Source organism: Gillisella vitis, from assembly GCF_001541345.2.
GTDB lineage: Bacteria > Pseudomonadota > Alphaproteobacteria > Rhizobiales > Rhizobiaceae > Allorhizobium > Allorhizobium vitis.
Map to the genome: position 1 here is coordinate 57672 of NZ_LMVL02000008.1, position 112611 is coordinate 170282.

The 112611-nt window shown below is 58.1% G+C and carries 113 protein-coding genes and 1 pseudogene (2 of these 114 running past the window's edge); 36 read left to right on the forward strand and 78 right to left on the reverse strand.

Features of this window, described 5'->3' with window-relative positions; all coding sequences use genetic code 11:
- Positions 1–380 carry the end of a TonB-dependent hemoglobin/transferrin/lactoferrin family receptor gene (locus ASB66_RS22375; RefSeq protein WP_060719903.1) on the forward strand. 1807 nt of this gene lie to the left of the window's left edge, so only the last 380 of its 2187 coding nucleotides appear in the window; its start codon lies off the left edge, out of view; the stop codon is at positions 378–380.
- Between the two features lie 30 nt (positions 381–410).
- On the opposite strand, the gene ASB66_RS26340 is transcribed toward ASB66_RS22375, so the two are convergent.
- Complete coding sequence (locus tag ASB66_RS26340; RefSeq protein WP_081089181.1) at positions 411–1349, reverse strand: extensin-like domain-containing protein; 939 nt, start codon at positions 1347–1349, stop codon at positions 411–413.
- A 144-nt stretch (positions 1350–1493) separates the two neighbouring features.
- Positions 1494–2945 carry a protein adenylyltransferase SelO gene (locus ASB66_RS22390; RefSeq protein ID WP_060719900.1) on the reverse strand — a complete coding sequence of 484 codons (1452 nt, stop codon included), beginning with the start codon at positions 2943–2945 and terminating at the stop codon, positions 1494–1496.
- A 205-nt stretch (positions 2946–3150) separates the two neighbouring features.
- On the opposite strand from ASB66_RS22390, the gene ASB66_RS22395 reads away from it, so the two are divergent.
- Together ASB66_RS22395 and ASB66_RS22400 are read left to right on the forward strand one after the other, a co-directional pair.
- Complete coding sequence (locus ASB66_RS22395) at positions 3151–3723, forward strand: HupE/UreJ family protein (RefSeq protein ID WP_060719899.1); 573 nt, start codon at positions 3151–3153, stop codon at positions 3721–3723.
- A gap of 156 nt (positions 3724–3879) precedes the next feature.
- Positions 3880–4698 (forward strand): DUF2076 domain-containing protein, encoded by an 819-nt coding sequence (locus ASB66_RS22400; RefSeq protein ID WP_060719898.1) that lies wholly within the window; start codon positions 3880–3882, stop codon positions 4696–4698.
- Between the two features lie 678 nt (positions 4699–5376).
- Here the strand turns inward: ASB66_RS22400 and queF are convergent.
- The 11 genes from queF to ASB66_RS22455 form a co-directional block, all read right to left on the reverse strand.
- A complete protein-coding gene (queF, locus tag ASB66_RS22405; RefSeq protein ID WP_060719897.1) occupies positions 5377–5841 on the reverse strand; it encodes a preQ(1) synthase in 465 nt (154 codons plus the stop codon).
- Positions 5838–6752 carry a cation diffusion facilitator family transporter gene (locus ASB66_RS22410; RefSeq protein ID WP_114386935.1) on the reverse strand — a complete coding sequence of 305 codons (915 nt, stop codon included), beginning with the start codon at positions 6750–6752 and terminating at the stop codon, positions 5838–5840. The genes queF and ASB66_RS22410 overlap by 4 nt, the downstream gene beginning before the upstream one ends.
- Positions 6753–6961: 209 nt before the next feature.
- Positions 6962–7333: a hypothetical protein gene (locus ASB66_RS22415; RefSeq protein WP_060719895.1), complete on the reverse strand. Its 372-nt coding sequence runs from the start codon at positions 7331–7333 to the stop codon at positions 6962–6964.
- A 33-nt stretch (positions 7334–7366) separates the two neighbouring features.
- Positions 7367–7864, reverse strand: coding sequence for a GNAT family N-acetyltransferase (locus ASB66_RS22420; protein ID WP_060719894.1), 498 nt, complete (start codon positions 7862–7864; stop codon positions 7367–7369).
- Complete coding sequence (locus ASB66_RS22425) at positions 7861–10050, reverse strand: anthranilate synthase (protein WP_060719893.1); 2190 nt, start codon at positions 10048–10050, stop codon at positions 7861–7863. The genes ASB66_RS22420 and ASB66_RS22425 overlap by 4 nt, the downstream gene beginning before the upstream one ends.
- Before the next feature lie 302 nt (positions 10051–10352).
- Complete coding sequence (locus ASB66_RS22430; RefSeq protein ID WP_060719892.1) at positions 10353–10658, reverse strand: PAAR domain-containing protein; 306 nt, start codon at positions 10656–10658, stop codon at positions 10353–10355.
- Positions 10659–11026: 368 nt separating this feature from the next.
- Positions 11027–11728: a hypothetical protein gene (locus tag ASB66_RS22435; protein WP_060719891.1), complete on the reverse strand. Its 702-nt coding sequence runs from the start codon at positions 11726–11728 to the stop codon at positions 11027–11029.
- Positions 11721–12395, reverse strand: coding sequence for a hypothetical protein (locus ASB66_RS22440; RefSeq protein ID WP_060719890.1), 675 nt, complete (start codon positions 12393–12395; stop codon positions 11721–11723). The genes ASB66_RS22435 and ASB66_RS22440 overlap by 8 nt, the downstream gene beginning before the upstream one ends.
- Entirely contained in the window at positions 12395–14551 is a 2157-nt protein-coding gene (locus ASB66_RS22445) for a type VI secretion system Vgr family protein (protein WP_060719957.1), read from the reverse strand. Before ASB66_RS22445 ends, ASB66_RS22440 begins: the two co-directional genes overlap by 1 nt.
- A 205-nt stretch (positions 14552–14756) precedes the next feature.
- On the reverse strand, positions 14757–15185 hold the full coding sequence (locus ASB66_RS22450) for a YkgJ family cysteine cluster protein (RefSeq protein ID WP_234613960.1): 429 nt from the start codon (positions 15183–15185) through the stop codon (positions 14757–14759).
- 124 nt (positions 15186–15309) lie between these two features.
- Entirely contained in the window at positions 15310–16446 is a 1137-nt protein-coding gene (locus tag ASB66_RS22455) for a saccharopine dehydrogenase family protein (RefSeq protein ID WP_326492046.1), read from the reverse strand.
- Between the two features lie 106 nt (positions 16447–16552).
- Here ASB66_RS22455 and ASB66_RS22460 point away from each other — a divergent pair, with 106 nt between their 5' ends.
- The gene (locus ASB66_RS22460) at positions 16553–16984 is read left to right on the forward strand and encodes an Lrp/AsnC family transcriptional regulator (protein ID WP_060719887.1); all 432 of its coding nucleotides are present in this window, start codon (positions 16553–16555) and stop codon (positions 16982–16984) included.
- A gap of 16 nt (positions 16985–17000) precedes the next feature.
- Here the strand turns inward: ASB66_RS22460 and ASB66_RS22465 are convergent, their stop codons facing one another.
- From ASB66_RS22465 to ASB66_RS22490, 6 genes are all read right to left on the reverse strand, one after another.
- Positions 17001–17273: a Txe/YoeB family addiction module toxin gene (locus ASB66_RS22465; RefSeq protein ID WP_060719886.1), complete on the reverse strand. Its 273-nt coding sequence runs from the start codon at positions 17271–17273 to the stop codon at positions 17001–17003.
- A 3-nt stretch (positions 17274–17276) separates the two neighbouring features.
- Positions 17277–17549 (reverse strand): type II toxin-antitoxin system Phd/YefM family antitoxin, encoded by a 273-nt coding sequence (locus tag ASB66_RS22470; RefSeq protein WP_060719885.1) that lies wholly within the window; start codon positions 17547–17549, stop codon positions 17277–17279.
- A 142-nt stretch (positions 17550–17691) separates the two neighbouring features.
- A complete protein-coding gene (leuA, locus tag ASB66_RS22475; protein ID WP_060719884.1) occupies positions 17692–19398 on the reverse strand; it encodes a 2-isopropylmalate synthase in 1707 nt (568 codons plus the stop codon).
- Between the two features lie 347 nt (positions 19399–19745).
- Positions 19746–20930, reverse strand: a complete 1185-nt coding sequence (locus ASB66_RS22480; protein ID WP_114386954.1) for a benzoate/H(+) symporter BenE family transporter — start codon at positions 20928–20930, stop codon at positions 19746–19748.
- Positions 20931–21102: 172 nt separating this feature from the next.
- Complete coding sequence (locus tag ASB66_RS22485; RefSeq protein WP_060719882.1) at positions 21103–21684, reverse strand: ATP-dependent Clp protease proteolytic subunit; 582 nt, start codon at positions 21682–21684, stop codon at positions 21103–21105.
- Positions 21685–21915: 231 nt separating this feature from the next.
- The gene (locus ASB66_RS22490) at positions 21916–22824 is read right to left on the reverse strand and encodes a metallophosphoesterase family protein (protein WP_060719881.1); all 909 of its coding nucleotides are present in this window, start codon (positions 22822–22824) and stop codon (positions 21916–21918) included.
- A 144-nt stretch (positions 22825–22968) separates the two neighbouring features.
- Between ASB66_RS22490 and ASB66_RS22495 the strand changes: the two genes are divergently transcribed.
- On the forward strand, positions 22969–23367 hold the full coding sequence (locus ASB66_RS22495) for an NUDIX domain-containing protein (RefSeq protein WP_060719956.1): 399 nt from the start codon (positions 22969–22971) through the stop codon (positions 23365–23367).
- Here ASB66_RS22495 and ASB66_RS22500 read toward each other — a convergent pair.
- The gene (locus ASB66_RS22500) at positions 23349–24317 is read right to left on the reverse strand and encodes a glutathione S-transferase family protein (RefSeq protein WP_060719880.1); all 969 of its coding nucleotides are present in this window, start codon (positions 24315–24317) and stop codon (positions 23349–23351) included. The two genes, ASB66_RS22495 and ASB66_RS22500, sit on opposite strands and share 19 nt — an antisense overlap.
- Positions 24318–24674: 357 nt before the next feature.
- Between ASB66_RS22500 and ASB66_RS22505 the strand changes: the two genes are divergently transcribed.
- Positions 24675–25250: a GNAT family N-acetyltransferase gene (locus ASB66_RS22505; RefSeq protein WP_060719879.1), complete on the forward strand. Its 576-nt coding sequence runs from the start codon at positions 24675–24677 to the stop codon at positions 25248–25250.
- A gap of 116 nt (positions 25251–25366) precedes the next feature.
- Here ASB66_RS22505 and ASB66_RS22510 read toward each other — a convergent pair whose 3' ends face one another.
- From ASB66_RS22510 to ASB66_RS22540, 7 genes are read right to left on the reverse strand one after another with little or no spacing between them, the layout of a single operon-like run.
- A complete protein-coding gene (locus ASB66_RS22510) occupies positions 25367–26215 on the reverse strand; it encodes an MBL fold metallo-hydrolase (protein WP_060719878.1) in 849 nt (282 codons plus the stop codon).
- Positions 26216–26256: 41 nt separating this feature from the next.
- A complete protein-coding gene (locus ASB66_RS22515; RefSeq protein WP_060719877.1) occupies positions 26257–26682 on the reverse strand; it encodes a GNAT family N-acetyltransferase in 426 nt (141 codons plus the stop codon).
- Positions 26682–27215 carry an HXXEE domain-containing protein gene (locus ASB66_RS22520; protein ID WP_060719876.1) on the reverse strand — a complete coding sequence of 178 codons (534 nt, stop codon included), beginning with the start codon at positions 27213–27215 and terminating at the stop codon, positions 26682–26684. The genes ASB66_RS22515 and ASB66_RS22520 overlap by 1 nt, the downstream gene beginning before the upstream one ends.
- A complete protein-coding gene (locus tag ASB66_RS22525) occupies positions 27215–29284 on the reverse strand; it encodes a hypothetical protein (protein ID WP_060719875.1) in 2070 nt (689 codons plus the stop codon). Before ASB66_RS22525 ends, ASB66_RS22520 begins: the two co-directional genes overlap by 1 nt.
- Before the next feature lies 1 nt (position 29285).
- The gene (locus ASB66_RS22530) at positions 29286–32114 is read right to left on the reverse strand and encodes a DUF4159 domain-containing protein (RefSeq protein WP_114386937.1); all 2829 of its coding nucleotides are present in this window, start codon (positions 32112–32114) and stop codon (positions 29286–29288) included.
- Complete coding sequence (locus tag ASB66_RS22535) at positions 32114–33052, reverse strand: DUF58 domain-containing protein (RefSeq protein ID WP_060719873.1); 939 nt, start codon at positions 33050–33052, stop codon at positions 32114–32116. Before ASB66_RS22535 ends, ASB66_RS22530 begins: the two co-directional genes overlap by 1 nt.
- Positions 33053–33091: 39 nt before the next feature.
- Positions 33092–34120, reverse strand: coding sequence for an AAA family ATPase (locus tag ASB66_RS22540; RefSeq protein ID WP_060719872.1), 1029 nt, complete (start codon positions 34118–34120; stop codon positions 33092–33094).
- Positions 34121–34320: 200 nt separating this feature from the next.
- Here ASB66_RS22540 and ASB66_RS22545 point away from each other — a divergent pair, with 200 nt between their 5' ends.
- Genes ASB66_RS22545 through ASB66_RS22555 form a run of 3 tightly spaced genes read left to right on the forward strand, consistent with a single transcriptional unit; the run spans position 34321 to position 36856 of the window.
- Positions 34321–34944 (forward strand): DUF1285 domain-containing protein, encoded by a 624-nt coding sequence (locus ASB66_RS22545; protein ID WP_114386939.1) that lies wholly within the window; start codon positions 34321–34323, stop codon positions 34942–34944.
- On the forward strand, positions 34941–35597 hold the full coding sequence (locus tag ASB66_RS22550) for a CoA pyrophosphatase (RefSeq protein ID WP_114386941.1): 657 nt from the start codon (positions 34941–34943) through the stop codon (positions 35595–35597). The genes ASB66_RS22545 and ASB66_RS22550 overlap by 4 nt, the downstream gene beginning before the upstream one ends.
- Positions 35594–36856 (forward strand): CCA tRNA nucleotidyltransferase, encoded by a 1263-nt coding sequence (locus tag ASB66_RS22555; protein WP_114386943.1) that lies wholly within the window; start codon positions 35594–35596, stop codon positions 36854–36856. The genes ASB66_RS22550 and ASB66_RS22555 overlap by 4 nt, the downstream gene beginning before the upstream one ends.
- 75 nt (positions 36857–36931) lie before the next feature.
- Here the strand turns inward: ASB66_RS22555 and ASB66_RS22560 are convergent.
- The 3 genes and pseudogenes from ASB66_RS22560 to hemF all read right to left on the reverse strand — a co-directional run.
- A pseudogene (locus ASB66_RS22560) lies at positions 36932–37099 on the reverse strand (DUF1059 domain-containing protein); the annotation flags it as partial.
- Between the two features lie 207 nt (positions 37100–37306).
- Complete coding sequence (locus tag ASB66_RS22565) at positions 37307–37594, reverse strand: hypothetical protein (RefSeq protein WP_060719867.1); 288 nt, start codon at positions 37592–37594, stop codon at positions 37307–37309.
- A 196-nt stretch (positions 37595–37790) separates the two neighbouring features.
- Complete coding sequence (gene hemF, locus ASB66_RS22570; RefSeq protein ID WP_060719866.1) at positions 37791–38705, reverse strand: oxygen-dependent coproporphyrinogen oxidase; 915 nt, start codon at positions 38703–38705, stop codon at positions 37791–37793.
- 172 nt (positions 38706–38877) lie between these two features.
- On the opposite strand from hemF, the gene ASB66_RS22575 reads away from it, so the two are divergent.
- Positions 38878–39156 carry a hypothetical protein gene (locus tag ASB66_RS22575; RefSeq protein ID WP_060719865.1) on the forward strand — a complete coding sequence of 93 codons (279 nt, stop codon included), beginning with the start codon at positions 38878–38880 and terminating at the stop codon, positions 39154–39156.
- Positions 39157–39341: 185 nt separating this feature from the next.
- A complete protein-coding gene (locus ASB66_RS22580) occupies positions 39342–40301 on the forward strand; it encodes a flagellin N-terminal helical domain-containing protein (protein WP_060719864.1) in 960 nt (319 codons plus the stop codon).
- A 36-nt stretch (positions 40302–40337) separates the two neighbouring features.
- Here the strand turns inward: ASB66_RS22580 and ASB66_RS22585 are convergent, their stop codons facing one another.
- Both ASB66_RS22585 and ASB66_RS22590 read right to left on the reverse strand, forming a co-directional pair.
- Positions 40338–41744 carry a hypothetical protein gene (locus ASB66_RS22585; protein WP_060719863.1) on the reverse strand — a complete coding sequence of 469 codons (1407 nt, stop codon included), beginning with the start codon at positions 41742–41744 and terminating at the stop codon, positions 40338–40340.
- A 237-nt stretch (positions 41745–41981) separates the two neighbouring features.
- The gene (locus ASB66_RS22590) at positions 41982–42467 is read right to left on the reverse strand and encodes a tRNA (cytidine(34)-2'-O)-methyltransferase (protein ID WP_060719862.1); all 486 of its coding nucleotides are present in this window, start codon (positions 42465–42467) and stop codon (positions 41982–41984) included.
- 462 nt (positions 42468–42929) lie between these two features.
- Between ASB66_RS22590 and ASB66_RS22605 the strand changes: the two genes are divergently transcribed.
- On the forward strand, positions 42930–44789 hold the full coding sequence (locus tag ASB66_RS22605; RefSeq protein WP_060719859.1) for an ABC transporter ATP-binding protein: 1860 nt from the start codon (positions 42930–42932) through the stop codon (positions 44787–44789).
- A gap of 154 nt (positions 44790–44943) precedes the next feature.
- On the opposite strand, the gene ASB66_RS27055 is transcribed toward ASB66_RS22605, so the two are convergent.
- Complete coding sequence (locus tag ASB66_RS27055; RefSeq protein WP_060719858.1) at positions 44944–46641, reverse strand: methyl-accepting chemotaxis protein; 1698 nt, start codon at positions 46639–46641, stop codon at positions 44944–44946.
- 230 nt (positions 46642–46871) lie between these two features.
- Between ASB66_RS27055 and ASB66_RS22615 the strand changes: the two genes are divergently transcribed.
- A complete protein-coding gene (locus ASB66_RS22615) occupies positions 46872–48749 on the forward strand; it encodes an ABC transporter ATP-binding protein (protein ID WP_060719857.1) in 1878 nt (625 codons plus the stop codon).
- A gap of 423 nt (positions 48750–49172) precedes the next feature.
- Here ASB66_RS22615 and ASB66_RS22625 read toward each other — a convergent pair whose 3' ends face one another.
- Positions 49173–50114: an endonuclease/exonuclease/phosphatase family protein gene (locus tag ASB66_RS22625; RefSeq protein WP_060719855.1), complete on the reverse strand. Its 942-nt coding sequence runs from the start codon at positions 50112–50114 to the stop codon at positions 49173–49175.
- 292 nt (positions 50115–50406) lie between these two features.
- The gene (locus ASB66_RS26120) at positions 50407–50664 is read right to left on the reverse strand and encodes a hypothetical protein (protein ID WP_139191467.1); all 258 of its coding nucleotides are present in this window, start codon (positions 50662–50664) and stop codon (positions 50407–50409) included.
- Between the two features lie 150 nt (positions 50665–50814).
- Here ASB66_RS26120 and petA point away from each other — a divergent pair, with 150 nt between their 5' ends.
- The 5 genes from petA (at position 50815) to ASB66_RS22650 (ending at position 55253) form a co-directional block, all read left to right on the forward strand.
- Entirely contained in the window at positions 50815–51411 is a 597-nt protein-coding gene (petA, locus tag ASB66_RS22630; protein WP_060719955.1) for a ubiquinol-cytochrome c reductase iron-sulfur subunit, read from the forward strand.
- Positions 51412–51424: 13 nt separating this feature from the next.
- On the forward strand, positions 51425–52693 hold the full coding sequence (locus ASB66_RS22635) for a cytochrome b (protein WP_060719854.1): 1269 nt from the start codon (positions 51425–51427) through the stop codon (positions 52691–52693).
- A 25-nt stretch (positions 52694–52718) separates the two neighbouring features.
- Positions 52719–53573, forward strand: a complete 855-nt coding sequence (locus tag ASB66_RS22640; protein WP_060719853.1) for a cytochrome c1 — start codon at positions 52719–52721, stop codon at positions 53571–53573.
- A 200-nt stretch (positions 53574–53773) separates the two neighbouring features.
- The gene (locus ASB66_RS22645) at positions 53774–54316 is read left to right on the forward strand and encodes an adenine phosphoribosyltransferase (RefSeq protein WP_060719852.1); all 543 of its coding nucleotides are present in this window, start codon (positions 53774–53776) and stop codon (positions 54314–54316) included.
- 31 nt (positions 54317–54347) lie between these two features.
- Positions 54348–55253 (forward strand): HEPN domain-containing protein, encoded by a 906-nt coding sequence (locus ASB66_RS22650; protein WP_060719851.1) that lies wholly within the window; start codon positions 54348–54350, stop codon positions 55251–55253.
- Between the two features lie 24 nt (positions 55254–55277).
- Here the strand turns inward: ASB66_RS22650 and ASB66_RS22655 are convergent, their stop codons facing one another.
- The 7 genes from ASB66_RS22655 to ychF form a co-directional block, all read right to left on the reverse strand.
- Positions 55278–55889: a LysE family translocator gene (locus ASB66_RS22655; protein ID WP_060719850.1), complete on the reverse strand. Its 612-nt coding sequence runs from the start codon at positions 55887–55889 to the stop codon at positions 55278–55280.
- Between the two features lie 83 nt (positions 55890–55972).
- Positions 55973–56764 carry a helix-turn-helix transcriptional regulator gene (locus ASB66_RS22660; RefSeq protein WP_060719954.1) on the reverse strand — a complete coding sequence of 264 codons (792 nt, stop codon included), beginning with the start codon at positions 56762–56764 and terminating at the stop codon, positions 55973–55975.
- A gap of 14 nt (positions 56765–56778) precedes the next feature.
- Positions 56779–57258 (reverse strand): glutathione peroxidase, encoded by a 480-nt coding sequence (locus ASB66_RS22665; protein WP_060719849.1) that lies wholly within the window; start codon positions 57256–57258, stop codon positions 56779–56781.
- Positions 57245–57730 (reverse strand): MaoC family dehydratase, encoded by a 486-nt coding sequence (locus ASB66_RS22670; RefSeq protein ID WP_015916711.1) that lies wholly within the window; start codon positions 57728–57730, stop codon positions 57245–57247. Before ASB66_RS22670 ends, ASB66_RS22665 begins: the two co-directional genes overlap by 14 nt.
- Positions 57727–58197 carry a MaoC family dehydratase gene (locus ASB66_RS22675; protein ID WP_060719848.1) on the reverse strand — a complete coding sequence of 157 codons (471 nt, stop codon included), beginning with the start codon at positions 58195–58197 and terminating at the stop codon, positions 57727–57729. Before ASB66_RS22675 ends, ASB66_RS22670 begins: the two co-directional genes overlap by 4 nt.
- 48 nt (positions 58198–58245) lie before the next feature.
- Positions 58246–59742: a hypothetical protein gene (locus ASB66_RS22680; protein ID WP_060719847.1), complete on the reverse strand. Its 1497-nt coding sequence runs from the start codon at positions 59740–59742 to the stop codon at positions 58246–58248.
- Between the two features lie 155 nt (positions 59743–59897).
- Positions 59898–61001 carry a redox-regulated ATPase YchF gene (gene ychF / locus ASB66_RS22685; RefSeq protein WP_060719846.1) on the reverse strand — a complete coding sequence of 368 codons (1104 nt, stop codon included), beginning with the start codon at positions 60999–61001 and terminating at the stop codon, positions 59898–59900.
- Between the two features lie 154 nt (positions 61002–61155).
- Here ychF and clpS point away from each other — a divergent pair, with 154 nt between their 5' ends.
- Positions 61156–61467, forward strand: coding sequence for an ATP-dependent Clp protease adapter ClpS (clpS, locus tag ASB66_RS22690; protein ID WP_060719845.1), 312 nt, complete (start codon positions 61156–61158; stop codon positions 61465–61467).
- Positions 61468–61470: 3 nt separating this feature from the next.
- Here the strand turns inward: clpS and ASB66_RS22695 are convergent, their stop codons facing one another.
- From ASB66_RS22695 to ASB66_RS22720, 6 genes are all read right to left on the reverse strand, one after another.
- Positions 61471–61923, reverse strand: a complete 453-nt coding sequence (locus ASB66_RS22695; protein ID WP_060719844.1) for a GNAT family N-acetyltransferase — start codon at positions 61921–61923, stop codon at positions 61471–61473.
- A gap of 16 nt (positions 61924–61939) precedes the next feature.
- A complete protein-coding gene (locus ASB66_RS22700; RefSeq protein ID WP_060719843.1) occupies positions 61940–62503 on the reverse strand; it encodes a YcxB family protein in 564 nt (187 codons plus the stop codon).
- 3 nt (positions 62504–62506) lie between these two features.
- Positions 62507–63220: an aminoacyl-tRNA hydrolase gene (gene pth, locus ASB66_RS22705; protein WP_060719842.1), complete on the reverse strand. Its 714-nt coding sequence runs from the start codon at positions 63218–63220 to the stop codon at positions 62507–62509.
- 77 nt (positions 63221–63297) lie between these two features.
- Entirely contained in the window at positions 63298–64038 is a 741-nt protein-coding gene (locus ASB66_RS22710; RefSeq protein WP_060719841.1) for a substrate-binding periplasmic protein, read from the reverse strand.
- Positions 64039–64107: 69 nt separating this feature from the next.
- Complete coding sequence (locus ASB66_RS22715; protein ID WP_060719840.1) at positions 64108–66510, reverse strand: putative bifunctional diguanylate cyclase/phosphodiesterase; 2403 nt, start codon at positions 66508–66510, stop codon at positions 64108–64110.
- Positions 66511–66896: 386 nt separating this feature from the next.
- Entirely contained in the window at positions 66897–67499 is a 603-nt protein-coding gene (locus ASB66_RS22720) for a 50S ribosomal protein L25/general stress protein Ctc (RefSeq protein WP_060719839.1), read from the reverse strand.
- A 366-nt stretch (positions 67500–67865) separates the two neighbouring features.
- Here ASB66_RS22720 and ASB66_RS22725 point away from each other — a divergent pair, with 366 nt between their 5' ends.
- From ASB66_RS22725 to ASB66_RS22735, 3 genes are all read left to right on the forward strand, one after another.
- A complete protein-coding gene (locus ASB66_RS22725) occupies positions 67866–68822 on the forward strand; it encodes a helix-turn-helix domain-containing protein (protein ID WP_060719838.1) in 957 nt (318 codons plus the stop codon).
- A gap of 186 nt (positions 68823–69008) precedes the next feature.
- Positions 69009–70523 carry an aldehyde dehydrogenase gene (adh, locus tag ASB66_RS22730; protein ID WP_060719837.1) on the forward strand — a complete coding sequence of 505 codons (1515 nt, stop codon included), beginning with the start codon at positions 69009–69011 and terminating at the stop codon, positions 70521–70523.
- 496 nt (positions 70524–71019) lie between these two features.
- A complete protein-coding gene (locus ASB66_RS22735) occupies positions 71020–71385 on the forward strand; it encodes a DUF779 domain-containing protein (protein ID WP_114386955.1) in 366 nt (121 codons plus the stop codon).
- A gap of 29 nt (positions 71386–71414) precedes the next feature.
- On the opposite strand, the gene ASB66_RS22740 is transcribed toward ASB66_RS22735, so the two are convergent.
- The 3 genes from ASB66_RS22740 to ASB66_RS22750 all read right to left on the reverse strand — a co-directional run bounded on the left by ASB66_RS22740 (position 71415) and on the right by ASB66_RS22750 (position 74810).
- Positions 71415–72248: a hypothetical protein gene (locus tag ASB66_RS22740; RefSeq protein WP_147274070.1), complete on the reverse strand. Its 834-nt coding sequence runs from the start codon at positions 72246–72248 to the stop codon at positions 71415–71417.
- Positions 72249–72627: 379 nt separating this feature from the next.
- On the reverse strand, positions 72628–73560 hold the full coding sequence (locus ASB66_RS22745) for a ribose-phosphate pyrophosphokinase (RefSeq protein ID WP_015916696.1): 933 nt from the start codon (positions 73558–73560) through the stop codon (positions 72628–72630).
- A 278-nt stretch (positions 73561–73838) separates the two neighbouring features.
- On the reverse strand, positions 73839–74810 hold the full coding sequence (locus ASB66_RS22750) for an AraC family transcriptional regulator (RefSeq protein ID WP_234823946.1): 972 nt from the start codon (positions 74808–74810) through the stop codon (positions 73839–73841).
- Between ASB66_RS22750 and ASB66_RS22755 the strand changes: the two genes are divergently transcribed.
- Positions 74745–75623 carry an NADP-dependent oxidoreductase gene (locus ASB66_RS22755; protein ID WP_234823947.1) on the forward strand — a complete coding sequence of 293 codons (879 nt, stop codon included), beginning with the start codon at positions 74745–74747 and terminating at the stop codon, positions 75621–75623. The genes ASB66_RS22750 and ASB66_RS22755 overlap by 66 nt on opposite strands.
- 201 nt (positions 75624–75824) lie before the next feature.
- On the opposite strand, the gene ASB66_RS22760 is transcribed toward ASB66_RS22755, so the two are convergent.
- The 5 genes from ASB66_RS22760 to lgt form a co-directional block, all read right to left on the reverse strand.
- Positions 75825–76748: a hypothetical protein gene (locus tag ASB66_RS22760; RefSeq protein ID WP_114386945.1), complete on the reverse strand. Its 924-nt coding sequence runs from the start codon at positions 76746–76748 to the stop codon at positions 75825–75827.
- Positions 76749–76888: 140 nt separating this feature from the next.
- On the reverse strand, positions 76889–78043 hold the full coding sequence (locus tag ASB66_RS22765) for a M24 family metallopeptidase (RefSeq protein WP_060719831.1): 1155 nt from the start codon (positions 78041–78043) through the stop codon (positions 76889–76891).
- The gene (gene pgeF, locus ASB66_RS22770) at positions 78040–78870 is read right to left on the reverse strand and encodes a peptidoglycan editing factor PgeF (protein WP_060719830.1); all 831 of its coding nucleotides are present in this window, start codon (positions 78868–78870) and stop codon (positions 78040–78042) included. Before pgeF ends, ASB66_RS22765 begins: the two co-directional genes overlap by 4 nt.
- Positions 78871–79031: 161 nt before the next feature.
- A complete protein-coding gene (locus ASB66_RS22775) occupies positions 79032–80144 on the reverse strand; it encodes a class I SAM-dependent methyltransferase (protein WP_060719952.1) in 1113 nt (370 codons plus the stop codon).
- A gap of 17 nt (positions 80145–80161) precedes the next feature.
- Entirely contained in the window at positions 80162–81025 is an 864-nt protein-coding gene (gene lgt, locus ASB66_RS22780; protein WP_060719953.1) for a prolipoprotein diacylglyceryl transferase, read from the reverse strand.
- Between the two features lie 355 nt (positions 81026–81380).
- Here lgt and ASB66_RS22785 point away from each other — a divergent pair, with 355 nt between their 5' ends.
- From ASB66_RS22785 to ASB66_RS22800, 4 genes are all read left to right on the forward strand, one after another.
- Positions 81381–81662, forward strand: a complete 282-nt coding sequence (locus tag ASB66_RS22785; protein WP_081089178.1) for an accessory factor UbiK family protein — start codon at positions 81381–81383, stop codon at positions 81660–81662.
- A gap of 498 nt (positions 81663–82160) precedes the next feature.
- Positions 82161–82661: a type III secretion system chaperone family protein gene (locus ASB66_RS22790; protein WP_060719829.1), complete on the forward strand. Its 501-nt coding sequence runs from the start codon at positions 82161–82163 to the stop codon at positions 82659–82661.
- Positions 82662–82663: 2 nt separating this feature from the next.
- On the forward strand, positions 82664–83485 hold the full coding sequence (gene proC / locus ASB66_RS22795) for a pyrroline-5-carboxylate reductase (protein WP_060719828.1): 822 nt from the start codon (positions 82664–82666) through the stop codon (positions 83483–83485).
- On the forward strand, positions 83482–83841 hold the full coding sequence (locus ASB66_RS22800; RefSeq protein ID WP_060719827.1) for a tRNA-binding protein: 360 nt from the start codon (positions 83482–83484) through the stop codon (positions 83839–83841). The genes proC and ASB66_RS22800 overlap by 4 nt, the downstream gene beginning before the upstream one ends.
- 39 nt (positions 83842–83880) lie before the next feature.
- Here the strand turns inward: ASB66_RS22800 and ASB66_RS22805 are convergent, their stop codons facing one another.
- The 3 genes from ASB66_RS22805 to ASB66_RS22815 form a co-directional block, all read right to left on the reverse strand.
- Entirely contained in the window at positions 83881–85260 is a 1380-nt protein-coding gene (locus tag ASB66_RS22805) for a sensor histidine kinase (protein ID WP_114386947.1), read from the reverse strand.
- Positions 85261–85489: 229 nt separating this feature from the next.
- Positions 85490–86188, reverse strand: a complete 699-nt coding sequence (locus tag ASB66_RS22810) for a response regulator (protein ID WP_060719826.1) — start codon at positions 86186–86188, stop codon at positions 85490–85492.
- Positions 86189–86193: 5 nt separating this feature from the next.
- Complete coding sequence (locus ASB66_RS22815; protein ID WP_081089177.1) at positions 86194–86658, reverse strand: MarR family winged helix-turn-helix transcriptional regulator; 465 nt, start codon at positions 86656–86658, stop codon at positions 86194–86196.
- A gap of 373 nt (positions 86659–87031) precedes the next feature.
- Here ASB66_RS22815 and ASB66_RS22820 point away from each other — a divergent pair, with 373 nt between their 5' ends.
- Together ASB66_RS22820 and ASB66_RS22825 are read left to right on the forward strand one after the other, a co-directional pair.
- Positions 87032–87229: a hypothetical protein gene (locus ASB66_RS22820; RefSeq protein WP_060719824.1), complete on the forward strand. Its 198-nt coding sequence runs from the start codon at positions 87032–87034 to the stop codon at positions 87227–87229.
- Positions 87230–87376: 147 nt separating this feature from the next.
- Positions 87377–88024, forward strand: a complete 648-nt coding sequence (locus tag ASB66_RS22825) for an MBL fold metallo-hydrolase (protein ID WP_060719823.1) — start codon at positions 87377–87379, stop codon at positions 88022–88024.
- Positions 88025–88101: 77 nt separating this feature from the next.
- On the opposite strand, the gene ASB66_RS22830 is transcribed toward ASB66_RS22825, so the two are convergent.
- The 3 genes from ASB66_RS22830 to ASB66_RS26125 all read right to left on the reverse strand — a co-directional run bounded on the left by ASB66_RS22830 (position 88102) and on the right by ASB66_RS26125 (position 90091).
- Entirely contained in the window at positions 88102–88317 is a 216-nt protein-coding gene (locus ASB66_RS22830) for a cold-shock protein (RefSeq protein ID WP_015916682.1), read from the reverse strand.
- Positions 88318–88778: 461 nt separating this feature from the next.
- Positions 88779–89669: a DMT family transporter gene (locus ASB66_RS22835; RefSeq protein ID WP_060719822.1), complete on the reverse strand. Its 891-nt coding sequence runs from the start codon at positions 89667–89669 to the stop codon at positions 88779–88781.
- A 164-nt stretch (positions 89670–89833) separates the two neighbouring features.
- Positions 89834–90091, reverse strand: a complete 258-nt coding sequence (locus tag ASB66_RS26125; protein ID WP_147274071.1) for a hypothetical protein — start codon at positions 90089–90091, stop codon at positions 89834–89836.
- A gap of 482 nt (positions 90092–90573) precedes the next feature.
- Here ASB66_RS26125 and ASB66_RS22845 point away from each other — a divergent pair, with 482 nt between their 5' ends.
- The gene (locus tag ASB66_RS22845; protein ID WP_060719949.1) at positions 90574–91776 is read left to right on the forward strand and encodes a pyridoxal phosphate-dependent aminotransferase; all 1203 of its coding nucleotides are present in this window, start codon (positions 90574–90576) and stop codon (positions 91774–91776) included.
- An 89-nt stretch (positions 91777–91865) separates the two neighbouring features.
- Here the strand turns inward: ASB66_RS22845 and ASB66_RS22850 are convergent, their stop codons facing one another.
- Positions 91866–93092: an OpgC family protein gene (locus tag ASB66_RS22850; RefSeq protein WP_060719820.1), complete on the reverse strand. Its 1227-nt coding sequence runs from the start codon at positions 93090–93092 to the stop codon at positions 91866–91868.
- A gap of 171 nt (positions 93093–93263) precedes the next feature.
- Positions 93264–94421, reverse strand: coding sequence for a calcium:cation antiporter (locus ASB66_RS22855; protein ID WP_156545102.1), 1158 nt, complete (start codon positions 94419–94421; stop codon positions 93264–93266).
- Positions 94422–94791: 370 nt separating this feature from the next.
- Between ASB66_RS22855 and ASB66_RS22860 the strand changes: the two genes are divergently transcribed.
- Entirely contained in the window at positions 94792–95055 is a 264-nt protein-coding gene (locus ASB66_RS22860) for a DUF2188 domain-containing protein (protein WP_060719818.1), read from the forward strand.
- A 37-nt stretch (positions 95056–95092) separates the two neighbouring features.
- Here ASB66_RS22860 and ASB66_RS22865 read toward each other — a convergent pair whose 3' ends face one another.
- On the reverse strand, positions 95093–95995 hold the full coding sequence (locus ASB66_RS22865) for a LysR family transcriptional regulator (protein WP_060719817.1): 903 nt from the start codon (positions 95993–95995) through the stop codon (positions 95093–95095).
- 98 nt (positions 95996–96093) lie between these two features.
- On the opposite strand from ASB66_RS22865, the gene ASB66_RS22870 reads away from it, so the two are divergent.
- On the forward strand, positions 96094–97155 hold the full coding sequence (locus ASB66_RS22870) for an SDR family NAD(P)-dependent oxidoreductase (protein WP_114386956.1): 1062 nt from the start codon (positions 96094–96096) through the stop codon (positions 97153–97155).
- Positions 97156–97205: 50 nt separating this feature from the next.
- On the opposite strand, the gene ASB66_RS22875 is transcribed toward ASB66_RS22870, so the two are convergent.
- Both ASB66_RS22875 and ASB66_RS22880 read right to left on the reverse strand, forming a co-directional pair.
- On the reverse strand, positions 97206–98321 hold the full coding sequence (locus tag ASB66_RS22875) for an alkene reductase (RefSeq protein ID WP_060719816.1): 1116 nt from the start codon (positions 98319–98321) through the stop codon (positions 97206–97208).
- A 45-nt stretch (positions 98322–98366) separates the two neighbouring features.
- Positions 98367–98702 carry an ArsR/SmtB family transcription factor gene (locus tag ASB66_RS22880; protein WP_060719815.1) on the reverse strand — a complete coding sequence of 112 codons (336 nt, stop codon included), beginning with the start codon at positions 98700–98702 and terminating at the stop codon, positions 98367–98369.
- 9 nt (positions 98703–98711) lie between these two features.
- Here ASB66_RS22880 and ASB66_RS26585 point away from each other — a divergent pair, with 9 nt between their 5' ends.
- A complete protein-coding gene (locus ASB66_RS26585) occupies positions 98712–98933 on the forward strand; it encodes a hypothetical protein (protein WP_147274073.1) in 222 nt (73 codons plus the stop codon).
- 101 nt (positions 98934–99034) lie between these two features.
- Here ASB66_RS26585 and ASB66_RS22890 read toward each other — a convergent pair whose 3' ends face one another.
- The 3 genes from ASB66_RS22890 to trxB all read right to left on the reverse strand — a co-directional run bounded on the left by ASB66_RS22890 (position 99035) and on the right by trxB (position 101665).
- Positions 99035–99325, reverse strand: coding sequence for a hypothetical protein (locus ASB66_RS22890; protein WP_060719813.1), 291 nt, complete (start codon positions 99323–99325; stop codon positions 99035–99037).
- A 443-nt stretch (positions 99326–99768) separates the two neighbouring features.
- Complete coding sequence (locus ASB66_RS22895) at positions 99769–100665, reverse strand: LysR family transcriptional regulator VtlR (RefSeq protein ID WP_041698126.1); 897 nt, start codon at positions 100663–100665, stop codon at positions 99769–99771.
- A 25-nt stretch (positions 100666–100690) separates the two neighbouring features.
- Complete coding sequence (gene trxB, locus ASB66_RS22900; protein ID WP_060719812.1) at positions 100691–101665, reverse strand: thioredoxin-disulfide reductase; 975 nt, start codon at positions 101663–101665, stop codon at positions 100691–100693.
- A gap of 232 nt (positions 101666–101897) precedes the next feature.
- Here trxB and ASB66_RS22905 point away from each other — a divergent pair, with 232 nt between their 5' ends.
- On the forward strand, positions 101898–102365 hold the full coding sequence (locus ASB66_RS22905; RefSeq protein WP_060719811.1) for an Lrp/AsnC family transcriptional regulator: 468 nt from the start codon (positions 101898–101900) through the stop codon (positions 102363–102365).
- On the opposite strand, the gene ASB66_RS22910 is transcribed toward ASB66_RS22905, so the two are convergent.
- The 3 genes from ASB66_RS22910 to ASB66_RS26345 form a co-directional block, all read right to left on the reverse strand.
- A complete protein-coding gene (locus tag ASB66_RS22910) occupies positions 102337–103332 on the reverse strand; it encodes a WaaS/CpsH family glycosyltransferase (RefSeq protein ID WP_141748637.1) in 996 nt (331 codons plus the stop codon). The two genes, ASB66_RS22905 and ASB66_RS22910, sit on opposite strands and share 29 nt — an antisense overlap.
- Before the next feature lie 252 nt (positions 103333–103584).
- A complete protein-coding gene (locus ASB66_RS22915) occupies positions 103585–104199 on the reverse strand; it encodes a sulfotransferase family 2 domain-containing protein (RefSeq protein WP_060719809.1) in 615 nt (204 codons plus the stop codon).
- A 151-nt stretch (positions 104200–104350) separates the two neighbouring features.
- The gene (locus ASB66_RS26345) at positions 104351–104512 is read right to left on the reverse strand and encodes a hypothetical protein (protein WP_156545097.1); all 162 of its coding nucleotides are present in this window, start codon (positions 104510–104512) and stop codon (positions 104351–104353) included.
- A gap of 191 nt (positions 104513–104703) precedes the next feature.
- Between ASB66_RS26345 and ASB66_RS22920 the strand changes: the two genes are divergently transcribed.
- Positions 104704–105741 (forward strand): hypothetical protein, encoded by a 1038-nt coding sequence (locus tag ASB66_RS22920; RefSeq protein ID WP_147274074.1) that lies wholly within the window; start codon positions 104704–104706, stop codon positions 105739–105741.
- A gap of 130 nt (positions 105742–105871) precedes the next feature.
- Positions 105872–106624 (forward strand): hypothetical protein, encoded by a 753-nt coding sequence (locus tag ASB66_RS22925; RefSeq protein ID WP_060719807.1) that lies wholly within the window; start codon positions 105872–105874, stop codon positions 106622–106624.
- On the opposite strand, the gene ASB66_RS22930 is transcribed toward ASB66_RS22925, so the two are convergent.
- From ASB66_RS22930 to carB, 5 genes are all read right to left on the reverse strand, one after another.
- Positions 106578–107405, reverse strand: a complete 828-nt coding sequence (locus ASB66_RS22930; protein WP_060719806.1) for a glycosyltransferase family 25 protein — start codon at positions 107403–107405, stop codon at positions 106578–106580. The genes ASB66_RS22925 and ASB66_RS22930 overlap by 47 nt on opposite strands.
- Before the next feature lie 10 nt (positions 107406–107415).
- Complete coding sequence (locus tag ASB66_RS22935; protein WP_060719805.1) at positions 107416–108516, reverse strand: glycosyltransferase family 4 protein; 1101 nt, start codon at positions 108514–108516, stop codon at positions 107416–107418.
- A gap of 81 nt (positions 108517–108597) precedes the next feature.
- Positions 108598–109074 carry a transcription elongation factor GreA gene (gene greA / locus ASB66_RS22940; RefSeq protein WP_060719804.1) on the reverse strand — a complete coding sequence of 159 codons (477 nt, stop codon included), beginning with the start codon at positions 109072–109074 and terminating at the stop codon, positions 108598–108600.
- A 468-nt stretch (positions 109075–109542) separates the two neighbouring features.
- Complete coding sequence (locus ASB66_RS22945) at positions 109543–110787, reverse strand: DUF2235 domain-containing protein (RefSeq protein WP_060719803.1); 1245 nt, start codon at positions 110785–110787, stop codon at positions 109543–109545.
- Positions 110788–110895: 108 nt separating this feature from the next.
- Positions 110896–112611 carry the final stretch of a carbamoyl-phosphate synthase large subunit gene (carB, locus tag ASB66_RS22950; protein WP_060719947.1) on the reverse strand. Its footprint extends 1767 nt past the window's final position, so the window shows 1716 of its 3483 coding nt (coding positions 1768–3483); the start codon falls outside the window, past its right edge; it ends in the stop codon at positions 110896–110898.

Here is a 112611-nt window from a genome sequence, read left to right on the forward strand (position 1 = left end):
ACCTGCATGGCTCGATGTTCTATGCACGCGGCACGGATCTAGACACCGACGAATTGTTGAGCACGGTACCGCCGCTAAAAGCCATTGTCGGCGTCGGCTATGAACGGGAAACCTGGGGTACGGATGTGAGCCTCGTTGCTGCCGCTGCCGTCTCCGACAAATCCAGCGCCTCTACCAAGCCTGCGGGATACGGCGTCGTCAACCTGACGGGATGGTGGGAACCGGAACAGACCAAGGGCCTGCGCCTTCAGGCCGGTGTCTACAATCTGTTCGACAAGCAATATTACGACGCGCTTGAAGTGAAGGACGTCGCCAATGCCAATGCGCTCTATTCGGAGGCCGGGCGGTATTTCAAGATCGCCATTTCTCAGAAGTTCTGATGGTTGACCCCGGGATGTGGCTCAGGCCGGTCAATCCGGTTCTTGGCAGACCCTGAAATCGTTGCGGCGCTTGATGAGATCCAGATGCAAGTGGTCCTTGTGGGTCTCGTCGGCGCCGGGGGCGAGAACAGTGGTGAAGTAGAGGCAGGCCGAGGCATTGACCGTCCGCTGGAAGGCGCCGGGCAGGGTGGGCTCGCTGTCGGGTACGATCTTCATGGGAACGGCGCCCTTTTCGAATTCCAGTCCGGCGATGTCGATGGCATTGCCCTTGGCATGTTCAGACATTTTGCCGGTGCTCAGACTGTTGCGGTTTCGGCAGATATAGGTGGAAGCCTGGTCGACGCCCTTCAGCCTGCCCTTGTCGGGCAGGGCCTGTTCAGCAGCAGGCACGACCACGGTTTTCAGCCATTGTGACAGTTCCAAAGCCGCCGCACAGCGCAATGTCCCTTTTGGCTTCAGGCTGACGCCTGGCAGAATTTCCGTCACCTCCAGCGGCTTGTCGATGCCACAGCCATCGCCGTCATCGATCCGGGGCCGTTCGGTAAATTGCGCGCCTGCCGCTTTCAGGTCAGTGAGGCATTGATTATAGGCCTGCGGGTCCTCCGTCATGATTGGCGGCGGCGGAGGCGGAGCTGGAGCTGGTGTTGGGGCCGGTGCCGGCTCCGCCGATGGGGCTTGGGCAGGTGAGGCCGGGGTAGGGGCCGGGACAGGGGTTGGCGCGGCGGGCGATGGCGCCGGCACGGGAACGGTTTCCGGTGCCGGAACCGGGGCCGATGTATCGCCGGGCTTGCCGGCATCCTTTTTTGTGTCGGAGCCTTTAACGCCGGAGGACGTATCTGACGTGTCGGTTGCGGTTTTCGGTTTACTATCGGGGACGGGTCCCTGTTCGGGAAGGGCGTCTTTGGGAGGGAGAGACGCGCCGCTCAGGCATATCAGGCTTAAGGCCAGCAGCAGCGTTTTGCATTTCATTGAGCAGTCCCCCAAGGTTTGTCGCTGAAGGGAACGTTTGAGCCTGCAATTGGTTTCAGTGTCTTAAGCCCGATGCCGCATATGGTTGATTGCTACTGGACGATAGACTGCCTTGAATAGAGGTTTGGGTATAGCGGTGGAGTGTCACGTCCCGCAAAAGGTTCGCGCTACTCGCTCGTCCACTGTCGGCGGCACTCTGAGATCTGCGGTGGCTTCCGTCTCTTCAAATGGCCGTTCCAGTGCTTGCGTCAGCCGTTCAAAGAACGAATAATCGTCATAGACCGCAGCCGAGATCGCCTCTTCAATGCGGTGGTTGCGGGGAATGAGGGCAGGGTTGATGGTTTGCATTTCCGCTTCGATCATCTCTGCCGGGCGCTCCGATCCGAGCCTTGCGCGCCAGCGGATCAACCAGGCGATCAGCGCGTCGGTTTCCGGTATCAGATCCTGTGCTACGCCGCCCCTGGCAATCCTGCCAAGCTGGCGGAAGGTCAGGGTGAAATCCGCCTCATTTGTCTCCATCAAGCCAAGGAAATCGTTGATCAGCGCCAGATCGGCTTCATCAGTACCCGTCACGCCCAGCTTGGCGCGGAAAGCCGCGAGCCAATAGGTCTGAAAGACTTCTCCGAAGCGGGCCAGCGCCGCATTGGCGTCTTCCACGGCCTTATCCTCGCCGCCTTCAAACAGCGGCAGCAGGCATTCGGCCAGCCGCGCCATGTTCCATTGGCCAATGCCGGGCTGGTTGGCATAGGCATAGCGGCCGCGCTGGTCGATGGAGGAAAACACCTTTTTCGGATTATACTCATCCAGAAAAGCGCAGGGGCCGAAGTCGATGGTCTCGCCTGACACCGCAACATTGTCGGTATTCATCACCCCATGGATGAAGCCGATCGATAGCCAGCGGGCAATCAGTGCCGCCTGCCGGTCGGCAATGGCGTTCAGCAGCGCCAGATAGCGGTTGTCGGTGTCTTTGAGGATGGGATAATGCCGGTCGATGACGTGATCGGCCAATGCCTTCAGGCTGTTATTATCCTGGCGGGCAGCAAAGAACTGGAAGGTGCCGACGCGGATATGGCTGGCGGCAACCCGCGTCAACACAGCGCCGGGCAGCGCCACTTCGCGTCTGACCGGCTGGCCGGTCGCAACGGCGGCCAGCGCCCGTGTGGTGGGAAGGCCGAGCGCATGCATCGCTTCCGAGACGATATATTCGCGGATCACAGGGCCAAGCGCCGCTCGTCCGTCGCCATTGCGGGAAAAGGGTGTGGGGCCCGCGCCTTTCAGCTGGATATCGCGCCGCCGCCCATGACGATCCAGCACCTCGCCGAGCAGAATGGCGCGGCCATCGCCCAGTTGCGGCACGAAATTGCCGAATTGATGCCCGGCATAGGCCATGGCCAGCGGGCTAGCACCCTGAACGATACGGTTGCCGGAAAAGATCTCTGCTAGCGCAGCGTCATCCTTGCCCTGCATGTCTAGGCCCAGGTCCTGCGCAAGCGCATGGTTGAACCTGATCAGCTTCGGCTGCGCCACGGGTTGCGGCAGAACGGCGGCGTGAAACGGTTCCGGCAGACGGGCGTAGCTATTGTCAAAGGCAAACATCTGAGTTTCTCCGGGCAACGTTCATTCGTGTATATGTGGCGCAGCGGCATGGGAGTGCAAGGCAAGAGCTGTGACGAAGCCGCATCCCCGGCAAATTGCGCATGGACAATTGAAAATTGCTTACGTTACAGTCGTCGCTGACATAAAGAGGAAACCGGCGGGACCGAATCCCGGACGCCAGGTTGACCAAAAAGAGGGACTGTTGATGTTCAAACGTTTTTCATTCACCGCTGCCATTTTCGCCAGCGCCGCCGCACCGGCCTTCGCCCATCTGAACCCCGCCGAACACGGCTCGGTGCTTGCTGGGATTTCCCATCCCCTGACCGGACCTGACCATATCATGGCCATGGTCGCCGTCGGTCTCTGGGCGTCCCAGCAGGGCGGCAAGGCACTGTATGCTGTGCCCGCCGCTTTTGTCGGCACCATGGCGATTGGCTTTCTTTTGGCGCTGGCAGGCGTCCATCTTCCCTTCGTCGAGCCAGCCATTCTGGCCTCCGTCATGGGACTCGGTCTGCTGGTTGCAACTGCCGTGCGCATGCCTGCGGCTGGCGCATCCGCCGTCGTCGCTCTTTTCGCGCTGTTCCATGGCTATGCGCATGGCACCGAACTGGCTGGCGCCGGTGCGCTGGAATTCGGCCTCGGCTTCCTGATCGCCACCGCTGCGCTGCATGCGGTCGGTATTGGCCTTGGCGTCGGTCTCAACCGCTTCGGTCCGCGCGTCACCCGTCTGCTCGGTGTGGCCACGGCGCTTGGCGGCGCGGCCCTGATGCTCGGCTGATAGTCCAATCAAGGCAAGACCAGCAACGGTGGGAGAAATCCCGCCGTTTTTCGTCGTGGAACAGAACAGGTTACATATTTGTAATTCACAAGGGCTTGGAACAGCCATGATTGCCACCCTAGATCATGGTCAGTCATGTCATCGGAGATGAGATCCATGTCACCGGAAGAGCGCCAGTTACTGACCCAATTGTTTGACCGCGTGCGCCAGGCGTCTTCAACGCCGCGCGACCGCGAGGCGGAAAGCCTGATCGAAGGCGAATTGCGCAGCCAGCCCTATGCCACCTATTATCTGGCCCAGGCGGTGATTATTCAAGAAAAAGGCCTGGAGGCAGCGACCGCCAAGATCCGCGATCTCGAAGACCAGATCGCCCATTTGCAGGACGAACTGTCCCGTGGACCGGCCCAACCGCCCGCGCAGCAGCAAGGCGGTGGCTTCCTAGGCGGTATCAGCTCGATTTTTGGAGGCGGCAGCCAAGCGCCTGCTCCATCCCGTAATGCCGGGCCTTGGGGTGCCGCACCAGCGCAGAACCGCGGCTATGACGATTACAGCCGCAGCGCCCCGCCACAATCCGGCCCATGGGGCGCGCAAGCCCCAGCAGGTAGCCAATGGCAACAACCAGCCGCAGCACCAGCCGGCGGCGGCTTTCTGCGCGGCGCCCTGACCACGGCGGCAGGTGTTGCAGGTGGCGTGCTGGTGGCTGATGCGGTGCGCGATATCTTCACCACCCACGGCGGCGGCTTCGGCAATATGCTGGGCGCTGGGGGAATGGGCGGCGTGGCTCAAGCACCGGTCGAGGAAACCATCATCAACAACAATACCTACAACATCACCGAGAATGGCCGCGACGACACGCCCGCTCAAAGCGATGGCAGCGGCTTCCAGCAGGCCAGCCTCGACACTGACAATGACAGCTATGACAATAGCAGCTTCGACGACAGTGATTTCGGTGGCGATGACAGCATGAATGCGTGACCCAAGCGGTCATCAGGAGCCGCGCAAGGCAACGCGCGGCTTAAAAACAAACTGAACTGCACATTGGACCGAAAGGAACAATCGAGGTCAATTTTTTCCGATGAATGCTAACGCCCCAGTTGGTTCGAAGGTCCGAAAGTATCTATCCGTCGATGTTCCCTATCCGGATCGTGAGGCCGTGCCGTTAGGCTATAGTCGCTGCGGTAGGTTTTACCGAGATCCGAGACGATTTCAATTTCACACGACGCTGTGGTTGAACCCATGATTGAAACCCGGATGGTCGCGCCAGCCAACCACGTTCGGGGCATAGTATTCGCCGCCATCATGCGATGGATCGCCGTCCGATAATAGAGAGCGGACAATGTGAAATCGGCATTGTCAGGAACGACTGTCCCGCGCTCCAGATCAAATTCGATTTGGTGCTTGCCTAGACCATGGAGGAAGGCGACATATTGGCCCAAGGCCCAGTAACCATTGAGGTCATTATATCAGCTGGCGAAGGTTCGAAGAATGTCGTGGCCAATAGCCTTGAACTGCTTTCTCCTTGGCATATGCTGCTCACTCTGGCGTCAGATTCCACAAGGGATATCGGAAAAGATAACCGTAGACACGACGATAATTTTTTGGGCAAAGCACTATCTATTCGAGGTGGGAAGAGGTCAAATCTTCCCATCCCACTCACCCCCGCCCACGATAGGTCGGCACGCCTTGATCCGGCAACCAGACACCCGTCGGCGCTTCACCGGTCTGCCAGAACACATCAATGGGAATGCCGCCGCGTGGGTACCAATAGGCGCCGATCCTGAGCCATTTCGGGTCGAGCAGTTCCACCAACCGCTTGGCGATGTAGATCGAGCAATCCTCGTGGAAGGAGCCGTGGTTGCGGAACGAGGTCATGAACAGTTTCAGTGACTTGGATTCCACCAGGAAATCGCCCGGAATATAATCGATGACGATATGGGCGAAATCCGGCTGGCCGGTCATCGGGCAGAGCGAGGTGAATTCCGGCGCGGTGAAGCGTACGACATAATCGGTTCCGGCATTGGTATTGGGAACCCGTTCCAGCACCGCCGATTCAGGGCTGGTCGGCGCATCCACCTGGCGACCCAGTTGGGACAGGCCGGAAACATCGGTCTTGCTCATGCATGTTCTCCTTCAAATTTGACACGGACGCCATGGGCCTCTTCGCTTTCCGGCTCCACATGGATCGTCACCCGCGCGCCCGGCTGCACGGCTTGTACCGCCGCTTCCAGCCTGTCGCAAATCTCATGCGCCTCGCCCACCGGCATCACGGCTGGCACGACGAGGTCGAAGCCAACAAAGGTCGCGGCTCCAGCCCGGCGGGTGCGCAGATAATGCACTCCGAGCGAGCCACTGGCGTGATCGGCAATCGCCTTTTTGATGGCATCTTCTTCCGCTGGCTCGACCGCCTTGTCCATCAAGCCATCGACGGAGTGGCTGATCACTTTCCAGCCCTGATAGATGATGTTGCAGGCGACCAGAATAGCCAGCAGCGGATCGAGAATGGCATAACCGGTGATCACCACCAGAACAAGGCCGATCAGCACGCCCACCGATGTCACCACATCCGACATGATATGCTGGCCATCCGCCGTCAGGGCGGGGGAGCGGTTGGCCTTGCCGACCCGGATCAGGATTGTCGCCCAGACCGCATTGACGACACCGGCGGTAAAATTGATCGCCAGGCCAAGCGCCGGGGCATCCAGCATGGCTGGTGCTTCAAGGGCGGCCACCGCCTCCTTCATGATCAGCAGCGCGGCAATGACGATCAGCACGCCTTCGATAACAGCCGAGATATATTCGGCCTTGTGATGCCCATAGGGGTGGTCGTGGTCGGCAGGCTTCTGGGCATAGCCGATGACGAAATAGGCGATGAAAGCCGCCACCACATTGACGGTGGATTCCAACCCATCCGATAGCAACGCCACGGACCCCGTGACCCACCAGGCCAGGAGCTTCAGGCCCAGCACGCCGAAAGATAGCGGAATGCCCCAGAAGGCCAGACGCTTGACGATAGGATTATGCTCGGACATCACGCCCACTCCTGCATTTGCGAACCAGTTGCAAAATTCATGCCCTTAAGACGGCAAAACCGCCCAAGCCTGCAAAGGCTGGACGGTTTATGATGGGTCTCATATCCTTGATATCTGCTAATCTGTCAAACCCGAAGGATGGATAATCCAAAGCGGCGTTAATAAATAGTAGCAATCTCTAAATCAAATAGTCGCCTTAGGACCTGTCGTCAGGGTGCCAGACGGTTATGCCAGACCCCATTGACGACCGAGCCCCAGAGCGTCTCGTCATTACTCGACACGATCAGTTCTCCTTTGCCGAAACGAACGGCGACCGGGCAAAAAGCAGCGATTGCAATCGCCCGCTGCTGATCTGAGGTAATTTTCAGCCAAGATCGATTATTAACATGCAAGCGTCCTTGCCCGGCTTGGTCATAATCCACATCGGCGATGACGGACTGTGCCTTCCAGACGTCCAGGTAAAGCATTTCCCGTTTGCAGATCACGTCCGGCGACGCGCTATAGAGATCGTCGGCAGAGACCGGCAAAGTCATGCTCTGCAAATGAACTGCTGCAATAACAACCACCCAAGCCAGCTTCATAAGATCTCCAGATCTCGCGTTTGATAAAAAGCATCAGCCTCGCAAGATCGCCATATGGATGACATCGACAAATCGCCCATCAATCCGTACCGCATCGCGGGCAACACCTTCGCGGAGGAAGCCGACGCTTTCATAAAGGCGGATGGCGCGGTCGTTATCGGCGTGAGCATCGAGTTCCACCCGGTGCAGACCGATTTCCCATGATGCCGCAAGGGTGGTTTCAATCAGCCGTTTGCCGAGGCCAGCGCCCCTGTAGCCATCGATAATGCCCATGCCCAGCACGCCGCGATGGGCATGGATTTCTCGGTCGTGGCGACGAATGTCGCACCAGCCGACGACGCGCGCACCATCAAGTGCCACGAACTGCGGATTGTTGCCGTGCTTAAGGTCAGCCACGAAATCCCGCACACGCTCCAGTGGCGGCGCTTCCACCATGCTCAGATAGCGGCGCTCGCGCGCCACGGTGTCGAGAGCCTGATGAAAGCTCTCGACATTGCTCGCTTCTATTGGCTGAATGATTAGCGTACTCACGCCGCCTTCACCTTCGCCCGCTTGGCCAGCTTTTCCACCACATTCTCGATCATTCGCATCCCGGCATCGTTGCCGAGTGTCATGATCGATTCCGGGTGGAACTGCACGGCGGCAACCGGCTCCTTGGCGTGCTCGATACCCATGATCGTCCCATCCTCGCTTTCGGCGGTGATGATGAAATCCTTCGGCAGCATGGCCGGATCGGCATGGATTGAGTGGTAGCGCCCGACCGTGACTTCCTTGTTCAAGCCGGAAAACACGATGCCGGGTTCCAGCACGCGAATGCGCGACGGCTTGCCATGCATCGGCACATCCAGCTGCCGCAGCACGCCGCCATAGGCCTCCGTCAGCGCCTGGAGACCAAGGCACACGCCGAAGATCGGCAGATTGCGGTCACGCGCTTTCTTGATCGTCGCCGTGCAATCGAAATCCGATGGAGAACCCGGTCCAGGCGACAAAACGACGAGATCGGGGTTCAGGCGGTCAAACACCTCCTCCGGCACCGGGCTACGCACCGTGCTGACGGTGGCGCCGGTCTGGCGGAAATAATTGGCCAGCGTGTGGACGAATGAGTCCTCATGATCGACCAACAGGATTTTCACGCCATGGCCGACAGCCGCCACGCCGCGCTGGGCCTTGGCGTTATGGCCGGTCTTTGCGTCACGGATTGCAGCAATCATGGCCGATGCCTTCAATTCGGTTTCAGCTTCTTCTTCCTGCGGATCGCTGTCATTGAGCAGCGTCGCACCGGCCCGCACTTCGGCAATACCGTCCTTGATGCGCACTGTGCGCAGCGTCAGCCCGGTATTCATGTCGCCATTGAAGCCGACCATGCCGACCGCGCCGCCATACCAGGCGCGTGCGCTCTTCTCATGGGCTTCGACAAAACGCATCGCCCAGAGTTTTGGCGCGCCGGTAACAGTCACCGCCCAGGCATGGGAGAGGAAGCCATCGAAGGCATCCATATCGTCGCGCAACCGGCCCTCGATATGGTCCACCGTGTGGATCAGCCGGGAATACATTTCGATCTGGCGACGGCCAATCACCTTGACCGAACCCGGCTCGCAGACCCGGCTCTTGTCGTTGCGGTCGACATCCGAACACATGGTCAGTTCGGATTCGTCCTTTTTGGAATTCAACAGCTTGAGGATCTGCTCGCTATCGGCAATCGGATCGTCGCCGCGTTTGATCGTGCCAGAAATCGGGCAGGTCTCGATGCGCCGTCCGTTGACGCGCACGAACATTTCCGGCGAAGCGCCGACCAGATATTCCTGATTGCCGAGATTGATGAAGAAGGAATAGGGCGACGGGTTAATGTCCTTCAACCGCTTGGAAATATCCGAGGGCTTGCTGTCGCACCGTTCCATGAATTTCTGGCCGGGAACCACTTCGAACAGGTCGCCCTTGCGGAAGCTTTCCTTGGCCTTCACCACCAGTTCGGCAAATTCGCCGGGCCGGTGATCGCCGCGCGGCGGAATGGTATCGGTGTGACGGAAAGGCTCCGGCGCAATGGTCTCGGCCTTGCCCGCCGTGGTCATGCCATCCTTTTCGAAATCATAGCGGTCAATCCAGGCCTTGGCGGAATAGTGGTCAACCACCAGAATTTCATCGGGCAGGAACAGGACCATGTCGCGCTGATCGTCCGGCCGCTTCAGTTTCAGATCAATGGCATCAAACTGGAAGGCCAGATCATAGCCGAAAGCCCCGAACAGGCCGATGCTGCTATCGGCAGACGAATAGAACAGATCGGTAATGGCGCGCAGCACAGTAAATACCGTTGGTGCCTTGGAGCGCTCCTCCTCGGTAAACACCCGGTCGGGGGTCTTCACCGTCAGGTCCAGCCGCTCTGTGGTCAGCGTGCCCAGCACCAGTTCCGGCACGGTCTTCAGCTTTTCGGCGATCAGCGACAGCAGCACTTCGCCCCGGCCATTGTAAGCCTCGATCCATACGGCGCGGCCAAAGCTGGAAATGCCCAACGGCGGATCGACAATGGCCGTATCCCAGCGGGTATAGCGGCCCGGATATTCATAGTTGGAGGAAAACACCGCGCCGCGCCGCTCATCCAGCTTTTCGACATAGCTGGACACTGCATCGGCATAGGGTGTGGCACGACGCTGGCGCGTGACCGTAATCCCGCCCCGGGTTTGGTAGACATCGCTATTATCGTCGCGAATAATGGTTGCCATGGCGCTTCTTCCTCATCGTAAAGCCCGTCAGTGAGGGGCCATGAACACAAAAAAGCCGCCTCAGGAAATCCGGGCGGCTTTGGGTCAATCGTCTTTAGACATGACTGGTCAAGGCCGCGTTAGCGAACCCACCACCAAGCATTCATGGACAAAACGATCTTCATGGCGGAATTCATAACCCGGTCCGCCACGCCGCGCAAGAGTGATTTTCAGCCCCTCGATCATAGGGGATCACCGTGCAAATGCTCCGTGCGAAACCGTGTCTCCCAGCTTTGGTTGATCTCGTCCGCCAGCTTGGCAGCTCAAGCGCCATCATCCAAGAACACGTCGCCTGACCCTTCTGCAGCAGTCCCACCGCAATCAATCGCATCGCCAATTCGCCCGGCAGGCTGGCCATTGATGAAGACCGTCGGCGATCCTGCTGCCAAAGCCCGGCCATGGCTTGGTTCCGGGCAGGAGGAACAGGCATGCGCGCCATAGGCATCCCCAACCCGTACCGCGCCGCGACCGTTGATGAACACATTACCACTGGCCTCGATAGAGGGTGTCGGCGGGAAATGGCAGGCATGGCCGGAACCAATATCGCCGAGGCGTGTGATGGCGGGCATAATTTTGTCACTTTCCAGTTTATCAAGTTGAACTTACTCACGCACACGTCAGATATGGATTAACTATTAAGCATTTTTTATTTGGGGGTATCGAAATAATTCCTCATCTCTGCATTGTAGGTGGCAATACTAATGTTAGCTGCGCGATGAGCTCAATTCGTGAAAATTAAAATCGTGAGAATGATCGCAACCGTAATGACAAACAGTCCAAGATAGATTCTGCTGAGGGAACGCTTCCCCGTTGCACCATCGAATACATTGTAAAACGTAGCGAGTACGTCGAGAAATTCACTCAAGACGATATACGGAATTCGCATGCCATATTCGGTCAAACCTTTCATATTGGCCAATCCGTTCTACAACACAGATCAAAATGGATTGTGATTTTTGGCAAAATCGCGAATCGAGCCAGTATATTCGTCAAGCCTCTCCATAATGCCTTTGACGCTTTCACCGTTCTGGGAGACTGGTTTTTCCGGTGGCACCATGCGTATGCTTACGAACATGTTGAAATAGGCTGAATTCATCGGGTTATTGAGTTTGAGCTTGATCATAGCCGTTTCAGCCGCGCCTTTGGTCCTGAACTGGTAGGTTTTCCCGCTGTTATATGTTTCGCTCCAGTGGCCGTCACCGAAATAGACCTGCATGTCAATGATCTGGTCGAGCGGACCTCGGATGATTGAAATAATTTTGTTTGTCTTCATTACCTTGTTGACTGCACGCATCGCCGCACCTTGGTTCGGTTTCGTCTTGTCGGGTGCATATGTATTCATAGCACCCGGCACACCGTCACGGCTGGTCGATGGCAGGATTGTCAACTCTGAATGGCCGGCCTTGAACAGATCGAAATTGACTGTATTGAGTACAACGCCGTTGGTCTGCAGCACAACCTCTGAATTTGGTGCCACGATGCCTCGAAAACGCTGAGAAAAGCCTTGTTGATTGGAGTGCAGTACGGGCTGCGTCCGGCGCTGATTGGCAATGAACTCCTCAATCGGAGTCGGTCCGGCCGTCAGTACTTGGCCCCTATTGGCATAATATTGAGCCTCGCGTGCTTCTGCTTCACTCATTACGGTTGTTTCCATTGCTGGTTTGGTCACTAGGATCGCAATTTTGGTATCGCTCGCAAATGAACCGCGCTCTTAGTTTTAAAGCATTTTTAGCGGCGGGTAACGTTACGAGCGTAGCGTCATTGACGAAATAGAAGTTTGGGCGCAAATCCGTTGCTACACAGGTATTAGGCAAGCCGTAAAGGCAGGCTGCGGGCTTTGTCAGAGATGTTACATCAACTAAGGACTGTACAGTCTTGCCAATACAAGTTTGATCACCCTTACAACTATAATAGGCAATGTCGATCAACGGAAGAACGGCGTTGTCGTCCATCTTTGTTTTCGTATCACCATATTGCCTGAGATAGGCCGCAATAGCTTCCTTGCCTGTTTCCATATCGCCACGAGAAAGTCTCGCTTCAAGCAGCACATAGGATACGAGGTTGAGATCAAGCTCCTGGATAAACCTGTCAAACTCGGGCTTATGGAGTTTTGGGCAATTCGCTCTATCAAGATTGACGATGTATTTGTAGATTACGCCTGTTTCAAACAGCGGTTGCGGCGGATTCTTGAGAATTTCTGCACAATCTGCCGCCTTCGACACTGACGGCGTTCCACATCCAAAGGTAGCATAAAATATCAGGACCAGAGTACGAATCCTAGTCAATTTCATTACTCGTCCGATCATCAATTGATATCCACTCTGCCTGCCATGATTTCGATGGTTTTACCAACAATGCGGATGGTTCCATCATCCGAAAGTTCAATGTGAGACTCTCCGCAGGCGAGGATCAGCGTCTTGCCAGCATACACTTCCACATTCTCACCTCCGGCAAAGATCTTACTACCGTCGGCTTCCTCATGGGTTGTGCCATCAACCGAGATGGAGTAGTCGCCCTCCACGTCAATATGGGCATTTCGTCCTACCGTCACTCGCCAGTCAGTACCGGCGTTTAGGATCGAACTTCCCTGCACAAAGCTTACTGACGAAAACGGCTCGATACCACCAGCGACAGCCATTCCGGCAAGCTTGGTTGAGTTCAGCAGACTGACGAGATCAAATTCTCCCCAGGACGAGTCAGTTTTCATTGTCTTCGATATGAAATTGAGTCCAGCAGCTGGAGCCGTAACAGTACGGATGTCCATGAAGCCAACTTGCTCGATATTGAAGCCTCCCACCTGGGTTTCCTTGTTCTTATGAACAGTGGCGTTCTGATTCCCCTCAACAATTGTGTGATCGTTTGAGCCAACGATGAGGGCATTGTTGTCTTCCACTGCTGTGTACATATCCTTTTGAGCGTGCATGAAAATCTCTTCTCTGCCGGACTCGTCTTCGAATCTGAGTTCATTGAATCCTTTCCCCTTATGCGTCTTGGTCTTAAACGTGGACCTCGTCTTATTCGCCGGCAAATCATACGGCACTGGGTTGTTCGTATTCGGCACGACGCCCGTTACCAGCGGTCTGTCCGGGTCGCCGTCGATATAGGCGATCATGACTTCCATGCCGATGCGGGGGATGACCTGGGAGCCCCAGAGGCCGCCGGCCCAGCTTTGGGAGACGCGGATCCAGCAGGTGTCGGAGCCGTCTTTTTTGGCGCGTCTGTCCCAGGGGAACCAGGCTTTGATCCGGCCGTATTTGTCAGGATGAATTTCCTCCCCCGAGGGGCCTGCGACAATGGCCACCTGCGCGCCTTCGATGCGGGGGCGTTTGGTGGTGCGATGCGGGGTTAAGGGGATACGGGACGGTATGGCGTCGAATTCGTTGATATATTCCGGCTGATTTTCCGTGGTTTCATAGGAGCGATCCACCACCCAATGGGTGATCCGGGTAATCACATGCTCTTCGTATTTGTGTTCCGGGTGGGGTTCTTCATACGGGTTGAAGCGTCGTCCCGGTTCCAGCACACGCACGGTCGATTGGCCTTTGATCCGCTCGTGATCCGCCTGTGTCGCCTGAGCGCGCAATTTACCGACGCGCTCCATTTCGGTGTAATCTGCGGCGCGGGCGGGGTAGTTGTAAAGCTCGCGCTTGGCATTGCCCGATAACTCCACGAGAGAAGGGGTCTGCGAGCGTGGAATGAAGTTCGGCGTTTCAAAATTCCAGTCGGCATCGACGCGCTGGCCTGGGACATAACTGAAGCGCCTCATCCATTCGGTGATGTGGTTGCGGTCGGAAGAGCCTTGGGCGATCCGCACGGTGTCATCGCCTTCCGCGCTGGCCGATGCCTTTGACCAGGCAATCTGGTGGTCCGTTACTCTCAGGCGATGGATGCCCTTATCATGTTGAAACCAATAGAAGATTCCATCTTCTTCCAGGCGGCGAAGCAGGTAGTCGAGGTCACTTTCCTGCCATTGGACAGAATAGCCTTGCGCCGGGGGCTTGTTCTGTAGAAAGCCGATATCCGGCTGCGGCAGGCCATGTTCGGAAAACAGCGTTTCCAGCACCTGGATCGATGTCATATCCAGCCAGATCCGGCAATCGGAGCGGCGGGACAGCAGCCACATCTGCGGACGGATGGTGAGCGTGTAGGAGCGTAACCCGCGCGTGACCGGCGGGCCTTCCTCAAGATCGGTCACCAAGCCATTGAACGGGCGGCGTAGACCATCCTCGCCCAACTCGCCCTGGCGGATTTCCAGGGAAATGTCGACTAGCTTACCGATCAGCTCTTCCGGCTTGACCGCTTCACGCTTGGCGCGGACATGCAGAGTGATTTCGAACAGACGATTGACGCCCTCATCCACCTTCATCCGCTCCGGCAGCAATTGATCCTCACCCAGCGGAGAGGAGACCTTTAAAACGCGGCTGGCCTGAATGAAATCGGCAGTCAATATGTCGTCGAACATCGTAAGGCCCCCGGGATTGCGTCTTAAAATATCAAATGCAATATCGATGGCCCGCCCGAACTGTTTCAAACACGCCATCCCTATGGCGAAATTAGACTAGCTTTCCGAAAGGTCAAGGTTTTGGTTGTGTTGCCGGATATGTTTGTTTTTTCGGTTGCGAATGATCATTCGTGAACGGAAAGGGCGATGCAGAATTGCGCAAAGTCTAACCGGCCAGCACCTTGCCAGCGTTGATCTTGACGACGTCTTCGCCGACAAAAACGATGACATAGCCGCCGACCGCCTCGGCGTCGGCGGCCCAGCGGCGCAACGTGCTGATGTAGGGTTCGTGACGCCATACCTCTGGAAACGCCGGATCGACCAAGACCGTGATTTGCGGGCCTTGAGTGTAGACCATCATCTTTGCCTTGGCCGGTTCCCATTCCGGGCTGAGACTGGCGCTTGTCATCCACAGACAGAGAAAGTCTCGGCAGAGCTGCGGTCTGTCGGGGTAGATCGTGCAGCCTTTCTCGGCTGTGCAGTGGGTGCACCAGGTATTGGCGGGCTTTGCCAAGGCGTCGATATCCGGCAGACGGCAACAGAGCGTGCAGGTGCCGCACGTGCGAGCGGGCAGGGTTGCCGGGGCTGGGGACATGTCGAGGGGCATAGGGCGGTTTTTGCAGCTTTGAGATGGAAAACCTGCCGTAGCATAAGGCAAACGCCTACGCCATGCGCCTCACCCTTAAACGATTGTCCGGGTGAGGGGGGCATGACTTCGCTTATGCCGCTGCGTATTCGTGGCGCTTGCGGGCGATCGGGGCGGCTGGCGATTGATAGAGCTGGCCGAAGCGATTGGCGAGAAAGGCGTCGAGGCTGATTTCTTCCTGGCGCACGAAGCCGGATTGGGGCAATGCACCCTCAGCCAACAGGTCAAGCACGGCGCAAATGCCAGCGGCGGTGGTGATCTGGATGGCGCTCATTTTCTTAGTCGCTACAGTCCCGGCATAGACCTTGTTGGCATAGGTTTCCTGCATATAGCGGCCTTCGCGCCAGCCGCAAACGGTGACGAAAATCACCACCACATCCTGCATGGTGGCGGGCAGGGCGTTTTCAAATAGGTCCTTCAGCACATCGCGGCGGTTCTTCAGGTTAAAGTCGTTGAGCAGCGCCTTGATGATTGCCTGATGACCAGGGTAGCGGATGGTGCGGTAATTCATCGTCCGCACCCGGCCCTCCAGGGTTTTTGCCAGCGTGCCGAGACCACCTGACGTGTTGAAGGCTTCATATGTCACGCCATCAAGCGAAAATTCCTCACGCTCTTCCATGGCAGGCACGCTGATCATCCGGCCCTCGACAATGGCTTCACAGGGCTCGATATATTCGTTGATCAAGCCGTCCGTGCTCCAGGTGAGGTTATAGTTCAGCGCATTGGACGGGTATTGCGGCAGCGCGCCGACCCGCATTCGCACGCTGTCCAACGTCTCGAAGCGCTGTGCCAGATCATGGGCGACGATGGAAATGAAGCCGGGGGCAAGGCCGCCTTGGGGGATAAAGGCGGTGCGCGCACCCTCCGCCAGCGCCTCGACTTTTTTCGTCGTGGCCACGTCCTCGGTCAGGTCGAGATAATGGCAGCCACTGCGCGCCGCACTTTCGGCAATCGCGCCAGTCATGTGAAAAGGGGCGGCAGAGAGAACCGCGAACTGACCGTGAAGATGGGCATCCAAGGCGTTGCTATGGGTAATGTCGACCAAAGCCGTGGCGATACCGGGGTGAGTGGCAAGCTTTGCCAATTGCTCGGCGCTACGGTCGGCAACCGTTACCCGGTAATCGCCTGTCTCTGCCAAAAGATGGGCAATTGCCCCGCCAATCTTGCCCGCGCCAATGATGGAAATGTTTTTCATGATCGTTCCCCTGATGCTTTTGACGAGCCTTCAGTGTGGAGCCGATCCCTGTCGATTCACAGTGGCAAATTGAGCGTTTTCGCTTACAATAGTGGACGATTTGCCGAGAGGATTGAGCAGAATGCAGGTCTCCGATAAGGACCGTGAATTGCTGGCGCTGTTGGGCGAAAACGCCCGCATGCCGGTGGCCACGCTGGCGCGACGGCTTGGCCTATCGCGCACCACGGTGCAGGCGCGGCTGGAACGGCTGGAGCGGGAAGGGGTGATTACCGGTTACGGACTCCGTCTATCGGACGCCTATCAAAGCGGGCTGATCCGCGCCCATGTGATGATCACCATGGCGCCCAAGGCATTGACCAACGTTACGGCAGAGCTGGCCGCCATCCCGCAGGTCACGGCGCTGCATTCCGTCAACGGTCCTTACGACCTGATCGCCATGCTGGCAGCGCCCTCAATCCAGGAGCTGGACCGGCTGATTGACCGAATTGGGGAACTGTCGGGGGTGGAGCGGACGCTGTCGTCGATTATTCTATCGACGCGGATTGCGCGGTGATCGTCTTGTATGGTGATCATTTCCTATAGTGGTAGCGGCATTGCACAATATCCAGCCGCTGTTCCTGGCCAGACCCCGAAACGCAATAGACAAGCCGATGATCGCCAGCGATGCGCCTCGACCAGAAGCCTGCTAGATCGCCTTTCAGCGGCTCGGGCTTTCCAAGGCCGGTAAACGGTGTTCTCTTGGCGTTGCGGATCAGGTCGTTGATTTTCGAGACCATTTTCAGGTCGGTTTGGAGCCAGAATTCGTAATCGTCCCAGGCATTCTCGGTCCAGCCCAGCTTCATCGTTTAAGTATCCTGGCCGTCATCCGGCTCGGTTGGATCGCGGTCAGTGACCTTCCCTTGGCGCAGTTGTTCGATGCTGTCGCGCAGGCGTTCGGCGTTGGCCGGGTTGGACAGGAGATGCAAGGTTTCCTGCATGCTCTCATATTCTCCTTCAGCAATCACCACCACGGCCTCCTTGCCCTGGCGGGTCACCAGCAAGGGCGCGCGTGATTCCAGCACGCTGTCGAAATGATGGGCGAAATTCTGGCGGAATTCGGTGAAACGGACATTGGTCATGGTCTATGCCTCAATAATCTGTACGTATTTCTGTACATTAATTGTTGCATCGAAGTCAACTGGATTGCCGACATGCAAAGCCACCCGCAAGAGTTTTGCGGGTGGCTTTGGTTCTTTCGGGTTGCTGTGAAGTCGGCTTCCCTTACTTCGCCCTTGCGTCCAGTACCCGGTTGGCGGCCGAGACGATGGCTTCCAGCGAGGCGGTGACGATGTTCTGGTTGATACCGGAGCCGAACAGGCGGCCGCCGGGATGGTCCATTTCCACATAGGCGATGGCGGCAGCATTGGAGCCATGTTGCAGGGAGTGCTCGGAATAATCGCGCACGGAGATCTCAATGCCCAGATAGGTGGAGAGCGCGTTGACGAAGCCGTCAATCGGGCCATTGCCCTTGCCCTCGATGCGCTTCACCTCGCCGCCATCAGTGATTTCGGCAGCGACGATCCGCACGCCTTTGGTGGCCGTGTCGGGATAGGTGTGGTGATCGACGAATTTCAGCCGGGCATTGGGCTGGTCGATATAACGGCTGATAAAGCTGTCATAGATCCGCTTGGAGGGCAGTTCCACGCCTTCTTCATCGGTAATGCGCTGGATTTCCTCGCGGAACTCCACCTGCAGGTTGCGCGGCAGGTTGATGCCGTAATCCTGTTGCAAGATATAGGCGATGCCGCCCTTGCCGGACTGCGAGTTGATGCGGATGATCGCCTCATAGGAGCGACCGACATCCTGCGGATCGATGGGCAGATAGGGGACCTCCCAGACCGGGGAATTGGCCTTTTTCACCGCCTTCATCCCCTTGTTGATCGCATCCTGATGCGAGCCGGAAAAGGCGGTATACACCAGTTCGCCAACATAGGGATGGCGCTCCGGAATGGTCATTTCATTGGCATATTCATAGACATCCTTGATGCGCTCGATCTGCGAGCAGTCCAGCTCGGGATCGATGCCCTGGGTGTACATGTTCAATGCCAGCGTCACCACATCGACATTGCCGGTGCGTTCGCCATTGCCAAACAGCGTACCTTCCACCCGGTCGGCGCCTGCCATCAGCGCCAATTCGGTGGCGGCGATGCCGGTGCCGCGGTCGTTGTGGGGATGCAGCGAGATGATGACGTTTTCGCGGTTGTCGATATTGCGGCACATCCATTCGATCTGGTCGGCATAGATGTTCGGCGTCGCCATTTCCACAGTCGAGGGCAGGTTGAGGATCAGCTTGTTGTCGGCGGTCGGCTTGATCTCGGCGATGACGGCGTTGCAGATCTCCAGCGCCACGTCCAACTCGGTGCCGGTAAAGCTTTCCGGCGAATATTCAAACCGGTAGCCGCCGCCAGCCTTGGTGGCCATGTCGATAATCATTTTCGCCGCATCGACGGCGATCTGCTTGATGCCGGGAACGTCCTTGGCAAACACCACGCGGCGCTGCAATTCCGAGGTCGAGTTATAGAAATGGATGATTGGCTTATGTGCGCCTTCCAGGGCCTCAAAGGTGCGGGTGATCAGCTCCGGGCGGCATTGCACCAGCACTTGCAAGGAGACATCATCTGCCACATTTCCTTGCTCGACGCACCAGCGAGCAAAGTCGAAATCGGTCTGTGAGGCCGAGGGAAAGCCGATCTCGATTTCCTTGAAGCCCATGTCCAGCAACAGCTGGAACATCCGGGCCTTGCGGTCGTGGCCCATCGGATTGACCAGTGACTGGTTGCCGTCGCGCAGATCGACCGAGCACCAGATCGGTGCCTGTGTAATGGTTTTGCCCGGCCAGGTTCGGTCGGAAATGTCGATCTGCGGGTAGGGCCGGTATTTGTTTGCCGCGTCGGGCATGCCCTTTTTGACGGAATTGGTCTTCAACATGTTCGCTCTCTTCTCATCCCGAATATGCCCGGCTTATAGCGGATCGAGTGCCGCACGCGAATGCAAAATTCGGCCCCTTAGGGGTCAACAGTCAAAATTGTGGAGTGGTGAGGAGCAATCGCCTGCAACGGCTAACCCGGCCGCCGGGCGCTCCTCAATGGACCCGGCAACCGCGGATAAGGTCGAGAAGAAGAAGCGAGGATAGGGCGCGCAAAGCTGCGGCGCGGCTAAAATTGCCCCGCTGTGCAGTCTTCGTCATGGAATGGCCCGATGTCTTCATGCTTCAATCTATAATCAGCGGTTTCCGGGCTGGCAAGGGTAATTTTCATCAAGGCTGCGGATGACGCTCAGCGCCGCAGCCGGACGGCGAACCGGGTCAATCCCAGCATGGCCAGGCCGCCGATCAATCCCCAGAAGGCGGCGGAAATGCCAAGAAGCGAAATGCCCGAGGCGGTGACCAAAAAGGTGACGGCGGCGGCTTCGCGGGTCGTGGGTTCGCGGAAAGCCGAAACGATTGACCCGGAAAAGGCGCCGATCAGCGCAAGACCGGCCACCGATTCGATCAGGATGGCGGGTGCCAGCCCGACGAAGGAGGTGACCACACCGGCCAAAAGCCCAAGCACCAGATAGCCGACGCTGCCGATCATCGCCGCCCAGTAGCGTCGCTGCGGATCGGCATGGGCATCATGGCCCGCCGCCATGGCGGCAGTGACGGCGGCGAGATTGATGGCATGGCCGCCAAAGGGCGCAGCAAAGGCGGTGAACAGGCCGGTAATGGTGAAAAGCGGACCCGGCCTTGGGTGGTAATCATGCACTTTCAGCACGGCGATGCCTGGAATGTTCTGCGAGGCCATGGTGACGATAAACAGGGGCAATGCGATGGACACCATCGATGCGAATGTGAACGTCGGCATCACGAATGCCACCGGCGGTACCAAGGACGCACCCAATGCCGCGAATGCGCCGTCGGGCAGGGGAACGGCGAACACCAGGACCAGAACGAAGGCAGCAAGCGCGGCAGGAACGGCAAAGAGCCGGTTGATGGTGCCGACAATCGCCCAGGCCAGCAGGATTGGCAGGCCGAGCAGCGGGCTTTCTTCGATGGCTTTGAACGGGGCAAAGCAGAGGCCGACGATCACCCCTGAGAGCATGGCATTGGCAAGCGGGGCGGGAATGGCGCCGATGGCCCGGCCAAGCGGCTTGAACAGCCCGGCAATGACGATCAGCGCGGCGCACACCAGAAACGCCCCGACCGCCGCTGAAAAACCGCCCTGCGGCACACCGGCTGTCACCAGCAGGGCAGCACCCGGCGTCGACCAGGCAATAGAAATCGGCATCCGCGTCTTGAGACAGACGATAAGACCGCAAATGCCCATGGAGACCGACAGCGCCATTAGGCCGGAAGCCGCCTGCAGATCGCTGGCGCCAACCCCTTTCAGCCCTTGCAGGATAACGGCGAAGGAACTGGCAAAGCCGACAAAGGCCACCAGAAGCCCCATGAACAGGCTTTGCGGCGAGAATTCTTTCAGCATGCGGATGGTCCCGGCCACAGTATCGATCCGGCTGGAACATCAGGTTTTAATGAAACACGCAAGGCTGAGATGAGGCAAATGGGTACGTATCGAAACACATTTGCGATGGCAGGCACACAAAACAAAACCCCGCCGGATTGCTCCGACGGGGTCTATCTTCAAAGTTGTGTTATTAAATTTCCGACTGGCTTTCAACGATCTTCGAAACCAGGCCGTAGTCCTTGGCTTGTTCAGCCGAGAGCCAGTAATCGCGGTCGATGTCCTTGGCGATCTTTTCTTCCGTCTGGCCTGTGGCCTTGGAGAAGATCTTGATCAGGCGCTGGTTCATCTTGATGATTTCGCGGGCCTGGATTTCGATATCCGATGCCATGCCGCGTGTGCCGCCCGAGGGTTGGTGCAGCAGGAAGCGGGTGTTGGGCAGGCAAAGGCGCTGCTCCTTCGGTACCGAAACATAGATCAGCGCGCCAGCGGAGGCGACCCAGCCGGTGCCGATGATCCAGACCTTCGGCTTGATGAACTTGATCATGTCATGGATCGAATCGCCCGATTCGACATGGCCGCCTGGAGAATTGACGTAGACGCGAATGTCGTCGTCGCTGGCGGCAGCCAGAGCCACCAGTTGGGTGCAGACCTTCTGCGCCAGTTCCTGGGTGATTCCGCCATAGATGAAGATCGAACGCGACTTGAAAAGATTCGCTTCCGTTTCCTTGCCGAGCGGCAGTTCCTTGCTCTTGTCGTCGTCTTCTTCGTTCATTCGGCAATTCCTCATTTGCGTTTTGCTCACCCGAACCGACCGCGTCCTGGCCATCACAATGACCGATAGGCTGCGGACGGGACGCTTACCACTTCCTATGCAAATAGTGCTTATCAAGGCTTAAAACAATGCCGGAAAAAGGCAAGCGTGGACGCAGTGAACAGGAAGTTGATCCTGTATATCGTTTTTTCAACGACTTGGTTCGGTGATGGGATTGCTGATATCGGCGGCTCAGCCCGACAATCTCTGGTTATGGGTCAGGGATACCTCGCTGGTATCGCCCGTCAGCGCATAGCGTTCCCAATCCAGCACCCACGCCCCTGATGCGCCGGAAATCGAAAACAGATTATAGGCGGCCTGCGGCTTCTTGCTGCCCGGCCCCTGGCTGGCCGAGGCAATACCCACAACTGGCACCCGGCCATGGCGATTGTGCAGCCAGTTCAGCGTGTTGAGATGGGTATGGCCGTGCAGCACCAGTTCAGCCCCGCCCAGCGAGATCGCTGCGGCAAAGCGGCGGATGCCGATCATCCGCTTGTGCTGCGAGGCGGCACCCCGAACAGGGGGATGGTGGATCAGCACCACCCGAAACAGGCCTTCTTCGCCAGCTTGGCGCAGCAATTGGGCAGTTTCACGGGCCTGGCGCGAGCTGAAATAGCCACTGGCGGAAAAGGGCGGGGTGGCGATGGAGGTGGAACAACCGATCAGCCCGACCGGTCCCCGACGGCGAAAGGTTGGCCAGAGTTTGAAATCCTTGCGCCAGATGTCCGGGTCCGTGTCGCCGCGCACATAATCATACCAGGCATGCATTGCCTTTTCGTGGGCGCCTGGCACATAGGCATCGTGATTGCCCGGCACGACCGATGTCGTGGCGGGGGGGCCGACGGTGCGCAGCCAATCGGCGGCCTTGTTGATCTCCAGCCCGGATGCCAGATTGACGAGATCGCCGGTAACCGTCAGATGATCGGGCGCCCTGGCGTGAATATCGGCCACCAGCGCTTCCAGCGTGCCGGAGACCATGTGTTTTGCCCGGTTGCGGTGCCAGTTGACATAACCTGTGATGCGCTTTGACGCCAGTTCTCGAAAGGTGAGATGCGGCATAGGCCCCAGATGGATATCGGATATATGGGCGAGTTTGAACATGAACCTTATCTATACATTCCGGGGAGTGGAGCAAGCGCGATGACACTGTATCCATCAGGGTCTCAACCGGATGACAGCCGCTTGGGTTCCGTGAAAAAATTTGTGGTGCGGCTATTACACGTTTATTTTGCCATCACGCGCGGCATGACGCTTGGAGTGCGGGCCGCCTGTTTTGATGATCAGGGCCGAATTTTTCTGGTGCGGCACACCTATCTTCCCGGCTGGTACATGCCCGGCGGCGGTGTGGAGCGCGGCGAAACAGCGAGCCAAGCGCTGGAAAAGGAATTGCGCGAAGAGGGCAATTTGGTGATGACCGCGCCGCCTGTTCTGTTGCAATCTTACCTGAACCGCACCGCCAGCCGCCGCGATCATGTGTTGTTTTACAGCGCCCGTGTGCGCCAGACCGCGCCGCGCCTGCCGGACCGGGAAATCGCCGAATCGGGCTTTTTCCCCCTCGATGCGCTCCCGGCGGGAATCACCCCCGCCACCCGGCGGCGCCTGGCGGAGTTAGTCACGGACGGGCCTTACGCCGATTTCTGGTGAAGAAAGGGAAGGTCAGGGCCGACCGGTATGATTCCCGTCGGGTTGATGGTCTTGTGGCTGCCGTAGTAATGGCGCTTGATATGGTCGATATTGACGGTCTCCGCCACGCCCGGCCAGTGGTAGAGCGCCGACAGATAGGCCGATAGCGCCGGATAATCGGCAATGCGGCGGATGTTGCATTTGAAATGGCCGACATAGACCGCATCGAACCGCACCAGCGTGGTGAACAGCCGCCAGTCCGCCTCGGTCAACGTGTCACCGATCAGGAACTGACTGGAGGAAAGCCGTTGCTCCAGCATATCCAGCGTTTCGAACAATGGGGTTATTGCGTCTTCATAAGCCTCTTGCGTGGTGGCGAAACCGGCCTTGTAGACGCCGTTATTGACGGTGTCGTAGATGCGGTCGTTCAGCGCATCGATCTCGCCACGCAGCGGCTCGGGATAGAAATCCTTGATATCCCCTGTCAGCGCATTGAAGGCGGCGTTGAACATGCGGATGATCTCGGCGGATTCGTTGGAGACCACGGTATTCAAATGCTTGTCCCAAAGGACAGGCACCGTGACCCGACCGCTATACTGCGGATCGGCCTTGAGATAGACCTGCCAGAGATAATCCGCCCCGAACAGATGGTCGCCGGTGGCCGCACTGTCCTGCTGAAACGTCCAACCGTTTTCCAGCATCAGCGGATGAACGACGGACACCGAAATCAACGCTTCCAGCTTTTTCAATTGGCGGAAAATCAGCGTTCGATGCGCCCAAGGGCAGGCCAGGGACACATAGAGATGGTAGCGTCCGGCCTCAGCCTTGAAACCGCCACTGCCGCTTGGCCCCGGTGCGCCATCAGCGGTCAACCAATTGCGAAACCGGCTGGCTGAGCGCTGGAAATGCCCTTTGGTGGCCTTCGTATCGTACCAGGCGTCGCTCCAGACGCCATCAACCAACATGCCCATTGGGTTTTCCTTCCATCGCTGTTTCGAATTTCCGTTGTTCTTATATGCGATGCTGGTGAGGAATTGCGATGATTTGGCTGATGAACAGTGTGTTTTAGGATAAAACATTGGACCGAGTGGTGGAAACCGGTTTTCGGACCATACGATGCGAGGCAAGACCCTATAGCATCGTGCCGGTTCCGTTTTTCTGCACGATGCTATAGACGGTCGGAAAATTTGTTGTTATGCAAATTGCCATCGAAATTGGACAGTGATCCCATGACCTTCTGCCGGAACCTGCGACGACGCTGATGCTCTCGACCATCTCTGTGATGGTGTGAACACTCCTGCGCAATTCGCTATACGGTTCCGGTCTTCATGCAAAAGCACGATCTCGTCTACCTCACTGAGGATGCGTCTCACGACGCCATTATCGAACTCATCAACGCGGAAGCTTTCGGCCCTGGCCGGTTCACACGAGCCGCTGCCCGTATCCGGGAACAAGGCCCGCATGATCGCACGCTATCCTTCGTCTGCGCCGACAAGGGCGAAACCATTGCCTCTGTGCGCATGACACCTGTGCTGGCGGGAACAGTCAAAGGCCATATGCTTGGCCCGCTTGCCGTGCGTCCCTCCCATAAATGCCTGGGCATTGGTCGGGAACTGGTGCGCATCGCCATTGAAGCCGCACGGCGGAATGGCTCCGAAGCGGTGATCCTGATCGGCGATCCGCCATACTATATGCCGCTCGGCTTTGAAAAAATCGCTTACAATGCCCTGGCATTCCCCGGTCCGGTTGATCCCGGTCGGGTGTTGGTTGTGCCGCTGGCTGAGGATGTGCATGGCCGGCTGAAGGGTGTGATTGGCTGGCGCGACAGCCAGGTTGTCGTTCCTCTCGATACGGTTGAGGATGTCGAGGACTGCGAGCCCTTGCGTCTGGCAGCAAATGGCTGAAATTATGCCGGAGACATAAAAAATTAGAGCGCCGTGCGTTTTTTAAATCGCACGGCGCTCTAATCCTGATTGATCGTTGAGCTCCGAGACGATCAGGCGTCATGCTCACGCCATTATCACAAAGCCTCGAAACGATAGGCCTTCGCTTCTTTCCTGATAGAACCGACACCCGGAAAAGGCAGGTGCGCGGCGGCAATCAGGTAGCCTTCGCTTGCCGCCTGTTCGAAAACCTGCGCCCGTGCTTTGGCGGCATTGGTCTGATCATAATCGAAATCGATGGTGATGGCGGGATCGCGGAACTGCACGTTCTCGCCGTGGACGATATCGCCGACGAACAGCATGGCCATCCCTTCGCTCTCAAACTGGCCCTCGCTCTCAAACCGGATTGCCAGATGGCCGGGTGTATGACCGGCACGCAATGTGGCGCTGAAGCCTGGAAGGATCGGCCCGTTGTCGTCAAAAATCGTCAACCGTCCCTCGGCCTCATACGGGTCAAGGCAAAGATGCGCCCGACCGATCTGGCCCTTGACCCGTTCCGTCACATCAGGTGCATCGGCGGCACCCGGCGACAGCCAGAAATCGGTTTCCGTGCGACCGGCGTGGACCGTGGCTTTGGGGAAAATCGGCGCACCATCGCGCACCAGCCCGCCGGTATGGTCAGCATGAATATGGGTGAGAATGATGTCGTTGATATCGGCGGGGCTGAGGCCGAGTGCTGCCAGCCCGGCAGAAAGCTTGCCGTGATCCGGCCCGAAGAGCTGGCCCGAACCAGTGTCGATCAACACGATCCGTTCAGGGGTTTTGATGAGGAAGCAGTTGACGGACAGCGAGGTCGCGGCATCTGTAAACCCCTCCGCGACAGGCTCGCCATTGCGGCGATAGAGCTTGCCGACATCGGCGGTCAGAATGCCATCCTGAAGGGCGAAGATCTGCGCTGCTCCAAGTGTGAAGTGATAGGGGGACATGGGAGGTTCCTAAGAATAATGGGGCAAGAGAATATCGAGGCTTACAGCTGTTTTTTCATCCAAGTGACGCTGTAACCATCGGTAAACTCATCAAGACCGCCGACGACAGAATAACCGTGTTTCTGATAGGTGCGGCGGGCAACAGGATTGATCGTATCGAGATAGACGGCCTTGCAACCGCGCTTGCGAGCTTCCCGTTCGGCGGCGGCGAGAAGGTTCCCGGCAATCCCTTGGCCGCGCCGGTACTCAGGCACGAAAAGCATGGCGATAAACAACCATTTTCGCCCCGTTTGCCCGACAATGCCGCCTTCAACTGCCCCATCTTGATCGTGAAGCGGGATGAAAAGTTTCCGAAGGTTGGCAGGACCGCCAAGCATCTCATCGTGATACTCGGTCAATGCGCTGTCAATCAAGGCTTCCGCCCCCTGCGGCACTTCATCGAAAGTTTCAAGCTTCAAATCTGGCATTACCGTCTCCCGTGAACTCCATCTTTCGACCATAGTTTATAGATGGCAATGATCACATTCCCTATGACGATGGCAAGAAGTGCTATGGGGACCTGCAGTAAGGCTCCGGTGCCAAACAATATCAAGGCCATGTAAGGCGAGAGCAGAGCTTGGTCGATAGCCTGATAGAAAGACCAGCATCCAAGAGGCAAGATAATTAAGACCGCTGTCCATCCGCCCGGCATGGGATTGGAGGAGAGGACGCAACTGGCTGAGTGCAGCAGGGCATTGCTGTAGATTGCCGCCCATGCGAGCGCAAGCAGGCGATAGGCCAGGTCATCGCTGGTCGTTACAGCCCAGATCGCTATCGCTGCAAAGGCAATTGACAGCAGCGACACCGCGACGACAAAGGCTGCGGTGCCATACCAACGAGCCATCGATGGTTGTAAACAGCGCTTTGCCCAAGTTTCGATCCGGAAAGCTTCTTCCGCATTATGCAGCACAAAGGCGACGACCATAATGTAGACAAACGGGGCAGGAACTGCCGCCTCCATCACCGCCCCTCACGCCACCACATGGCCGAAACCGCAAACAGCAGCAGGGCAAGGCCGCCGAAACCGGCAAACATCGGCAGGGTGTCCACGCCTTTCAGCAGGGTTTCGCTGGTCATGCGAATGGCCATGCGTTCGCCGTCGCTGCTGCGGACCGGGCCGCTGACGGGCAGGATGTCCGGAACGGATACACCGCTCGCCCCGGCATCCAGTCGCCGGATCAGGCCGTGGGTGGCGTCCGACACCGGTTTCATAATGTCAGGGGTGGAAATCATCGCTTTGAATTCCGGCGCATCCACCGCGCCGATATGGACGAGGGTGGAAAATTCGCCATTGGTGATGGTGAACAGGCCGGTTTCCGCCATCCGCTGCTCCGCCGTGAAGCGGCCCGGTTCGGTCTGGGTCAAGGTCACGTCCTGCACCTTGCCAGACGGGCTGGTGATGGTGGCGGGGCCGGGGTCATTGCCGATGGTCTGGCGGGTAATGGTCAGCATCCGGCCACTGGCCCGCGCCGTCAGCGCTTCTTCCTCCAGTTCCGGTTCTTTCATCAGCCAATGGGCGATGCGGCGGTAAAGCGCCACATGCGGGCCGCCGCCTTCAAAGCCGCGCGCCCACAGCCAGCCCTGGTCGGACAACAGCATGGCGACGCGACCTTGTCCGGCCCGGTTCAGCACCAGCAGCGGCTTGTCATTGGCGGTCATGACCGTTTCACCCTGCGGCGGATCGACATCGACGCTGCGGAACCAGCGGCCCCAATGCGGAGGCTCTGATGCGGCGCCATCGAGATCGCGAGTCACGGGGTGTTTCTTACCGATCTCCGAAAGGCGCGGATAAAAGCCGCCTTCCTGCATATTGCCGGTCGGGGCTGCTGGCAGAACCGAGGCCAGCGGGGTCATGGCGATCGAATCCTGACCGGCATGTTCGGGGCCAGCCGCAATCAGCAGCGCGCCGCCCTTGCGGACATATTCGGCAATGTAATCATAATAGAGGATCGGCAGCACACCGCGATGCTGGTAGCGGTCGAAGATGATCAGGTCGAAATCACTGATCTTTTCAACGAACAACTCGCGGGTTGGAAAGGCGATCAGTGACAACTCATTGATCGGCGTGCCATCCTGCTTTTCCGGGGGCCGCAGAATGGTGAAATGCACCAGATCCACGGAGGCATCGGATTTCAGCAGGTTGCGCCAGGCGCGCTCACCGGCATGCGGTTCACCTGACACCAGCAGAACCCGCAGGTTCTGGCGGATGCCGTCGATCAGATGCACGGTCTTGTTATTGGTTTCCGTCACTTCGCCGGGCAGGCCGGAGACGGAAAATTCCAGCACATTGCTCCCGGCACGCGGCACGGCAAAGGAATAGGGCGTTTCAGCCCCCGGCACGGCGGTAAACGAGCCGCTATCCTGGCCATTGATCCGCACGGTTATCGTGGCAGGCTGGCTGCCCTTCACCCCTTCATCGATCACCCTTAGCGACATGTCCTGGCTCTGGCCGACAATGCCGAAGCGTGGCGCGCGCACCACTTCGATGCGCCGGTCGAATTCATTGGCCTTGCCGGTCAACAGCGTGTGGACCGGCGCATCCATGCCGAGCGTCTTCAGGTTGGACGGCACATCATGCACCTGTCCATCGGTGATGAAGATCGCGGCACCAACCCGTGCTGGCGGCACGTCGGATATCGCAGAGGATAGGGCTTCGAACAGCCGGGTCGATGGCGTGTCAGCGTTTTCCGGCGTCGAGGCCTCGACAATGCGCGGCTCGATGCCGGGAAAGCGGGCCAGCTTGTCCTTGACGCCCTGCAGGGCCTGATCGGTCATCGCCTTGCGGCTGGCGATATCGGTCTGGCTCTGGCTGCGGTCAACGATCACAGGCACGACCGTCGAGAGCTTGTCGCGGTTCTCAGACAGAAGCTGCGGATTAGCGAGGGCGGCGATCAAGGCGGCAAAGGCGACCAGCCGGATGGTTGCGCCGCGTATGCCCCGGCGAAAACCGATGGCTGCGACGGCCAGCGCCAGCAAGGCCAGTGCGGCCAGCGCCCAGAGGGGCAGGAAGGGGGAGAAGGAAAGGCTCATCTTATTGGCCCAATCTTTCCAGCAGGGCCGGAACATGGACCTGATCGGCTTTGTAATTGCCGGTCAGCATATACATCATGATATTCACCCCGACCCGGTAGGAGATTTCCCGCTGGTTTTCATCCGGCGGCACAGTCGGCAGCATGGGCACACCATTGGCGTCGATGGCCCAGGCGGAGAGAAAATCATTGCCGGTGATGATGATCGGCGACACGCCGTCACCGCCCGAGGTCAGGCCGTTCTGGCTGGCGCGCGCCTCCTGTCGAGCCTCGACCCACAGTGGGCTGCCCGTGTAGCGGCCCGGATAGGTATGCAGCAGATAGAAGGACCGGTTGATCACATGGTCCTTCGGCACCGGCTCCAGCGGCGGAATATCGATATTGGCAAGAATCTGGCGCAGGCGCTCGCCATTGGCGCTGGCCCCGGCATCTCCTTGCCCACCCATACTGCCCAATTGGTCGCGGGTGTCGAACAGCACCGTGCCGCCGGAGCGCATATAGGCGTCGATCCGGCTGATCGCCTCGGCGCTTGGCATCGGGGCGCTGGCCGAAATCGGCCAGAAGATGATCGGGTAAAGCGATAGCTCGTCCTTGGCAATGTCCAGCCCGACTGGCGCGCCCGGCTCCAGCGTGGTGCGATAGGTGAGAAATTCGGTGAGCCCGCTTAAGCCCCGTTCCGAAATGCTATCGACGTCCTGCTCCCCGGTTTTCACATAGGCCAGATGGGTGGTATCCAGCCGTTGCAGCAGGATGTCGTCGCCCGGCTTGGCGTCATTGGCAAAGCCACGGTCCGCAGGCAGCAGGGTCAATGCCGCGGCCAGAACCACGAGCGCCCCAGCGCTTTTGGCGATCCGGGCTTTCGGCATTCGGGCAAAGGCGCCGCCCATGAGAAGCACAACCAGACTGTCGATGATGAACAGCGCCAATGCGACACCCAGCAGCGGCGGCTTCAGCGGTGTAGCGCTTGCCCCGGCCAGCGGCTCGCGCACCACCGGAACCGTCACGCCATCAAGGTTGATTGGTTTCAACTCAGCACCCGCTGGCAGAAGGTTGAGGGCGGAAAATCCATCTTCGGAGCCGTAAAGGCCGGGTGGATTGTCAAATGTGGCGGCAGGCGGGCGCTTAGGCCCCAGCTCCAGCGGCTTGGCATTGCTGGCCTCGGCCGTCAGTCCGCCATGCTCGGTCAGCAGCCGGTAGGGCGGCAGGCTGGCGGCTGCGGCAGTGGCATTGCTACCGGTACTGGCGCCGCTGGCATGAGCCATCTGCACGACACGGCGCAGCATTTCCACAAAATCGCCTGAGATCGGCAGATTGGACCAACTGGCCTCGGCGCTGACATGGAACAGCACGATGCGCCCGGCACCGCTATCCCTGGCGGTGACCAGCGGTGTGCCATCGGCAAGGCTTGCCCAGGTGCGGCTGGCGAGATCAGGGGTCGGTTCAGCCAGAACCTGCCGCTTGACCAGCACGCCATCGGGTGGCGCAAGCCCGGCAAATGGGCTGGTTGGCGGGAAGGGGGCCAGCGGTTGCGGCTCCGACCACGAGAGCGCACCGCCCAATTGGCGTTCGCCCTGGCGCAGCGTTACCGGCACCAGCGGATCGTCGGCGGGGGCAGCGGCAAGCCTTGGTCCGGCGAACCGGATCAGCGTGCCGCCGCGTTGCAGCCAGCGTTGCAGCTGCTGCTGCACATCCGGCGGCAGGCGGCCAATATCGGCCATGATCAGCGCCGAGGGGTTCTGCTGCAACAACTCGGGAATGGCTCTGGCCAGATCCTTGTCACTGGATTTGATCAGATCGGCATAGGGTTGCAGCGCCCGCTGGATGTAATAGAGCGGCGATAGCAGCGGCTGGAATTCGTCATTGGCGTCACCAGCCAGCAGCGCCACCTTGCGGCGGCGAAAACCGTCATCCAAAAGCTGGACCGCACCGGCTGTGCCATAACCGGCAAGGCTTAACCGGGCAAAATCATTGCGCAACTCGAAAGGTGCGGCAATCTCGGCTGTGGCAACGCTTTGTCCGGCGGCAAAACTAGCGGTGCCAGACGCAATCGGTCGTCCCTGCTGGTCCTGCGCATCGACGATGACCTGCTGGGGATCGGCAGACGACAGACGGGTGACTTTGGCGACGAGCTGATCGACACCATTTGTGGCTCCGGTCAGGGCGACACTTGCCTTGCCATCATCGGTAATCACCCGCAATTCGGCAGGGGCAAGGGCGGAGAATTGCCTGCCGATCTGTTCGCTTTCGCTGGCCGCGAGACCGTCGCTCAGGAAGGCCAGCGTGCCGGGCCTTGTGCCCTTCAGCGCTGCTGTCAACCCGGTGAGGGCGCGGTTGCGGTCCGGTGTCAGAGGACGGGGCCGGGCGGCGCTCAGCCTTTCTCGGGCAGTGGCGGCATTGACGGGGACGGCATCCTGGGTCAGGTCAGCGGTCAGCACCAGGGAAATCGGCAGATTGCTGTTTTCGGCCTCATCGATCAGGCCGTTTGCGGTCTCGACGCGGCGCTCCCAATCGGTGACGCTGGCCCAGCTGTTGTCGATGACCAGAACGAGCGGCCCACCCCCAGCAACTGATGTGCCACGCGGGTTGAGCACCGGCTCGGCCAAGGCCAGAATGACCAGGGTTGCCATCGCCATGCGCAGCAGCGTCAGCCACCATGGGCTTCGGGCCGGGGTTTCCTCCCGTTTCAGCACCCGGGCCAGAATGCGCAGCGGCGGAAACACCTCCATCTGCGGGCGCGGCGGCGTCAGTTTCAGCAGGAACCAGATGGCTGGCAGCACGACGAGTGCGCCGAGCAGGGCAGGACTGGCAAAGGCAAGCGGAAGGCCACCCATTACGCGCCTCCACGATGCGAAAGCTGCGGCGCGCCCGACAAATGCATATGCACCTTGACCAGCGCTTCTGAGGCAAGGCGATCGGTGAGATGCGGGGTGAAACTCCAGCCCAGCCGCCGCAATTCCTCGCTCAAGGCTTCACGGCGCAGGAAATAGGCGCGGCGATAGTCATCCCTGATGCCTTCGGCGCGACCTGATACCAGCTTTTCGCCTGTTTCCGGGTCGGTAAATTCGGTGCGGCCCGCATAGGGAAACAGTTCCTCCGCCGGATCGGCAACCTCGATGACATGGCCGCGCAACCCGCGCCGCGCCAGCGGTGCAATGCCCGCCATGATCGCATCGGGATCATCGAGAAAATCACCGATCAGCACGATATCGCTGGCATTGCGGATCATGGCGGTATCGGGAAGGCCCTGATTGGGCAGGCCGCTCAGGTCCGGCGCATGGATCAGCGCTGCCGCTAGCCGCTCAGAAGCGTTGCGGGCGGAAATCGGCTCCATGATGCCGGGGCAGCCGATGCGCTCGCCGGAGCGCGCCAGCACTTCAGCCAGCGCCAGCATCAGCACCAGCGCCCGGCTTTCCTTGGAAACACTGCCGAAGCGGGATTTATACATCATCGAGGGCGACAGATCGGCCCAGAGCCAGATCGTATGGGCCGCTTCCCATTCGCGGTCACGGATGTAGAGATGATCGTCGCGGGCCGAGCGGCGCCAATCGATTCCGGCCAGGCTTTCGCCCTCGGCATAGGGGCGAAACTGCCAGAAATTTTCGCCAATGCCGCGTTTTCTGCGGCCATGCCAGCCGGAAATCACCGTATTGGCGATGCGCTTGGCTTCCACCATGCAGTCGGGAATAAGGGCAGCGCGTTGGCGGGCGCGAGCCAGAACATCCCCGGTCGGGGTTTTCTCGACGATCCGTCCGTCAACGGCCCCTCTCATCGCTTCTGGTGCAAATGCTGCCAAAACGCTACCGCCCCCTCACGCTTTACTGTGCTTAATGAGGCTTGGTTTAATCAAGCTGGCGATCACGTCACGCACCGCCATGCCTTCGGCACGGGCCGTAAAGGTCAAGGCCATGCGGTGCTGAAGCACCGGTTCGGCCAGCGCGTGCACATCGTCAATCGATGGCGCAAGACGGCCTTCGTAAAGCGCACGGGCGCGGGCGCAGAGCATCAAGGCCTGTCCGGCGCGCGGACCTGGACCCCAGGCGACATGCTTGTCGGTTTCGGTATGACCTTGACCGGGCCGGGCGGCGCGCACCAGCGACAGGATGGCATCAACCACGCTATCAGGCACCGGCATCTGACGGATCAGGCGTTGAATATCGAGCAGGCGCGGCGCATCCAGCACGGCGCTGGCATGGCTGTCACCGACACCGGTTGTGTCGAGCAGGATCTGCCGTTCCGCCGCCAGATCCGGGTAGCCGACATCGACCTGCAACAGGAAGCGGTCGAGCTGGGCTTCCGGCAGCGGATAGGTGCCTTCCTGTTCCAGCGGGTTCTGTGTGGCCAGAACATGGAAAGGGGCGGGCAGGTCATAGCGCTGACCGGCGATGGTAATGTGATATTCCTGCATGGATTGCAGCAGGGCGGATTGGGTGCGGGGGCTGGCCCGGTTGATTTCATCGGCCATCAGCAATTGCGCAAACACCGGCCCCTTGACGAAGCGGAAGGAGCGGCGGCCATGCTCGTCCTGGTCCATCACCTCGGTGCCGAGAATGTCTGATGGCATCAGGTCGGGGGTGAACTGGATGCGGTTGGCGTCCAGCCCCAGCACGGTGCCAAGCGTCGTCACCAGCTTGGTCTTGGCCAGGCCCGGCACACCGACCAGCAGCGCATGGCCACCGGAGAGAATGGCCAGCAGGGTGTTTTCCACCACCTTTTCCTGCCCGAAAATCACCTTTGAGACCTCGGCGCGCACGCTAGCAATTTCGGCCAGGGCCTGTTCGGCTTGGGCGACGATGGCTTTTTCATCGAGCGCGGTGTCCGTGGTGTTGATCATGCCCATGGCGGTCTCCGTTGGCTCATATCGTCATTGGTAGGTAAGGCAGGCCTGTGCCGATTGCCAGAAGAATCGATCATTACGTGTATCGGCACAGTTTATCTAACTTATTCCCCAGGCGGCGGCTGACAAGCGGGTTTGAAATGACTATCTCGTGTCCCATGTCTCACTTCGATATCTAATAAGGTTAAAACCGGGACGCAAACATGGCAGGCGATGAAAACATTGAGGCGGGCGATGCGGCTGGATTGGCCGCGATGATTGCCCGCGCCGCCGACCAGACGGCAGGGGGCAAGCCCGGCCTTCCACCGGTCGAGCGCTGGAATCCGCCGTTTTGCGGCGATATCGACATGGAAATCCAGGCCGATGGCAGTTGGCTCTATCTCGGCACGCCGATTGGCCGCGCACCCTTGGTGCGATTGTTTTCAACCGTGCTGCGCAAGGACGAGGATGGGCGGACCTATCTGGTCACGCCTGTGGAAAAACTGGGAATCAAGGTCGCAGACGCCCATTTCGTCGCCGTGGAAATGACGGTTGGCGCAAGGGATGGCGAAGCTGTGTTGACCTTTCGCACCAATGTTGGCGATCTGGTTGAGGCCGGGCCTGAGCATCCACTGCGGTTTGTGATCGAGGGCGAACACCAGCAATTGAAGCCCTATCTTGCCGTGCGCGGACGGCTGGAGGCGTTGGTATCGCGTGCCGTGACCTATGAATTGATGGCGCTGGGCGAGGTGGTGGATATCGACGGGCAAGCGATGTTTGCAATTCGCTCCGGCTGTCAGACTTTTGCCGTGATGCCAGCGGCGGATCTGGATGGACTGGCATCATGATGGAAACCGAGCGCAACGATTTGACCCTGCCGGGCTTTACCGCCGATGAATTTCGCCGACGGGCGCTTAACCAGAGCGGCGCGCCGCTGGAAACCGCCTGGCGCGACCATGGCGATCACGTGCTGAATACCGATATCCTGCTGAAGCTGGAAGGCCTGCGGCTGAAGGATGCCGCCGTGCTGGTGCCGGTGGTGGATGATGGCGATGATGCGCGGATCATCCTGACCCAGCGCACCACGACACTGCGCAAGCATTCCGGCCAGATCGCCTTTCCCGGCGGCGGTATCGATGAGGAAGATGCAAGCCCGGAAGCGGCAGCGCTGCGTGAGGCGGAAGAGGAAATCGGCCTCGATCCGCGCTTTGTCGAGACGGTCGGACGCCTGCCGCATTATCTCGCCGGTACCGGTTTTCGCATCATGCCGGTGTTGGCGGTGGTGCAGCCGGGATTTCGCCTGACCATTAACCCGGATGAAGTGGCCGATGTGTTCGAGGTGCCGCTGTCCTTCCTGATGGACCCGGACAATCACCGCCGCGACAGCAAAGTCTTTAATGGGACGACTAGGCATTTTTATGTGATGCCCTATGGCGAGCGCCAGATCTGGGGCATCACCGCAGGCATTCTGCGCACGCTTTATGAAAGGCTTTATGCATGACGACGGTTGCGGATCAGCCCTGGTTTCAGGATGCGGCGCTGGCCAAGGTCTTTACTCTGTTGAACGCCGATGGCGGCGAGGTACGGGTGGTGGGCGGCGCGGTGCGCAACAGCCTGCTGGGGGAGCCGGTTGGCGATATCGATCTCGCCACAACGCTTGTTCCGTCCGAAGTGACGGCCCGGGCCGAGGCGGCGGACATCAAGGCAGTGCCAACAGGCATTGAGCATGGCACGGTGACACTGGTGATCGGCGGCAAGCCGTTTGAAGTGACGACGCTGCGGCGCGACATGGAAACCGATGGCCGCCACGCCGAGGTCGCGTTCGGCACCGACTGGCAGGTGGATGCCGAGCGGCGGGATTTCACCATCAATGCGCTCTATGCTACGGCGTCTGGCGAAGTGATCGATCCGGTCGGCGGGCTGGCGGATCTTGAAACCGGCACGCTGCGGTTCATTGGCGATGCCCGCCTGCGGATTGCCGAGGATTATCTGCGGGTGCTGCGCTTCTTCCGGTTTTTTGCCTGGTACGGACGCGGACGCCCGGATGCCGATGGCCTGCGGGCCTGTGCGGCAGCGCGTGATGAATTGCACCGGCTGTCTGCCGAGCGGGTCTGGTCGGAGACGAAAAAGCTGCTTTCCGCCAAAGATCCGGGCCGGGCGCTGCTGTGGATGCGCCAATCGGGCGTGTTGACGGCGATCCTACCGGAAACGGAAAAATGGGGGATCGACGCCATTCCGGGCCTGATCGCCACGGAAATCGCCCTGAACTGGCAGGCGGAGCCACTGTTGCGGCTTGTGGCGATGGTGCCGAATGATCCTGAACGGATGAAGGGGCTGGCTGAGCGGCTGAAACTGTCGCGGGCCGAGGCCGAGTTTTTACAGCGCTTTGCCACAGTACCGAAGATCAAGGACGACATGGCTGACCTCGCTCTCGACCGATTGCTCTATCGGCAAGACAAACCGGGCATCGTCGCACAGTTGAAATTGTCGCTGGCAGCGGCCCGTGCCAAGGCAGAGGGCGATACGGCCAGCATGGCCGCTTCGGCGCGCTGGTTCCGGCTGCTGCAAAGGGCGCGGGCTTTCGAAAAGCCCGTCTTTCCCATCACCGGAGGCGACGCCATTGCCGCCGGTCTTGCGCCGGGTCCCGAAATTGGCCGGGTGCTTGCGACGCTGGAAGACAGCTGGGTTCAGGCAAATTTCACCTTTAGCCGGGAAAAGCTTCTCTCCCGGCTCAAAGAGGCGGTTACGCCATCGGGTTGATCGCGATCAGGCGGCCCGATCACTTTGTTTGGGTGTCGTGCTGTGCTTATGCGCTGCGGTGTCGTCATCGCTTGTATCGGTAATGCGCGCACGGACATTCTGTACCATATGTTCGCGGATCACGCTTTCTCCATGCACCATACGCATATGCTCGACCGCGCGATGCACCACCTCGGCCTCTTCATTGGCGCGCGTATGCCATTCGCAACCGGGTACGAGACTTCCACATTCGAATTGTTTCATGGTTTTTTCCTCCCGAAGCATTGCTGCGGTGAGGCGTCGTTGGCAACGACCCCTCAAAGGTCAGTGCTTCCTGTTATTCAAGAATTTTTGCATGGAGCTTGTCAAACGCTTCGCCTAGCGGCTTGGCGCTCTCTTCCAATTGTTATGAAGGCAATTGTTATGAAGGGACATTCCGCCCCTTCATAAACTATTGTTTCGCCAGACTATTTATTCCGGCATCGCCCAGGCGTAAAATACCGAGCTTGGGCCGTTGACCGTGTTTTTGCTGACCATTTTATGGGCGTCGTTGGTGCGATGTTCGCGGCCATGCAGGCCGGCAAGCCGCAATTTTGCCTGTTCGACAAAGTAGCAATGCGGCAGGTTGGCATCGCTGGACGCTTTCAGGTCATGCGCCATGCGATCAATCAGCTCCGCTGTGTCGATCAGTCGGTCGCGACCGGTCCGATCTGCGGAATTCGTCATATCAGTGGGAATAGTCATGCTGTGCGTAGCCATTGCAATCCTCCTCCTCATTCCATAGGCGACAGGATAACACGGGAACGCGACATGCCAATGTTAATTTTCGATTAACGGGCCTGTAATGCAGTTTTTGTTAATCAAGATAATATGAATTGAACGTTATCGCAGCGAAAGCCCCTATAATTATGGGGTTTCTGCTGCGATCAGGCCCATTCTGAAGCAGATTTTCGCCTCAAGGCCAGCGGACGAGGGGCGGAAGCGATGATAAAATCGATTCGACATTGCCGCCGGTCTTCAGGCCAAAGATCGTGCCGCGGTCATAGAGCAGATTGAACTCCACGTAGCGGCCCCGGCGCACCAGTTGTTCCTCCCGGTCTTCATCTGTCCATGGCGTGTTGAAGTTGCGCCGAACCAGATCGGGATAGACGGAGGCGAACTTGCGTCCGACATCCTGCACGAAGGCGAAATTGGCGGCCCAGAGGTCAAACTTTTCCCCGGCATGCAGCCAGTCGAAGAAAATTCCACCGATGCCACGCGGTTCCTGACGGTGCGGCAGGAAGAAATATTCCTCGCACCACGCTTTGTAATGCGGATAATCGGCAATGTCAGGATGGGCAGAACAGGCGGATTCGAGCGCGGCATGAAAGGCCACTGTGTCGGCATCCTCCTGAGTACGGCGGCGATCCAGCACCGGGGTCAGGTCTGCCCCGCCACCGAACCACTGGCTGGTGGTGACCACCATGCGGGTGTTCATATGCACAGCCGGAACATGCGGATTACAGGGATGGGCGATCAGCGAAATGCCCGAGGCCCAGAACCTTGGATCTTCCTCGGCACCTGGCATCTGCTTGCGAAATTCCGGCGAAAATTCGCCATGCACCGTAGAGGTATGAACGCCGACCTTCTCAAACACCCGGCCATTCATCATCGACATGCGTCCGCCACCGCCGAGGCCTTCTTCGCGCTGCCAGTCCTTTGGCACAAAGCGTCCGGGTTCGCGCTCGCTCAAGGGGCCGGTCAATTCGTCTTCCAGCGCTTCGAAAGACCGGCAGATCTGGTCACGAAGGCTTTCGAACCAGGCGCGGGCGGTGGCTTTTTTCGCCTCGATATCCTCAGGCAGGCCTTTGGGCAGAATGGGCCGTTGCATATGCTCTCCCTGTCGCCGCTTTCATCAGATCCCGGCGTGTTGATCGAAGCACGGTGACTATCAGATCTGGCCCGGTTGTGCCATCGCCGCCAAACCGCCTGAGACTGGAAAAACCGTCGCGGATAGCTTATCATCGGGTCTCGAAAGGCCGGGTCTAGAAAGGATTGTCACCATGACAGGAAAACGTCCTCTTCCGCCGCTCGACGGCCTGAAACGGCAGATTGCCCGCCACCGTGATCGGCAGACACAAGAACGGGGGCAGGCGATACGGGATGCCTCGCCCTTCATTCGGGAAACCTTTCGCCTCAACCGGGAAGAGGCGCGCGCCAAGGCACGCGAATGGTTCGATGCCTTTCCCAAGGCCGCCTACTGGACCGAAGTGGAAAGCTGGCGGCAACTGGAGGGCGATGCCATCGAGTTTACCATGCGGCGTTTGTCGTCTGCGGATTGAGGCTTGGCCTGATCCGGCGTCCTTCTCAGCAGCTTGGCGTTGAATATTTCTTAATCGTTAAAATTGCAGTCTTTGCTGAAAGGTGATGGAAATATCTCGTAGATTATAAATCCCTTACATTGTGGGGTATTTTTCTTCAAAGCGCATTTAGGCGTTTTAAGGCCCACGACGTTAAAGGGGGCAGCATGGATTCCGTATCGATCAATTCCACGTCTGCATCGGCCCTGTCTCTTCTGAGCGGGTCTTCGAAGGCGCTTGAAGCGACCCAGACCAAGGTTGCAACAGGCAAGAAGGTCGATGACGCCTCTGATAACGCCGCCTATTGGTCGATTGCCACGACGATGAAATCCGACAGCCTATCGCTGTCGAGCGCCGAGGATGCCACGGCACTGTCGGCTGCGGTCTCCGACACCGCAGCCCTTGGGCTGGAGCAGGCAACGGGGCTGGTTTCCGACATCCAGGCCAAGCTGATTGCCTCCAAGGCTGCCGGTGCCAACAAGGGGGCGATCAATGACGAGATCAGCCAGCTCAAGGAGCAGCTTTCGACCGTGACGCAGTCTTCCAGCTTCAACGGCCAGAACTGGCTGGCGCTTGACAGCAATCAGTCACCGAAAGTGACCTCGATGGTGTCCTCGGTCGGCACCGATGGCAGCGGCAATCTGGCGGTCAACGTCACGAATTTCGACACGGCGCAAAGCGTGCTGACCAGTAAAAACGATGCCAGCGACGGCATTCTGACGCGCTCGACCCTGACCATTGGCTCCGATGGAAGTGCAAGCGAATATTATCTGATGAATGTCGGCTCCCAGACGCCAGCCGCACCGACTGCTGCGGAAATTGCCATTTCCAATGATACGTCGAATGCGCAGATCGACGCGATGATCGGTGCCACCCAATCCATCCTTTCCAGCATGACCGATGCCAGCGCCGCCGTCGGCGCCACCCAAAACCGGATTTCTAACAGCTCCGATTTGATGAAGGATCTACAGGATACCGCCACGATCAGCATTGGCCGCTTGACCGATGCCGATATGGAAGAGGAAGCCACCAAGCTTTCGGCGCAAAGCGTCCAATCCCAGTTGCAGACGGCCACCCTCAGCATTGCCAACAGCCAGCAGAAGAGCCTGGCACAGCTGTTTATGTGACAGCTGTGCCAAGGTGATAGCTTTTGCAAACACGCCTTACCGCTTGCGCGATCTGTTACGCTTGCGGGTATTGCCTGGTTGATTGCTGGCTTGCTTAACGGGCGCGGGCGTATTGGCAATAGCGACAGGCTCGGAAATCGTTTGGACGGGCGCTTCGGGAGCCAATCCGTCAGGAGCCAGCATCTGCGCAGTGTCTGCATTGTCTTCAGGGGTAACCGGCTCGGAGAGCTGCGCATCGGCAGGCTGCGGCCGGATGGCGTCGTGCGTGTTGTCGGCTGCCGTCGTGTCGACGGGTTCGGCAGATGGCTCCAGTTCCGGTTCCAATGAAACCGGCTCCTCAACGATAACTCTCTCATCATCGTTTCTGTCATTGTCGTTCATGGCGCTGGCCTGGGGGGCACTGGCTTCAGGCACGACAGGCGGAACGACCAGAGCCAAAAGCGAAGGAATTGCATTTTCAACCGGTGCGTCTGTTCTTGCCGTGTCCGAGGCATTGGCGGATGACGCGGACAGCGCCTTCACCAAAAGATCGGTGATTTTCAGCGCACCCGGCAGGGATATGTTGGTCGAATGGCCGGCGCGTGCGACGCGGACGATGTTGGTCACCGGAGCCGTGGCATTCAATTCGCCGTACCAGTCGAGTTCACCGATGATCGCCAAGGGCGGCGAAAACGGCGCGGGCAGCGCGACCCGGGTGCTGAACGTGATGATCTGCAACCGCTCGGCCAAGATGGAAAGCCGTTCGGGTGCTTCTTTTTCGATCGCGTTCAGCGCTTCAGCGACGATCTGGTTGCCTTTGGAATGGCCGGTGACGAGGTTGAACCGCAGATCCGGGTGGCAAAGAAGCGCCTGGACCGTATCGGCATCGAGACTGGTGCGGCGCGGCGGTTGCGATGGTTTCGGGCGACGCTGGTAGGCGCCGAATTGCGGACGCCCAACCAGATCGTCGATCATTTCGAAATTGCGGCGCAAAAAGCCCAGCGGGCCAAAGAAAAACGCGCCGCCCAGCGCTTCCGCGACGACATCGCCAAGTCCATAGCCGGACACCACCGCGCAGACCGGCGCCTCGATGGCGTCGGCGACATTGCGGGCAAAGGCGGCAGCCCCGGCAGCCGAGCCACCAATACCCGCCACCGCCATGGCTCTGACCTCGCGGCCACCGCGCAGCAGATATTCATCCACCGTTTCGCATAGCGTCAGCATGCCCTGGCCGGTGGGTGGCACGATCATGATCAGCCCTTCGGCGGCCAATGCGTCGCTGATATAGAAGGCCTCGTCCGAGGTCAGCGCCCGGATGTCGTAATAGAGCGCATCAAGGCTGCTGTTGCGCAATCGCCAGGGTTCCAGCGCGACATTGCGCAAGGGCCGCTTTTGCAGCCTTTCCGGCAGCGAAAGTGACCGGGCGAATTGGGTCAAGCCAAAGGTGAAGGCTGTCTCGAACATTGGTCTTCTCCCATGTGTTTTGTTGCATTGCAACTTATGGGCGCGCGATTCGATTAGCAACTGTTACTTTATTTTTTTTGCACTAACGAAAAGACGGTATTCGTCCATCATTGCAAATCCAACCCAGCATAGCACAGGCTGAACCGGCTGGCTTTGTGCAAAGCCAAATTTCCATGCACATGTCTGTGTGGTGTTTATCGCGATGAAACGATACGAGCTGCGGTATATTCCGCGGGCTCAGCACCGCGTTTGGCGCAGCGCCTCACCGGCAATCATGGCGGCCGACATCGCGACATTGATGGAGCGTTGGCCCTCGACCATCGGGATCAGGATGCGGGCATCTGCGCCGTCATGGACATGATCAGGCACGCCAGCACTTTCGCGGCCAAACAGCAGGATATCGTCGGGCTGGAAGGTCAGTTCGGTATAGGGCATGGCCGCCTTGGTGGAGGCCAGAACCAGCCGACGCCCGCTCTCCTTGCGCCAATCCTCAAATTGCGCCCAGTTGACGTGCCGGGTCAGGGTGACGGCGGCAAGATAGTCCATTCCGGCCCGCTTCAGATTGCGGTCCGACAGGTCGAAACCGGCAGGCTCGATGATATCGACACCGAGGCCAAGGCAGGCGGCGAGCCGCAGGATCGTGCCGGTATTGCCGGGAATATCCGGCTGGTAAAGGGCTATGCGGAGCGCAGAAGGGGAGACGCCGGGGATGCTATTGGTCATGGCGTTTGAATACCGGCTTCGCTGCGGCCTGTCTGTTGTCGATGGGCAACAGTGCGACCGCAAAACAGGGTGCCGTTCCGATTGCGACTTTTCAATTTCCCGCTGCGTCTTTATTGAAAGTGCATCTTCACTCGAGACAGGGAGGCACGCATGACCGATATCCACTGGATGCGCCACCCCGCTGCACCAAATCTACGACAGCGCTGAGCATTCTCGATTTTTCCTTGATGTATCTGAACGGCAGCGCCTGACCTGCAATCGTGCAGGATGCGATGTCTTTCTCAATCCCATGGCTGATTTCGCCTGAGCCTTTGTGGTCAGGCGGTCATGCCGTCAATCGGCTGGTCCTTTCGCGGCTGGCCGCCGTCTACCGATCCGGGCTTGCATATCCCGGTTGCCCTATCCCGGTTGCTTTGCCGCGATACACGCTATATCGGTCCGGCAAGCTGATGGAGACTGAAGATGTTTAGCTGGTTCGAACGCCAACTCAATCCCTATCCGGCCAAGCAGCCCAGCCTGCCGCCCAAGGGTCTGTTTCGCTTCATCTGGCATTATACCAGGCCCGCTGCCGGCTGGCTGGCGCTGATGGCTGTGCTGGTAATGCTGATTGCGGTGGGTGAGGTGATGCTCTTCCAGTTCCTTGGCGATATCGTCACCTGGCTGTCGCATGCCAACCGCGATACGTTCCTGCAAACCGAGGCTTGGCGGCTGGTGGGCATGGGCGCCTTGGTCCTGGTGTTTCTGCCGGGCATTGCCACGATCAATTCGCTGATCGTGCATCAGACCCTGCTGGGCAATTTCCCGATGATCGCCCGCTGGCAGATGCATCGCTTCCTGCTCAACCATTCCATGACGTTTTTCGCCAACGAGTTTTCCGGCCGGGTCTCGACCAAGGTGATGCAGACCTCGCTCGCGGTGCGCGAAACCGTGGTCAAGGTGCTGGACGTTTTCGTCTATGTCATCACCTATTTTATCTCGATGCTGGTGGTGATTGCGTCGGCTGACCTGCGCCTGCTGGTGCCAATGCTGATCTGGCTCTGCATCTATATCTCGATTGTCACCTATTACGTGCCAAGGCTGCGCAAGATCGCAGCGCTTCAGGCCGATACCCGCTCGACCATGACCGGGCGGATCGTCGATAGCTATACCAACATCGCCACGGTCAAGCTGTTCTCCCACACACGGCGGGAGGAGGATTATGCCAAGGGCGCCATGGACGAATTCCTGCAATCCGTGCATGCGCAGATGCGCAAGGTGACGCTGTTCCAGGTGCTGGTCTATCTCAACAATTGCACGGTGATTTTCATGATCGGCGCGCTGTCTGTCTGGCTGTGGCTGACGGCCTCCATCCAGGTCGGTGCTATCGCCATTGCCATCGGGCTTGCCATGCGGGTCAACAGCATGTCGCAATGGGTGATGTGGGAAGTGTCGGCGCTGTTTGAAAATATCGGCACCGTTTATGACGGCATGGAGATGATGACCAAGCCGCATGACATCACCGACAAGCCCGATGCCAAGCCACTGACCGTGCCCAAGGGCGAGATTGTCTATGACAAGGTCCGTTTCCACTATGGAAAGACGCGCGGCGTGATCGATGATTTCTCGTTGACCATCCGGGCTGGCGAAAAGGTCGGGCTGGTTGGCCGCTCCGGCGCGGGCAAGACGACGCTGATGAACCTGCTGCTGCGGTTCTACGATGTCGAAAAGGGCCACGTCACCATCGACGGGCAGGATATCGGGTCGGTGACCCAGGATAGCCTGCGCGGCCAGATTGGCGTCGTCACGCAGGATACCTCGCTGCTGCACCGGTCGATCCGCGACAACATTGCCTATGGCCGCCCGGATGCCAGCGATGCCGAAGTGGTCGAGGCGGCAAAACGCGCCAATGCCTGGGACTTCATCGAGCACCTCGTCGATATGCAGGGCCGGGTCGGGCTGGATGCGCAGGTGGGCGAGCGCGGCGTGAAACTGTCCGGTGGTCAGCGCCAGCGGATTGCCATCGCCCGGGTCTTCCTGAAAAATGCGCCGATCCTGGTACTGGACGAGGCGACCTCGGCGCTTGACTCAGAGGTAGAGGCCGCCATTCAGGAGAGCCTGTTTGCCCTGATGGAGGGCAAGACGGTGATCGCCATCGCCCATCGCCTCTCGACACTGACCGAAATGGACCGTCTGGTGGTGCTGGACAAAGGCCGGATCATCGAGACCGGCACCCACCACCAGCTTGCCAGCCAGGGCGGCGTCTATGCCGATCTGTGGAACCGCCAGTCGGGTGGGTTTTTGGGAGACGAGGCCACCGAAGTGCAGGAAACGGCGGCGGAGTGAATGTCATGACATGCATCAGAGCATCGTACTGATTCCGGTTTTCAGTAAGGTGTTCTAGGCTTTGAGACAGGTCGCTTTCGAAAATCTGGCTCGGAAACAATAACATCGCGCTGGTTCGCGCGATGTTATTTGAGGTGTGCTCCATTTCCGACGATCAGGCCACTCTTCTCGAAGACACTGCGCGGCCAGTCATTGGGCTTGTCGTTCCTGATATCTTGAACCCTCCGATCAGATCGCGCAGCTTTTCGGCCTCGGATGCAAGCTCCTGTGCAGCGGCACTGGCTTCTTCAACCGTGGACGTATTTCGTTGTGTGCTTTGATCGACAATGGTGACTGCGGCGTTGATTTCCTTGATGCCCTGCAATTGCTCGCCCGTCGCCTGGGAAATCGCCTGAACATGATGGTCGATTTCCTGGACCTGCTCCGAAATTTCAGTCAGGGCAGAACCGGTCTTGAAGACAAGGCCGACACCGCGCTGAACCGATGCGGTTGAGGTGGCGATGAGGTCCTTGATATGTTTTGCCGCGCCGGCGGAGCGTTGCGCGAGTTCGCGCACTTCCTGGGCAACGACAGCAAAGCCCTTGCCAGCTTCACCGGCACGTGCGGCTTCCACACCGGCATTCAATGCGAGCAAGTTCGTCTGGAAGGCAATCTCGTCGATGACGCCGATGATATTGGAGATTTCTTTTGATGATCCCTCGATCTGGTTCATCGCATCCGTCGCGTCATTGACGATCAGTCCGGAGGCTTTCGCGTGTTCGCGGGTTTTGGTGACCAGGGTGCTGGCTCCCGTCGCGCGAGACGCGGAGTCCTGAACCGTGGCGGTGATCGTGTCGAGCGCCGCAGCGGTTTCTTCCACCGAAGCGGCCTGGCTCTCGGCATTTTTGGCAATGTCGTTGGAGACGGCGCCAATGACCTTCGCATTATCTGCCAGCAACTCCGCCGAATGCCTGATCGCGGCTACAGTCTTCTCTAGCGAACGGGCCGCCTGATTGAAATCATCGCGCGTCTTCATCAAAGCTGGATCGATGTGATCCGTCACTGCGACCGTGAGATCGCCATTCGCAAGCGCGCTGATGGCATCACCGATCCGATCGACGGCGTCCATGCGAGAGGTTATGTCGGTCGCGACTTTGATCACCTTGTAGACCTTACCACGGGAATTGAACACTGGCGTATAGGCTGCCTGAATCCAGACACGCTTGCCGCCTTTGCCATAGCGAACGAAGTTGTCGGCGATGAATTCGCCAGCACGCAGCCTCATCCAGAAATTATCGTAGTCGGCTGTCCTTGTGTATTCTGGATCGCAGAAAAGCCTGTGGTGCTTACCCTCGATCTCGGCGAAGCTATAGTTCATGGCATCGAGAAAATTCTGATTGGCTTTGGAAATCGTTCCATCAGGCTCGAACTCGATGATTGCCTGCGATTGGTCGATGGCGCGAATGCGGTTTTCGTCATCAAGAGCGGCAATCCGCGTCCTGGTGATATCCGTTGCGATCTTGAGAATCCGGACGACTTTCCCATTGTGAAAAACCGGATTGTAGCTTGCCTGAATCCAGATGTCGGTCTGTTCCTTGGTCTGACGACGAAACTGTCCGCTCTGAAACTTGCCGCTGGCGAGTTCCTTCCAGAAGATCTCATAGGATGGCGAGTTGCGGATCGCGTCCTCGCAAAACATCCGATGATGTTTTCCGACAATCTCTTCCAACGAATAATGCAGCGCCTTGCAAAAGTTTTCGTTGGCTTCGAGTACCCTGCCGTCCGGCGAGAACCAGATCATTGCCTGAGATGTCGAGATAGCATTGATGTCTTCGGCCAGCTTGTTGGCCTGTAGCAAATTACGAAACGTCATGGGAAACAGCCATCCTTGTTATTCAAGGGAATTCAACCAAAGAGTTATTTAAAATTGTCTAATATCAATTGATAGGAATATATGCAGTGCGACGACGGGTCAGGTGGCCTCGCGGTGATCACGCAAATATAATCGGCGTATTGACACAGGCGCCTTTGTCCTGGTCCTCAATAGCCCTAACTTGCGAGAGAACCGACTCGTCCTGTTCGGCTCTATCGAGGTCCCGCCCCATGCTGATTGCCGCCGTCATCCGCCTGTTCGAACGCTGGGTCGATCCCTTTACCGAGCGTGCGGATCTTTGCCCGCCGGGTGGCACCATGGCTTTCGTGTGGTTTTACGTGAGCCAGGCCAAGGGGGCGTTTTTTGCCATGGCACTGTTTGGGGGCGCGGTGGCGGTCATGGAAGCCAGCATGTTCTGGTTCGTCGGGCGGTTGGTGGACCTGATCGATACTGTCCCCAAAGCCGCAGGCTGGCAGGGGCTGCTGGGCGCGCATGGGCTTGAACTGCTGGGCATTGCCGCCGTTGTCGTCTTCGTCCGATTTGCGGTAATCACGCTGAGCGCGCTGGTCGAAGAACAGGTCGTGGTGCTGAATTTTCTCAACCTGGTGCGTTGGCAAAGCCATGTCCATGTCGCGCGCCAATCGCTGAGCTTCTTCCATAATGATTTTGCCGGTCGCATTGCCACCAAGGTGTGGGCGGGCGGACAGGCGACAGGCGATCTCCTGACCTCGCTGTTGCAAGTCGCCTGGTTCATGGTGATCTATACGATTTCCACCATGGCGCTGCTGGCGCAACTGGACTGGGTGCTGGCGGCAATCATTGCCGTCTGGGTGCTGGTTTTCGCGGTGCTGGCCCGCTATTTCGTGCCGCGTATCCGCCGCCATGCCCGTGACACAGCCGAAGCTGGCTCGGCGCTGACCGGCAGGCTGGTGGATAGCTATGCAAATATCCAGACCCTGAAATTGTTTGCCCGCGAGCGGCAGAACGACCATTACATCCGGGCCGGTTTCGAGCGGTTCCAGGCGGCGCAGGCACCCTTTACCCGGCTGATCACAGGGGTGCGCGCCTCGCTGGCACTGCTGTCGGGCGGCATGATCCTGATGATTGCTGCCGTCTGCATCGACCGCTGGTTTTCCGGGGCGATGACGGCGGGTGGCATGGCGTTTACGCTCGGCCTGGTGCTGCGCCTCAGCATGCTCATGAACCGGATGATGACCCAGTTGAACGGTATGATGCGCAATATCGGCACGATCCAGAACGCCGCCGAGATGATTTCGCAGCCCATCGGCCTGAAGGACCGGCCCGATGCGAAGGTGCTTGCGGTCACTGGCCCGGAAATCCGCTTTGAGGATGTGTCCTTCCACTATGGCAAGCAGAAGGGGGCCATCGATCATTTGTCGCTGACCATCAAACCCGGCGAGAAGGTCGGCATTGTCGGGCGCTCCGGGGCGGGCAAGACCACGCTGGTCAACCTTCTGCTGCGCTTCTACGATGTCGAGGGTGGTGGCATCCGGATTGACGGCCAGGATTTGCGCGCGGTGACGCAGGAAAGCCTGCGGGGCAAGATCGGCATGGTCACCCAGGATACTGCCCTGCTGCATCGCTCGATCCGTGACAACATCCTGTTTGGCCGCGATGAGGCGAGCGAAGAGCAGCTGCGCGCCGCCGCCGACCAGGCCGAGGCGCTGGGCTTCATCGAAAAACTGGTCGACCAGCGCGGCCGCACCGGCTTTGACGTGCATGTCGGCGAACGCGGCGTGAAACTTTCCGGCGGCCAGCGCCAGCGGATCGCCATCGCCCGGGTGATGCTGAAGGACGCCCCGATCCTGGTGCTGGACGAGGCAACTTCGGCGCTCGATTCGGAAGTGGAGGCCGCCATCCAGTCCAATCTGGAACAGCTGATGACCGGCAAAACCGTGCTCGCCATCGCCCACCGCCTCTCCACCATCGCCAGCCTCGACCGTCTCGTGGTGATCGACCAAGGCCGTATCATCGAAGAAGGCAGCCATGACGAACTGGTGGAGCGGGGCGGGCTCTACGCCGAGCTTTGGGCGCGTCAATCGGGGGGATTTATTGGCGGCGAGGAGGCGGATCGGGCAGCGGAATAGGATGGCCTCGTCATTGCCTTCCAGGTGTGTCCGCTTTACGATCAGCGCTGTCTATAGATACCGTGTTCGTAATACGAATATTACGCCAAATGAATCAGGCTGGTCAATGTATGAGATGACGAAAACGAAGGGGTCTTTCACGAAAATGAGGACGCTTCGCTGGAGGCTGGCTATTACCTTTTTAAAGATCGTTTTCCGAAAGGAAGAAAGACTAATCTACTCTCTCAAGGCGCTTGGAATGAGTGATCTCTTTTGCGTGCGGGCTCTCGAATTCGCTTATCATCTGGACAATCACTCAGCGAGCATGCTGATCGGCAAGTTCATTGCTAATCCATTTACTGAACCTAAAATCTGAGCCGTCCTTCCGGGTCGCAGTTCATTATTCCGCAATGCGGCTCAACAAGCCAATAGAACTATTAGGCCTCACCCCTTCGGCAGCAGCAGATCGGTGATCAGTCCATAATGGTTGGAGCCGAAATTCGAGGGAATGCGTGACAGTTTCGCCGCCATCAGCGGGCTGCGGATGTAGATATGGTCAATCGGCACGCCGAAGGCGCCGCCGATGATGGGCCAGGTGGCGGGCTCCAACCCGGTCGTGGTCATGCCGGTGACTTTCAGCAGTTTCTGCATGTCGGGCGCCAGCGTCGAGGCGTTGAAATCGCCAGCCAGCAGGAGAGGGCCATCGATGCCGCTCAAGACATCACCCAGTTCTCCCAGTTCCTCCATGTGATAGCCGTCGAAATACGGCTTGCTCAAATGCGCGGCGGCCAGATGCAAGGCGGTGCCGCCGATTTGGATTTTCGCCATGGCGAACCGGTCGCGCCTGAGATCGCTGAGATTGCCGACATAGACCATATCAAGCGGGTATTTCGACAACAGCATCAGATCGCAGGTCGACGTGTGTTCACCGCAGCCGATCCGGTAGGGATAGGTCTTCACCAGCCGGTCGAGATGCAGCGAAACGGGGGCCGCCTCCATCACATAGGCGACATCAGCACCCGATTCGAGAATGTAATCGGTGATCGCGGCGCCGTTTTCCAGGTTGTCGCCCAGCACGTTGAAGGACAGGACCCTGAACGGCTGCATGCGCGCCAGATCAATCCGGGGTGTTTGCGGCAAGGTGGCCCAAATCATCCAGACGGCATGACCGGCGATGAACAGTGTGGCTGCCAGAAGCGTCATGGTGAACAGGCCGGGGCGTAGCGCCAGGCAGAACAGCGCCATGAGCAGCATGGCCAGCCCGGCGTGAAGCTGGAGACTATAGATCACTCCCGCACCCCAGAAATTGGTGGCGTAACGCACGGCAAACAGGCCAAGGGCAAGCACGAGCAGGGTTGCCATGATGTGCAGCAGCATCGATTTCATCTTCTTGCCTTTTGCGGAATTGCAGTGCCATGCAGCCTATAGGGTGTCGACTGCGCTTCTATAACACTTTCTATTTGTTGCATGATTTTATCTTTAAACCGATTCCGGTTGTCGTCCCCTGCTTCCAGCACCGTGCATACGGCCTGTCAGATGGTACGGAACCTGATTTCCGAAAAGACAATATCCTGCAATCAAGCCTGCACCCTTGGGCTTCATAACGAGACCGCCAAAATCCCGAGGTCAACTCACAACGATTACACATGCAGATCACGAAAATTTTGCAGCGCAACAGTCACTTGCGCATTGCACAAGTCTTGACTTTTTTCAAATCAGGTTCGCAGCCAAAAGCGTGAAAAACAGGGCTCTTCTCATGTCCTGGCTCTTGATAAAGCGCAAATCCCTGCAATTGCAGGGGAATTTTTATCCCTGGTTTTCCTAAAGTTTTCCGCGACATGTTGCCTCTGATGCGGTTGAACACTGGACAGATTTCACCAGCGCGCATAGAAATTGACTTGGAGGCGGAGAATCCATGGCGATTTTGTGGCGTCATGGATGCCGTCAGGGGGACCGCTGCCGTAGGACCTGCTCGTTGAACGGGTATTGCGGTGGATGAAAAGTGATCGAGCGTCCTTTGCGGGTGAGAGTGACCCATGGCGCTCCAACGGTTTGTCGCAGGCGATGCGAAGAGGATGGTTTGACCGTGAGCGAACACAATACACAGACTGAAACTGCGGGCGGAGGCATGGGCGCGGGCGAGCCGACGCGCCGCGACTTCCTTTATCTCGCCACCGGCATGGCGGGCGCAGTTGGCGCTGCGGCTGTGGCCTGGCCCTTTATCGACCAGATGCGGCCCGATGCCTCGACCCTGGCTCTGGCCTCTATCGAGGTGGATGTCTCGGCTCTTCAGCCGGGCATGTCGCTGACGGTCAAGTGGCGCGGCAAGCCGGTCTTCATCCGCAACCGCACCGACAAGGAAGTGGAAGAAGCCAAGGGCGTGCCGATTGCCCAGCTGAAGGACCCGGTGGCGCGCAACGCCAATGCCGGCGACGACGCCCAGGCGACCGATCTGGCCCGCTCGGCGGGGCAGGGCAAGGAAAACTGGATCGTGATGATCGGCTCCTGCACCCATCTCGGCTGCGTGCCGCTCGGTCAGGCCGGTGAATATGGCGGATGGTTCTGTCCCTGCCATGGCTCGGTCTATGATACGGCCGGCCGTATCCGCAAAGGTCCGGCGCCGGAAAACCTGCATATTCCAAATTATGGGTTCGTATCCAATACCGTGATCAAGATCGGCTGAGGGGGAGAGATTGATGAGTGGGCATTCCAGTTACCAGCCGTCGAGCGGGCTGACACGGTGGATCGATCAGCGGCTACCCTTGCCGCGCTTGGTCTATGATAGTTTCATTGCTTTTCCCGTACCGCGCAATCTGAACTACGCCTATACATTCGGTGCCATGCTGGCCGTGATGCTGGTCGTGCAGATCCTGACCGGCGTCGTGCTGGCCATGCATTATACCGCTGAAACCACTGTTGCTTTCAACTCCGTCGAAAAGATCATGCGCGACGTCAACCATGGTTGGCTGCTGCGCTATATGCATGCCAATGGCGCGTCCTTCTTCTTCATTGCCGTCTACCTGCATATCGCCCGCGGTCTTTACTATGGGTCCTACAAGGCACCCCGCGAAATCCTCTGGATTCTCGGCGTGGTGATCTTCCTGCTGATGATGGCGACTGCCTTCATGGGCTACGTTCTGCCCTGGGGCCAGATGTCCTTCTGGGGTGCAACCGTTATCACCGGCTTCTTCTCGGCCTTTCCTTATGTGGGCGAGTGGATCCAGACCTTCCTGCTTGGTGGCTTCGCCGTCGATCAGCCAACGCTGAACCGCTTCTTCTCGCTGCATTACTTGCTGCCCTTCATGATCGCAGGCGTGGTTATCCTGCATATCTGGGCACTGCATGTCACCGGGCAGACCAATCCGACCGGGGTTGAGGTGAAGTCAAAGACCGACACGGTGCCGTTCACGCCCTATGCGACGCTGAAGGACGCCTTCGGAGTGTCGATCTTCCTGATCGCCTATGCCTGGTTTATCTTCTACATGCCGAACTTCCTCGGCCATCCCGACAACTACATCATGGCCGATCCGCTGAAGACCCCGGCGCATATCGTGCCTGAATGGTACTTCCTGCCGTTCTACGCCATGCTGCGCGCCATCACCTTCAACGTGCTGTTCATCGATTCCAAGCTGGGCGGCGTGTTGGTGATGTTCGGGGCGATCATCGTCTTGTTCTTCCTGCCCTGGCTGGATACGTCCAAGGTGCGTTCCGCCGTTTACCGTCCCTGGTACAAGCTGTTCTTCTGGATCTTTGTCGCCGATTGCATTCTGCTCGGCTGGCTCGGTTCACGTCAGCCGACGGATACATTCACCACCATGGCGCAGTTCGGGACGCTGTATTATTTCGGCTTTTTCCTGGTGATCATGCCTCTGCTTGGTCTGCTGGAAACGCCACGGCGGGTGCCGAACTCGATTACCGAGGCTGTTCTGGCCAAGAATGGCAAAACAGCCGAAGCGCATGTCTGAGACAGGCAGGGAGAGGATAAACTCAATGAAGAAGCTTGCCACAAGCCTCCTGTCGCTGGCATTCGCCACCGGTCTAGGCTTTTCCGCAGCGCTTGCGCAGGAACATGCGGAAGGCGAAACGCCCCATTACCCCATTCACAAGCCAGCCCCGGTGGAATGGAGTTTTTCTGGGCCTTTCGGAAAATATGACAAGGGGCAATTGCAGCGCGGACTGAAGATCTACAAGGAAGTCTGTTCCGCCTGCCATTCCATGAACCTGGTTTCCTTCCGCACGCTGGAAGGCCTTGGCTATTCGGAAGCGCAGGTGAAGACCTTTGCCGCCGAATACGAAGTGCAGGACGGGCCGAACGCATCCGGCGAAATGTATACCCGCAAGGCCGTGCCTTCGGATCATTTCCCGTCGCCCTTCCCCAACCATGAAGCCGCCGCTGCCGCCAATAATGGCGCCGCACCACCGGACATGTCGCTGCTGGCCAAGGCACGCGGCATCGAGCGTGGTTTCCCGACCTTCATCTTTGATATCTTCACGCAATATCAGGAGGGCGGGCCGGATTATATCCACGCGCTGCTGACCGGCTATCAGGACCCGCCGGCTGGTGTGACGGTGGCTGAAGGCACCCATTATAACCCGTATTTCGCTGCCGCCTCGGCACTTGCCATGGCGCCGCCGCTCAGCGAGGGGCAGGTGACCTATGACGATGGCGCGCCGCAGACGGTTGATCAATACGCCAAGGACGTCTCGGCCTTCCTGATGTGGGCTGCCGAGCCGCATCTGGAAGAACGCAAGCGTACTGGCTTCATGGTCATGGTCTTCCTGCTGATCTTCTCTGGTCTGGTCTACCTGACCAAGAAATCGGTCTATGCTAACAAGGAACATTGATTGCTACTTGGGGTGAGGCAATTTCGAGAAGGCGGCTTTCGGGCCGCCTTTTTCGTATTTTGTGTCAGCCTGATATCATCAGACACGCCGCGGCGATGGCGGGGCATATTCCCTCTGGACAGAGCCTTAAATTGATTCCGATTTGAGAATTTTTGCAGTACGGTCCGGCGCAACTAGAAATTCCGTCAGCCGGGCAGACCATGACTCAAATTTCCCAGGAACTTTCCGCCGCTATCCGCTCCATTCCGGATTATCCCAAGCCCGGTATCGTGTTTCGCGATATCACCACGCTGCTCGGCAATCCGCGCGCTTTTCGCCGCGCCGTCGATGAACTGGTGCAACCCTATGCCGGGCTGAAGATCGACAAGATTGCCGGCATGGAAGCACGCGGCTTCATTCTGGGCGGCGCCGTGGCGCATCAGCTGTCTGCCGGTTTCGTGCCGATCCGAAAGAAGGGCAAGCTGCCGCACACGACGGTACGGATCGCCTATAGCCTGGAATATGGCGTGGACGAGATGGAAATGCATGTCGATGCCGTGCAGCCCGGTGAAAAGGTCATTCTGGTCGATGACCTGATCGCCACCGGCGGCACCGCCGTCGGCGCAGTGCAGCTACTGCGTCAGATCGGCGCCGACGTCGTCTCCGCCTGCTTCGTCATCGACCTGCCGGATCTCGGCGGTCGCAAGAAGCTGGACGCACTGGGGGTCGAGGTGCGCACGCTGGTGGAATTTTCCGGGCATTGATCCTTATTGAACCGAAACGACGGATGCCGCGATGGATCACGATCTTCTAGCCCATTTGCCGCTGCGCAAGAGGCGAGAGCTGGATCGTGTCTTGAAAATTCTCTTCGAGGAATTCGACGAGGCGCAGAAGGGTAGGCTTTCGGCAAAGAACAAGGGAGGCCAGATTCTCAAGGTCCTCCTGTTCGGCTCCTACGCGCGTGGCAACTGGGTCGAGGACCATGCCAGCGGCTACTACTCGGATTTCGACATATTGGTCGTGGTCAATACGGAGACCTTTGCCGACGAGGATGAATTCTGGCGCACGGCCCATGACCGCATCATCCGCGAAGAGCAGGTCACCAAGCGCCTGAAAACCCCGGTAAATTTCATCGTCCATTCGCTTCATGACGTGAACGACAAGCTGGCCCAGGGACTGCCGTTTTTTGTCGATGTTATTAGCGATGGCATTCCTCTTTACGAGGTGCTGGGTTATAGTTTTGCTGAACCGAAGCCGATCACTGCCGAAGAGAGACAAGCGCGGGCGCAAGCCTATTTCGATGATTGGTTTCCGAGCGCTGTCTATAACGTGACACTGGCGGGCTATGCCAGTAAGGACATGCAGCTCAAACAGGCAGCTTTCAACCTCCATCAAGCGACGGAACGCTTCTATCACTGTGTCCTGCTGGTGTTCACTCTCTATAGCCCGCCGCTGCACAGTCTTCGGAAGCTCAGGCCTCTGGCCGAGAGCTATGATGCCCGTCTCCGAGACGTGTGGCCGGCAAAAAGCCGCTTGGCACGCCGTTGTTTTGACCGGCTGCATCGCGCTTATGTCGAGGCGCGCTACTCCACAGAATATGTTGTCACGCTCGAAGAGTTGGAATGGCTGTTTGATGCAGTCACACGTTTGCAGAAGGCTGTAGAGATGGTTTGCCGTCAAAGACTGGCCGCCGCCGAATAGCCAGCGTTGTTTATACGCTTCGCGTCAGCGCTCAGTCAGCGCCAGTCTGACGCTCATCAGCAGGAATGCGGCGGAAAATCCTTTGTAGAGCGTTTTGACCGTCCTCGGCTTTGAGAGGATATGCTTGCGCAATCCGCTTGCCATCCAGCCATAGAGGGCGAAGACGATGAATGTCATCGCCATGAACAGGCCCGAGCAGAGGACGAATTGCCTGATGGCCTGCGGGGCCTTGCCATCAACGAATTGCGGCAGGAAGGCCAGGAAAAATAGCGAGAGTTTCGGGTTCAGCAGGTTGATCAGCACGGCCTTGCCGATGATCCGCAAGGCATTGTATGGCTGGGTTTGCTCCTGGCTCATCTCGATTTCGCCGCCGCGCCAGAGGCTGGCTGCCATATAGAGCAAATAGACGACACCGGCGATTTTGACTGCTTGGAAGAGGGTTTCATTTGCGGCCAGTATAGCTGCTAGGCCAAAACTGGCTGCTGCCATATGCGGCAGAATGCCGAGCGTGCAGCCGAAGGCGGCAATGGTTGCGGCTCGCCATCCACCGGACAGTGCGACCGTCAGAGTGTAAAGCGCTCCGGTTCCGGGTGTTGCGACGATGATGAGGGATGTCAGGTAAAAATCGAGAGGCATGATGAGCGACCGCGCTATGTTGATCCTTGCGACATTTGATCACCACTTGCCCGTCCGGTCTTGAATGGAATTGCAGGCTCCTCTCAGGCCCGAAAAGCCGCAGGTGTGAGGCCATATCGGCGTTTGAATTCTCGCGTCATATGGCTCTGGTCGGCATAGCCGCAGGTAGCCGCGATGTCGGCAAGGCTGCTCTTCCCCGATAGAATCAGGCGGCGGGCCCGGTTGGCGCGCTGCTGCAGAATATAGGCATGGGGCGTCAGCCCTGTCATGGCCTGGAAAGCCCTCAGCGTTTGGAATCGGCTGGCATTTGCGACCGTGGCCAGGTCCTGGAGGGATGGATTTGCCGCCGGGTCGTCACAGATCATCTGCCTGACCCGCTCCATGGTCGGATCGGTCTTCGGCAGCATTGCGTTGCTTCGCCAAGAGATCAGCGGCGCCAACAGGTCAATCAGGGTCTCGTCTTGGGCCAGGGCTGCCGCTGACCCTCTGCCGTTGCGCATGGCTTGAAAGGCATGGTAGAATCGGGTCGCCCAATCCGGCTTGTCGAAGACCGGTCTTTCGAATTCAACCTGTCCGGTCTCACCTAGATCCGTCTGCATGTCGTTGAGAAACGCCGGCTCCATATAGAGCATAAGCCAATGTCGGCCTTGCTCATCGAGTGGCGCGCCGTCATGCACTTCGCCAGGATTGACGGTAATGATGTTGCCGGGCTCAGCCGTCACCTGGCCTCGGCCAGAGGCCGATATCTGCCCGCCATTGACGATCAGCCCGATGCCGAACTCGTCGTGGGTGTGTCGAGAAAATCTGTGTTTACTTTGGGCGCAAACCGCACGAAGCCGTGGATCGCTGGGCCGGAATGCCTGAAAGTCCTGCATCCGGCCCATCGCCCTTAACCCTTCACCGCCTTAGCGATATCATCAGCAATTTCTTCCGGCTTGGTAATTGGCGCATAGCGCGCAATCGGGGTGCCGTCGCGGCCAACCAGGAATTTGGTGAAATTCCATTTGATCGCTTCGGTGCCGAGAATGCCGCGGACTTCGTGGGTCAGGTATTTGTAGAGCGGGTGTGCGTCGTTGCCTTTGACATCAATCTTGGCGAACATCGGGAAGCTGACCTTGAAATTCAGGTCGCAGAAGCTGGCAATTTCGGCTTCCGATCCCGGTTCCTGGCCGCCGAACTGGTTGCAGGGAAAGCCGATGATGACGAGGTCGTCCTGAAAACGCTTTTGCAGGGTCTCCAGGCCTTCATATTGCGGTGTGAAGCCGCATTTGCTGGCGGTGTTGACGATCAGGAGCAGTTTTCCGGCAAATTCGGCAAGCTGGCGCTCCCGGCCGGTAATATCCTTGGCTGAAAAGTCATGAACGTTCATTGTCATTTTCCTGTTCGAGCACGGTGCTGACGAAACGCAGCACCGGCTCGCCCTGCTGGTTCATACCTTCGGCAACGCTAGCGTGGAGGTGCCAACCGGGACGCGATCTGAGCGCGCGGCTGTTTTGTGCCGTCAGGCTATAGGTAATGTCATCCCCGGCATAGACCGGTTTCAGCCATTTCAGGTCGGTAAAGCCGGGCGAGGGGCCAAGCCGCGGCGGTGTCACGCCTTCGGCAATGGCTTTGGCGTTGGCTTCGCCCATGAAGTCGAGAAAGGTTCGCATCCAAACCGAACAGGTATGCCAGCCGGAAGCGCAGAGACCGCCGAAGACGTAGGACTTCGCCGCTTCCGCATCGACATGGAAGGGCTGCGGATCGAATTTTGTGGCAAAGCGGATAATGTCCTCCGCGTTGAAATGGCGGGTGCCGAGCACGACTTTTTGCTCGAAGGGAAACAGGTCAACCATTCTCATGCCGCATCTCCTGCTGGTTGGCGCTGGCGCATCATGGCCGCATTGCGGGCGACGATGACGGTTTCGCCCTTCTGGTTGACCAGTTCATGGCGGCTGGTGATGACACCGATTCCCGGGCGCGAGCGCAATGGCCGGGCCTCTTCAACCAGGGAAAAGCCGCTCAGGGTATCACCCGCCAGGACAGGCGTTTTCCACTGCACGAAGTCTATGCCCGGCGCGCCTTCGGAATGGGAGCGCAGGATATAGCTGTCGATCATCATCCGCATCAAAAGCCCGCAGGTATGCCAGCCGGAGGCCGCCAAGCCGCCGAGAATGCTGGCCTCACCGGCTCGCGCATCGAGATGCATCGGCTGCGGGTCGAATTCTGTGGCAAACTCGATAATGTCGTTTAAATCCACCGTGACGGGGCCAAGCGGCAGGCGGGTACCAACCGGAAAATCTTCAAAATATAATTTGTCTGTCTGCATAATATCCTCTCTGGGCGTATCCGAACCCTAATAGCACAGATACAAGAATTACGGTGCCGGAGGCGTGCCTGGAGCGGGGTCTGGAGCGGCACCCGGAATACTGAAAGCATTGCCGTTGACCTTGATCTGGCCGGTGCGATCCGTTTCCACGTGCCAAAGCAGTTGTCCATCATCCTGTGTCTTGGCAAAGCCTTTCGCCATCAGCAGGAAAAATGCTGTCTGGCCAAGCTCTGGCGTTTGCTTGGCGTTGGCCTGGAGATAGGCAACGGTCTTGTCGAAATCGCGTGCTGTTACGGTCACGTCGGCCAGCGGTTTGTCGTTGCCTGTCAGGGCAAACGTAGTTTTGCCGGTGATAGTGACGTCATAGAGCGAAGATGTCAGGCGGGTGCCGTCATAGGTGATGGTGGCGGTGCCGTCTGGAAAGAAGCGTCGGCTGATTTCGCTCTTCTGCGGTGGTGTCAGCGGTTGGGCGGGATCGTAATCGACATTGTCCATCAGGTAATTGATGCCATCCGCTGCGTTGACGGTGGGCACAGTCACCTTGATCGTCGAGGTCTGTGGAATGAGGGGCGTGTAGGCAGCCGGGACCAACCCTGCCACCATTTGAGGCTCGACGAGATCCAGGCCGAAGCTGAACCTAGCCCCATTTCGGATACCATCGATCATGGTCTCTATGCCGAACCGCTTGGCGGTGAACGGGCCTTGCGGGGTCTCGACCTGCATGTCGCGATAGACAACGGTCTGGGACATGGTCTTGAAAAGCGGGAAATTCGAGCGGAACAGCTGGATCAATATGCGCTTTTCAGCCTCATCCATCGGCGGCTTGTCCCAATTCCTGACCAGGATCGCGATCATTTTCTGAAGCGGCTGATAGGCAACGCCCTCGATTTTCACGGAGCTTTCGCCTGAAACGGCGCGGAAACCGGCAGGGTCCGCTTTCGAAGCCCTTATGTCTTCAACGAGATTGGTGAAGGTGCCGCTGCTGGCAACCGTGATCGTATTATCACCTTCCTTCATCCCCTGGACCGTGGAATTGATGGCGTCCAGGCGTATGTCCGTCGAGCTGTCACCCGTCTGCAATCGCAGCCGCATGTCCTCGGCCTTGTAGGTGCCGGACTGGAGATAGGTGATGCTCGGATCGTAGATCCCCGTCATGCTGTAGGAATCGACCGAAAAGAGAAAGTCGGTCTTGGTGTCTTTCTCTTTAGTCTGCCCTTTGACATCGATCCCACCGGCCTGGTCGAATTGCCACAGGCCACCGTCCAGCGGCCGAATGAGGGAGACGATAGGGTTGAGACCCACGGCCTTGGTGAACTTGATCGCCTCCAGTCCGAAGAGCGCAATGGTATTGACCCGGACCTCATAGGCGCTGTTGCGCGCCCGCACGGTCATGGCGCTCGCATCCTTGACCATGCCGTCCGGCAGGGTGGACAAAAGCTGCTGCTTGAGGTCCTTGGCGCCCTTAGAGGTAACATCGGCGGCGTTTGCCTGCCCATGCACCAGGACAGCGGATAGAAACAACACAGGCACGGACATCGAACGCATGCTTACTCCCCTCGTTGCAGGAGGCAGCAACCCACGCCGCTCCAACGCATTGATATTGACCAGTTGACCGGCGTTTTAAAGGGCAAAATAAAAGCGGGATGCTTTTGTAGGAGCATCCCGCTGGTGATTGACTGTTCTACCGACGCAAATATGGATCAGGTGTTGAAGCGGAAGTGGATGACGTCGCCGTCATGCACGACATATTCCTTGCCTTCGTCGCGGCCCTTGCCAGCTTCCTTGGCGCCGACTTCGCCCTTGTAGGCGATGTAATCGTCATAGGCGATGGTGAAGGCGCGGATGAAGCCGCGTTCGAAATCGGTGTGGATGACACCGGCGGCGGCGGGCGCCTTGGTGCCGCGCGGAATGGTCCAGGCGCGGGTTTCCTTGGGGCCGACGGTGAAATAGGTGATCAAATCGAGCAGGTGATAGCCAGCGCGGATCAGCCGGTCCAGACCTGCTTCTTCCAGCCCGAGCGCCGACAGGAATTCGGCCGCTTCCTCGTCCGGCAATTGCGCCACTTCGGCTTCGATGGCCGCCGAAATGATCACGGTTTCCGCCCCTTGTGCCTTAGCCATTTCCTCTACGGCTTTGGTATGGGCATTGCCGGTGACGGCATCGGCTTCGGCGACATTGCAGACATAGAGGACCGGATGGGAGGTCAGCAGGTTCAGGCTTTTCAGCACCTCGCGTTCCTCGGCATCAAGGCTTGCCAACAGCAGGCGGGCGGGCTTGCCCTCTTGCAACAGCTTCAGCGCGCCATCCATGACAGGCAGCAGCGTCATCGATTCCTTGTCCTTGGAGGCGGCGCGCTTGCGGGTCTGCTCGGTGCGGCGCTCCAGGCTTTCGAGATCGGCCAGCATCAGTTCGGTTTCGATGGTTTCGGCATCGCCAACCGGATCGATCCGGCCTTCGACATGGGTGATGTCGTCATCTTCGAAACAGCGCAGTACATGCACGACGGCATCGACTTCACGGATATTGGCGAGGAACTTGTTGCCCAGGCCTTCGCCCTTGGAAGCGCCGCGCACCAGACCGGCAATATCCACGAAGGAAATCCGGGTCGGGATGATTTCCTTGGAACCGGCAACGCTTGCCAGTGTCTGCATGCGCGGATCGGGCACGGCCACTTCGCCGGTATTCGGCTCAATGGTGCAGAAAGGATAGTTGGCCGCCTGGGCTGCCGCCGTCCTGGTCAGCGCGTTGAAAAGGGTGGACTTGCCGACATTCGGCAGTCCCACGATACCGCATTTGAAGCCCATGGGTGTTTTCCGTGCTCAGTAAAGGTTTTGTTGCCTTGCCTATGGGGGAATGGAGCGGCCCGGTCAAGGCTTTGCCGCTTCTTGGCGCCAATTGCTTGAAGCCGGGAGCGGTTCGCATTATGGTAACGCGAGCGTGTGCCGATGGGAGTTGCCAATGCCTCAAAAAGTCATTGTCGGGCAGCCAAAGGTGAAAACCAGGCCAAAGCTGGAGCAGCCCAGGCTCTACAAGGTCATCTTGACCAATGATGATTACACCCCGCGCGAATTCGTCACCATCGTGCTGAAAGCCGTGTTTCGGATGAGTGAGGAAACCGGCAACCGGGTGATGATGACCGCTCACCGCTTTGGCTCGGCGGTGGTGGTGGTCTGTACCAAGGACATCGCCGAAACCAAATCCACCGAGGCCAATGATCTGGCAAAGGAAGCGGGGTTTCCGCTGCTGTTTACCATTGAGCCGGAAGAATAGGCATCATGATGTGCGGCGGATTTGATAGCCGGTCTTGTTCTGGAGAAAGCCGCTGGAACTGTAGAAGCGGTGGATGGCCTCGTCCGTTCGGCCTGTCAGCAACATGACCTTATAGCAGTCAGCATTCCAGGCGGCGTCGATGGCATGGAGAACGACCGCTCGGCCGTAGCCTTGCCCACGATGCGTCGCAGCGCTGACGACATTCTCGATCAGAGCATAAGGCCGGCAACCACGCGTCAGGTTGGGGGTTACCAGCAAACTCGCCGTTGCCACGGGCTTTTCGTGGTCGAGAGCAACGAAAACTGTCAGGCCAGGATGAACGAGAACCGCTGCATAGGTGTTATGAACTCGTTCAGCGTCGTCAAAATTGTTGTTGCTGCTCAAGTCTTTATAAAGTGCTAGCAAGGCCTCCAGATCATTGAACGTTGCGGGACGGACGGTAATCGCATTGGACATCGTATACCTCCTGATCTCAAATCGGAAACAATTTGGCTCTCGGCAAGGTTGACGCCTGAATATGAGCCTTGAGTTCTGCCAGTTGCTGGTCTGTCAGGGCGCGTTTCGGCAACGGGATTATCATTGGTGCCGCAAACAGTAGCGCGAGGACCGTTTTGTCTTCGGCCCAGGACTGGAAATCACTCCAGGGATAAAAAATCCGACTCGTTGCGGTGGCGATGTAGAATCCGTCCGCGTCCCAGCCCAATCTGGCGGGACGGTTGGCAGAGGGCATTGCGCGAAAATAGGCTTTCGTTCTTCGAGCACCTACTATCCTTACGATGGATAAGAGAAGAACGATGAATGCAAGATTTATCAAAATAAAATTGAAAAAATAAAAATCATTTTGCTCGCCATTAATCAAAATTCCTGCGCTGTAATACAATGTCACATAGCATAAAAAATATATTAATATTTTTCTGATTTTAATTTTACTTCTCCAGTAAATCTTGTAGCCTGACCCAATGTCTTTTTCAAAAAAATGACAATCGACGGTAAGAGTGTCGAAAATGCCCCACTCTACCTGCTCCTCAACAGACATTGCCTAATCCTTCTTCGGCCCAAACATCTTCTTCAACATCTCAGCCATCGGCCCGGTTTCCCGCAGCTTTTTCGGCTGCACACCATTACGGGCCTGATGAATGTGGGATTTCGCAGGCTTTGCCGGTTTGGGCTTTTCTTCGTCCGCTTTCGACCCAGTGGCGAGCGCCAGTTTGTTCATCAACTGGCTGTCTTCGCCGCGCACCAGCATGTCGGCGTTTTCGGCCAGTGTTTCCAGCAGCGGATCCAGCCATTCGGCGTCGAGCTTGCCGAAATCGCCCAGCACATGCGCTTGGACCCGGGATTTATCGCCGGGATGGCCGATGCCGAGCCGCAGGCGGCGGTAGTTCAGGCCGCAATGCGCATCCAGCGATTTGATGCCATTATGGCCGCCATGGCCGCCGCCCAGCTTGATACGGGCCTTGCCGGGGAGAAGATCCAGCTCGTCATAGATCGCTACGAGCTGTTCCGGCCCAAGCTTGTAGAAGCGCAGCGCCTCGCCGACCGATTCGCCTGATAGGTTCATGAAGGTCTGCGGCTTGATCAGCAGCACTTTCTCGCCCGCCAGCGTGCCATCGGCAATCTCGGCCTTGAATTTCTTCGACCAGGGCGAAAAGCCGTGACGACGATGGATGGCGTCGAGCGCCATGAAGCCGATATTGTGGCGGTTGCCGGCATATTGGGAGCCGGGATTGCCAAGCCCTGCAAGAACGATCATCGCATTTTCCACGAACGATATTTCGGTTGGTCTTCACGACAGCGAAATGCGGGCCATGTCAACCCCGATTGCGCGTGCTATTGAGGCTGCAACAGGCCATATTCTCGCGAAATCCTGGCTTGCGTGCCATCGGCAATCAGTCGATCAAGCGCTTGTTGCATTTGCGCTATAAGGGCATCGGGCATGTCCTTGTTGCAGGCAATGGCGAATTTCTGCTCGGTCAGCACGAATTGCTGTTCCAGAGGATGCCCTTCGGCCACCAGCTTGTGATAGAATTTCTCCGAGACCGGCATGAGGTCGATCCGGCCGCTTTCCAGCTTTTTGATGGTCAGATCGAGGTTGGCGGCAAGGTCAATTCTCGGAAAAGCATGCCGTTCCAGAAGGGACTGAGTGTAGTCGTCGCGTTGGGTGCCAACGATATACTTGCGGGCGTCCTCGACATTGCGCACCTGAATGCCGGAGTCCTTGCGGCTCATGATGATATTGCGGTCGATGGCCAGCGGCTCGACCCACTTGAAGCGGCCTTCGCGTTCGGGGATATGGGCTGCGGTAAACACGCAGGTCATCGGTTCGGTTTCGGCCATCGCGATGGCGCGGGCCCAGGGCATCATCTCGATGGTATAAGGGATCGACAGATCCTTCATGATCATCACGACCTGCTCGTAGCCGACGCCCTTATCCACCCCGTTTTCCCTGAAATTGTAAGGTGGGTAATCTTCCGTGGTAAAGACGACGCTGTTTTGCGCCATGGCTGTGGCGGTCATGAACACCAAGGAGGACAGGACGACAAGGCGGAATGCACTTCTTCGACAGCCCATCTTCGGCCTCCTTTAGATTGTGTTTGGTTGTACTTGCCCTGCTGAAATGGCAGCTTGGGTTGTCTCGTCCTACCCCGTTGTCCGCTGTCCAATCCTGGCAATGGGCGTGGCTTTCGGCGGCGTCGTGCCATTGGCCCCGAAACGGGCTTGCAGATCTTCAAAGGACAAGGGTCGATCGAACAGATAGCCCTGGCCGTAATCCACACCGATCGCCTGTAGCGCGCGCCATTGTTCCTTGGTCTCGATGCCCTCGGCCACCACGGTGCATTTCATCTTGTGTGAAATAGCGGCAATGCCTTCGATCAACATGCGGCTGCGCTCGCGCAGATCCGGGGTATCACCGGTCATGGAGCGGATGAAGGATTGGTCGATCTTGATGATATTGACCGGGAAGCGGCTGAGATAGCTGAGCGAGGAATAGCCGGTGCCGAAATCGTCCAGCGCAATGCGGCAACCAAAATCGCCGATTTTTTGGAGGACGGTCTGGATATGCGGGCTGTCGTGCAGCAACGTCGCTTCGGTGATCTCGATGATGATCCGCGACGGGTCGATGTTGAAAAGATGCACGGCGCTGGCCAGCCAGACCAGCAGGCTGGCATCGATTTGCGTGGGTGAGACATTCAGCGCCAGATAGGAGGTGGTGTCGCCACTGAGGGCGGAAAGCCGGGTGAAGTGATCCAGAGCCTTATCGAACACCTGCTTGCCGATATCGTGAATGGTGCCGGTTTCCTCGGCCAGGCTGATGATTTCGGTCGGTGCCATAATGCCATGGACGGGGTGGCGCAGGCGCATCAGGGCCTCGTAGCCGACCGTCTTGCCGCTTTGCAGATCGATGATCGGCTGCAAGAAAGCATCCAACCAGTCATTGCTCAATGCCTGCTCGATCATCTGCTCGATTTCGGCGCGCCGGCGGGTGGTGTTGCCGATGCTATCGTCGAAGATCTGGAAACCGTTCTTTCCGTCACGCTTGCGATTATACATGGCCATATCGGCCTTTTGCAGCAGTTCCGTCGCGGTTTCGGCGTGTTGTGGATAAAGCGCGATGCCGATGCTGGCACTTAGCCTTGTAGCGGTCCCCTTGACGATGAAGGGGGTTTCGAAAATCCCGCAAATATCATTGGCCATGGCGCGGGCAGCGGCCTCGCAATCGTCGGCACGCAGCAGAATGGCGAATTCATCGCCGCCGATGCGGGCGGCCACCGAGTTTTCCGGCAGGAGATAGACGATCATGTCCACCAGAATTTTCAAGGTCGTGTCACCGGCATGATGGCCGAGATTGTCATTGATCCATTTGAACCGGTCGAGATCGACGAACAGGCAGGCAAGGGAACCGCCCTGGCGGTCGGTTGCCTCGATCTGCACATCCAGTTCGTTCTCGAAGCCTTGGCGGTTGAGAAGCCCGGTCAGATGATCGGTCATCGCCTGGCGCCGGTTGCGTGCCTCCGATTGCTTGAGGGCGGTGATGTCAGTCATGACGCTCAGCGAAAGGTTGGACTGGGCCATCGGTGTGGCATTGCCGGATTCGACGACCAGCACATCCATGATCCGTCCGTCGGCGCAGACGAATTTGGTGGTATATTGCTGTTGCAGGCCGGTTTCGTTATCCCGCTTGACTTGCCGGTAGGCTTGACGGGCCTCGATTGTGATCAGGCTTTCAAAATTGAGACCAATGATATCTTCGCGGTGATAGCCTGTCACTGATGTCCAGTAGTCGCTGATGCCGGTAATCCGGTCATCGGCATCGACGGAAAACAGCATGGCGGGCGTGGCATGGTAGATGTCGGTTGCCAGCCGGTGCGCCTGTTTCAGATCGATTTCTTCCTGCTGAAGCTTGGATTGCATGGCGTTGAAGCTTTGCGCCAACCGTCCCATTTCGTCATTGGAATGCCAGTCGACCGAACGTCGCGAACCCAGACGTCGCGTGGCTTCGATGGCGGCGGTCAGCTGTGTCAGCGGCTTCATCACCATCATCCGGTTGCCGACGATGGCGGCCAGAATCACCACCAGCATGGACAGAATGAAGATGGCGATAAACACGCCTTCGGTCCGGCGAATGCTGGCAAACAGGCCATGCTTTTGAAAGGAAAGCGTAATGGTACCAACGGTTTTTGGTCCGTCCTGATGCTGGTAGATGATGGTTTGCGACAGGGAGGAAAATGTCTTTGCCGGCGCAAATGTTTGAGGCATGTCAATGCGGATATTGCCGGTCGGGTCGGAAACCTCGACCCTGATGACCTCGCCACCGGAGACCAGCGCTGCACTGATCTGGCGTACACTCTCAGCATCGAAATCCCAAAGTGGCTTGGCGAGTGCCTGGGCATTGGCAGCCAGCAGCACGGCAATGCTATTTTGCTGGTCGGTTTCGGCGCGCTGCGACGACAGCCAGAGAAACAGCAGAAACAGCGGCACCACGCAAACGAACACTGTTCCAGCCACCAGCGCAAGGAAACGCTGTTCCACGGACCGGGTCATGGATCGAATCCGACGGTGTACAATTTCAAATAGCAACCAATAGATGCAATATTATACATTTTTCCATCGTATTTGGTGAGCGTGCTGGAAAATGAATAGGGATGAAACAATACACCCCCACAGCCCCTTGTTCTTCTCTTATTTTGGAGAAGGATTCCACGCGAGACGTTAACGATGACTGAAGTCGTAAAGAAGATTTGCACCTTTACGCAAAGTTATTTGCGGCTTTCGTGCAAAGCTGCCCATTCCTGACAAGAAGGGCAGGGTGCGACAGGCTGGCGCTACAGCTATTGCCTTAAAGCTTGATCACCAACCGGATCGGACGGCATGAAAAAACCCGCCCGGTAAGGGGCGGGTTCATCGAACACTCTAACCGAGTGGGTCGATTATTCTTCGGTAGCTTCTTCTTCGTCGGCAACGTCAACGTCAGGAGCGACGAGGGTTGCGATCGTGAAGTCGCGGTCGGTGATGACAGGGGTCACACCAGCAGGCAGCTTGACGGCAGAAATATGCACGCTGTCGCCGATCTTCAGGCCAGCCAGGTCGAAGGTGAGGGCTTCCGGAATGTTGTTGGCCGGAACCTGCAACTCGACGTCGTGGCGTACGATGTTGAGGACAGCGCCGGTCTTGACGGCGGACTTGTCTTCATTGACGAAACGGACAGGCACGGCAACCGTGACCTGGCTGTTTGCCGAAACGCGCAGGAAGTCGATATGCATGGTGAAGTCGCGGACCGGATCCAGCTGGTAGTCCTTTGGCAGGACGCGGATCTTTTCGCCGTTGACTTCAATGGTTGCCACCGTGGTCATGAAACCGCCAGCGTGGATACGCTTGGTGACTTCATTGGTGTTCAGGGTAATGGCAATGGGAGCCTGCTTGTCACCATAGATGACAGCGGGAATGAGACCGTTGCGGCGAAGTTCACGGGAGGACCCCTTACCAACCCGTTCGCGCGTTTCGGCCTTGAGCTCGTAAGATGCGTGGCTCATGGCATTTCCTTTCGATGTTACTGGAGAGTTTCAGCCGGTTTTGTCTTTGAAATTCCGGATTGAAACTGGAAACGGTGCCGGTTTTTAAATCTGCCGCATCGTTTCACTCCAACCGTTCAGGATTGAAGGAAACATATAGCAGCCGTCACAATTTCATCCGCATTGCCTCCAAGGGTGTCTGCGCGGACGGGGGCGCTATAGTATGAAAGTGCCGTGGATGCAAGCTTTCTCGGGCTTTTTTCGAGCATGGGATGGAACGGGGCCACCGGTTTTTGCGGCAAGGCGCGTCAATCCTGTCGATTGCCATCCTGCTCGCAAAGGTTCATGATAGTCCAGAGAGATGTGAATTTGCTTTGGGAGGAGCATATGAGCGTCGGTTACAAACATGCCGATACGGTCTATTCGACAGCATTGCAGGGATCGAAGGCGGCCAGTTCACCGATTGCCGCTTCCTGGCGGCGTTGCCTCGATGTCCATGGGCTGGACCCTGAACAGGCAGGCACCCCAAGGATCTTGGAGGAAACGGCCTTCCGCGAAGCGCGCCAACGCATGGACCACCTGATCGCCGCCAGCGCCGAGGAGATGGACCGGCTGTTTTCGACGGTCGGGCGCTCCGGTTGCTGCCTGGTGCTGGCCGATAGCCATGGCGTGGTGCTGGAACGGCGTAGCGCGGCTGGCGACGACCGGGATTTCCACAGGCTTGGGCTCTGGCAGCAGACGGAATGGAGCGAGGCCAGTGTCGGCACCAATGGCATCGGCACGGCGCTGGCTGACGAGCGCCCGGTCATCATCCACCGCGACCAGCATTTTCTCTCTGCCAATATCGCACTGAGTTGCACCACGGCGCCAATCCGCGACCATCGCGGTCAGATTGCCGCCGCGCTCGACATTTCCACCTGCCGCCATGATGTAACGGATCTGTCGATGACCATTCTCGCCCAGGCGGTGCGCGATGCCGCGCTGCGTGTTGAGGTCAACCTGTTTCGCATGGCCTTTGCAGGCGCGAGGATCGTCATGATCCCCACGGTCGCCAATCCCACGGCACTTTTGGCCGTAGATGGTGACGATCTGGTGCTGGGGGCGACGCGGGCGGCGCGGCTGGCGTTGCAGATCGACGATCAGGCCATTGCCGCTGGCCTGCCTGCCACCGATGCCCTGAAGGAAAAGCGCGGGGAAGAGGGGGACGACCTCTATGATGCGGAACGGGCTGCACTGCGCCGGGTCCTGTCGCGCACCAAAGGCAATGTCTCCCAGGCAGCGCAATTGCTGGGCATTAGCCGCGCAACCCTGCATCGCAAGATGAAGCGTTTCAATATTCACTAATGCACGTAGCAGTGTCGCAGCGATGCGACACTGTGCGTTGCGGCATTGCGAAGCGTGGCTGGTATCTGGCCTTAGCGGGGTGCATCTTCCCTCTACGGTTCTGGGAGTTTGTCAGGGAAAAGTGGAGGACCGGTTTTCCCCAAAGACAAACATCACCACAGGACCCTTCATCAGGGAGGATGAGAGATGAACATTCAGGTTCAAACCACGGCAAGCACCCCGTTCAAGCTGAAATACGGCAATTTCATCGGTGGCGACTGGCGTGAGCCGGTCGGTGGCCGGTATTTTGAAAACACCACGCCAGTCACCGGTGGCAAGCTGTGCGATATCGCCCGCTCCGACGAGCGCGACATCAATCTGGCGCTGGACGCTGCCCATGCCGCCAAGGACAAATGGGGCAAGACCCCCGTTGCCGAGCGCGCCAACATGCTGAACCGCATTGCCGACCGGATGGAAAGCAATCTGGAGCTTCTAGCCCGGGCCGAAACCTGGGACAATGGCAAGCCGCTGCGTGAAACCATGGCTGCCGATATTCCGCTGGCCGTCGATCATTTCCGCTATTTTGCCGCCTGCGTGCGCGCACAGGAAGGCTCGATCGGCGAAATCGACCACGATACGGTTGCCTATCATTTCCACGAGCCGCTTGGCGTCGTCGGCCAGATCATTCCCTGGAATTTCCCGATCCTGATGGCCGCCTGGAAGCTGGCGCCCGCTCTTGCCGCTGGCAATTGCGTCGTGCTGAAGCCCGCCGAGCAGACTCCGGCCTCGATTCTCGTCTGGGCCGAATTGATCGGCGACATCCTGCCGCCCGGCGTGCTCAATATCGTCAATGGCTTTGGCCTGGAAGCTGGCAAGCCCCTGGCCTCCAGCCCGCGCATCGCCAAGATCGCCTTTACCGGTGAGACCTCGACGGGTCGCCTGATCATGCAGTATGCCAGCCAAAACCTCATTCCGGTGACGCTGGAGCTGGGCGGAAAATCGCCGAATATCTTCTTCGAGGATGTGCTGCGCGAAGATGACGATTATCTCGACAAGGCCCTGGAAGGCTTTGCGATGTTTGCCCTTAACCAGGGCGAAGTCTGCACCTGCCCAAGCCGGGCGATCGTCCATGAAAAGATCTATGATCGCTTCATGGAAAAAGCCATCAAGCGCGTCGAGGCCATCGTGCAGGGTGATCCGCTGGATATGGGCACGATGATCGGCGCGCAGGCCTCCAGCGAGCAGCTTGAAAAAATCCTGTCCTATATGGATATCGGTCGTCAGGAAGGCGCCGAAGTGCTGACCGGTGGCCATCGCAATACTCTGTCCGGCGATCTCGCTGGCGGCTATTACGTTAAGCCGACCGTGTTCAAGGGGCATAACAAGATGCGGGTCTTCCAGGAGGAAATCTTCGGCCCGGTCGTCTCCGTCACCACCTTCAAGGACGAGGCCGAGGCCCTGGAAATCGCCAATGACACCCTCTATGGCCTGGGTGCTGGCGTCTGGAGCCGCGATGCCAATACCTGCTACCGCTTCGGTCGCAATATCCAGGCCGGGCGCGTCTGGACCAATTGCTACCACGCCTATCCGGCCCATGCGGCCTTCGGCGGCTACAAGCAATCGGGCATTGGCCGTGAGACCCACAAGATGATGCTGGATCACTATCAGCAGACCAAGAACATGCTGGTAAGTTACAGCCCCAAAGCCCTCGGCTTCTTCTAAACCCGTTGTAAATCCGCCCCGCTGGGCTGCAAATGTCTTCCGCCTGCGCTTCCAGTGCTCACGTACTCTAGGTACGCTCCGCGCTGGTTCTCGCCGGAAGCCATTTTCGCCACAGTGGGGCGAATTTCCAATCGGGTTTAAACCCGCCGATATTCACGTCTGGAGGGGCTGCAAATGGTCATGTCCTGCGCTTCCGGTGCTCACGTACTCTTATGTTTCGCATTCCCGAACGAAAAACCGCTTCACACTTTTTCTGGGAATGCTTTGAAGTACGCTCCGCTCCGGTTCTCGAACATAACCATTTTCGCCACCTCCAGCCGCGAATCTCGACGGGTTTAGGTGTCGAGTTTGTGGTTTTTATACGCTGATGAGAATTCACAGGGCTTGCGGTTCCTGCATTCTTCTCCCCAGCGGGGAGAAGGTGGCGGCAGCCGGATGAGGGGGGCGAAGCCACGACGGACTTCTTTCATTTTGAAACGAGGCAGTTATGGACACGATTTTGGACGGTGAACCAAGGGTCGTCGCGACAGCGGCGGCCATCGATTTGATCGGCGAGATCCGCAGGGATCATCCGCAGATCCTGTTTCATCAGTCGGGCGGCTGTTGCGACGGGTCGTCGCCGATGTGTTATCCCGTGGATGATTATATCGTCGGGGATACCGATGTGAAGCTGGGCGAGATTGATGGGGTGCCCTTCTATATCCATCAGAGTCAGTATGAAGTCTGGAAACATACCCAGTTGATCATCGATGTCGTGCCGGGACGAGGGGGCATGTTTTCGTTGGATAATGGCCGCGAAAAGCGCTTTCTGACCCGCTCCAAGCTGTTCGGGGGTGAGGTCTGCGCTTTACCTGTCCGCTAATAATTTAGCCGAAGCGCTAAAATCCCGCTCTACAGCAAGCCGCATTTGGCGCAGGCGGCGTCGATGATTTCGAGCTTGATGGCTTGCGCCCTCGCATATTCTCGTCGGAAGGGGTTGGAAACCCAGAGTTCCGAGCGTCCACGCCGTCCTTTCCAGCCGATGGTTCCGGCGTTTGCGGCATCGAGCAGCTTGCGGGTAAGATGCGAGCGTGACAGGTGGAATGTCTCGGCCATGGCCTGGATCGATACGGTGCCGATCAAAATCTGCTCAGCGTCGGCCTCGGTATCCTGACTCTTGGCGATCAGCCAGTCGATAATGATATTGCCGTTGTTCAGCCAGACGAAGGGATCGAAAATTTCCGGCTGCTCGCGCAGCTCAGGCGTCTGCATGAAGGCGGAAGCGATAAGCGGATGCAGCTTGCTCATGTCCCGGCCACTGGCCTCGAAATTCTGTAACCGTGTGCCGTCGTCGAACCCGTCCAGGCTTCGCAGATGGATCTCCATCCAGCCCGCCGCACTGCCAAGGCTGGCCTCGCTCGGCACAAGCGGTCTGCTGCGGCGGTCGGTGGTGGTTGTTTCGCGGGCGATGCCGTAGGTTTCCATTTCCTTCAGAAATGCATCCGCCGTATTGCGGCTGGCCACACCAGTGGCCTCGACAAAGTCGAAATAGCGGGCAGGCAAGATCTGGCCCATCTCAAAATATTGCATCAGGGCAATCTGTCCGAGAAGCCAGCGCTGGTGACTGGCAAAAACCCTGGCGATCTGAGGGTGCTCCTCGAACCGTTTCAAGAAGGCCTCCGCCTGCACGCGGATGATCGGATGAATCCGCGGATGGGATAGCATGGCGCTGGCTGTGAAAGGCATGGCCTGGTGTTTCGTTGGCTGCGCTGGAATATCGTCTTGAGCTTGCGTGCAGGTCATGGTGTCCGAGCCATTTTTTCTATGCAAATAGAAGGGTATCCGAAGCTCAACCATTCATCAATGGAAGAGAGGCCTGCAACCATTCTGTTTTGATTATAGATTTTTTGTTGAGAATTTTCACACCGGATCGGTGCTAACGTCATGCGGACCGGAAGGCATGTGCGGCGAATAGGGTATTTCCGTTTTTCATCGACATGCGAAAGGGGTACCCGTTTTCCGAAAAGATAAACGGCACCGAAAAGGCGCTGTAACACTTTGAAATTGCCACGTAATCCCTGAAACCGCTTCTGGTTCAAGGGATTACGCAGGCGTGCCGCGACGATTAATCGAACAGGCTGGAAACCGAGGCTTCGGCGCTGGTGCGGTTGATGGCTTCGCCAAGCAGGGTGGCGGTACTCAACACCCGGATATTATGGGCGGATTGTACCGCGACGGTCGGCTGGATGGAATCGGTGATCACCAATTCGCGTAGCTTGGAGGAGGTGACGCGGGTAACGGCGCCGCCCGAAAGCACTCCATGGGTAATATAGGCAGTAACGCTGGCTGCGCCCATATTCAGCATCGCTTCCGCCGCGTTGCAGAGCGTACCGCCGCTATCGACGATATCGTCGATCAGAATACAATCCTTGCCTTCGACATCGCCGATGATGTTCATCACTTCGGATTCGCCTGGACGATCGCGACGCTTGTCGACGATGGCCAGAAGACAGTCCAGACGCTTGGCAAGCGCACGTGCACGCACCACGCCGCCGACGTCAGGTGAAACGACCATGAGATTGGCAAGGTCGTAGTGTTCCTTGACATCACGGGCGAGGACGGGTGCTGCAAAAAGGTTGTCGGTCGGGATATCGAAAAAGCCCTGGATCTGGCCAGCATGCAGATCAAGCGTCAGAACACGGTCGGCGCCGGCCTCGGTGATCAGATTGGCAACCAGCTTGGCCGAGATCGGTGTGCGACCAGAGGCGCGACGGTCCTGGCGGGCATAGCCGAAATAGGGAATGACGGCTGTGATCCGCCGCGCCGAGGAGCGGCGGAAGGCGTCGATCATGATCAGTAGTTCCATCAGGTGGTCATTGGTCGGAAACGACGTCGACTGGACGATGAAGATATCCTCGCCACGGACGTTTTCCTGAATTTCCACGAAGATTTCCTGGTCCGCAAAGCGGCGAACACTGGCTTTTCCAAGGGGAACATTGAGATATTTACAGACCGCTTCAGCAAGTTGCCGGTTCGAATTACCTGCGAAGACCTTCATTTGTGCCCGCCTGTTTGCATCCCGCTACGCGATCCCGTCTGGGCATCCCGCACCGGATTAAAACTGTTACAACCGACCCCAGCACACTTGTTTCATGCGCGGCGCTGCAATGCGGGCTTTTTAGCGCCCTTGCCCCTGAATGCAAGTGGTTTGCAACAGTTCTCACGGAAATTCGTAAACGAAGTGATTTTCCCGCGCGTGGTGTTCCGCATGGGCCTCGATTCCGAGGGGAAAAGAGTGGGATTGTTGGCTGTGGTGACTATGTGCCAGAAACGGCCTTACGGATTAGGATGGCCAAGGAACATCGTTGGTGTCATGGCGGTCACCTGTCGGAAAGCGCAGGAGAACGACGCCGTACTGGCAAAACCAAACTCGACAGAGACCCGCGCGATTGCATTTCCTCTTGCCAGCCAGTCCATCGCTTGCACGATTCGTGCGCGCTGCCGCCACGACTTCAAGGTCAGTCCGGTCTCCACCGGAAATAGCCGGCTCACGGTGCGCACAGATGTTGCGGCGCGCGCTGCCAGTTCGTCAAGGTTCAGTCGGTTCTGGCGATCCTCGAAGGCGAAATCGGCGACACGCCTTGCGACAGGACTGGTGGGTAAAGGTAAGAATGTCGGCGCATGGGCCGTTTCGGTCAGTTCATGAAGCATCAGCCGGGCAACGAGTTCAGCCTTGTCCGTCGATATATGGGGCGAGAAAGCCGCGTCCAGCAGGCATTTCATCAGCGGAGTGACCCGTAGCGTAAACGGTCGGTGCAGTTGCGTGGGCGGTGCCCAGGCCTCAGCCGCCGATGGTTCCCAATCCACCATCCAAAGTTCAGCATCAGTGAGCACGTCTACCCGGTGAACAACTCCTGCCGGAATCCAGACGGCGAGCTGTGGCGGCACAAGCCAGCGCCCTTCGTCCGTGTGTACCTGGACCATGCCCGATGCGGCAAAGGTCAGTTGTGCTTCCCCGTGAGAATGGGCTGGCATGCCCATGCCGCGCTGCTTGCAGCCCCGGCGTATCGTGAAAGGGTGTCCCGACATGATAATTGGCCTCTGCGCGATGCGGATTGGCGTCACATCGTCAACTCTCTCGTCTACCATAAGATTCATCAACAGGCGATCACAGATAAACGCTGAGCCGAGCAGGAGTGAAGAATGAAAGCGATTGTCATCAACCAATACGGCAATAACGACGTGGTCAAATATGTCGATATTGATCGTCCAGACCCCCACGTTGGCGAAGTGTTGGTCAAAATTCATGCGGCAGGCGTCAATCCTGTAGACTGGAAAATCCGCAGTGGTCTCGGTCAGCGCCTCGGCATGTCTTTACCCATCTATCTTGGAGGCGAGATAGCCGGTACCATCGAGAAACTCGGCGATTGGGTCAGCGAATTCAAAGTTGGCGATGCGGTTTACGGCATCATTCCCTCGGGCGGCTTTGCCGAATATGTCGTTGCCAAGGCCACAGACCTTGCTCGCAAACCTACCAAGCTGGATTTCATCCAGGCGGCTGCGATACCGCTCGGTGCTTTGACCGCATGGCAGGCGATGTTCGATCTTGCCACACTCTCCAGCGGCCAGCGTTTGTTAATCACCAACAGTTCTGGTGGCGTCGGCTCCCTTGCGGTGCAACTCGCAAAGGTGACGGGCGCGCATGTCACCGCCATGGGGTCCGCGCCGAACGAGGACTATGTGCGCAGTCTGGGCGCTGACGATTTCATCGACTACAGAAGTCAAGCTTTCGAGTGCGTCGCCCATGACATGGATGTCGTGTTTGATACGGTCGGCGGTGACACCTTTGAACGAGCGTTCCTGACTCTCAAAAAGGGAGGATTCCTGGTGACCGCAGTGGCTTTTCCCAGGGATGAGGCGAACAGGTATGGCGTTGGCGTTGCACGCGTTCATTGCAAGCCAAATGCGGGGCAGCTTATCTCAATCGGCGAACTTGCTGAAACCGGCAGGCTGAAAGCCCATGTCGCGACGGTTCTTCCTCTTGCGGAAATCAAAGATGCATTCGATCTCTCCGAGGGCGGCCGCACCCGTGGAAAAATCGTAATGCGGGTCATGGACTAAAGTTTGCTTTAGGAAAAGTGGAACTCTGTTTTCCCGAAAATACAAACGACAACAAGAAAAGCGAGTGTCTGTTTGGTTCAATCTGAGCCTGATAGACTCTCGCTTGCGAATAAATGCGGTCGATAATGCCCGGTGAGCGTCGAAAACCGGGGTGGCCGTTCTCACCGTCGCGCAAGCGGGTGGTGACTGCGATTTCCACCGTCACCCCGTATTTTTTGCACGCCAGTCAACATACTCATCAAGGGTCTTGTTGGCGATGATCTGCATGGCGGAGGCGGGGACGGCGGCCCAGGGGTCTTGGGCTTTGCCCGGCACGGTCTGCTGGCCCTGGATGCGGTGCAGGCGGTTGCCGCTGGCGTCGAGAATATCCCAGACATAGACGACGGTGATCTTGCCGCCTTCGCCATAGGCAGAGAAATAGCCTTTGAGAATATGGCGGGCCTGTTCGCCGCTGGAGCTGCGCATCATCAGCCCTTTGGCGCGGGCCTCGGCTCCCAACTGGCGCGAGAGCGGCGTGACCGCCTCGACCGGCGCGCCGATGATTGGCAGGAAGCGGATCGAGTCTGGTCCGGCATCGCCAGCCGGAGCAAGCGAGGCTTGCTGCGAGGGAGCGGCGGCTTCATCATCGGTTTGCGGTGCGAGAGCGGCCTCTTCCTCAGGCTCTGGTTGGCTGATCGATGGTCCAGCCTCGGCCTGCTCATGCATCCGGTTCTGCTGCCTTTCGGGCTGCTGCCAGCTTTGCTGGCGGCGCGGTTGTCCGTCCAGAGGCTCTGAAGCAACCGGATTATAGCCGTTTTGCAGGGCTTGCGCCTGGGCTTCCAGCGAATTTTGTGGCTGGGACTGGCTTTCCGGCTGCGGATAGGGGGAGTAAGCCTGTTCCGGCGCTTGCTCACGCAACGCGCGATGCGGGCGGCGGGGGACTTCCTCATTCTGGCGCATGGCGGTCTGCATGTCTTCACCGGTCAGCGGCTTGCTGATCGAGCCGCTGGTGCCGACATCGAGAGGTGGCGTCAGCGTGTCGGAGACGCTGCAACCGGCCAGACCGGCACTGGCCAAGCCAGCGCTGGCCAGACCACCAAGGGCCAGAACGAGCGCGGAGCCGATGCTGGAAGCGGGACGTCTCATTGGCTGCCTCCTTAACGGCTGCGTTCGTATGAGAATCCCGCGATTATCTTCCTAAAACGTTAAATTTTGCTTCAAACGCGACCTACATGTCGCCTTTTATCGCCAAAAATGCATCTTTGATACCAAGGCATCGAAGATGCTCACGCCTTGACGATCAGATCCAGCGGATGACGCGAAAGCGCGCGTGGCGCCCCTTCGGTGGTGAGATACGTGTGGCCCAACGTCATCGCGGTCTCGCGTTCGGAATCCATGATGATCATGTGGATGAACAGAGACATGTTGGGCAGGATCTCCTGCGGATTGCCGATGTGGAACATCTGGTGCTCCATCCAGGACGGGGAGAAGCGGGCGCCCAGCGAATAGCCGCAGGCATTCAGCCGGTGGCGGGTCAGGCCGCGTTCGTCCAGCACTCTTGCATGGGTCTCAAACACGTCGCCGAAGGTATGGCCGGGCCGCAGCACGGTTTCGATTTCCTGGATCGCCTCACGGCAGGCGGCATAAAGTTCACGGTGGCGGGGCGAGGGCTCTCCGACCAGCACAGTGCGCATCATCGCGGCATGGTAATGGGCTGAAGCTCCGGCCCATTCCAGCGTCAGCTGGTCATTGGCCGACAGCGTGCGGCGGCCCGCCTTGTAGCGGCACAGCAACGCATCCTGACCGGAGCCGATGATGAATTCATTAGCCGGATAATCGCCGCCGCCAGCAAAGACCGCGCCTTGCATGGCAGCGAGAATGGCGGCCTCGTCGCCCCCGGCTGAAATCAGCGGCAGGGCTGCGTCCAGCGCGTCATCGGCAAGGCTGGCGGCCTTTTCGACATAGGCGATTTCCTCTGGGCTCTTGATCAGCCGCAATTCGCTGACCAGCATCGACGCGTCGATCAATTCACCGAAGCTCAGCAATTGATTGTCCAGCAGTCGAGCGATCCGCCCGGTCATGCCATGGGTGTCGTATTCGATGCCAAGACGGCAGCCGAGCAGGTCGAGATCGTTGAGCAGATCCTTCAGGTCGCTGGTCGGATCGGCGTTGGTACGGTCAACCCAGATCAGGATATTGTCGATGGTCGAGGTCTGGCGGGCCTGGCGCAGATCCGCCGAGCGGGTCAGAAGCGTCATCGAGCCATCGGCCTTCACCACCAGCGTCTGGAAGAAGCAATAGCCGAACGTGTCATAGCCGGTCAGCCAATACATGCTTTCTTGGGCAAACAGCAGCATGGCATCCAGCTTCTGTTCGCGCATCCTGTTGGTCAGGCGTTCCAGCCGGGCGGCATATTCGGCGTTTGAAAAATGCAAAGTCATGCGCGAGGCCCCTGAAGCATGATGGCGGAGATCTGGCGGCCGTAGTCCGGCTCGCCCGCGTGGGTGGTGCGACGATAAGAGAAGAACCGGTCCGGATCGCCATAGGTGCAGAGACCGAGCATGTCGGCGGCAATCCCGGCATCCGTCAGCCGCTTCACCGTCAGTCCCGGCAGGTCGAACATTGAATGGCCGGGCTTGGTCGAAGGCGTGAAAAACTGCTGATAGGCGGGGTCATGGGCCAGAAACCGCTCGACGAATTCCGGGCCGACCTCATAAGCTTTGGCGCTGATCGACGGGCCAAGCGTGGCGACAATGCTGGCGCGGGTAGCGCCCAGCGCGATCATCGCTTCGATGGTATTTTCCAGCACGCCGGTTAGCGCGCCCTTCCATCCGGCATGGGCAGCCCCGATGACGCGGTTGACCGGATCGGCAAACAGGATCGGTCCGCAATCGGCGGCAAGCGCCCCCAGGATAAGGCCGGGCCGGTCGGTGACCATGGCATCCACTTGTGGCCGTTGCGACCCGAAAGGCTCTGTCACCGTCACCACATTGGGAGAATGGACCTGATGAACGGTGACGAGATCCGCCTCTTTTCCACCAAACCAGCCCGCCACGCGGGCGCGGTTTTCATGCACATGCGCCGGATTGTCGTTTGATCCGAGCCCGATGTTCAGCCCCGCGTAAATGCCGGTGGACACGCCACCATGCCGGGTGAAAAAGCCGTGGACTATTCCTGCCGACCCGCAGGGGGCCAGCAGCGCGCTCTGCAAGGGGGATGGTCCGGTTTCGGGTTGAAGGTGGGCCACATCGTGTGTCGAGGACGGCATCGGTGTCCCTTTCGCATGTCTTAATCTGAATCAATCGGCATTATGTCCAGGATTTTGCCCGCAGCATGGTCAGATCCAGCGATTTGGCCGGATGTGACCATCACCGCGGTGATCTGTCAATCCTGGGTCGAAGCTCGGCCTGGGTCAAAGCCCGGCCTGAGCTAAAGGTCCGCCTGGGGCAGGGGCCGGAACGGGGCGAGCGACAGGGTGGGGCTGGAGAGGGCAAGCACTTTGAACAATTCGCCCATCCGCCCGACTCCAGCACCCGCCAGCCGGTTGACGGCTTCGGCCAGTTCAAGCTGGGTGGCTTCGTCCTTGCCGCGCCCCAGAATGCCGACGCGTTCCTTGATGCCAAGGCCGAGCAGGAAATCGCCCTGGCGCAGGCAGCCGCTGGGCGTGACCCCGGCTGCAAGGGCGGTGCGGGCCAGATCCTCGAAATCGACATGACTGGTCAGATCGGCAATGCCTGGATTGGCCAGCGGCGGATCGTAATCATGGGCGCGCAAGGCTTGCAGCGTATCGCCGAAGCCGGTGGAGATATGGCCGTAATCGATGATCAGCGCCGCCCCTCCTTCGGCTTTCAGCCGCTCGCACATGGAGGTCATCACCGCGCGGCGGGCGGGTGAAAACTCAAACACCGTGCCATCAGGCTGGGCGCTGGCGCCCGGCGGCAGAAGGGCCGGATCAAGCGTCGCAACCCCGGTCGAGAAGATCAGCTCATCGTCCACGCCGAGGCTGACCATGCGTTCGCGGTAATGCGGGCCGAGCTTGACGAACTGGCGGATGGGAATGGCGTCGAACAGCTCGTTGGCCACCACCAGCACGAAGCCTTCGGGCACATCGCCAAAGCTATCATGCCAGTCAATCTTTTCGATATGCGGCTCCAGGCTGTTGCGCTGGATCTGGCGCAGCCGGTCGCTGGTTTCCACCAGATGAACGGTGGAATCCCGGTAGAGATCGGGTGCAAGCCGGGCGATGACCCGCAGCATATCGCTCATCATCGTGCCGCGTCCGGGGCCGACTTCTGCCAGCCGCACGGGGGCGGGCAGGCCATGGCGCTGCCAGGCATGGACAATGAAAACCCCGATCATCTCACCGAAGATCTGGCTGATTTCCGGCCCGGTGATGAAATCCCCAGAAGTGCCGAAAGGTTCACGGGTCTTGTAATAGCCGAATTCCGGATCGGCGAGGCAAAGAGCAAAATAATCCGTGACGCTCAACGGACCGTTCAACCGGATGAGCGCCTTGATCTTATCACCAAGCGTGGTGGTCATGGTCAGCGTTTCCCGATTCATCCCTTTAGTCCTGACGGCTCTTGGTTATGCCCGGCACGTCTTGCCCGCCAGATAGCCCACAGCCCCAGCGCCAGCATTGGCAGCGAGAGTACCATGCCCATGGTTAACCAACCACCTGCCAGATAGCCGAGCTGCTCATCTGGTTCCCGGAAAAATTCAACAAAAATACGCGCCAGCGCATAGCCGCAGATAAAGACACCGCTGATAACGCCTGAGGTTTTCAGTGCGTGGAACCAGCGGATGAGCACTTGCAGCAGCACAAACAGCACGAGGCCTTCCAGTGCTGCTTCATAAAGCTGGCTTGGATGGCGAGTGAAGGGACCGCCGGTCGGGAACTGCATGGCCCAGGCCACGTCGCTGATCCGGCCCCACAATTCGCCATTGATGAAATTGGCGATCCGGCCGAAGAATAGACCGATGGGGGCGACACAGGCGACGAGGTCGAACAGCATCCATACGGGCAGACCGTTGCGTCGAGCAAAGACGATCATTGCCAGCGTAGCCCCGGTCAGGCCGCCATGGAAGGACATGCCGCCGCGCCAGATTTCCAGCGCCACCACCGGATTGTCCAGCACCGGTTGCAGGTCATAGAACAGGATATAGCCGATCCGCCCACCCAGCACGATGCCGATCGCCGCCCAGACCAGAAAATCATCCAGGTGTTTTTCGGTGATTGGCGTGGTGTTGCCGGGCCAGAGCGACAGATTGGCGATCATCCGGCGCGCCAACCACCAGCCAATGAGAATGCCTGTGACATAGGCCAGTCCATACCAGCGAATGGCAATGGGGCCGATGCTGAGCGCAATCGGGTCGATCTGCGGATAGGGCAGAATGGCGAAAAGGCTGGCTACTGTGTTCAAGGATATGCTTTCATTCGATTTCTCCGAAAAATGGCGGGCAGGCTTGCGCTGGTCAAGGTGAATCTGCCCAACCATCTTGATCCGCTCCGATTAAGGTGAAAATTGCACCGAGAGCTTAAAAAGACGTGAGATCGTGAATGATCTGTGTAAAGGCCGGGAAAAGGCTTTTGGCAACGGCTTTTGGAGGGCGGTGTTTGGGTGCGTTTGGCACGGCCCGTCTGATGTTTTGCCGGTGGACGCAAGGGCCGGTGCTCTTCACGTGGTTTTCTCTTGCATAGCCTGCGCCGAATCCCTACCTCCAGAGAATGCCGCGCCCCAATTGGGCGTCTTGTGGTGGAGCGTAAGGAACACGATCATGAGCACCGGAACAAGCCGTATCATGGATGAATTCGCCAAGTTGATGACCGATGCCGCGGGCGCCGCCCAGGGCGTGCGCAAGGAAGCGGAAACCGCCTTGCATGCCCAGGCCGAACGCTGGCTGAACAGCCTGGACGTGGTGCGTCGCGAGGAATTCGACGTGGTGCGCGAAATGGCGTTGAAGGCATTGGAAGAAAACGAAGCCCTCAAGGCCCGTATCGAGGCGCTGGAACAGCAGACGGGTGGCAGTGCGCCTGCGGTCACCGAATCGGCGCCTTGATAGGGAAAAGCATCGGGCAGCTACGGATCGGCTGACCATCGGCCTGATTGTCCGTAGATGGACTAGCAAATCAATAATCACGCTATCTGACGGTTGTGCTCGCGCGCAGCCGTTTTTTATGGGGGCTATGGGGTCATCGGAGCGTTAACCGGGCATTGTGGTTAATGATTGCTTACGTTTTTTTTCCACATGTGGATTGTTCCAAAAAAGGCAATTCCATGAGTCAGTTAAGCCTGTGCATCGGGGTGTTGATACACGCGCTGTCCACAGTGACGCTCGTGAAATCGGCGGGGAGGGGCTGGTTTGGGGCAGTGCCCGCTATACACTGATTTTAAATGATGATTCGAAACGAACCCGACCAGTTTCGGGCAGGGTGCCGCAAGCATTCTGGGGCTATCGGGTGTCATTCGAAGCGTATTTCCGGTCAGTGCGTTGTGGTTTGTCGATGGTGTCAGCGTGTCGTCATCACAAGGGCATTCCCGGTTTAGAAGGTGCGGCATGAGCCTAATGGAATTTCAATTTGAACGTCAGTCCAACCCGGTCGACACGATCGAGTATGTGGCCTCGAATAATGACTGGTCTTTCGAGCGGTCCGGCGAAGATGAAATCGCCATGACTGTGGATGGTCGCTGGGCTGCCTATCACGTGTCCTTCTCCTGGATGGAGGAATGCGAGGCGCTGCATCTGGCCTGCGCCTTTGATATCAGAGTGCCGGAACCCAGGGTCAACGAGATCATCCGGCTGCTGTCGCATATCAATGGACAGGTGCTGATGGGCCATTTCGATCTGTGGCGCCAGGAAGACGTGGTGATCTTCCGCCAGTCGCTGCTGCTGGCCGGTGGTGCCGAGCCGACCAACCAGCAGGTTGAAGTACTGTTGTCCAGCGCGGTCGAGGCCTGCGAGACCTATTTTCAGGCGTTCCAGTTCGTCGTCTGGTCGGGGCTCGATGCCAAGTCGGCCATGGATGCGGTGCTGTTCACCACGGTTGGCGAGGCCTGATCATGGGAAGTGCGCAGACCTCGGGTCCGATCGTTCTTGTCGGCGCCGGCAATATGGGCGGCGCCATGCTGTCCGGCTGGCTGAAGAACGGCGTCGATCCGTCGACTGTGATCGTCATCGATCCCGGCGCGAGTGATGCCGCCAAGGAGCGGTTTACCCAGGCTGGCGTGCGTCATCTGACGCAGGCGCCGGTTGATATCGTCGCTGGTTTGCTGTTCCTGGCCGTCAAGCCGCAGGTGATGGAAGCGGTACTTGCGCCGCTCAAGCCGCTGGTGGGTGCCGATACGGTTGTGGTGTCCGTGGCTGCTGGAAAGACCCTGTCTTTCATGGAAACCCATTTGGGGGTTGCGGCCATGGTCCGCGCCATGCCCAATACGCCTGCCATGGTCGGACGTGGTGTCACCGGGGCCTATGCCAATGCCGAGGTCAGCGAGGCGCAGCGGGCGCGGGTGACGGCGCTTCTAGCCGTGTCCGGGCCTGTCGAGTGGGTGGGCAGTGAAAGTGATATTGACGCCGTGACCGCCGTTTCCGGCAGCGGTCCGGCCTATGTGTTTTATCTCGTCGAATGCATGGCTGAGGCAGGCCGTAAAGCCGGTCTGCCAGCGGACCTCGCCATGCGTCTCGCACGGGAAACCGTCGCGGGGGCTGGTGAAATGTTGCACCAGTCCCCGGACGATGCCGCCACGCTGCGCAAGAATGTCACCTCGCCGGGCGGCACCACCGCCGCAGCTCTTGGCGTGTTGATGGCCGAAGACGGCATGCAGCCATTGTTCGACACGGCGATAGCCGCCGCGAAACGCCGAGCCGAGGAGCTTGCCTCTTGAGTGGCGGCGACAAGACCTCGAACGAGATCACTTACGGTGATTTCGAAAAAGTCGATATCCGGGTCGGGACGATTATCGAGGCAGAACCCTTTCCTGAGGCCCGCAAGCCCGCCTTCAAACTGCGGATCGATTTCGGGCCTGAGATCGGCATCAAGCGGTCCTCGGCGCAGATCACCGTGCATTATACGCCGGAAAGCCTTCTTGGTCGCCAGGTGCTCGGCGTGGTGAATTTTCCACCGCGCCAGATCGGGCCTGTGCGGTCCGAGGTTCTCACTCTTGGTTTTGAGGATGAGGCCGGAGCGATTGTGCTGGCTGCCGTGGAGCACGGCGTGCCGAACGGCCACAAAATGATGTAGTTTCCCGCGTTCGGTTCGTCTTAAATTGGGTCGGCCTTCTTAAACCGGAATGCGGATCGTGGCGCGCAGCCCCCCGAGCGGGCTGTCGCCAAGCGTGACATTGCCGCCGTGGCTGCGGGCGATGTCGCGGGCAATGGCGAGGCCAAGCCCGGTGCCGGACGCATCCTGGTTGCGGGCCTCGTCCAGCCTAAAAAACGGCTTGAACACATCGTCGCGAGATTGGGCGGGAATGCCGGGACCATCATCATCAAAGACGATGGTCAGCCATTTGGCTCCGTGGCGGGCTTCGACATGCATGGTATTGGCATAGCGGCGACCATTGGCGGCAAGATTGCCCACCAGCCGCCAGAAGGCATTGGGACGCACCCGGATCTGTTCATCACCCTCGATGACATAGCTGAAGGCCTTGCCGTGCAGCCGGTAATCGGCGCTGATTTTTTCCAACATGTCCTTCAGGCTGAAGGGTCCGAAATTTTCTTCGGCCTCGCCCTTTGCAAAGGCCATATAGCCTTCGAGCATCGATTGCATGGCATCGACATCTTCATTCAGCGGTTCAAGATCGGGATTGTCGCCCGCTAAAGCCAATTGCAGCTTGAACCGGGTGAGGATGGTGCGAAGATCGTGGCTGACGCCGGTCAGCATAGCGGTGCGCTGTTCCATCTGCCGTTCTATGCGTTCGCGCATCAGAATGAAGGCGAGGCCTGCCCGGCGGATTTCATCGGCGCCGCGTGGGCTGAAGTCCTTGGCGGGTTTCTGGCCCTTGCCAAAGCTTTCGGCAGCCTCGGCCAGCGACAGAATCGGGCGGATCTGGCCGCGCAGGAACAGTGTGGCGATAACGATCAGCACCAGCGACGTGCCGAACATCCACAGCAGGAAGATATGAGTATTGGAGGCATAGGCCTGATTACGCCGGGCGAAAATCCGCAGAACCTCACCGTTCAACTGGATACGAATCTCGATCAGCGGTGAATCGCCCACGGTATCAATCCAGAAGGGCCGCTTGATCTGGTTGCGCAATTCATCGCTGAGCAATTGATCGAGAATCGAAAAGAACGGCTTGGGGCGAGGGGCGGGCAATTCGCCGTTCTTTTCCAGTGAGGCGACCAGACCCAGCTTGGAATTGGCAATTTTCAGCGTGTTGGCCGCGTCCTGCGGGTAGGTTTCCAGCAAGACGATCACTGTGGCAATGTCACGGGTGACGGCAGCGGACAGGCGTTGCGTCACCATCTGCCAGTGGCGCTCCATGAACACGAACAGCAAGACAGTTTGCAGGATCAGCATCGGCAGGATGATGATCAGCAGCGCCCTGGCAAACAGGCCGGTCGGAAACTGGCGGCGCAGCCAGCGGCTGAACCAGCGCAGGTCGATCCATGAAATGCGCCGGTATTTCAATCGGCTGAAGGCTTGCCTGAACGTCATGGTCGTTTCCGTTATGGTTGACCGCTGCTGGTCGGATGCAGCCTTTAGAGCATCAGAACGATGCTCTCAGTTTTTGTTTGCGCATCGGATTCATCCGAAAACCGGTTCCCACTCTTCGGTCCGATGCTCTAGAGTCTGTCAGGTTCAGATTGAACCAGACAGACTCTCGCTACTCTTGTTTTCGTTTGTCTTTTCGGGAAAACCGGGTTCCACTTTTCCCTGACAAACTCTAATCCCGGCTGAGGCGATAGCCGATGCCGCGCACGGTTTGCAGCCAAACCGGATTGGCCGGGTCATCCTCGATCTTGCGGCGCAGGCGGTTGATCTGCACGTCGATAGTGCGTTCGCCGACATCAGTATCCTCGCCCACCAGCTCATGGCGCGGAATGGTCTCTCCGGCCCGGTTGGCAAACAGCAGCATGATATCCTGTTCGCGGTCAGTCAGGTGAATGACTTCAGGTCCTTTTTTCAGCTCCTTGCGCAGGATGGAGAACGTATAGGGGCCGAACATCACCTGTTCGATTTTCGGCGTATCGGCATTGGTGTTACGCCGCAGGATATTGTTGATGCGCAGCACCAGTTCACGCGGATCGAAAGGCTTGGCCAGATAGTCGTCTGCACCTGCCTCCAGCCCGGCAATTCGTGAATCGGCCTCCGTGCGGGCCGTCAGAAGAATGATCGGCGCAGTGATCTCGCCGCTCAGCGATTTGGTCAGCGACAAGCCGTTTTCGCCCGGCATCATCACATCGACGATCAGCAGATCATAGGCCAGGCCCGCCAGCTTGCGGCGGGCTTCCTGCGCTTCGGCAGCGACGGTGACGCGAAAGCCCTGCTCGGTCAGGTAGCGATGCAAGAGATCGCGGATGCGTGTATCGTCATCGACAACAAGGAGATGCGGGGCATCGTCGGTCAGGTCAATACGCTTCATACTGCTCAAGGCTCCTGATCTAGCGGGCTTGCCGCGCCACTCTCACTGCGCATCGCAGCCAGAAAAGTGCGAACGGCCTGTCTCTGTTCGCCGGTAAACCCTTCGAAGGCACGGGCAATCCGGCGCGATTGCGGGTCCGACAGCGCCAGGGCCAGTTCGCGCCCCGCCAGTGTCGGATAGAGCCGACGCTGACGCCGGTCGGCGGGGCCGGTCATCTGCCGAATATAGCCCTCGTCGATCAATTCCTTCAGGACCCGGGCGAGGCTTTGCTTGGTGATGCGCAGCAACCCCAGAAGATCGGCCACCGTCATGCCCGGCTGGCGATTGACGAAATGCACCGCCCGGTGATGGGCGCGGCCATAGCCCAGCTTGGCCAGAATCTCGTCAGGATCGGAAATGAAATCACGATAGGCGAAGAAGAAGGCTTCGATCGTTTCGAAATCGATGCTTTTATCGTCGATATGCGGCATGTCCGGCAGCTGCTTTTTCGCCGTTCTTACCGATGACGTTTTCTGCACGTGTTTCAGTTCCTTGTTCTACCGGTTATAGTGCCGCGGCGGTGCTTCGGCGTGGTCCATGCACTTGAAATTCGGTGCAAAACTATGACGAGTGCGATCAAAACGCTATTAAAAAAGCCGGTTTTCCAAAGATGCCGTCAACAGAAGCCATTCTTGCCTGAGAAATATTTTCAAGGCCATGCAACCAAAGCTCCGCTCAAGGCTTTATGAGGACAATAGATGGGGAACGGGGTGGCGATTGTCGATGGAGACAGTCACGATCCCTTTAGGGCGATGAGGGTGCTTTGGCATTTTCATGCACTGGTAGAACAAGAGGCTGACTGCAATGTCATCAAATCTCGCGTCGGAGACCGCACCGGAATTTTCGTCCGACATTCCTGTCGCGCAGGCCGTTGAAAACACCCTGAAGCCAGTGATGATCCTGGTTTTCACCCTGAAAATCGCTGTGGCAGCTCTTCTTGTCGGCAATGTGATGATGCCGAACCTTCATTCGGCCGAAGCCGAAATGGTTGCCGTACCCTGACCATCCGCCATGGTCTGAGACGTCGCTTGATGCGAGGTTGCTATAGGATTTTCTGCAGGACCGCTGTCCACTTTTCCGCCCGATGATGTATATGGTCTGTAAAGGTCGCCATTGGTTCGCGGCAGGCCGATAGTCAGAGGTTTTAGTATGGGACAGCTTCAGGCGGGGATTATTCCCGTGACGCCATTTCAGCAGAATTGCACGGTATTCTTCGATAGCGAGACAAAGGAAGGTGTGGTGGTCGACCCGGGCGGCGATGTCGAGGAAATCCTGCGCATGGTGCAGGAAAACGGCATCACCCTGAAGGAGATCTGGCTGACCCATGGTCATCTCGACCACGCTGGTGGCGCTGAAGACCTCAAGGATGCGCTCGGCATTCAGATCATCGGCCCGCATCGCGACGACAAGCCGTTGCTGGACGCGCTGGAAGGGCAGAGCGCCCGCTTCAATCTTCCCATCAAGCTGCGCAATGTGACGCCCGACCGCTTTCTGGAAGAGGGCGATGTTGTCGGCTTTTCCGGTCATGAATTTGAGGTGCTGCATTGCCCTGGCCATGCACCGGGCCATGTGGTGTTTTTCAATCGCGTCCAGAATTTTGCGCATCTGGGCGATGTGTTGTTCAACGGTTCCATTGGTCGCACAGATCTGCCGGGCGGCAATCATCAGCAATTGCTGTCTTCGATCCGCGACAAAGTCTTGCCGCTGGGGGATGATGTCGGCTTTATTTGCGGTCATGGCCCCGGCAGCCGGATCGGCGACGAGCGCCGCAGCAATCCGTTTCTGAAAGGCATTTGAAAAGGTTTTTGAATCGCAGAAAAAACCCGGCAAAACTTGCCGGGCCGCTGGGCGAAATAAAATGTATGAACAAGGTCTCAGCCTGCGATTTGCAGATTGACGGCCTTTGGTCCCTTGCCGCGGCGGTCCGGTTCCGTATCGAAGCTTACTTTCTGATTTTCACTCAGACCGTTCAGACCGGAAGCCTGTACGGCGGAGATGTGGACGAAAATATCCGCACCGCCATTGTCCGGCTTGATAAAGCCGAAGCCTTTGTCGTTGTTGAAGAATTTTACAATGCCAGTTTCGGCCATGCGTCAGGTCCTTTTGTCTCTGTCCGGGATCGGCGGACAGCATTGCTCAATCCCGCCCAGGGTCGAGGCAGGGGGTCTAGGCGAGCAAGTTTAAATTGTGAGGAAAGGTCCCTGTTACCGCAGCCACAAGCTGTGAACGACGCCTGTCGTATCCCCTTATGGATGCCCGGAACTTCTGCGTCTCCGGTGCCAGTCGAAATTTAGATCTTTCCGCGCCTTTAAATTGCCCGAACCCACTCAAGAGTGCTTGGTTTGTGGGAAATTGGCAAGCAAAAGTTTTTTTACCAATCTATGATCTGGCATGGTTCAAGCCGGGGCGATTCGTGCCTTTCCGGGCCATATCTGTGCTGTTTTCGCTAAAAATTCCGAAAACTGCATCGTGGACGATGTAATTCATCCTCAATATGCCGGTTGCAGCGGTAAAGTTTTTCAAATTGATAAAATAAGGCGTGACTTAAAATTTATTGTCGTAAAGCGCGCTGTTTGCCCCATTCAGGCACGATTTCCACCGCCAGCATGGCGAGAAACATCAGGGCGCAGCCAAGGTAGCCGATCGGCGCCAGAGATTCATGCAGGATGACAGCGCCAAGCAATGCACCGAACAGTGCCTCTGACGACATGAAAATCGCCGCTTGCGAAGAGGATGTGTAACGCTGGCCGATGATTTGCAGGCTGAAGGCCAGTCCGCTCGACAACAGGCCGCCATACAGGATTTGCGTCATCGAATTTTCGATATCGGCAAGGCTGATCGGCTCCAGGCTAAGGGCGGCGAGCGTGCAGAGAAGCGCGGTGACGGCAAACTGGATGGTGGCAAGGGCGAGGGGCCGCGACAGGGTCTGGATAATCCGGCCCGTCAGCAAAATCTGCACCGCGAAAAACCCGGCGCACAGAATAGTCAGTCCGTCGCCGGTACTGAGTGCCGAAAGGCTGCCGCCGCTGAGCAGCAGGATGCCGAGCAGGGCGGCAAGTGCGGAAGGCCAGATGACCCAATGGGGCCGATGCCGCAGAAACACCACCGCCAGGACCGGCACGATCACCACATAAAGGCCGGTGAGGAAGCTGGCATTGGTCACGGTGGTGGTTTTCAGGCCGAATTGCTGGGCCGTCTGGGCGGCAAACAGCAGGACGCCGATAATGATGAACATCCTCACATCGCCCACCGACAATCTATCGCGGCTACGTCGGCTTTCGAGCACGGCAAAGGGCAGCAGCACGAGTGTCGCAATGCCAAATCGCAGGGCATTGAACCAATGGGCGCCCAGATGATCCATAGCGGTGGACTGCGCCACGAACCCGCCGCCCCAGATGGCGGCAGCCAGAAGAAGAAGGAGATTGGCCTGAATGCGGGTCACTGAACCATCCTGATCCTGCCCTGCGGCTCATCTTAAGGCTGTGCAGGCAATTCGGTGGCTCTATCAGGCGACATCAATGGCCGCAAGAACTGCGATATCTGTTTTGGACCATTCCGGGGTTGTTTTCAGGTGTTTCAAACATACGAAACATGCCTACGGAAACGCTACAGATCCTGATTGTTTTTTGGTGGCGCCCGGTTGAGCCAGACGATCAACAGGCCGAACAGGCTGAGCAGGGCAAGAACGCGGCGGTCGGCCAGCACTGAGAGATAGCCTGGGACATGCACGGAGGAAACGGTGCCAGCGACAGCTCGGTCGACGCCGTTGTTGCGGGCAAGCGTATTGCTCAGCAGATCTTTCTGGGTGATCGGCAGAGCGATACTGCCGGTTTCCATCGTGTCGACCGGTGTTTGATCGGTCATTGTGCTTGCCGCCACTGAGGGGGCCTGTTGCCCACTTGCGGGGGCCGCCGAAACCCATGCGGTCGGCAGTGTGAAAGCGGCCAGCGCAATCCAGGCCGCAAACATGGTTTTCCGGCCAAAATCCCAGGGTTTCGAGGGGTTATTTTCCGTCCTGTTCCGTCTCATCTCGCCGCTTTCTTCTGCCCAACCGCAGGATGATAAAAGCCGGTCGAAATCGTCGGCAAAGGGACGAAATTGCGGCACTGCACTGCAAAAAATAAGGCGATATTGTGGCGTGTTAATATTTGGCCATTCCGGTCGGTTAATGGCGCTTTCCGGCATGCTGGCTGGATGTTTTTGCGCCGTCCTGTCACCGTGACAAGAAAAGCATCGGCACTGGCCGTTTCCGCTTGATCCGGGCAGGCAGAATTGTCATACAGCTGTAACCTGAAGCCTTGGGCAAACCAAGGTTTGCAATCGATCAACAGCTTCAGGATAATTTCATGGCTTTTCTTGCCGACGCCCTTTCCCGTGTTAAGCCTTCCGCCACCATTGCCGTGTCGCAGAAAGCTCGTGAACTGAAAGCGAAAGGCCGTGACGTGATCGGCCTTGGCGCGGGCGAACCGGACTTCGATACGCCCGACAACATCAAGCAGGCCGCCATTGAGGCCATCCATCGCGGCGAGACCAAGTACACGCCGATCTCAGGTATTCCGGAATTGCGCAAGGCGATTTCCGACAAGTACAAGCGCGAGAACAATCTCGACTACAAGCCGGAGCAGACGATTGTCGGCACCGGTGGCAAGCAGATCCTGTTCAACGCCTTCATGGCGACGCTGAACGCTGGCGATGAAGTAATCATTCCGACGCCTTACTGGGTCTCCTATCCGGAAATGGTGGCGCTGTGCGGCGGCACGCCTGTCTTCGTTGCCACCACGCAGGAGAATAACTTCAAGCTGACGGCGGAAGATCTCGAAAAGGCGATCACCCCGAAGACCAAGTGGTTCCTGTTCAACTCGCCGTCCAACCCATCGGGTGCTGCCTATACCGAAGCCGAGCTGAAGGCTCTGACCGACGTGCTGTTGCGCCACGAGCAGGTCTGGGTGCTGACCGACGACATGTATGAGCACCTGACCTATGGTGACTTCAAATTCACCACACCTGCGGAAGTCGAGCCGAAGCTCTATGACCGCACATTGACCATGAACGGCGTTTCCAAGGCCTATGCAATGACCGGCTGGCGGATTGGCTATGCCGCAGGCCCGCTGCCGCTGATCAAGGCGATGGACATGATCCAAGGCCAGCAGACCTCGGGCGCTTGCTCTATCGCTCAGTGGGCGGCTGTGGAAGCGTTGAACGGCACTCAGGACTTCATTCCGGAAAACAAGAAGATCTTCGAAGGCCGCCGCGATCTGGTGGTTTCGATGCTCAACCAGGCCAAGGGCATCGTATGCCCATCGCCGGAAGGGGCTTTCTATGTCTATCCGTCCTGCGCAGGCCTGATGGGCAAGACCGCGCCGTCGGGCAAGGTTTTGGAAAGCGATGAGGATTTCGTCACCGAACTGCTGGAAACAGAAGGCGTAGCCGTGGTGCATGGCAGCGCCTTCGGCCTTGGCCCGAACTTCCGCATTTCCTATGCGACCTCGGAAGCCCTGCTGGAAGAAGCCTGCAAGCGCATCCAGCGCTTCTGCGCGGCCTGCAAGTAAGTTTTCGCTTAGCAGTAAAACTAAAGAGCGGGATGGTAATGCCATCCCGCTCTTTTCTATTTCTCTATAACGTGCGCAGAGGAAGCCGGTCAGGCGTTCTGCATTTGCTTTCCTGCCGGGGCAGGGGCCGGAACTGGCTTGGGTTCCGGAGCCGGAGCAAAATAGATGTCGCGTTCGCGGTAGAGGGCCGGCAGAGCCAGAAGCGACACGCAGAACACGGCGATCATGGTTTTCGACAGTTCCGAGAATGGGCCGACCCGGCCATCGATATAGCGCACCGCAAATACCACCAGCACATGCCAGAGATAGACATGCAGGGAGTGACGGCCCAGCAATTGCAGGAAGCTGAGGCTGAAGACGCTGTTGATGACGCTTGCCGTCTTGCGCACGAAAGCGCTGTCATATTTCGGACCGGCGATCAGCAGCCAGGCAACCAGGCTGGCCATGGCGGCGAAATTCAGCAGATAGACGGGGCCGAAGTCGGCACGCACTTCCATCGTGCCGAATTTTTGCAGCACCACATCCGGCATCAGGCCGTGAGCTGTCATGATTCGCAGTGGCAGGAAGAACAGCAGCACGGCAAGCGCTGTCTTGGGGATCAGCGTCTTTTCGGGGCTGAATACTTTGCTCCACTCGATGTTGCGGGTCGCGGTCAGGCTGCCGGCAATCAGGCCGGAGAAGAACACGATCTGCCAGCCCAGCAGGTTGAAGCTTGCACGAATGCCTTCCTTTTCGGCGGCGCCCAGCCAGGCGTCGAGCGGATAGGTGATCAGGCGGTGCAGGCCAAGCTGTCCTGCCATCCAGACGACCAATGAGCCGATGGCAACACTTGCCCAGCGACCGGTGATGCAGAGCCAGATCAGGACCGGCGCAAACACCATGTAGATGATATATTGTGGCAGGATATCCATATAGGTCGGCTGGAACAGGAATGTGGCAATCGAGGCGAGCCGCAGCGGATCGCCGAGCGATACTTCACCCAACCAGTCATGCCAGATTCCGGCAGCGCCCGGCAGCACGAATCGGGCTAGCAGGACCAGCAGAATAATGCCCATGGCGTAGCGATACAGCTCCAGCGCCCGCGCCCAGATCCGCTCGCGTCCCGCTTCATAGCCGCTTTTTAGCATCTTGCGGCCATAGACCATGCCGACCAGCAGACCGGACATGAAGACGAAGCCCTGCGCATCCTCGACGAATGTCAGGTTGCGGTGATTGACCTCTACCAGCAGATAGCCGCCCGTGAAGATCAGGTGGTTCAACATCATGAAGACGAGGAAATATCCCCGCATTCCGTCTAGGACATCTAATCTTTTCAAGGTCCCGGCTCCCGGTTCGCGTCCTGCCCAGCAGGTCGGTTTTTGCCCTTCATCGTGGTGACAATGCGGCGGACCGGGTAACGACCCGATCACATAACCGCAACGAGTGTTTGCAAGAAAGGTTCCGGCATCAAAATCTTGTGACTGGATTTTGACCGGTGAAACCGGCTCTCAAAGGCCGAGAGCGGACAGCATGATGAAGGTGGCAAACAAGATGAAATGGGTCATGCCCTCGATGGCATTGGTCTCGCCATCGTTGAGGTTGATGGCCGCCGCGACAAGGGTGATCAGCACCATCACCGTCTGCACCGGGGTCATCGCCATGATGAAGGGCTGGCCGGTGTAAAGGGCGATGGCCTCCATGACCGGCACCGTCAGGATGACAGTCGACAGCGAAGCCCCCATGGCGATGTTGACGGTGGCCTGCATACGGTTGCGCAAGGCCGCTCTCAGTGCCGTCATGATTTCTGGGGCAGCCGAGATGGTGGCAACCACAATGGCCATGATGGTCGGCGGCGCGCCGGTATCGCGCAAGCCCTCGGTCATCAGGGCGGACATGAATTCGGCGAGAACGCCGATCAGCACCACGCCAAACAGGATGACGGCGATGGAGGATGCGATGCTTCCGTCTTCCTCGTCATGGGGCAAGGCCTCCTGTGGGGCTTGCAGTGGTTCTGCGGCGCTTTTGGTGGCTTCTACGCCGTTGGAGGGGGCCTTTGCTGTCGTTGCGGCCTTGGGTGCGGCGCGACCGGTATAGCTATAGCTGAAGAAATAGCTGTGCTGTCCGACCTGCATACGCAAGAACAGCCCATAAAGCGCCAGCATGGCAAAGATGGTGAAGGTGGAATAATAGGTCCATTTATCGACGGGAATGAATTCCGGCACGATCATCGATATGCCCATGGCCGTCAGGATCATCACGCCATAGGTCTTGCCGCTATCGTCATTATAGGGCTGTTCGCCGTGTTTGAGCCCGCCCAGCAAGGCGGCAAGGCCCAGAATGCCGTTGATATCCAGCATCACAGCCGAATAGATCGTGTCGCGCACCAGGGTAGGAGAGCTTTCGCCCTGCATCATGATGGCAAGGATCAGCACTTCCACGGCCACGGCTGACAGGGTGAGGATCATGGTGCCATAGGGGTCGCCAACCCGGCGGGCGAGGATTTCCGCGTGATGCGCCACCCGGATCGACGCCACCAATATGCCGCCAATCAACACTGCCGCAGCGATGAGGCTGATGGTTGGCCCGGCCTCAATCAGGGAATGTTCGAGGAAGAACACGGCTATCGCCAATGCGATGGGGATCAGCAGGGACTTTTCCCGGAGCAAAACTGTCACGTCTCTTCATCCTTTAAAACCGCAGGCGCGGCATTATTTGTCATTCAAGCAGGGTAGCGGGGCAAGCAAGAGCCATTCAGGGGCTGAGCATGGATTTCTGTATAGTGATTCGCCATTGCGGTGCGTCCGTTCTCTTTCGCATCTGCAACGTGTTGAGGCAATTTGCAGTTCCGTCCTCAAGATGCGATAGTTACACCAATGGCCATTGAAAATGGCCATTGGTGTTCCTTTTTTGAATATCTCAAGCCTTTGACGCATTTGAGATATTCGAAACGCCTTCAAGGTGAGGATGCGTGAGCATATTCGAGCCTTGGTATCAGATGACAGGGAGCTCAATCATTGCACAGGGAGAAGATGCATCATGGTCAAGGTTACCTATGAAATCGTTCCGCATGATGAAGGCTGGGCCTATCGGCTGAACGGTGCCTATTCCGAACGCTTCGATACGCATGACCAGGCATTGGAAGCGGCGCGGATCGTCATGCAGGAAATCGCCCAGGCCGATGAGCCGGTAAGGATTGTCTATCAGGATGAGAGCGGCAAGTGGCGAGCGGAAATGAGCAATGGCGACGACCGGCCCGAGGTGGAAATCCTTGACCACTACGACCAATCCCGCATTGCCTGAACGGCCTGCACTGGCTGCGAGGATTGCGCAGTCAATGTCATTCGCGCAGATAGGCCAATAATCCCTCGACCACGGCGTCGAACACCGTCCGGCAGCGACGACTGAGTTTCAGATCCTCGTGCATGACCACGAATGTGTCGAGCGCGATATCGAGGGTTCCGGGCAGGACTTCGATGAGATCCGCATGGCGGCGGGCGAGGCCGCGTTGACACATGCCGATCCCCAATCCGGCGCGGATGGCTGCAAATTGTGCGAGGTTGCTGTCGCTGCGGAACTGAAAATGCAGGGCGTCCAGATCCGGACGGGTTCTCAGCAAATCCCTGATATAGGCCAGCTGCCTGTCGAAACCGATGAGGCGATGATCGGCAAGCTGCGCCAGACTTGATGGCGTGCCGTGGCGCTCGAGATAGCGCCGATGGGCATAAAAGCCGATGCCAATCGCCCCGATATGGCGGCTGATCAGGGCGAGCTGGGTTGGCGCCACCATACGCACGGCAATATCCACTTCCCGGTGGAGCAGATCCTCCATCTGGTCGGTGGCCGATAGCTCGATTTCCAGTCCGAGAAACTGCTCCTGTAAGCGGGCGAAAATTGGGGGAAGCACTTCCACGGCGATCATTTCGCTGGCGCTGATCCGCACCGGTCCACGCACGTCAACTGCATCTCCCTGTTCCCCGGCGGCAATGCGCGCCAGCGATGCGCTGGTGGCGGCCATCAGGGCAGCGTGGCCCCGCATGGCAAGGGCGGTTTCCGTCGGCAGCAGGCCGCGCTGGCTGCGCAGGAACAAGGGCGTGCCGAAAGCCTGTTCCAGCATCTCGATATGGCGACCGACTGTCGGCTGGGTCAGGCCGAGCTGACGCGCTGCGCCAGACAGCGAACCCTCCGTGATCACGGCGAGAAGACTGCGATAAAGATCCCAGCTCAATTGGTCTGCGTTCATGCATTTTTGTATAGCATGGATATGGAAATATACAATTTCGAATACCTCAATAATGAGGGATGATCGGCAATCGAAACAGCAGAAGTCTGGAGATTGCTATGACAGAGATCGACGATATCAGTGGTTCTATTCCGCAGCCCGGCCCGATTGCCCTCGTGCTCGGTGCAACGGGAGGGATAGGGGGCGCCGTCGCACGGGCGCTGACCGGTCGGGGATATCATGTGCGGGCTCTTCACCGCGATGCGGCCCGAATGGTGGCGAAGCAGAAACAGGGGCAACCAGTACTGGAATGGGTGCAGGGCGATGCGATGAACCGCGCCGATGTCCTAAAGGCGGCCAAGGGCGCTTCGGTTATCCTGCACGGTGTCAATCCGCCCGGCTATCGCAACTGGGGGAAGCTGGTGTTGCCGATGATCGACAATACCATTGCCGCGGCCCGTGCCAGCGGTGCCTGTATCCTGATGCCGGGGACGATCTATAATTACGGCCCGGATGCCTTCCCGCTGCTCAACGAGGTGAGTCCGCAGCATCCTCAGACTGTCAAGGGTCAAATCCGGGTAGAACTGGAGCGGCGGTTGGAACAGGCAGCAGGCGAGGGGGTGCGGGTCATTCTTGTCCGGGCTGGCGATTTCTTCGGGCCAGACGCGGGAAATAACTGGTTTGCTCAAGGGCTGATTACCCCCGGCAAGCCCGCGACCCGGGTTAACCTGCCGGGCAGGCCAGGCGTCAGCCATAGCTGGGCCTATCTGCCTGATGTCGCAGAAATATTTATCCGGCTACTGGAATGCGCACCGGACCTGCCAGCCTTCGCCCGTTTTCACATGCAGGGCCATGTCGATACGAACGGATATGCCATGGCACAGGCGATCCGGCGGGCAAGTGGCAGCGATTCTGTCCGGTTCAAGCGCTTTCCCTGGTGGATGGTGCCGTTGCTGTCACCCATCCTGCCAGTGTTCAAGGAACTCATGGAAATGCGCTACCTGTGGCGCGAACCTATCGCGCTGGATAACCGTCGTCTCGTTGAGGTGCTTGGGGAGGAGCCAAGGACGGCATTGGATGTGGCGGTTGCCACGACCTTGAAGAGCCTGAAGTGCTTGCAAACCAATGCGGTTCTCCCTGAAGCAAGCCGTTCGATGGCATCTGAAACTGCACTGGATTGATGCAACAAGACCCCGCCAGAGGGTGGCGGGGTCTCTATTAAGGTCTACGATCAGTCGTCGAGCGTCGGATAGTCGATATAGCCCTTTTCTCCGCCACCGTAGAATGTGCTCTGGTCGGCTTCGTTCAATGGTGCATCTTCCTTCAGGCGACGCACCAGATCCGGGTTGGCGATAAAGGGCTTGCCGAAGGCGACCATGTCGACGTTGCCTGACGCAATGGCGTCCATGGCCATCTGCCGGTCATAGCCGTTATTGCCGATCCAGACAGCTTTGCCGCCCGCATTGCTGTAGGCGCCCTTGAATGCATCCCAGTCGAAGGGCTTGTCGCCCTGGCTGAAATCACGCGGGCCGCCGGTTGCCCCCTCGATCACGTGAATATAGGCCAGGTCGAAAGCCGCCAGCTTTTCCACCAGCGTGGTATAGACCGACTGCGGATCAGGATCCGAAACGTCATTGGCGGGCGTCACTGGCGACAGGCGAATGCCGGTACGGCCGCTGCCGATTTCGCGGGTGACGGCCTGGACAACCTCAAGCGTCAGGCGGATGCGGTTTTCAATCGAGCCGCCATAGGCATCGCTGCGCTGATTGCTGCCAAGCCGCATGAACTGTTCCAGCAGATAACCGTTGGCGGCGTGGATTTCGACGCCGTCAAAACCGGCATCGATGGCGGCGCGCGCTGCCTTGCGGTAGTCCTCGATCAGGCCGGGGAGTTCCGAGAGTTCCAGAGCGCGGGGCTCGGAGGTGTCGACAAACGCGCCTGTGCCATCCGGGTTGATTATGTAGGTCTTGCCCTTGGCGGTGATCGCTGAAGGTGCAACCGGTTTACTGCCATTCGGCTGAAGCGACGTATGGGAAATGCGCCCGACATGCCAAAGCTGGGTGACGATCTTGCCGCCCGCCTCATGCACTGCCTTGGTGACGGCCTTCCAGCCTTCAAGGGCTTCCGGCGTATAGAGGCCCGGAACATCGGCATAGCCCTGGCCCTGATGAGAAATAGCCGTGGCTTCGGTGATCAGCAGGCCGGCGGTGGCACGCTGCTGGTAATAGGTGGCCGTGATTGGCTTTGGAACGGCGTTGGGGGAGCGGTTGCGCGTCAACGGTGCCATGGCGATGCGGTTTGCAACAGCGATATCGCCGACTTGCAAGGGGTCAAAAAGAGTGGCCATTGAAATGTCCTTCTGAGGGTAATGAGTAGGGTGTGACGGGGGAGGTCAGAGTTCCAAGGACAGCCGGGATAGAAAAGCAGCAATGGCTGCCTCGTCCCGCTTGTAGAAAATCCATTGTCCGACCTTGTGAGAGGTGATCAGTCCGGCCTTGTTCAGGCTCGCGAGATGGGCCGATACGGTGGATTGCGACAGGCCGCAGCGCTCGAACTGCCCCGCGCAAATGCCCATTTCCAGCGGATGAGCCTGGTCGCTGAAATGCTTTTCCGGTTCGCGCAGCCATTGAAGGATCTCACGCCGAACGGGATGCGACAGCGCTTTCAGCGCGTCATCGATGTCCGGCTTGCTAAGGTCTTCTGGCTTGTTGAAATTCGTATCGTCCATGAACGATATATGGATCGTAAAAATCCGATATCAAGAGAGACGACGATGATTTTGGAGCGGGCGAAAAAAAAGCACCCGCGAACGGATGCTTCAAGTGTGAAGGTCGTCAAACCTCCAGAGGGGAACAGCTGGGGAGAGACGATCAAAGATAGTCTCGATGCAGCTATAGGTATATATAGGATGGGGGCCTTGGCTTTCAAGGTGGCGCTGAAAAGTTTGTGTGCCATATGAGTGGATTGGTAGTCGGGAATTCTGCCACACATTGCCCATTAGCGGCTTGATCTGTAATCGACGTCCACGGTGCCCAAAGGACGTAGTTCGCCCGAGTCGGATTAAATGCGAACCTGATCGACAGCATCGCTTCCATCTGCTTCCCAAGCAGTCACCATGGCAAGTACGTCGTCCAACGGCTCATCAAGGTGTGACGTGGTACACAGAAAACGATCGGGCCGAGAGCCGTCTCCAATCACTAACCAATCTATTTTTTCTTCTAGAACATCGGAGCCGGGTCCGAATATCGCTAGCAACGAGACGCCATCGGCAAGACATCTTTCCACGAAGGCTCCGAGAAGAGCCTCGTCCGATACCGGCGAATGTAAGATGAGCTTCTTGGTGAGATGCATGGGCTAATGCTAAACCGACGCTGTCATTAGCGCAATTCACTCATCGTGCTTTGTTGTCCAATTCAAATGCAGACAACGTGGGAACTGCACATCCCGGCTATTGGCAAATGTGCAGAAAAAGCGTCGCGCTTCCTCTGCCAGATGGCAAAAAAAAGGGGCCACCGGATTACTCCAGGGCCCTTAAAGTGTGAAGGTTAAAAACCTCCAGAGGGGAACAGCTGGTGCGGTGGGAACTGGGAGGAAGCCACCGTGTGCATCAGCTATGAGCGATATGGTGGTTTTTTGTGCAGTGAACAATGCTTTTTTGTGCATAGGAGGCATGCAAATGTCGCATGTCTGCTATTTGCGTCGCAATTGAAAAACGATTTGACGATGATTCGCGACCTTGTCGCTACTGCATTGCAAGGCCTATGCATAGATGCGCATAAGACGATCTGACGGATTCAGAAATTCCAGTTGCGCGCCTTGCTGACGATGAAGTCGCGGAAAACTTTCAGCTTGGCTGCATTTTTCATCTCGTCCGGATAGCAGAAATAGGTATCGAAGGACGGAACTTCGGCGTTGATCGGCAACTGAATCAGTCCCGGATCGCGTCCGACAATGTAATCGGGCATGCAGGCGACCCCTATACCCAGCAGGCAGGCGCGCTTGATCGAGGTTTGGCTGTTGATTTGCAGATGGGGAATGCGGCGATTGTCGGAGGAGCGTCCGGCCACTTCCAGCCAGTTAACGTCAAGCAGATAGTTGGGTGCGGGTTCGCCAAAGCTGATGATCCGATGGTTGTCGAGATCCTCAATGGTCTGCGGCTCCCCATAACGATTGATATAGGAGGGGGCGGCATAGACATGCATATGCACGGTAAACAGTTTGCGCTGGATCAGGTCCGATTGCTGCGGCTGGCGCAACCGGATGGCGCAATCGGCGTGGCGCATATTGACGTCCAGTTCCTCGTTGTCGAGGATCAACTGGATCGACATGTCAGGGTAAAGTTGCAGGAATTCCTGCACCTTGTCGGTGAGCCAGCCCTGGCCAAGCCCGACCGTGGTGGTGACGCGCAGCTTGCCACTCGGCTTCTCGGTGGTTTCGGTTAGCTGCATTTTCACTGTTTCCAGCTTCAGCAGCACGTCATGGGCGGTGCGGTAGAGCAATTCGCCCTGTTCGGTCAGAATGAGGCCCCGGGCGTGGCGGTGAAACAGCTTCACCCCCACATCCTGCTCCAGCGCGCTCACCTGCCGGCTGATTGCCGATTGCGAGAGATGCAGCTTATCTGCCGCATGGGTAAAGGACCCAGCTTCGGCTGCGGCATGGAAAATCCGCAGTTTGTCCCAATCCAGCGGTATATTGCTGCTGCCTCGCATCATGCCCTCACTCCGCGGCCTGAGCCGGGATAATCTCCGCGGCAAGATAACGTTCTGCCTCGAGGGCGGCCATGCACCCCATGCCGGCAGCAGTAATAGCTTGGCGGTAGATATCATCAGTCACGTCGCCAGCGGCAAAAATGCCGGGCACGTCGGTCGCGGTCGAATCCGGAGCGGTCCACAGATAGCCGTTTGGCTTCAGCTTCAGCTTGCCGGTGAACAGTTCCACCGCCGGCGCATGGCCGATGGCGACAAAAACGCCGTCGATGGGGGTATCGGTCACGATGCCGCTGTCGAGGTTCTTCAGCCGCACGCCGGTGACCGATGGCGGCATCGGCGGCTTGGCCGGGATTCCGGTGACTTCATCAATAACGGTGTTCCAGAGGACCTTGACATTATCCTTGGCAAACAGCCGCTCCTGCAAAATCTTCTCGGAGCGGAAACTGTCGCGGCGATGCACGACGGTCACGGTCTTGGCGATATGCGACAGGTAGAGCGATTCCTCGACCGCCGAATTGCCGCCGCCGACCACGATTACGTCCTTGTTGCGATAGAAAAAACCATCGCAGGTGGCGCAGGCCGAAACCCCGAAACCTTGGAAATGCTGTTCGCTTTCGATACCCAGCCATTTCGCCTTGGCGCCGGTGCAGATGATCAGCGTATCAGCGGTCCAGACGGTGCCGGAATCGGTCTTGACAGTGAAGGGGCGGCGGGTGGTTTCCACCTCGGTCACCAGGTCGTTGACGATTTCCGTGCCGACATGGGTGGCCTGTTTCAGCATTTCGCCCATCAGCCAGGGCCCCTGGATCGGATCGGCAAAGCCGGGATAGTTTTCCACATCGGTGGTGATCATTAGCTGGCCACCCTGTTCCATGCCGGCGATCAACACCGGTTTCAGCATGGCGCGGGCTGCATAAATGGCGGCGGTATAACCGGCGGGACCAGAGCCGATGATCAGCACTTTGGTATGGCGGGCGGACATGGTCTTTCCTTTCCGTGGCGAGGGACGTGTGGTGTGCGGCATATAGGATGCCTGCCCCGCCTTTTCTTCATTTCATTTATGAAGGCTCCATGCATTTATTCAAGGGCAGCTCTGCGTTTATAACAGGGCAATTCCATCCACCGTAATTTTACTGCGGGAAACGGACATTTTCTTGCGCTGAAACCGGGTCGGGGCCATAACCGGGGACGACGACGAAGAAAAGGGTGACCGCGTGTTTCGCGCCGAACTGGATGCCATCGACATCAAAATTCTAAGAGAGTTGCAACGCGACGGTCGGATGACCAATGTCGAGCTTTCGGAGCGCGTCGGTATTTCCGCACCGCCCTGCCTTCGCCGGGTGCGCAAACTCGAAGAAGCGGGTATTATTCAAGGCTATCATGCGGCGTTGAGCGGCCCCAAACTGGGCTTCGATCTGGTCGCCTTCTGCATGGTCGGACTGAAACACCAGTCGGAAGCCAATCTGAAGAGCTTTGCCGCCGCCACTGAACAATGGCCGCTGGTGCGCCAGGCCTGGATGGTCAACGGCGAAAGCGATTTCCTGCTGCATTGCGTTGCCGATAATCTCACCAGTTTCCAGGATTTCGTCATTGAGACGCTGACGGCCAATAGCCATGTCGATACGGTGAAAACCCTGTTGACGATCCGGCAGATCAAGCGGCTGGACTCGATTCCTCTCTGACCCCTACGTTGTTGAGCAGGATATTGACCCTGTCGATCAGGGCTTCGACCGAATAAAGCGCCATCACCTCGGGCGAGACCGGCTGAAACGGCGCTTTAAAGAACTCTTCTATACCGTCGAGATTTGCATTGCCGTCCAGCAGGAAGACGTTAGCCGGATGATAAAAATCTGCGACGCGCACTGAGCCATTATTGGTCAGAAGCTTGCGACCATAGAGGGTGGCTTCGAGCGGGCGTAGCGTCAGGCCCTGTTGGCCGTCCTGGACGATGTCGATGATACAACGGGCCGCCAGGTTTTCGGCCAGATAGGCCGGGTAAGGGCTGTTGCCGGTGTGCTTGGCGAGGCGGTCGGCCAGGGTCTTGCGGGCCTTCTTCAGTTCCGTAAACCGGATGGAAGTGGTGAAGCCCCGGCGCCGCAAATCGCTGCTCAGCGCCTCGATCAGCGATTTGCGCCCCTTATCCTTGCCGAGAAAGGCAAAATCCACGACTGCTTGCACCGATTTGACGCTGTCGACGGCGGCGATATATTGCCGGTAAGGTTCAAATCCATAGCGCTGGCAGTCGGCCTCGTCGAAGGACAGCACTGGATAGCCGGCGGCGTGCAGGTCTTGCAGCAGCGGTCCCATGCCGTTCTTGGTGGCGATTGGATTGCGCACCACGACGGCGATTCTGGCGCGGGGGCGGGCCTTGTGCAGATATTCGACGATTTCCTCGCGCTCGTTGACGAGAAAAAGTGCATCCGGCTGGCTGGCGATCTGCTGAGCGATGATCCGGTTATAGAGATATTTTCGGCCGAAGCGCGGCATGATCTTGAAGATAGGCCGGTGACGGGCGGCATCTTTCACGTTCAGGACATGAACATCGAATCGGCTTGGATCAGCCTTTGTCCAGAAATAGTCTTCGTAATCGGCCCAGAAACCAATGCAGGCAACTTGCTGGCGCTGCTGCGCCACGGGGGTAGACGTCACGTTGGGCTCCTGCGCAAGCGACGTCTCCTCACTGCGGACGCCATGATTTTCACCAGAAACAGATTTCACTGTATAGTTCGTTAAATCTGAGCCGATTAAGGTGAAAATTCGGCGGCTGGGCAAGACAGTCCAGCCTTATTTTGCGTCCCTGCGTGGCCGCAAAACCATGGGTATGCTCAGTGTTTTCGAATTCACGCGGCATCGTCTTTCGACCCGGATGGATGAAGGCCGATGCCGCATCGGTTCTACCCGTCAGGCAGAAAACTTATAGTTGAACAACTCGATTTCTTCCTGGAAATGCGTCTGGACGAAGGTTTTGGTTTCCTCATCGTAATAGCGGGTATAATCGCCGCGTTTCGACTGGTTTTTCTTCGGAACAGGATTGCTCAGCCGCAGTCTTTCCAGCAGGGTCGGCTTCATACCGATTTTCTTGCGGATCTTGCGGAAGTCAGAATCGATATTTTCCATCGTGCCGATATAATCGCAGCCAGATAGCCAGAACATTTGCGAGCGGCGCTGAAGCGGCGGCAGGATCTCCTCTGGCCAATGTTCGTCATGTCTCGAATAATAGGAGTCTTCGAGCAGCCAAGACTTGAAGCCGATGTCGCGGATATGCTGTTGGTAGACCGGGCACTCATAGCTCTGCAACCGCTTCTGGCAAAGAAACGAATAGAGCGACACCATCCGGTCCCAAGGATTGCGCACGAAGCCGAATGAGTAGCGCCCATCGATGCCGAATTGGGAAAGCTTCCTGTGCGGAACATGGGTCGGCACACCATTCGTTTCGCCACCCAGTACCCTGGTAATGGATCTGCCAGCGGATTTCGGAACATGTACGAAGACAAAATTGGGCGCAACGACCGTCATGGTCTCTCCTGTGAGTGAATGCCGCGTCCAAAGCGCTGGACGTCGGTAGGGCGCAGGTGCCCGTTTCAATGTTTCCCGCAGAGAACTTAAGCCCCGATGCCTGCTTCCGGCCTCGTGACTCCACAGCTCTGCGTGGACATTCGGATCAAGTTCATCCTGATCCGTCGCGGATATCATCTTTATTTGCGCCAGTAGCGGCGCATTTGGGATAAACCCATGTTATTGTAGTAACCAATAAGTTACTGATTCGCGCCAGTGCTTTTTTAAAAAATCCCCGGGCGTTTTCAAAAAAATCATGCAGCAGCAGGGCCATTGGGCCTATGGGCGAGGGATAAGCGGCACCCGGGAGGTTGTTGCCTTGGAAATCTGGGGACAACGATGATAGCGCTATCAACATCAGCGGGAACGGCTTGGCCTTGCGACAACAGCATGAATATATTCGCCGAGACGAATGTTCGTGCTGTTCAGCCTGAAAATCGTCTTTTGACCACCAAGGGGACCGAAATGCAAAAAGCGGATGCGATCAGCGTCAATGTGTTTCGGGCAACGAAACCGGATTTTCCCTTCCAGGCCTTCCTGGAGAACCCGTCTGGACAGTTTCGCTTTTCGATGGTGGATGATGCGCATTACAAGCCATGCGACGTTGCTGTGTTCTTCGGGTCCTTCGGCCTGACGTCAACGTCGGTCCATGCCTTCCGAACGGCGATTGCTGCCCAACACAAGGGGCCGTTGCTGACGGTCGAAACGGGCTTCTGGGGGCGCGAAACCATCAAACGGTCGTTTAACTGGTATCACAATCTTCTGGGGCATCGGCGCGCTTTCTACAAATTCAGACATAGTTTCTACCGGATTGCGCTCGATGGATCGCTGCCGGGCGACGCCGATTTTTGCAATACCAACAGCCCGCCCGACCGTTGGGAAAAACAGAGTGCGGCGCTGAATATCCGCTTGAAACCCTATCGCAGCGCTGGCGAACATGTGGTGATCATCGGGCAGATCCCCGGCGACGCCGCCATGCGGGGCATGGACGTCTGCCAGTGGCTGGGGGCAACGGCGCGCAGCGTACGCCGGCTCACCGACCGTCCGATCGTCGTGCGGCCGCATCCCGGCATGAAAAATGAGGATTTCGCAACACTTCAGGTCGAACTTGCGACTGTTCCCAACCTGCGGATCTCTGATCTTGGCTCACTTTCCACTGTCGACGAATTGGAGCGGGCGCATTGCACCATCTGCTACTCCTCGTCGTTTTCACTGGACTCGCTGCTGGCCGGCGTGCCGGTCATCACCTTGTCGCGCTTCAACATTGCCGCGCCGATCTGCTCCAGACGGATCGAGGATGTGGCCGAGCCGCCTTTGCCTGAGCGTGAGCAATTGTTTTACAATATCGCCTATGCCCATTGGACGCCGGAGGAGATCCGCAGCGGCGAAGTCTGGGCGAGATTCGCTCCCATCCTTGCCAGGCGCTGTATTGGGGGCAGCCGTCCGTCCCGCAGTCACGCTGCCAATTCTCTGCTGTCGGGATTCCAGTTGCAGGGGCTGTGACCGTCTTCATTTTATGTCGCCGCTTTATGGGCTGGATCGGTTCCCTTCAAATCGGATAGAGGTAGGGGAGTTGAAGCAGGACGCTGTGATGTCGTGAGGATTTCGCAGCTATTCCGTGACAGGATAACGCATGTTCGGGAAGAAAAACGGGCCACGTAAGAAAAGCCGGATCGAGCGGTTCTTTTCTCTCAACCAGCATCGCAAGCGCTGGGGCGCGGCGCGTCACGCTGTCGCGGATCTGGATTATCAGGGGCTTAAACAGCAGATGGTCGAGGGTGATACGGCTTTGCAGACGCGCGGTTCGGAAAAATCGCTTGATCTGCATCTGGAGAACCTGCGCCGCGAATTTGCGGGCCAGCCGGAACTGCTTTGGCATCATGCACGGCTGATCGTGTTGCTGCGTCGGGAATTCCAAGTGGAGCAGACATTTGCGCAATTGCAGGCACTGTGGGAGGCGGAGGCTGATTTCCTCTGCGAAAACCTAAACCTGCGCTGGCTGGTTTCGGCTGCCGACAGTTTTGTCGACCATCACCCGGATGCCGGGGAACGTGCGCGCGCCATGCTGGTGTCGCTGTTGGTCAATACGGTGAAAATCTATGAGACCGAGCGGGTGCTGGCGACGGCTCCGGCACCGGCCGATGCGCAAAAGCTTGAGCGGTTGCAATCCGAGCTGATTCCGCTGTTTTCAGGCCTGTCCTGCTTTACCATCGGCACTGACGATACCCTGCGCAACATGCGCTGGCGGCTGGACGGGTTGATGGCGCAAGGCCCGGTTGGACTGATGCTGAAAACCGTCTTCGACCGGTTGCAGGTGGAAGATACCGCCTTTGCCCGCCTCAAGGCGCAGCATCACCGGGGGCGGACGGGCTGGTGGTCTGAGTGATGGCCAAGGCTTTCAGATAGTCGAAATCCTCGCGCCGGACAGGCATCTGCCGCCGTTGCGCATCATTGATATGACAAAGCTGACGCAGGCCCATCCGAAGCTGCGCCTTGATGCGCCTGAGGCGGAAAGCCAGCGCTGGGCGTTGTTTTTCGGATTGCGCGGGCGATATCGACGACTGGGTCGCTATCGGTTCGGGCAGGCCATAGGGGACGCAGCGGTCCAGTTGCACGGCCAGAGCCGGATCGGCCTGGAAGGAGGCAAGCTCATAGGCCGCACAGATCACCGCATCGGCAATGGCGCCGTGGCGTGCACTGCGTTGCAGGAGTTTGGCGGCTCCCCTCGGCCAGAGAATATAGGCCGCAGCCCCGGAGCGGTCCTGGTAAAGCCGGCGAAGCGGCAGATCGGAGAGGCTTATGCGAGCAACAAGCTTCTTGCGGCTGCGGGTTTCCAGCGTCACATGGTCGAGATCGCTGCGATGGCGCAGCGCTTCCAGAAGAGCAGGCACCTTGTCGGACAGCACCGCATCGTCTTCCAATACCAGTACGGGATCGCGGCCAGCGGCAATGGTCTCCCAGATATGGCGATGGCTGAGCAGGCAGGCTCGTTCGGCTGGCCGGATCGGTCTTTCCCAGCCACTCCAATAGGCCTCGCCCAGATCGGGAAGATGATCGGCATCCAAGGCAGCTATGCGGGTGAAGGGTAACCCAAGGGCCTGCATCTGCGTTTGCTGGAAGGCCAGCCGCTCACGGGCGCGGTCGAGATTGATGATCAGTACCTGCATGACGTCGGCTTTACGGTTGGGGCGCTGGCGGCGCGATCACCGGCCTGCCAAGCAACCGGCTATAGACGGCTTCCAGCCCTGCCGCTTCTCTGGCAAGCGCAAAGTTTTCCCGCACATGGGCAACGGCAGCCTTGCCATGTAGGCAGGCGCGACCAGGATCGGCCAGATAAGGCTCGATTGCATCACGTAGCGGCGCATAGGCATCCGCGGCGACCACGGCGCCGGTTGCCCCTTCGGCGATCAGCTCCGCATAGGCCCCGGCATCCGAGGCGACCACAACGGTTTCGGACGCCATGGCTTCCAGCGGCGTCAGGCCAAAGCCTTCATTGCGCGAGGGCGCGACATAGAGCGTCAGCCGCCGATACCACGGCTTGATGTCCTCGACCTCGCCCAGGAAAACGATCCGCTCCGCCAGACCGGCAGCGGCAATCTGTGCCTTCAGCCCATCGGCAAAGCCCTTGTGTTCCGGGGTGACACGGCCGGAGACCACGGCTGTCCAGCCGGGATAACGGGGCAGCAGCTCGATCATCGCCTTGACGAACAGATCGGTACCCTTCTGATGGCGCACCCGACCGAAGCAGCCGATCAGATAATCGCCCGGCAGATTTGTGGCTGTTATCCTGTCCTCTGCACCTTGAGGTGGGTGAAACAGTTCGGTGTCGATGCCGTGGCGGATGACGCTATGCGGCACTTGCAAAAACGAGCCGGAGCGGGCGCTGGTGGCGACCACGGCATCCATTTTCGAGATCAGCCAACGGGTATAGCGGCTGTGATGACGCTGGGCCGCCGAGGTAAACAGCAGTTTCAGCGGCATGCGCAGCACATCGCGCAGCACCAAGCCCGCCAGCATTTCCAGATTGCGTCGGGCATGCCAGACGCGATGGGAGGCGCCGCGTGGCTTTTTCCACAAGGCGGGCAGTTGTGCGAAGGACAAGGCGGGCATGGTGTCCGGCAGGCCAGGGCCAAGTGTGGCAATGGCCAGTCCGCGGCGGCGCTGCTGCGGGATCAATTGCACCACGGTGGAGGTTACGCCCGAAAGTCGCCGCTTGAAATGAGGAGCCACCACAAGGATTGAAGCAGGATCAAGCACGCACAGGGTACCTTTCGTCATCACGGCTACATTGCAGGTTACTGCTCACACAAAAAAGACGCGCCTGCAAGGCGCGTCTTTTTCAACAGCAGAGGCTGTAGATCAACCCCAGTTGACCGCGATGATTTCGTAAGCTTTTGAGCCGCCGGGAGCCACGACTTCGATACTGTCGCCGGCTTCCTTGCCAATCATGGCGCGGGCAATCGGCGAGGAAATCGAGATACGGCCAGCCTTCACATCCGCTTCCTGATCGCCGACGATCTGGTAGACCTTTTCCTCGTCGGTATCTTCATCGATCAGCTTGACGGTGGCGCCGAACTTGATTTTCGAGCCGGACATTTTTGACAGATCAATGACTTCCGCGCGCGCAGTCAGATCTTCGAGTTCGGAGACCCGGCCTTCATTGTGGCTCTGGGCTTCCTTGGCGGCATGATATTCGGCATTTTCCGAAAGGTCGCCATGGGCGCGCGCTTCGGCAATGGCCTCAATGATCCGAGGACGTTCTTCTTGCTGACGCCAGCGCAGTTCCTCCTGAAGCTTGGAGAAGCCGTTCTGTGTCATCGGTACCTTATCAACCATGTCCTCTTCCTTCACCTTTCATGCCCGCATGGCGTGGCCATGAAAATAAAACAGGTTCCGAAGCAAAGCCACGGAACCAGCCACAAATCCAACTCGTGACATTATAGCAGACTGTAACAGTCAATTTCCAGAGATTTCGAATGGACGCATTTTCAATCTGCCCATCCGGCACGACCGTCCAGGCGCAACCGTGTCACCGCGCTGATATAAGGTTCCAGATGTCGTTAACAAGGGCAATGGCGACAAGCCACATCGCAATCGAAATCGCAAAGACCAGAAGCAGGTATTTCATCCTTGGGGTCATTATCTCTGCCGTTGTCGCCGGTTCTTGCTGGCGAGTCTAACCGATGATTCGAGTGCAGTGGGAATTAACCTTCGGTCAAGGATAGGGTTTTGTAAACGGCGAGGCGGAGTGTGTTCCGTTTTGTGCCACGCGGTCGGCTGTTGATCGATGCTGGGCAGGGGCGATCACCATGGTTCGATTTTATAGGCGCCGTCGGGCGGCATATTGGGTGGCCTGTAGGGACCTGCCAATGGACGGCCATTCAGCCGATCGATGACGGATTGATGGATGAGGCTGCCCTCTTGGATGTAGCGAGGGTCGCAAAGCGGCAGATACCAGCCTTTCGGCGGTCGGTGGCGCCAGGAGGAAAAGGGGACGCGTCGTGGAACGATCTCCAGCGGCAGCCAGGCCCATGTCATGGAATCATGGAGCGGCGACAGCGGATCGAGCTTCACATGGTCGTTGTCGTCATTTTCGCCATAGACGATGTCACGCACCCTGTCTTCGTTGTAGTGTAGGCCGAACGACCTGCTTTCGGCAATCATCCAGGCCAAGGGGATCTTGGCCGTGGCGCTTTGCGCTTCGCTATAGCCACCGCCGACATCGCCATGCGAGCCGCAAAACCAGACCTGCTTGAAATCCTGAGGCTTGATCATCTGCGGGTCCCGTGGCTTGAACGGGCTGCCCCAGAATTCCTGGCCCGCCTTCCAGTAGACCGGCCGGAACATCGTGCGCCGTTCATCGATTGCCAGCGCCTGACGGACCGTTGCCACGCTCGGATTGCGGGTGGTGAAGGGAAAAGTCTGAAAGGTGAGACCTCTCTGCGTCTGGTTGATTACTGTCGATACAGTGTCGAACAGGCCCAGAAAGGCAATCGCCGGACGGTAGCCGCGCAAGGTGCGCTCATAAAGACGCATGGCCGCGAATGCGGATGGCGGGGAATGACTGAGGGTGTCAGCCGTTTCGCCGTGCCGCTGCCCTTCCGGAATGGTTTTATAGGTCCGGTAGGCGTAGTCCACCAGATTGAGGAAATTCGGTGCGATGATGCCGAGGCTGTTGATGAAACCGGCCAGAACCCTGGCACTATAGGCACCCCGGCTGAACCCGAGGATGTAGATCCTGTCGTCCTCGCCAATCTGGTTTCCGGCGTCGTCGCGTGGTGCGGCCCGATAGTTCTCCACGAGAAAACGGTAGGCACGCTTGACATTGCGGTCGAGGCCCCAGCCCGTCGCCAGGCCCCAGACTTCGGCCGTTTGGCGCGCAATCCGCAGCCAGTCATCGTCTGCACCGAAGGTGCCGACGCCCGGCTCATAATAGACCAATTGCTCGTCGCTGCGGCTCAGACAGCTGAGCAGTCTGACCATATTGGTGCGGCTGGCTGAAATCTCGTTCGACGTGCCGTCAAACAGAATGACGATGTTTTTGCCCACGCTGCCCTCTCGCCAAATCGAGGGCTTTACATAGCATTCTCAGGGTCGTGCAGCATCCCTGGTTTTTGAAGGGTAAGGCGCACAGCCTCACCCTTCGGTCGCCGACTGTCAGAAATAGCTTTGCAGCGGACGAACTTCCAACTGGCCCTTTTTCAGCGCTTCGATGGCTTCGGCAGCGGCAAGCGCACCGGCCATGGTGGTGTAATAGGGCACTTTCTGCATCAGGGCAGCGCGGCGCAGCGATTTGGAGTCCGAAATCGCCTTGTTGCTATCGGTGGTGTTGATCACCAGTTGGACCTGCCGGTTGCGGATAGCGTCCTCGATATGCGGACGGCCTTCCAGAACCTTGTTGATCTTGACCGCCTCGATGCCCTGTTCGGCCAGGAAGCGTTGCGTACCGCCGGTGGCCAGAACCTTGAAGCCGATGGAGGTCAATAGCTTGATGGCGGGCAGGACCCGTACCTTGTCTTCATCGCGCACCGAGACGAACACCGCGCCGTCACGGGGGAGCTCGACACTGGCACCAAGCTGGCTCTTGGCAAAGGCCAGCGCAAAGCTGGTATCGAGGCCGATCACTTCGCCGGTCGAGCGCATTTCCGGGCCGAGCAGCGTATCGACGCCGGGGAAGCGGGCAAAGGGGAAGACGGCTTCCTTGACGGCAATGTGCTTCAGGTTGCGCGGATCGGGCTTGGCGCCGTAAGCGGCAATTGCCGCATCCAGCTTTTCACCCGCCATGATCCGGGCGGCGATCTTGGCAATTGGCGCGCCGATGGTCTTGGCTACGAACGGCACGGTCCGCGAGGCGCGTGGGTTAACCTCGAGAACGTAGATAACCCCATCCTTGATGGCATATTGCACATTCATCAACCCGCCGACATGTAGCGCCTTGGCCATGGCGGCTGTCTGGCGCTCCAGTTCGTCAAGGGTTTCCTTGCTCAACGAGCGCGATGGCAGCGAGCAGGCGCTGTCGCCGGAATGGATGCCGGCCTCTTCGATATGCTCCATGATGCCGGAGACGAAGACGCTTTCGCCGTCGCACAGCGCATCGACATCCACTTCAATGGCATTGGTCAGATAGCTGTCGAACAGCAGCGGGTTCTTGCCGAGCAAGGTATTGATCTGGCCGGTCTTGTCATTGGGGTAGCGCTGCTTGATATCCTCAGGCACCAGGCCCGGCACGGTATCCAGCAGATAGCTCTGCAACATGCTCTCGCTGTGGATGATCTGCATGGCCCGGCCGCCCAGCACGTAGGACGGACGCACCACCAGCGGGAAGCCGATTTCAGAGGCGACAAGGCGCGCCTGCTCGACCGAATAGGCAATGCCGTTGTTGGGCTGGTTGAGGTCGAGCTTCATCAAGAGCTTCTGGAACCGGTCACGGTCTTCGGCCAGATCGATCATGTCAGGCGCGGTGCCGAGGATCGGGATACCGTTCTTTTCCAGGGCTTCGGCCAGTTTCAGCGGGGTCTGGCCGCCAAACTGCACGATAACGCCGACCACTTCGCCCTTTTCCTGTTCGGCGCGCAGGATTTCGATGACGTCTTCTGCCGTCAGCGGCTCGAAATATAGGCGATCCGAAGTGTCATAGTCGGTGGAAACGGTTTCCGGGTTGCAGTTGATCATGATCGCTTCAAAACCGGCATCCTTCAGGGCGAAGGCGGCATGGCAGCAGCAATAATCGAACTCGATGCCCTGGCCGATGCGGTTCGGGCCACCGCCGAGGATGACGATTTTCTTGCGATCCGACACGTGCGCTTCCGAGCGCAGGGCACCGACGAACGGCGTCTCATAGGTCGAATACATGTAAGCCGTGGGTGACGCGAA

What these genes read in the sequence shown, in the direction of transcription:
- ASB66_RS22725 (WP_060719838.1), top strand. Translation starts at nt 67,866, where the DNA reads ATGAGCGTCGGTTACAAACATGCCGATACGGTCTATTCGACAGCATTG.
- ASB66_RS22655 (WP_060719850.1), bottom strand. Translation starts at nt 55,889, where the DNA reads ATGCCTCTCGATTTTTACCTGACATCCCTCATCATCGTCGCAACACCC.
- ASB66_RS22760 (WP_114386945.1), bottom strand. Translation starts at nt 76,748, where the DNA reads ATGAGACGTCCCGCTTCCAGCATCGGCTCCGCGCTCGTTCTGGCCCTT.
- ASB66_RS26125 (WP_147274071.1), bottom strand. Translation starts at nt 90,091, where the DNA reads ATGACCGATCAAACACCGGTCGACACGATGGAAACCGGCAGTATCGCT.
- ASB66_RS26585 (WP_147274073.1), top strand. Translation starts at nt 98,712, where the DNA reads ATGGATCGTAAAAATCCGATATCAAGAGAGACGACGATGATTTTGGAG.
- ASB66_RS22830 (WP_015916682.1), bottom strand. Translation starts at nt 88,317, where the DNA reads ATGGCCGAAACTGGCATTGTAAAATTCTTCAACAACGACAAAGGCTTC.
- ychF (WP_060719846.1), bottom strand. Translation starts at nt 61,001, where the DNA reads ATGGGCTTCAAATGCGGTATCGTGGGACTGCCGAATGTCGGCAAGTCC.
- hemF (WP_060719866.1), bottom strand. Translation starts at nt 38,705, where the DNA reads ATGCAACGGCCCATTCTGCCCAAAGGCCTGCCTGAGGATATCGAGGCG.
- ASB66_RS22650 (WP_060719851.1), top strand. Translation starts at nt 54,348, where the DNA reads ATGGATCACGATCTTCTAGCCCATTTGCCGCTGCGCAAGAGGCGAGAG.
- leuA (WP_060719884.1), bottom strand. Translation starts at nt 19,398, where the DNA reads ATGTTGAAGACCAATTCCGTCAAAAAGGGCATGCCCGACGCGGCAAAC.
- ASB66_RS22700 (WP_060719843.1), bottom strand. Translation starts at nt 62,503, where the DNA reads ATGTCTGTTGAGGAGCAGGTAGAGTGGGGCATTTTCGACACTCTTACC.
- ASB66_RS22920 (WP_147274074.1), top strand. Translation starts at nt 104,704, where the DNA reads ATGCAAAAAGCGGATGCGATCAGCGTCAATGTGTTTCGGGCAACGAAA.
- ASB66_RS26120 (WP_139191467.1), bottom strand. Translation starts at nt 50,664, where the DNA reads ATGACGCCACAAAATCGCCATGGATTCTCCGCCTCCAAGTCAATTTCT.
- ASB66_RS22935 (WP_060719805.1), bottom strand. Translation starts at nt 108,516, where the DNA reads ATGACGAAAGGTACCCTGTGCGTGCTTGATCCTGCTTCAATCCTTGTG.
- ASB66_RS22680 (WP_060719847.1), bottom strand. Translation starts at nt 59,742, where the DNA reads ATGCGTTCGATGTCCGTGCCTGTGTTGTTTCTATCCGCTGTCCTGGTG.
- proC (WP_060719828.1), top strand. Translation starts at nt 82,664, where the DNA reads ATGGGAAGTGCGCAGACCTCGGGTCCGATCGTTCTTGTCGGCGCCGGC.
- ASB66_RS22665 (WP_060719849.1), bottom strand. Translation starts at nt 57,258, where the DNA reads ATGAACGTTCATGACTTTTCAGCCAAGGATATTACCGGCCGGGAGCGC.
- ASB66_RS22565 (WP_060719867.1), bottom strand. Translation starts at nt 37,594, where the DNA reads ATGGCTACGCACAGCATGACTATTCCCACTGATATGACGAATTCCGCA.
- ASB66_RS22460 (WP_060719887.1), top strand. Translation starts at nt 16,553, where the DNA reads ATGCAGGTCTCCGATAAGGACCGTGAATTGCTGGCGCTGTTGGGCGAA.
- trxB (WP_060719812.1), bottom strand. Translation starts at nt 101,665, where the DNA reads ATGTCCGCCCGCCATACCAAAGTGCTGATCATCGGCTCTGGTCCCGCC.
- ASB66_RS22625 (WP_060719855.1), bottom strand. Translation starts at nt 50,114, where the DNA reads ATGAAATCGATGCTGCTGCACATCATGGCAACCCTGCTCGTGCTTGCC.
- ASB66_RS22865 (WP_060719817.1), bottom strand. Translation starts at nt 95,995, where the DNA reads ATGAACGCAGACCAATTGAGCTGGGATCTTTATCGCAGTCTTCTCGCC.
- ASB66_RS22870 (WP_114386956.1), top strand. Translation starts at nt 96,094, where the DNA reads ATGACAGAGATCGACGATATCAGTGGTTCTATTCCGCAGCCCGGCCCG.
- ASB66_RS22860 (WP_060719818.1), top strand. Translation starts at nt 94,792, where the DNA reads ATGGTCAAGGTTACCTATGAAATCGTTCCGCATGATGAAGGCTGGGCC.
- ASB66_RS22495 (WP_060719956.1), top strand. Translation starts at nt 22,969, where the DNA reads ATGACGCTTGGAGTGCGGGCCGCCTGTTTTGATGATCAGGGCCGAATT.
- ASB66_RS22745 (WP_015916696.1), bottom strand. Translation starts at nt 73,560, where the DNA reads ATGAAGGTCTTCGCAGGTAATTCGAACCGGCAACTTGCTGAAGCGGTC.
- ASB66_RS22695 (WP_060719844.1), bottom strand. Translation starts at nt 61,923, where the DNA reads ATGTCCAATGCGATTACCGTCCGTCCCGCAACGTTCAATGATCTGGAG.
- ASB66_RS22395 (WP_060719899.1), top strand. Translation starts at nt 3,151, where the DNA reads ATGTTCAAACGTTTTTCATTCACCGCTGCCATTTTCGCCAGCGCCGCC.
- ASB66_RS22505 (WP_060719879.1), top strand. Translation starts at nt 24,675, where the DNA reads ATGCAAAAGCACGATCTCGTCTACCTCACTGAGGATGCGTCTCACGAC.
- ASB66_RS22490 (WP_060719881.1), bottom strand. Translation starts at nt 22,824, where the DNA reads ATGTTCAAACTCGCCCATATATCCGATATCCATCTGGGGCCTATGCCG.
- pgeF (WP_060719830.1), bottom strand. Translation starts at nt 78,870, where the DNA reads ATGCCGTCCTCGACACACGATGTGGCCCACCTTCAACCCGAAACCGGA.
- ASB66_RS22810 (WP_060719826.1), bottom strand. Translation starts at nt 86,188, where the DNA reads ATGAAGCGTATTGACCTGACCGACGATGCCCCGCATCTCCTTGTTGTC.
- queF (WP_060719897.1), bottom strand. Translation starts at nt 5,841, where the DNA reads ATGAGCAAGACCGATGTTTCCGGCCTGTCCCAACTGGGTCGCCAGGTG.
- ASB66_RS22590 (WP_060719862.1), bottom strand. Translation starts at nt 42,467, where the DNA reads ATGACCAATAGCATCCCCGGCGTCTCCCCTTCTGCGCTCCGCATAGCC.
- ASB66_RS22580 (WP_060719864.1), top strand. Translation starts at nt 39,342, where the DNA reads ATGGATTCCGTATCGATCAATTCCACGTCTGCATCGGCCCTGTCTCTT.
- ASB66_RS22660 (WP_060719954.1), bottom strand. Translation starts at nt 56,764, where the DNA reads ATGCAGGACTTTCAGGCATTCCGGCCCAGCGATCCACGGCTTCGTGCG.
- ASB66_RS22410 (WP_114386935.1), bottom strand. Translation starts at nt 6,752, where the DNA reads ATGTCCGAGCATAATCCTATCGTCAAGCGTCTGGCCTTCTGGGGCATT.
- ASB66_RS22765 (WP_060719831.1), bottom strand. Translation starts at nt 78,043, where the DNA reads ATGACTTTGCATTTTTCAAACGCCGAATATGCCGCCCGGCTGGAACGC.
- ASB66_RS22440 (WP_060719890.1), bottom strand. Translation starts at nt 12,395, where the DNA reads ATGATCGGACGAGTAATGAAATTGACTAGGATTCGTACTCTGGTCCTG.
- ASB66_RS22775 (WP_060719952.1), bottom strand. Translation starts at nt 80,144, where the DNA reads ATGACCACCACGCTTGGTGATAAGATCAAGGCGCTCATCCGGTTGAAC.
- ASB66_RS22740 (WP_147274070.1), bottom strand. Translation starts at nt 72,248, where the DNA reads ATGCCTTTCACAGCCAGCGCCATGCTATCCCATCCGCGGATTCATCCG.
- ASB66_RS22415 (WP_060719895.1), bottom strand. Translation starts at nt 7,333, where the DNA reads ATGAAGCTGGCTTGGGTGGTTGTTATTGCAGCAGTTCATTTGCAGAGC.
- ASB66_RS22545 (WP_114386939.1), top strand. Translation starts at nt 34,321, where the DNA reads ATGGCAGGCGATGAAAACATTGAGGCGGGCGATGCGGCTGGATTGGCC.
- ASB66_RS22435 (WP_060719891.1), bottom strand. Translation starts at nt 11,728, where the DNA reads ATGAGTGAAGCAGAAGCACGCGAGGCTCAATATTATGCCAATAGGGGC.
- ASB66_RS22500 (WP_060719880.1), bottom strand. Translation starts at nt 24,317, where the DNA reads ATGGGCATGTTGGTTGATGGCGTCTGGAGCGACGCCTGGTACGATACG.
- ASB66_RS22930 (WP_060719806.1), bottom strand. Translation starts at nt 107,405, where the DNA reads ATGCAGGTACTGATCATCAATCTCGACCGCGCCCGTGAGCGGCTGGCC.
- ASB66_RS22515 (WP_060719877.1), bottom strand. Translation starts at nt 26,682, where the DNA reads ATGCCAGATTTGAAGCTTGAAACTTTCGATGAAGTGCCGCAGGGGGCG.
- ASB66_RS22605 (WP_060719859.1), top strand. Translation starts at nt 42,930, where the DNA reads ATGTTTAGCTGGTTCGAACGCCAACTCAATCCCTATCCGGCCAAGCAG.
- ASB66_RS22480 (WP_114386954.1), bottom strand. Translation starts at nt 20,930, where the DNA reads ATGCTGAAAGAATTCTCGCCGCAAAGCCTGTTCATGGGGCTTCTGGTG.
- ASB66_RS22425 (WP_060719893.1), bottom strand. Translation starts at nt 10,050, where the DNA reads ATGGCAACCATTATTCGCGACGATAATAGCGATGTCTACCAAACCCGG.
- ASB66_RS22880 (WP_060719815.1), bottom strand. Translation starts at nt 98,702, where the DNA reads ATGGACGATACGAATTTCAACAAGCCAGAAGACCTTAGCAAGCCGGAC.
- ASB66_RS22525 (WP_060719875.1), bottom strand. Translation starts at nt 29,284, where the DNA reads ATGAGCCTTTCCTTCTCCCCCTTCCTGCCCCTCTGGGCGCTGGCCGCA.
- ASB66_RS22645 (WP_060719852.1), top strand. Translation starts at nt 53,774, where the DNA reads ATGACTCAAATTTCCCAGGAACTTTCCGCCGCTATCCGCTCCATTCCG.
- ASB66_RS22585 (WP_060719863.1), bottom strand. Translation starts at nt 41,744, where the DNA reads ATGTTCGAGACAGCCTTCACCTTTGGCTTGACCCAATTCGCCCGGTCA.
- ASB66_RS22485 (WP_060719882.1), bottom strand. Translation starts at nt 21,684, where the DNA reads ATGAACGAAGAAGACGACGACAAGAGCAAGGAACTGCCGCTCGGCAAG.
- ASB66_RS22790 (WP_060719829.1), top strand. Translation starts at nt 82,161, where the DNA reads ATGAGCCTAATGGAATTTCAATTTGAACGTCAGTCCAACCCGGTCGAC.
- ASB66_RS22575 (WP_060719865.1), top strand. Translation starts at nt 38,878, where the DNA reads ATGACAGGAAAACGTCCTCTTCCGCCGCTCGACGGCCTGAAACGGCAG.
- adh (WP_060719837.1), top strand. Translation starts at nt 69,009, where the DNA reads ATGAACATTCAGGTTCAAACCACGGCAAGCACCCCGTTCAAGCTGAAA.
- ASB66_RS22715 (WP_060719840.1), bottom strand. Translation starts at nt 66,510, where the DNA reads ATGACCCGGTCCGTGGAACAGCGTTTCCTTGCGCTGGTGGCTGGAACA.
- ASB66_RS22535 (WP_060719873.1), bottom strand. Translation starts at nt 33,052, where the DNA reads ATGAGAGGGGCCGTTGACGGACGGATCGTCGAGAAAACCCCGACCGGG.
- ASB66_RS22720 (WP_060719839.1), bottom strand. Translation starts at nt 67,499, where the DNA reads ATGAGCCACGCATCTTACGAGCTCAAGGCCGAAACGCGCGAACGGGTT.
- ASB66_RS22805 (WP_114386947.1), bottom strand. Translation starts at nt 85,260, where the DNA reads ATGACGTTCAGGCAAGCCTTCAGCCGATTGAAATACCGGCGCATTTCA.
- ASB66_RS27055 (WP_060719858.1), bottom strand. Translation starts at nt 46,641, where the DNA reads ATGACGTTTCGTAATTTGCTACAGGCCAACAAGCTGGCCGAAGACATC.
- ASB66_RS26345 (WP_156545097.1), bottom strand. Translation starts at nt 104,512, where the DNA reads ATGGCCCTGCTGCTGCATGATTTTTTTGAAAACGCCCGGGGATTTTTT.
- ASB66_RS22785 (WP_081089178.1), top strand. Translation starts at nt 81,381, where the DNA reads ATGAGCACCGGAACAAGCCGTATCATGGATGAATTCGCCAAGTTGATG.
- ASB66_RS22890 (WP_060719813.1), bottom strand. Translation starts at nt 99,325, where the DNA reads ATGCATCTCACCAAGAAGCTCATCTTACATTCGCCGGTATCGGACGAG.
- ASB66_RS22820 (WP_060719824.1), top strand. Translation starts at nt 87,032, where the DNA reads ATGTCATCAAATCTCGCGTCGGAGACCGCACCGGAATTTTCGTCCGAC.
- ASB66_RS22710 (WP_060719841.1), bottom strand. Translation starts at nt 64,038, where the DNA reads ATGGGCTGTCGAAGAAGTGCATTCCGCCTTGTCGTCCTGTCCTCCTTG.
- ASB66_RS22670 (WP_015916711.1), bottom strand. Translation starts at nt 57,730, where the DNA reads ATGAGAATGGTTGACCTGTTTCCCTTCGAGCAAAAAGTCGTGCTCGGC.
- ASB66_RS22540 (WP_060719872.1), bottom strand. Translation starts at nt 34,120, where the DNA reads ATGGGCATGATCAACACCACGGACACCGCGCTCGATGAAAAAGCCATC.
- ASB66_RS22400 (WP_060719898.1), top strand. Translation starts at nt 3,880, where the DNA reads ATGTCACCGGAAGAGCGCCAGTTACTGACCCAATTGTTTGACCGCGTG.
- ASB66_RS22640 (WP_060719853.1), top strand. Translation starts at nt 52,719, where the DNA reads ATGAAGAAGCTTGCCACAAGCCTCCTGTCGCTGGCATTCGCCACCGGT.
- ASB66_RS22550 (WP_114386941.1), top strand. Translation starts at nt 34,941, where the DNA reads ATGATGGAAACCGAGCGCAACGATTTGACCCTGCCGGGCTTTACCGCC.
- ASB66_RS22615 (WP_060719857.1), top strand. Translation starts at nt 46,872, where the DNA reads ATGCTGATTGCCGCCGTCATCCGCCTGTTCGAACGCTGGGTCGATCCC.
- ASB66_RS22510 (WP_060719878.1), bottom strand. Translation starts at nt 26,215, where the DNA reads ATGTCCCCCTATCACTTCACACTTGGAGCAGCGCAGATCTTCGCCCTT.
- ASB66_RS22635 (WP_060719854.1), top strand. Translation starts at nt 51,425, where the DNA reads ATGAGTGGGCATTCCAGTTACCAGCCGTCGAGCGGGCTGACACGGTGG.
- ASB66_RS22430 (WP_060719892.1), bottom strand. Translation starts at nt 10,658, where the DNA reads ATGCCCGCCATCACACGCCTCGGCGATATTGGTTCCGGCCATGCCTGC.
- ASB66_RS22750 (WP_234823946.1), bottom strand. Translation starts at nt 74,810, where the DNA reads ATGAATTTTGACCAACACTTCGCCAACGTGGGGGTCTGGACGATCAAT.
- ASB66_RS22445 (WP_060719957.1), bottom strand. Translation starts at nt 14,551, where the DNA reads ATGTTCGACGACATATTGACTGCCGATTTCATTCAGGCCAGCCGCGTT.
- ASB66_RS26340 (WP_081089181.1), bottom strand. Translation starts at nt 1,349, where the DNA reads ATGAAATGCAAAACGCTGCTGCTGGCCTTAAGCCTGATATGCCTGAGC.
- ASB66_RS22845 (WP_060719949.1), top strand. Translation starts at nt 90,574, where the DNA reads ATGGCTTTTCTTGCCGACGCCCTTTCCCGTGTTAAGCCTTCCGCCACC.
- ASB66_RS22465 (WP_060719886.1), bottom strand. Translation starts at nt 17,273, where the DNA reads ATGAAGCTGGGCTGGACCGAGAATGCCTGGGACGATTACGAATTCTGG.
- ASB66_RS22825 (WP_060719823.1), top strand. Translation starts at nt 87,377, where the DNA reads ATGGGACAGCTTCAGGCGGGGATTATTCCCGTGACGCCATTTCAGCAG.
- ASB66_RS22390 (WP_060719900.1), bottom strand. Translation starts at nt 2,945, where the DNA reads ATGTTTGCCTTTGACAATAGCTACGCCCGTCTGCCGGAACCGTTTCAC.
- ASB66_RS22875 (WP_060719816.1), bottom strand. Translation starts at nt 98,321, where the DNA reads ATGGCCACTCTTTTTGACCCCTTGCAAGTCGGCGATATCGCTGTTGCA.
- ASB66_RS22925 (WP_060719807.1), top strand. Translation starts at nt 105,872, where the DNA reads ATGTTCGGGAAGAAAAACGGGCCACGTAAGAAAAGCCGGATCGAGCGG.
- clpS (WP_060719845.1), top strand. Translation starts at nt 61,156, where the DNA reads ATGCCTCAAAAAGTCATTGTCGGGCAGCCAAAGGTGAAAACCAGGCCA.
- greA (WP_060719804.1), bottom strand. Translation starts at nt 109,074, where the DNA reads ATGGTTGATAAGGTACCGATGACACAGAACGGCTTCTCCAAGCTTCAG.
- ASB66_RS22815 (WP_081089177.1), bottom strand. Translation starts at nt 86,658, where the DNA reads ATGCCGCATATCGACGATAAAAGCATCGATTTCGAAACGATCGAAGCC.
- ASB66_RS22915 (WP_060719809.1), bottom strand. Translation starts at nt 104,199, where the DNA reads ATGACGGTCGTTGCGCCCAATTTTGTCTTCGTACATGTTCCGAAATCC.
- pth (WP_060719842.1), bottom strand. Translation starts at nt 63,220, where the DNA reads ATGATCGTTCTTGCAGGGCTTGGCAATCCCGGCTCCCAATATGCCGGC.
- ASB66_RS22530 (WP_114386937.1), bottom strand. Translation starts at nt 32,114, where the DNA reads ATGGGTGGCCTTCCGCTTGCCTTTGCCAGTCCTGCCCTGCTCGGCGCA.
- ASB66_RS22555 (WP_114386943.1), top strand. Translation starts at nt 35,594, where the DNA reads ATGACGACGGTTGCGGATCAGCCCTGGTTTCAGGATGCGGCGCTGGCC.
- ASB66_RS22450 (WP_234613960.1), bottom strand. Translation starts at nt 15,185, where the DNA reads ATGTCCCCAGCCCCGGCAACCCTGCCCGCTCGCACGTGCGGCACCTGC.
- ASB66_RS22520 (WP_060719876.1), bottom strand. Translation starts at nt 27,215, where the DNA reads ATGGAGGCGGCAGTTCCTGCCCCGTTTGTCTACATTATGGTCGTCGCC.
- ASB66_RS22675 (WP_060719848.1), bottom strand. Translation starts at nt 58,197, where the DNA reads ATGCAGACAGACAAATTATATTTTGAAGATTTTCCGGTTGGTACCCGC.
- ASB66_RS22470 (WP_060719885.1), bottom strand. Translation starts at nt 17,549, where the DNA reads ATGACCAATGTCCGTTTCACCGAATTCCGCCAGAATTTCGCCCATCAT.